Source organism: Comamonas sp. JNW (assembly GCF_003105075.1).
Taxonomy (GTDB): Bacteria; Pseudomonadota; Gammaproteobacteria; order Burkholderiales; family Burkholderiaceae_C; genus Comamonas; species Comamonas squillarum.
Genome location: NZ_QETI01000002.1, coordinates 1 through 114,245 on the forward strand (window position 1 = coordinate 1; position 114,245 = coordinate 114,245).

A 114,245-nucleotide genomic window follows, 5' to 3' on the forward strand; every position below is an offset into this window, starting at 1 on the left:
GCGTTTGGACTTCTTCTCGAATCCGGTAGCCAGGCTCATTTGCTTCATGCGCGGATCATCCCATGCGGTGGGGCGGGCTGGGACTTTTGCAGAGTTTCCTTAGCTGCAACCGCAGCGAGTTAGCAATCTTCCCTAAATCCGCTGGGCCATTTAGCTCGCCGCGTGCAGTATTGACGCGTATCTCTAACGCGCCCGCTACCCCCTCACCCCAGCGCCGTATCCAACACCATCATCAAAACAAACCCCACCATCAACCCCGTAGTCGCAAAAAACTCATGCCCCTTGCGGTGCGATTCCGGGATGATTTCGTGGCTGATGACGAAGAGCATGGCGCCGGCGGCGAAGCCCAGGCCCCAGGGGAGGAGCAGGGCGGAGCTGCCGATGATGGCGGCGCCAGCGACGGCGCCCAGGGGTTCGACCAGGCCGGAGGCGATGCCCAGCAGGACGGAGAAGCCTCGGCTGTAGCCGACGGCCAGCAGCGCGGCGGCAACGACAAAGCCTTCGGGCACATCCTGGATAGAGATGCCGATGGCCAGCGCATTGGCGCGCATGCCTTCATTGCCGGCGTAGCCCACGCCAATGGCCAGGCCTTCTGGCAGGTTGTGCAGGATGATTGCAAACACAAAGAGCCAGGTGCGGCGCAGCTGCTGGGCGCTGGCGCCTTCGCGGCCTTTGATGAAATGTTCGTGGGGCAGCAGGCGGTCCATGGCCAGCAGGGCCAGGCCGCCCAGCAGGATGGAGGTGCCAACCACGCCGCCGGCAGCCCAGGCGCTGCCGCCCATCAGGTTGGAGGCGCGTGCGGCATCCAATGCGGGGATGACCAGCGAGAACGCGCAGGCAGCCAGCATCACGCCGGCGCCAAATCCAAAAAGAGTGTCCCGTGTGCGTTCAGATGGGCGTTGGGCCAGCAGCACGGGCAAGGTGCCCAAGGCAGTGGCGAGGGCGGCCATGCAGCCGCCCAGCAACGCGTTGCGCACCGAGGGCTGGTTTTTCAAGCCATCCCAGATCAGTGCGGCCAGCGCAAATACCCCCAGGGCACAGATCAGCAGACCGATGCGGGTTTGCAGCTTGAGCGCCGGTTTGGGCGCAGGGCTGGCGGTGCTGCGCGATGCGTCATCGCGCGGGTCGGGCTGGTTGTCCATTTCCATCGGTTGGTTGCCTGGGGTCATGTGCGTGCTCGCGTGCTCGAAGAAGGGAGTGGCTTACTTGCCCAGTGCAGCGGCGTACTTGCGGGCAACGACGCCCCAGTCCACCACATTGTAGAAAGCGGCAATGTATTCAGGGCGGCGGTTTTGGTACTTCAGGTAGTAAGCGTGCTCCCACACATCCAGGCCCAGGATGGGGGTGTTGCCCGAGCCAATGCCCTTCATCAGTGGCGAGTCCTGGTTGGCGCTGCTCTCCACCGCCAGCTTGCCTTCAGGGGTCACGGTCAGCCAGGCCCAGCCGCTGCCAAAACGGCTCAGTGCCGCCTTGGTGAAGGCATCCTTGAAGGCGTCAAAACCACCCAGGTCGGCATCGATGGCCTGGGCCACATCGCCTTGGGGCAGGCCACCGCCGCTGGGCGACATCACTTCCCAGAACAGGCTGTGGTTGGCGTGGCCGCCGCCGTTGTTGCGCACGGGCAGGCGCAGCTTCTCGGGCAGCGATTCCACCTGGGCCACCAACGCTTCGATGGACAGGTTGGCAAACTCCGTGCCTTCAACCGCCGCATTGAGGTTGTTCACATAGGTCTGGTGGTGCTTGCTGTAATGGATCTCCATCGTCTGGGCGTCAATATTGGGCTCCAGGGCATCGTAGGCATAGGCCAGCTTGGGCAGGGTATAGGACATATCGTGTGTCAGTTGTTGAGTGGAGAACAGGGTGGTCAATGCCGGTGCGGCGGCTGTCAGTGCAGCAGCGTGCCCGGCGGCGGGTTGCCCGAAGGCATGGGAACGCTGTGGGCCTGCCGCTCCATCGCATCCTCGCGCTCGCGGGCGGCGCAGCGGTTGTGGTGCTCGGTCAAGGCGGCAAAGGTGTGGTGCAGGTGCTTGCAGGCGGCCGATCGCAGGTCGGCGCTGGCATGGTCGTCGCGCGTCAAGGCCAGCAGTTGGTGGTGGGCGCAGTTGATGCACTCGCCCGCTGATATCGGCTGGCTCAAGGTGTTGAAGCAGTCGGCCAGGTTCAGATGCGCGACCACAAAGGCGGCCAGGCGGTCATCGGCGCAGACCCCGGCCGGCGCATCGTGGAACAGCTGGTGCGCCACGCGTAGCGCATGCTCATGCCAGGCCAGCGCTTGCTCGGGGCGGTTGTCGCGGCTGGCTTCCACGCCGGTCTGGGTCAGGCGCTCCCATTCGCGCAGCAGCAGCGGGCCCGATACGGAGGACGGAAAACGCGAGCTCATGGCAGCTCCTTGGCGGGCACGCTGGCCGCCGTCATCACCCAGGCGTGCGAGGCCTTGGCGGTTTCGGTGGGGACAAAGCCCTGGGGGTCTTCCAGCAGGCAGGTGCTGCCCAGGCGCTTGCACTGGTCATGCTCGCGCCAGTAGCCGCCGTGGCTGATGCAGCCGGTCTGGCAGATCACCAGGTTGGTGGCATGCTGGCCCAGCTCTTGCAGATAGGCATCGGGTGGTGGCGGGGGCACGGCGGCCACTTCCATCGTCGCGGCCGGGTCCACACAGCGGCGCACGGCCGTGACGGCCGCCCGGTTGGCGATGGCCGACAGGTGCACCAGGCGGTCTTCGCGCTCCCAGATGAGGGCGCTGTCGCGCATGATGACCTGAGCCCGCAGCTGGGTGACCTGGGCGCGCAGCGCCTCGACTTCCGCGCGCAGTGCATCGACCTGGGCCGTGCAGCGCGCTTGCAGTGCAGCATAGTGGCGCAGCATCACACCGTGCTCCTGCACCAACGGATGGATGTCACTGTCTGGGTTTGGCACGGTTGGCTCGCCTCCACGGGATAAACGGAAAACACTTTGCTCGGCATCAAGGCAGCGTCAAATAAAAACATAATAAATGAGAATCGTTTCTATTCGCAAACTCATTTGTATATGGCCTGCCTGCAAGCAGTGGAATAGTGCAATCGGCTGCGCGAGCCTGACGGCCAGAAGGGGACATGGCGGCAAAGTTAAAATAGCTGTATAAAAATACAGATCGGCTATCACTCACCCACACCGCATCCGACCCCCATGCTGGCCCCCCACCGCTACTACTACCTGCACAACTTCGAGCGCGCGCTGCAGTGGCTGGGGCAGCGCTATGGCGATGTGCTGGACGCGCAGGAGCAGCAGTTTCTGGCGGACTTTGCCCAGGCCCCCATGCCGTCGCAGGCGCTGATGGTGCGCATGCTGATGCGGCGCGGGCCCTGGTTCCGCGCGGACAAGCTGGTCTACGACGAGATTCCCGATGTACATGCCGCCGCGCAGCCCTTGCTGGCACTGGGCTGGATCGATGCCGATGCCGATATGGCGTTGGCCGAGCTGTTTGCGCTGCACACCAAGCCCGAGCTGCTGCAGATCTTTGCCAATGCCGGCTTGGCGCGCTCGCTGCGCAAGGCGGACATGCTGGCCCAACTTGCGCAATGGGCTCAGCAGTCTGATCCAGGTACCGAGCAAGAAGCCCAAGAGCAGCTGCAGCCCTACCACCGCTGGCATCCGCAGGCCGAACATGCCGCCTGGCGCGTCACCGTCGGCGAGCTGGCCGAGGGCCTGCGCCTGATGTTCTTTGGCAATCTGCACCAGGACTGGTCAGAGTTTGTGCTGGCCGACCTGGGCATCTTCAAATACGAGACGGTGGCCTTTGATGCGCAGTCGCGCGCCTTCCAGACCCGCGCCGATGTGCAGGGCTACCGCCAGCTGCAGCAGTGGCGCCAGGCGGTGGATGAGGACGAAGACCGCCAGGCGCTGATGGACGCGTTGACCACCTGGCGCAGTGCTAACCCCTGGCTGCAGCAGCGCCATGCCAAGGTGCTGCTGCGCCTGGGCCAGGCCTGTGAGCGCAGCCAAAGCTGGGCGCTGGCCGAGCAGGCCTATGCTGCCAGCCCCTACCCGGGCGCACGCCACCGCCGCATGCGCGTGCTCGAACGCATGGAGCGCTTTGACGAGGCCCTGGCCTTGGCCAGCGCCGCTGCGCAGCAGCCCGAGAGCGATGAGGAAAGCCAGCGCCTGGCCCGCATGCTGCCGCGCCTGCGCCGCCACCTGGGCCAGCGCAGCGCCAGCCGCCGCGCGCTCAAACCCGAGGTGGCGCAGCTGCGTGAGGATGTGGCGCTGGACCGGGTGCTGCGCATGCCACGCATGCAACACGATCTGGCGGCGATGGATGCGCTGAGCGATGCCGCAGCGTTGGAGGCCGCCTTGCGCGCTGGCGAGGCCATGAACACCGCCGAGGTCACCGAAGGCCTGCGCCTGATGCCTGTGGAATACGCCTTGCGCGACCACTGGCACCGCGACGATGCGCCGGTGTTTTATGTCGAGAACGCGCTGGTCAACTCGCTGTTTGGCCTGCTGTGCTGGCCGGCGATTTTTGCGCCTTTGCCAGGGGCGTTTTTTCATCCGTTCCAGGCGGGGCCGGCCGATGTCTATGCGCCCGATTTTGTTGCGCGGCGTGCGGCGCTGTTTGAGGCTTGTCTGGCGACCTTGGACGACGGCAGCTATGCCGAGGTAATCCGCCAGCGCTTTGCCGACAAGGCTGGCCTGCAATCGCCCTTTGTGTATTGGGGCACGTTGACGCAGGCGCTGCTGGACCATGCACTGGCCTGCATACCGGCGGCCCACCTCCAACTTCTGTTCCAGCGCCTGCTCGGCAATCTGCAGGCCAACCGCACGGGCTTTCCGGACCTGGTGCGCTTTTGGCCGCAAGAGCGGCGCTACCAGCTGGTGGAGGTCAAAGGCCCGGGCGACAAGCTGCAGGACAACCAGATCCGCTGGCTGGAGTACTGCGCCGCCCATGGCATACCCGTGGGCGTCTGCCATGTGCAGTGGCGCGAGGCGGGCGCATGAGCTACACCGTGGCGGTGCGCGCCTTGTGCGAGTTCACCGCCCGCGCGGGCGACCTGGATTTGCGCTTTACGCCTGCGCCATCGGCGCTTGAAGGCATCGAAGGCCATGGCCTGGTGCGTGCCCGCCGGGGCGCCGGCTATGAGGCAGAACTGCGCCTGGCAGGCAGCTTTGAAGACCTGCAGGTACGCGGCCGCGCCGATGGCTTTGACCCGGCTCTGGGTCAGCTCGAGGAAATCAAGACCTACCGGGGCCAGATCGACAGCGTGCGCGACAACCACCGCGCCTTGCACTGGGCGCAGGCCAAGGTCTACGGCCATCTGCTGTGCCTGGAGCGGGGCCTGCCCCGCTTGAAGGTAGCGCTGGTCTACTTCAACGTCGGCACGCAGCAGGAGACGGTGCTGGCCGAGCCGTACAGCGCCGCCGAGCTGCAGGCATTTTTTGAGCAGCAGTGCCGCTTGTTTTTGGACTGGGCGCGCAGCGAGGCCGCGCACCGCAGCGCGCGGGATGCGGCGCTGGCGGCGCTGCGCTTTCCGTTTGCGCAGTTCCGCACCGGGCAGCGGGCGCTGTCGGTGGCGGTGTACCGCACGGCCCAGGCGGGCTTGCAGGCGGGCGGCGGCAGCTGTTTGATGGCGCAGGCGCCCACCGGCATTGGCAAGACCGTGGCCACCATCTTCCCCATGCTCAAGGCCAGTGCGCAAGAGGGGTTGGACAAGCTGTTTTTTCTGACCGCCAAGACCACAGGCCACCGGCTGGCCTTGCATGCGCTGGGCCTGTTGCAGACGGCGCTGCAGGGCCAGACGGGCGCGGTGCCGCTGCGCGTGGTCGACCTGCAGGCGCGCGACAAAAGCTGCGAGCACCCGGACAAGGCCTGCCATGGCGAATCCTGCCCGCTGGCCCAGGGCTTTTACGACCGCCTGCCCGCCGCCCGCGCCCAGGCCCTGGCGCAAGAGCCGATGCTGACGCCCGACAAGGTACGTACGCTGGCGCTGCAGCACCAGGTCTGCCCCTATTACCTGACCCAGGAGCTGGCGCGCTGGAGCGATGTGGTTGTGGGCGACTACCACTACTTTTACGACAGCGCCGCGATGCTGTATGCGCTGACCCAGGCCCACCAGTGGAAGGTGGGCGTGCTGGTGGACGAGGCCCACAACCTGCTCGAACGCGCGCGCCGCATGTACACGGCCGAGCTGCCGCAGCACACCTTGGCGGCGGCGCGCAAGGCGGCGGCCGGCCCGGTCAAGAAATCGCTGGATGCCTTGAACCGGCAATGGAACGCGCTGAACAAGGCCCAGCACGAGGGCGGGCAGGACTACCAGGTCTACGCCGAGCTGCCGCCCGGCCTGCTGGGTGCCGTGCAGCGCGCCGTGGCGGCCATTGCCCAGGCCCAAGGCGACAGCCCCATGCTGCCGGGCGACGCGGTGCTGGGCTTTTACCTGGAGGCGCTGTCCTGGCTGAACCTGGCCGAGCAGCTGGGGCCGCATGCGCTGTTTGATATCAGCCTATGGGGCAGTGCATCTGCCGGCCGGCGGGGGCCGATGTCCACGCTCTGCATCCGCAATGTCGTGCCCGCGCCGCACCTGGCCGCGCGCCATAGCGCCGCCTGCGCCACGGTGCTGTTCTCCGGCACCCTGGGGCCGCAGGCCTTCTACCAGGATCTTCTGGGCCTGCCACCTGCCACGCAGTGGGTCGATGTGCCCTCGCCCTTCCTGGCCGCACAGTTGCAGGTGCAGATTGCGGGCCATATCTCCACCCGCTACCAGGACCGGGCGCAGTCGCTCGTGCCGATTGCCGAAGTGGTGGCGGCGCAGTTTGCCCGCCAGCCGGGCAACTACCTGTGCTTTTTCAGCAGCTTTGATTATTTGCAGCGCGCGGCCGACTGCATGCAGCGCCTGCACCCGCAGCTGCCGCTGTTCTGCCAGACCTCGGCCATGGACGATGCCGGGCGCGCCGCCTTTTTGGCACGTTTTGACGAGGCCGGGCAGGGCATTGGCCTGGCCGTGCTGGGCGGCGCGTTTTCGGAAGGGGTGGACCTGCCGGGCAACCGGCTGATTGGCGCCTTTATTGCCACCCTGGGCCTGCCCCAGGTCAACCCCGTCAACACGCATATGCAGCAGGCCATGGCCCAGCGATTTGGCGCCACCAAGGCCTATGACTACACCTACCTCTACCCGGGGCTGCGCAAGGTGGTGCAGGCGGCCGGGCGGGTGATTCGCAGTGAGGACGACCGGGGCGTGGTGGTGCTGATCGATGACCGCTTTCACCGCGCCCAGGTGCGCGCGCTGCTGCCCAGCTGGTGGCAGCCGCAGCGGTGGTAGATTGGGGTTTCTCAGAGGAGAGCAGGGGTTTATGTACCAAATTTCCCATAGCTTGAGACGCTGTAAGAAAATAGCGGCCTCTATGCCGATCCAAGCCTTTTCTCTCTCGCCCCTGCGCCCTGTGGCCGGGGCCGCTGCGCTGCTGTGCGCCCTGTCCGCCGCTGCGCAGACCGCACCAGCAACACCTTCCACCGCTGAAACCCCCGCTGCCGAAGCCACCTTGCCGACCGTGTCGGTGCGCTCGGCGGTCGGCACCGCCGATCTGCTGCAACTGCCGGCATCGGCCAATGTGGTGGAAGGCCGCGAGCTGCAGGATCGGCAGATGCAGGTCAACCTGTCCGAAGCGCTGGGCAGCGTGCCGGGCCTGACCCTGAACAACCGCAACAACTACGCCCAGGACTTGCAGCTGAGCGTGCGCGGTTATGGCGCGCGCTCCACCTTTGGCGTGCGCGGCGTGCGCCTGTATGTCGACGGCATCCCCGCGACCATGCCTGATGGCCAGGGCCAGACCTCGAATGTCGATATCTCCAGCCTGGAGCGGGTGGAGGTGCTGCGCGGCCCGTATTCGGCGCTGTACGGCAATGCCTCGGGGGGCGTGCTGAGCTTTTACACCGAAGACCCGCAAGGCCCGCTGAAGCTGGAGACCGGCGTGAGCGTGGGCAGCGATGGCCAGCAGCGCTACAGCCTGAAGGCCAGCGGCCAGACGGAAGGCGGCATGGGCTATGTGCTGAGCACCAGCCGCTTCATGACCGATGGCTACCGCGAGCACAGCGCGGCCGACCGCAACCTGCTCAATGCCAAGCTGGTGATTCCGCTGGCGCATGACGACAAGCTGACCCTGGTGGCCAACCACACCCGGGGCGATGCGCAGGACCCGCAGGGCCTGACCATGGCGCAGTGGCAGGCCAATCCGCGCCAAGCCAGCAGCGTGGCCGAGCAGTACAACACGCGCAAATCGCTGCAGCAGCAGCAGCTGGGCGCCACCTATGACCTGCGCATCAACGCCCGCCAAAGCCTGAGCCTGTCGGCCTACTACGGCCACCGTAGCATGCTGCAGTACCAGTCCATCCCCAAGGCGCCGCAGCTGGCGCCGGGCCACGCCGGCGGCGTGATCGACATGGCGCGCGACTATGCGGGCGCCCGCCTGGTCTGGGTGGGCGAGTTCGACACCATCGTGCCGCTGCAGCTGAGCGCGGGGCTGGATCTGCAGCAGATGACCGAAAACCGCCAGGGCTACGAGAACTTTATCGGCGACACCTATGGCCTGCGCGGCCAGCTGCGCCGCGATGAGAAAAACAAGGTCAGCAGCACTGACCCCTTTGTGCAGGCGCGCTGGCAGCTGGCCCCGCGCTGGAGCCTGGACACCGGCCTGCGCTATAGCCGCGTGCGCTTCAGCTCGGACGACTACTACATCACCCCCGGCAATGGCGACGACAGTGGCAGCAGCCGCCACAGCAAGCTGCTGCCTGTTGCCTCGCTCTCCTACCAGCTCAGCCCGCAGCAGACCATCTACGCCAGCGTGGGGCGCGGGTTTGAGACGCCGAGCATCACCGAGATGTCTTACCGCAACAGCGGCTCGGGCCTGAACACCGATCTGCGGCCCACCAGCAGCACGCAGTGGGAGCTGGGCTACCGCCAGCAGCTGCGTGGCGATGCGCTGCGCGGGCTCTGGAGTGCGGCGCTGTTCCAGTCGCACAGCAGTGACGAGATCGTGACCGACCAGAGCGCTGGTGGCCGCACCACCTACCGCAATGCCGGCAAGACCCGGCGCCAGGGGCTGGAGCTGTCGGCCCAGCTGGATCTGATGCGTGACTGGCAGCTGCGCGCCGCCTACACCTGGCTGGATGCGCGCTTTCGCGAGGAGTCGGGCAGCGGCACCGCCGGCCAGCGCCTGCCCGGCCTGGCACGCCACAACGCCTACCTGGGCGCTGACTGGCACTTTGCCCCGGCCTGGACCGTCGGCATGGGTGTGCAGGCCAGCTCCAATGTGCAGGCCAACGATGCCAACACCCAGGCCGCCCCGGGTTACGCCACCACCGCGCTCAGCCTGGGCTACCGCGCACAGATCGCCCCGCGCTGGACCTTGGCCGCCTTTGCACGCGTCAACAATGTGTTCGACAAGAACTACATCGGCTCGGTCATCGTCAATGACGGCAACCAGCGCTATTTTGAAAGCGCGATGGGGCGCAACTGGGCCAGTGGCGTCAACGTCAGCTACCAGTTCTAAGCGCCACTAACACGACCCTTGATACGTCGTTGCCTCGCCGGCCGCGCCAAGCCTTGCCGTACTAACGTACTGTCTGCGGCTTGGCGCCTAGTCGGGGACGCCTAGTCGGGGACGCCTAGTCGGGGACGCCTAGTCTCAACCGCAAACCTTCGGTTTGCTGGGCCGTGTTAGCGGCGTTGAGCGTCCATCCACCGCCAAGCCGGCGCTCCCGGCTTGCTGGTGCATCGCACGGGGGCATAGGGCCAGCCGGTAAAATCCCCGGTTTTGCGGGCTGGCCGCTGGCTGTAGGTGCCGGGCCCAGTGCTTGCCGCAAACCCCATTTTTAAAACCACCCGCCTGCGCGGTGCAGCTGCCCCGGCCCTGGCCGCGCAGCGCCACAGCGTCCTGGCGGGTGTCTGTTGGTGCCTCCATGAACAACACCCCCCCATCTTTTTTCAGCCGCATCGCCATTGCGATCGGCAGCTTCTTCGCCATTCTGGGCAATGGCCGCCTGGCCGCCGATGTGCAGCGCGTGCGTGGCGGTGAGCGCCTGGCGGCCGATGTGCCTCCGCAGGAAGTGCGCGTTGAAGTGCCGGTCGAGAAGATCGTTGAAGTCCGCATCGAAGTGCCGGTCGAGAAAATCGTTGAGAAGACGGTAGAGAAGCGGGTCGAAGTGCCGGTGGAAAAGCTGGTCGAGAAGGTCGTCGAAAAAACCGTGCAGCTGCCCACCGAGACCGCTGCGCTGCAGCTGCTGGGTCTGCTCCAGCGCGAGGCCCGCTTTGTCGACTTTATCCAGGAAGACGTGGCGCCCTACACCGATGCCGAGATTGGCGCCGCCGCCCGCGTGGTGCATGAAGGCTGCCGCAAGGTGCTGCGCGAGCATTTCGCGCTGGCCCCTGTGCGTGCTGAGGCCGAAGGCAGCCGCATCACCTTGCAGGCCGGCTTTGATGCCGCTGCCGTGCGCCTGACCGGCCATGTGGTGGGCCAGGCCCCGTTTACCGGCACCCTGGGCCACCGGGGTTGGCAGGTGACCGAGGTCAAGCTGCCGCAGCTGACCGACACGGCCGCCGCCAAGGTGCTGGCCCAGGCCGAGGTGGAGCTCTAAACCATGCAAACACCTGCCCAATTCAGCATCGGTATCGACCTGGGGACCACGCACTGCGCGCTGTCCTATGTGGACAAAAGCGCCAGCGATGGCGAGCACCTGGTCCAGCATGTGCTGGCCATTCCCCAGCTCACGGCGCCCGCCAGCATCGAGGCGCGGCCTTTGCTGCCGTCGTTCTTGTACCTGCCCCATGAGAGCGAGCTGAGCGCCGCCGATATGGCGCTGCCCTGGGGCGCGCAGCAGGATTTTGTCGTCGGCGAGTTTGCCCGCGCACGCGGCGCGGCCACTCCGATCCGCCTGGTCTCCAGCGCCAAGAGCTGGCTGTGCCACCCCGGTGTGGACCGCCGCAGCCCGCTGCTGCCGGCCGATGCCCCGGCCGAGGTGCACCGCGTCTCGCCACTGACGGCCTCGATCCGCTACCTGTCGCACCTGCGCTGGGCCTGGGAGCAGGCCCACCCCGAGGCGCCGTTTGATGCGCAGGACATCACCGTCACCATCCCCGCATCCTTTGACCCGGCCGCGCGCGAGCTGACGGCCGAGGCCTGCAAGGCGGCCGGCTTCCAGAAGCTCAGCTTGCTCGAAGAGCCGCAAGCGGCGCTCTACAGCTGGATCCAGGCGAGCGGCGGCGACTGGCGCAAGCAGGTGCAAAGCGGCGATGTGATCCTCGTCGTCGACGTGGGCGGTGGCACCACCGACCTGTCCTTGATTGCGGTACTCGAGCGCGATGGCAACCTGGCCTTGCAGCGCGTGGCCGTGGGTGAGCACATCTTGCTGGGCGGCGACAACATGGACCTGGCCCTGGCCTATGCCGTGGCGCGAAAGCTGGCGCAAGAAGGCAAGCAGCTCGACGCTTGGCAAACCCGCGCACTGGCCCATGGCTGCCGCGCCGCCAAGGAGCAGCTGCTGTCCGATGAGGCGCTGCAATCCGTACCCGTCGTGGTGCCCAGCCGGGGCAGCAAGCTGATCGGCGGCAGCATCCGCACCGAGGTGACCCGCAGCGAAGTGCTGGCCACCCTGGTCGAAGGCTTCTTCCCGCAAGTGGCCGTCAGCGACAAGCCCATCAGCCGCGCGCGTGGCGCGCTGACCCAGCTGGGCCTGCCCTATGCGCAGGATGCTGCCGTCACCCGCCACCTGGCCGCCTTCCTGTCGCGCCAGGCCGGCGTGACCGAGCAGATCGACGGCCTGCAGGGCACCCAGCCCGAAGGCGCGAGCTTTTTGCACCCCACCGCCATCCTGTTCAACGGCGGCGTGCTCAAGGCGCCGCAGATCGAGCAGCGCATCACCCAAGTGCTGAACAGCTGGCTGGCCGCTGAAGGCGCTGCCCCCGCGCGCCTGCTGGACGGCGCCAACCTGGACCTGGCAGTTGCCCGTGGCGCTGCCTACTACGGCCATGTGCGCGAAGGCCGGGGTGTGCGCATCCGGGGCGGCACCGCGCAGTCCTACTATGTCGGCGTCGAATCCAACATGCCTGCGATCCCCGGCATGGAGCCCCCTATGTCCGCGCTGTGCCTGGCCCCCTTTGGCATGGAAGAGGGCAGCGAGGCGGCCCTCGACACGCAGGAGTTTGGCCTCGTCGTGGGCGAGCCAGTGCGCATGCGCTTCTTTGGCTCCAGCGTGCGCCGCAGCGATACCGTCGGCACCATGCTCGACTTCTGGGGCCCCGAGGAGCTGCTGGAATTGCAGGAGATCGAGCTGAACCTGCCCACCGAAGGCCGCGCCAAGGGCGAGGTCGTCCCCGTCACCCTGCATGCCCGCGTGACCGATATCGGCACGCTGGAACTCAACGCCGTGCCCGTGGACGGCAGCGAGCGCTGGAAGGTGGAGTTTGATGTGCGGGCGCAGGCGGCGGCGGAGCAGTAAATTGAACTAGGCTGGCCAACGCAGCACCGCCCAAAAAAAAATGCCACCAGGAGGTGGCATTTTTGCGTCTGGCCGCAGCAAGGCAGCGCGATCAGGTCGTGCGTCGGCGCATGCGGCCCAGGCCCAGCAGTGCCATGGTGAGCGACAGCGCGCTGACGGCCCAGTTGCCCAGGCTTGGCACTTGCTTGAGCGTCCCTACATCGGTAGGGGTGGCGGTTGAGACCAAAGTGTTGGTAATGGTTGCGGTGTTGGCACCAGCGGCAATGGCCGCAGGCTGGGTGTAGCTGGGTTCGGCCCAACGGTAGCCCGCAGGGGCGGTGGGCAGCGCGCCTTCTGCCACGGTGCAGGCGCTCCCTTGCTGAATGGTGAGGGGCGCAGCGCTGCCCTGGTTGGCGGCAACGACCAGGCTGCCGCTGAAGGATGCAGCCGGGCCAGTGCAGGTCACGGTAAAAGGAATCTCGCCGGCAAAGGGCGCCGCGCCTGCAGGGGCGGTCACCACCTTGTTCACGGTCAGCTGCGCAGCGGCGACTGAGCGCAGGTACCAGTTGCCATCCTCTGCGTCACGCACCAGTTCATAGCGGATGCCACCGGCGTCCAGGAAACCGTCTGGCAGCGCAAAGACACTGGCCGCCGAGGTGGCTGCGCCGCCGGTCACGCGCACCACCAAAATGCCTTTGCCCGTGGTGAAAGCCGGCGCGCTGGCCGCATCGGGCAGCACCGAGAGCAGGGTGGGGCTGCCACCTGCCGCTGTCGCATTCACCTGCAGCACATCACTCACCGAGGTGGAGCCATCGTTGAGCACGGTGTTGAGCACCAGGCTGCCGCCATTGGCGGTATAGGTACCCGCCAAGGCCAGAGTGTTGTTGGGGCTGGCATCGCTGCGAGCGAGCGACACGATGCCCCCGGCATTGCTCAGGTTGCCCGTGGCCGCCAGGCTGGGCAGCAAGGAGGCATCGAGCAGCGCATCGCTTTGCAGGTTCAGCACCGTAAAGGACGAGGCGGCGGTGGCCTCCCACAAGGCGGCGCGGTTCAGGTTCAAGGTCAGCTGACCGCCGCTCGCCAACTGGCTGCTGCCCTTGTAGTGGCCTTCGTTGCCGGTGTAGGTGGCCGTGCTGGTCGCATCGGCGTTCCAGACCACCGGGGCCGTCGTGGCGGTGACTGCATCCAGGCTGGTACTTCCGCTGGCCGAGAGGTAGTTGAAAGAGCTGCCCTGCGCATTGACGACAAGGCCCGAGCCTGCGCTAAAGCTGCCATTGCTGCGCAGTTGCAGGCCAATGCCTGCGGCACCCGATGCGGTGATGGTGTTGCCTGCCAGCGGCCACCTGGCAACGCCCCCGATGCGGATATCCACGGCTGCAGCACCTGTGCCTGCCACCGTCACGCTGGTAGCGCCATTCAGGGTGACTTGGGAATTCGTCACCACGACGCCTGGCGTGAGGCCCGAGGCGGCTGCCGTGTTGACCGTGGTGGTACCTGTTACGGTGGTGGTGCCGCCCTGGCTCCACAGCGGTGCGTAGCTGTAGAGCGCGTAATAGTTGGACTGGAAATCCAGCGTGAGATTACCGCCCACCGTGACCGTGCCCGCGCCCACATACAGGCCCGAGCGGGTGCCGCCTTGGCTGGTGATGCTGAGGTCTTGCTGGTAGTCGGAGCTGCCTGCGTTGTTGCGCACCCCATCGCGCGTGTTGTAGGTGCCAGAAGGTGCGCCAGTATTGGATCTGACGGTGACATTGCCTTGGAATGTTACCGAATTGGACCCAGCTTTCTCGATGCCCGCCGCATTGTTTCGGCCGCTGGGTTTGTTGACTGTTACGTCCTTCACGAAGTTGGCCACGCCTATGGTGGAGACGAGAATGCCGCGACTGTTATCACCATTGGTGTCTGTGATGGTCAGCACACCATTGAAGGTGGTGTTGCCGCTAGCCTGCACCAAGCCTGTCGCCGAGAATCCATCCACAGTGACGGCCACTGGGTCTGCGGTGTAGACACAGGTCAGTCCGTGATCCGAAGCCTGCGCGGTGTACGTCGATGCAGCCAGGTTGGCGGGGCAGGCCAGCGCCATTTGAGGCGCTACAAACAGGCCGGCAATCAAGCTGCCGCGCAGGGAGGCCTTTCCCAGCGGTGTGTTGGCGAGTGAATAACTCAGATGCGAAGTCGCGGATTCGGAAGCGAGGTGCATGGTTTATTTGTAAAAATTTACTTAATAGGTAATTTTTACAAGATATCCGCAACAATTTGATTTAGCTAGCGCGTTGCTCCCTAGAGTCTGGAAAAGATTGTCAACTTTATTGAAGGCATTTGGTTTTATGCATAGATCTTTGATTTATTAGCATTCCCATTCATAACCGTTGCACTGCGTGCCTGCGCCGGCCCCTCAAAACACCCGCCCTTCCTCCAAATGCGTCCGCGTGCCATTGAGCACATAGTCCCCCACCACCCGGGTCTTGTGCAGCAGCGGGTTGTGGCTAAAGATGGTGCGCAGGTTGCGCCAATGCCGGTCTAGGTTCAGCTGGCGCGAGGTGGCAGACGCGCCGCCCACTTCAAACAGGCGCTCGCCGGCATTCAGCGCCAGGCGGCTGACGACCAGCTGGGTCTGGGCGGTGGCCAGAGCCCCTTGCAGCACGACATCGTCCGCGCTTTGCGGCGCGTGCACGATGGCATAGGCGCCCTGGTCGAGCTGGCGCGCATTGGCATTGATCAAGGCATCGATCGCATAGCTGGCAGCGGCCAGCTCGCCGACGACGGCCTGCACAAAATGGTCGTCGCGTGAGCGCTCTGCAGGGCTGTGCATCGCAGGCCTGCCCAGCTGCAGCACATAGTGGCGCGCATCGGCCAGGATATTGCGCACAATGCCGGCGGCAGTCGCCACCAAAATCAGCTGACGCAGCGCAGAGGCATGGCGGCCGGCCAGGTGGTTGCGGGCGCCGGGGCTGATCTCGTCGTCATAGACCAGCACGTTGTTCAGCTCCAGGCTGCCGCTGGCGGTCAGCCGCTGGCCCATGCCATCCCAGTCGTCGAGCACCCGCACACCTTCGCGCTGCACGGGGATCACGGCATTGACGCCCTGGCCCTCGTCGTTGGTGGCAAAGACGTTGAAGTAATCCGCATAGGCCGTGCCGGTGGCGTAGTACTTCTTGCCATTCAAGCGGTGGTGCAGCCCTTCGCGCAGCAAGGTGGAGGTGCTGATGCCGGCGCGCGCCGTGCCCAGCTCGGTAAAGGCACCGCCAAACAGCTTGCCTTGCAGGGCCCAGGCGTTCTGGCGCTGGGCCAGGGGCGAGGGCTTGGTCTCCAGCCGCAGCAGCTCGGTGGTGTTGAAGTGGGTGCGCAGCGCATGGGCCACGTTGGAATCCGCTGCGGCCAGGGTGCTGACCACCTCGACCACATCGGCCACTGACCCGCCCGGCCCGCCCTGTTCGCGGCCAATGCGCAGGCCGCCCAGGCCCGATGCGCGCAGCAGGTCAAAGGCCGCCCAGGGCGGCTCGCGCAGCAGCTCGCGCTGCGCGGCGCCTTGGCCGATATCGGCAGCCAGCTGGGGCAGGCGGGCCAGCAGGTCATCGCGGCTGGGGTGGCGGGAGCGCAGGGGGGGAACCGAGGCATTCATGGCGGTGGACCTGTTGGGTTTAAGCGGCCGCTGGCGTGGGGGTGGGCGCAGCAGCTACATAGGGCACACGGCCTTCGACCGGGTGGCCGGGGTCGGTAAAGCCCAGGGTCGAGGGGTGGCCGGCCGCGACCAGGCGGTTGACCAGGGCCTCGTCATCGGCGGTGAACTGGTAGTCCAGCGCGCGGATATAGCCATCCCATTGCTCGGGCGTGCGCGGGCCGGCGATGGCGGCGGTCACCAGGCGGTTGTTCAGCACCCAGGCCAGCGCAAAGTCCACCGGGCTGATGCCGCGCGCGTCGGTGTGCTTTTTGATCTCGGCGGCAATGTCGATGGACTCGGGGCGCCACTCGGTCTCGAGCATGCGCTTGTCCAGCCGCGCGGCGCGCGAACCGGGCTCGGCCGCTTCCACATTCGGATACTTGGCCGTCAGCACGCCCCGGGCCAGCGGGCTGTACGAGACCACGCCCAGGCCATAGGCAGCGGCAGCGGGCAGCTGCTCGGCCTCGGCCGTGCGGTTGACGATGTTGTAGAGCGGCTGGCTGGCGATGGGGCGGTCAATGCCTTCGGCGTCCGCGAGGTGCGCCACCTCGGCAATGCGCCAGCCGCGAAAGTTGGACAGCCCAAAGTAGCGCAGCTTGCCCGCGCGCACCAGGTCGCCAATCGCGCGCACCGCCTCGCCCAGCGGCGCATCAAAATCGGCGCGGTGAAAGTAGAGCAGGTCGATGTAGTCGGTGCCCAGGCGGCGCAGGCTGTTGTCGACCGACTCGATGATCCATTTGCGCGAGGTGCCGCGCCGGTTCGGGCCCTCGCCCAGCGGGTTGCCAAACTTGGTGGCCAGCACCCAGTCATGGCGATCCTTGGCCAGCGCGCGGCCCACCACCTGCTCGGTCAGGCCCTTTTGGTAGACGTCGGCCGTGTCGATGAAGTTGATGCCCTGGGACTTGGCCTTGGCGATGATGGCGTGCGCGGTCTGCTCATCGGTCGGCCCGCCAAACATCATGGTGCCCAATGCGAGGCGGGAGACTTTGAGGCCGCTGCGGCCGAGATAACGGTAGGTCATGGCAAAAGAAAAAACGAAGGGTTAGTGAAAGGAAATCACGGAGGTCTGCACCTCAGAGGCCGGTGGCAGCTGCGGATGGTGGCAGGCGACCAGGTGGCCATTGCCGCTGTCGCTGAGCAGTGGTTCCTGCGCAGTGCACAGCGCCGTGGCGCGCGGGCAGCGCGGATGAAAGCGGCAGCCCGTGGGCAGGTTCTGCGGGCTGGGCAGGTCGCCGCCCAAGGGGGCGGCCTGGCGGTGGCGGGTGGGGTCAGGCACGGCATCGAGCAGCGCCTGGGTGTAGGGGTGGCGCGGGCTGCTCCACAGGCTGCGGCGGTCGGCGCTCTCGACGATGCGGCCCAGGTACATCACCAGCACCCGGTCGGCAAAGTACTGCACGACCGACAGGTCATGCGAGATGAACAAATAGGACAGGCCGAACTCGCGTTTCATCTCAATGAGCAGGTTCAGAATCTGCGCCTGGATCGACAGGTCCAGCGCCGAGACCGGCTCGTCACAGACCACCAGATCGGGCTGCAGCATCAGCGCGCGGGCAATGCCCAGGCGCTGGCGCTGCCCGCCGGAGAACTCATGCGGGTAGCGGCCCAGCGCGTTGCGCGGCAGGCCCACGCGGTCGAGCAGGCGCTCGACCTGGCGGCGGCGCTGGGCGCGGTCGCCCAGGCCATGCACCTGCAAAGGGGTCTCCAAGATCGTGCCGATGCTGTGGCGCGGGTTGAGCGACGCAAACGGGTCCTGGAAGATCATCTGCATGCGCTTGCGCAGGCTGCGCAGCCGCGCGCCTTGCAAGGGCAGAATATCTTCGCCGTCGAGCGCCACCTGGCCGGCGGTGGGCGTCTCCAGCCGCAGCAGGCTGCGGCCCAGGGTGGATTTGCCGCAGCCCGACTCGCCGACCAGGCCGACGGTCTCGCCCTTGGCAATGTGGAACGACACGCCATCGACGGCGCGCAGCACGCCCTTGGCCAGTTTGAAATGGGTCTGAAGATCGCTGACAGTCAGCAGGCTCATGGCGGTCCTAGGCAAGGTGGGCGCTGCGCGCAGACGCAGGCAGGGTGATGGGGCAGGCGCTCAGGCGCTGGGGGCCTGCTACTTGCAAGGGCGGCACCACACTGTGGCAATAGGCCTGGGCACGCGGGCAGCGCGGCGCAAAGGCGCAGCCGGCCTGGCCGATGGCCGAGGTGATGCTGCCGCGAATCTCGGTGAGCGGGCCATCGAGGTAATGCGCGCCGGGCTGCAGCCGGGGCGATGCCGCCAGCAGGCCCTGGGTGTAGGGGTGCAGGGGCTCGTCGAACAGCGGGCCGGGGCGGGCCTGCTCGACCTCGCGGCCGGCATACATCACCACCACGCGGTCGGCCCATTGCGAGACAACACCCAGGTCGTGGGTGATCAGGATCAGGCCCATCGACAAGTCCTTGCGCAGCCGGTCGAGCAGGTCCAGCACCTGGGCCTGGATGGTCACATCGAGTGCGGTGGTGGGCTCGTCGGCGATCAGCAGGCGTGGGCGGCAGGCAATGGCCATCGCAATCATCACGCGCTGGCGCATGCCGCCCGAGAGCTGGTGCGGAAAATCATCGACCCGGCGCTGCGGATCGGGGATGCGCACGGTATCGAGCAGCTCAATGGCGCGCAGCCGTGCGGCCTTGGCGCTCAAGCCCTCGTGCTGGCGCAGCACCTCCGCAATCTGCCAGCCAATGGTGTAGACCGGGTTGAGCGACGTCATCGGCTCCTGGAAGATCATGCCAATCTCGCGCCCGCGCAGCTGGCGCATTGCCGGCTCGCTCAGGTCCAGCAGGTTCTGGCCGTTGAAGCGGATCTCGCCCTGCGCAATGCGGGCCGCGCGCGGCAGCAGGCGCATCAGCGCGAGGGCGGTGAGCGATTTGCCCGAGCCGGACTCGCCGACGATGGCCAGGGTTTCGCCAGCCTGTACCGAAAAGCTCAGCCCACGCACCGGATCGAGCTGCGGAAAGCGGATGCTCAGCCCGCGCACATCCAACAAAGAGGTTTCGGACATTCAGCGCTCCTGCGACAGACGGGGGTTGAGGGCGTCGTTCAAGCCATCGCCAATCAGGTTGAAGGCGAGCACGGCAAACACGATGGCCAGGCCCGGAGCCGCAGTCAGGTACCAGGCCGTGCGCAGCAGGTCGCGCCCCATGCCGATCATGCTGCCCCAGCTGACGACGTTCGGGTCGCCCATGCCCATGAAGGACAGCGCCGATTCGAGCAGGATGGCCGAAGCCACCATCACCGATGAGGTGACGATGATGGGCGGCAGCGCATTGGGCAGCATCTCGCGCAGAATGATGCGGCTGTGCGAGTAGCCCAGCGCGCGGGCGGCCAGCACAAACTCCTTGTGGCGCAGCGCGCGGAACTCGGCCCGCACCAGGCGTGCCACCGTGGGCCAGGTCACCAGGCCAATGGCCACGACGATGGTGCTGATCGCAGGCTGCGCAATCGCCACCAGCACCACCAGCAAGATAAAGCTGGGAATCGTCTGGAACAGCACCACCACGCGCTGCAGCAAGTCATCGACCCAGCCGCCAAAGTAGCCGCTGACGGCGCCAATGCCAATGCCCAGGCTCAGGCCGATCAAGGTGGCCGACACGCCCACCAACAGCGACACCCGCGCGCCATGGGCAATGCCGGCGGCCACATCACGGCCCATCGAATCGGTGCCGAGCAAATAGGCCCCATCCTGGCCGGGCCAGAGAAAGGGCTGGGCCACCATGTCCAGCGGGTCACCGGGGAAGAGCCAGGGCGCTGTCAGCGCCAGCAGCAGCACGGCCAGCAAAAAGCCACAGCCCAGCATGGCCGTGGGGTTGCGCAGGAAAACGCGCAGCGCGCGGTAGCCCTGGCTGCCACTGCCGGCGTTGGCGGCACTGGTGCTGGTGCGCACCGCATCGGGCGCATGCAGATTCGGCCAGGGCGCGGCATCGGGCTCGGCGTTGCTGGTGGTACTGTGCGCCGCTTGTGCGGCCGCCAGCGGGTGGGCGGCGGCCGGGGGGATCGGCAGCGCCTGGGTAGAGGAAGACAAAGACATCAACGCACCTCGATTCGGGGATCCAGCCAGGCATGCAGCAGATCGACCAGCACATTGGCGGCGATCACGAGCAGCGAAGAGAGAAACAGCACACCCATCAGCACGCTGAAATCGCGGCTGAGCACGGCCTCAAAGGCCAGGCGCCCGAGGCCGGGCCAGCTGTAGACGGTCTCGACGACGACCGCGCCGCCGAGCATGCCGCCCAGGTGCATGCCGGCCATCGTGGTGACCGGCAGCAGCGCATTGCGCAGCACATGGCGCACGGTGATGCGCCAGGGCGAAAGGCCTTTGGCCGCCGCGGTGCGCACAAAGTCCTGCGACTGCACCTCCAGCATCGCCGCGCGGGTGAGGCGGGCATAGATCGCCACATAGAAGAGTGCGAGCGACGTGGCCGGCAGCACCATGTAGCGCAGCTGGTCGAGCACGGCGGCCAGGCCGCTCAGCTGCGAGCCAATGCTGGCCGAGCCACCACTGGGCAGCCAGCCAAGCTTGACCGAGAACAGCACGATCAGCATCAGCCCGGTCCAAAAGCCCGGCACCGAATAGAACAGCAGCGACAGCACGGACAGCAGGCGGTCGGGCAGGCGGCCGGCAAAGTAGGCCATCGCCGTGCCCAGCGCAATGCCCAGGCTCAGCGCAATCGCCAGCGCCAGCCCCATCAGCAGCAAGGTGCTGGGCAGGCGCTGGCCGATCAGCTCCATCACCGGCATGTTGTAGCGCGGGGAGAAGCCCAGGCTGAAATGCGCCAGGTTGCCCAGGTAGGCCTGCAATTGTTCGAGCACGCTCAGGTCCAGCCCAAAGCGTGTGCGCAGCGCCGCCAGGGTCTCGGCCGTCGCTGCCCCCGATTCGCCGGCCATCACATCGGCCGCATCACCGGGCGTGAGCTGCAGCAGCAGAAAGTTCAAAATCGCGACGCCCAGCACCGTTGGCACTGCATATTTGGCATTGAACCAGAGCGATCGCAATAAACGTGGGGTGGTATTCATGCGCATTATTCATCGGGAGGTGACCTGTGCATGATAGGAGCGTTCCTGCGTTATCAACGGTATTTGCAGCATGCCATTTCATATATCAAAAGGCGTAAATTAAATAACAAATATCGGTATCTGATTTTTATCGGTTGGTGTCTGCTCGCCAAAGTTTTTTGTGGTGATTCGCACCTGAGACAGCAAATTTTGTTTGGTTTGCTGCATATGTTCGCAAGCTATAAGCGCGGATGGAGGCTGTGCAGAGCGCTGGCATTGCGCCTGCGGCTCTGTTTGTATGCCTGCGCCAATGGCTGATTTTTGAATATGCAAATGCAAAATCGGCGCAAGAGCGGGGTGGTGATTCATGGGATTATTCAAGCCAATGCGGATGCTGAATAGCTGGTTATCTCAAGGCTGGTTCGGCTTCCTTTGTATTGACAACCTTGGCCGCCCCATGAACTCTGCAATACCGCTGGAAAAACTCGCTGATAGAGAGACATTCGCCTCGCCGCTGGATTTTCCGGACAGCCCCCTGTCGCAGGCTTTTGCGCAGCCGATTCTGCTGGGCCTGTTTCTGCCGATCCAGGCAGGAGGCTGGAGTGCCTCCACCTTGCCGCGCAGCACCGACTGGCGCTTTGACTACAACAAGGACCTGGTGCTCAAGGCCGAGAACCTCGGCTTCGATCTGGTGTTTGCGCTGTCGCAGTGGCTGCCCAAGGGCGGCTATGGCGGGGTGTTCAATGGCGATGCGCTGGACTCCTTTGCCACCACGGCGGCGCTGACCTCGGTCACCCAACGCATCATGCTGATCTCGACCATCCATGTGCTCTACGGCCCGTTGCACCCGCTGCACCTGGCCAAGTGGGGGGCTACGCTGGACCATATCTCGGGCGGGCGCTGGGGCATCAATATCGTCACCGGCCACCGCGAGGTGGAGCACAAGATGTTTGGCTGGGACCAGATCGAGCATGACCGGCGCTATGACCTGGCCTCGGAGTTCATCGAGGTGGTGCAGCGCCTGTGGTCTTACGACGAGAACTACTCGTTTGAAGGCATCTCGCCGTGGAAGCTGGGCGGCGGTTTTGTCAGCCCCAAGCCGCGCTTTGGCCGGCCCGCGCTGGTCAATGCCACCGGCTCGGACGCCGGCATTGCCTTTGCAGCCAGGCATTCGGACCTGGTCTTTATCACCAGCCCCGGCGCATCGGACTTTGCCCGCGCCATCGAGGTGCTGCCCGCCCATGCCGCCCGCGTCAAGCAAGAGGCGCGCAATGCCGGCCGCACGGTGCGCACCTTGCTCAACCCCATGGTCATCAGCCGCGATACCGAGGCTGAGACCTGGGCCTACCACGATGCCATCGTCGCCCACCAGGACCAGCGCACGCCCGAGGGCTTTAGCAGCTTGAAGAGCGATGCCCATGCCTGGCGCGGCCGCACCGCCCTTGATGCCCCCAAGCGCCGCGCCATCGGCGGCAATATCGAAGTGATCGGCACGCCCGAGCAGGTGGTCGAGCAGTTTGTGCAGCTCAAGCGCGCCGGCATCGATGGGCTGCAGCTGAGCTTCTTCGACTTCAAGCCGGATCTGGAGTTTTTTGGCGACCGCATTTTGCCGCTGATGAAGCAGGCGGGTCTGCGCTTCTAGCCGCAGCACCTGCGCTGCACTGCACTGTGCACCGCACTTATCCACAGACTTTCTCCGTCCCTCCCGTTTTTACTTTGCGCTTTTTGCGTGCTACCCGCGCCTTGTCTGCGCCTTTTCTCCTGGACCATTGCCCATGCGAACTCTCTACAAAAACCTGGCCTGGGGCCTGCTGGCTGCCAGCAGCTTTGGGGCTGCCAACGCCCAGGCGCCGGCCACGCCCGTCAAGGGCGGCACCGTCACGTCCGTGGTCGCGCAAGAGCCGACCTCGCTGGTGTCCTTTCTCGACACCAAGACCGACAACCGCGATGTCAGCGCCAAGATCACCGAAGGCCTGCTGCGTTATGACGCCAAGTTCCAGCCCCAGCCCTTGCTGGCAACATCCTGGACGGTCAGCCCCGATGGCCTGCAGTACCGCTTCAAGCTGCGCGAGGGCGTCAAGTTCCATGATGGGCGCGACTTCAGCTCGGCCGATGTGCGCTATTCCTTCCTGACCCAGAAGAAGCTCGGCCCGCGCGGCCGTATCACCTTGCAGAACCTGGAGCGGGTCGATACGCCCGATGCGCACACGGCGGTGCTGGTGCTGTCCAAGCCCGCGCCGTTTTTGCTCAAGTCGCTGTCATCGGCCGAGCTGCCCATCGTGCCGGCGCACCGCTATGGCGATGGCGACCCGCTGGGCAGCCCCAACGCCAATGCGCCAGTGGGCACGGGCCCCTTCATCTTTGAGCAGTGGGTGCGTGGCAGCCATGTGATCCTCAAGCGCAACCCCAACTACTGGCGCCCGGGTGTGCCCCATGTGGACCGGGTGGTGATCCGCTTTGTACGTGACCCTGCTGCCATCTCCGCCGCCATCGAAACCGGCGAGGCCGATGTGGCGCAGAACCTGGCCTTGGCCGACCTGGGCCGCTTGCTGCAAAAGCCGACGCTCAAGCTCGATGCCAGCTATGACGCGTTCCTGAACAATGCCTCCTTCCTGGAGTTCAACGTGGAGAACCCGGTGCTGGCCAAGCCCGAGGTGCGCCATGCGATTGCCCATGCGGTGGACCGCAATTTCATCGTCAACAACGTCTACTACAAGCAGGCCGAGCTGGTGAACTCGCCCATCCCCAAGGTGCTGGGCGCCTACTACGACGACAGCGAGTTCAAATACGGCTTTGATGTGGCCCGCGCCAACCAGCTGCTCGACAGCGCCGGCTACCCGCGCCAGGCAAATGGCCAGCGCTTTGCGCTCAAGCTCACCTATATCCCGGGCGCGCAGTTCAAGCAGACGGCCGAGTACCTGCGCTCGGCGCTGAACCGGGTGGGCATCAAGGTGGACATTCTGGATGGCGACCTGCCCACCTTTTTGAAGCGCGCCTACACCGCCCGCGAGTTTGACCTGAACCTCAATGGCCTGGGCCGCTTGTTTGATCCATCGGTCGGCGTGCAGCGCATCTACTGGTCCGACGGCATCAAGAACCCGCTGATCTGGATCAACGCCTCGCATTACAACAACCCACAGGTCGACAACCTGTTCCGCCAGGCCGCTGTCGAGGTCGACGAGGCCAAGCGTGCCGCGCAGTTCCGCGAGATTCAGCAGATCGTTGGCCGTGATCTCCCCGTCTACCCGATCGCCACCGTGCCCTCTGCGCTGCGGGTACACAGCACGCGGGTGCATGGGCTCAACAACAGCATTGACCTGACGTCTGGAGATTTTTCTGACCTGTGGCTGGAGGCTAGCAAATGACGACGACCATCGACTTTCCCAACGAAACCACCCTGAGCGAGAGCGCAGTAGCGTCGCCCGGCATTGCCGCCAGCCTGGCCTTTGCCAGCGCCCGTGCGCAGTTGCAAGCGCTGGCCGATGGCCGCGTCAGCGCGGTCGAGCTGCTGGAGCAGGCGCTGGCCCGCATCGAACGCCATGATGGCGAGCTCAATGCGATCCCGGTGCGGGCGATTGAACAGGCCCGGCGCGATGCCCAGGCGGCAGACGCCGCCTTGCAGCGGGGCGAGCGCAAGCCATTGCTGGGCCTGCCGATCACGGTGAAGGAGAACTTTGATGTCGCCGGCCTGCCCACCACCGTGGGCAACCCGGACTACCGCAGCAATATCGCCCGGCAGGATGCGCCGGCAGTCGCGGCCTTGCGCGCGGCGGGCGCGGTGCTGATCGGCAAGAGCAATGTGCCGCTGGCGCTGAGCGATCTGCAAAGCTACAACGCCGTGTACGGCAGCAGCAGCAACCCCTGGGATCTGCAGCGCACACCGGGCGGCTCATCGGGCGGCAGCGCGGCGGCCGTGGCGGCCGGCTTTGTCGCGCTGGAGCTGGGCACGGATATTGGTGGGTCGGTGCGCATCCCCGCGCACTTCAACGGCGTGTTTGGCCACAAGACCAGCTATGAGCTGATCTCGATGCGCGGCACCGGCGCGCCGCAAGGGCGCTTTGGCGCGCGTGATCTGTCGGTGGCCGGGCCGCTGGCGCGCACTGCGCTCGACCTGGAGCTGGCGCTGGAGCAGCTGCTTAACCTTGATCCGCTGCAGGCCAAGGGCTGGCAGGCGAGTCTGCCGCCACCGCGCCACCAGCGGCTGCAGGATTTTCGGGTGCTGGTGCTGGATGCCTGGCCGGGCCAGGAGGCGAGCCTGTCCGAGCAGCTGGTGATCGCGCGCGTCGTCAGCGCCTTGCAGGCCCAGGGCGTGCAGACCACGCAGTGGCGCGATCTGCCGCCTGCGCAGCGCCCTGATCTGAGCGAGCAGCACCGCACCTACCGCAGCCTGCTGGGCTCGTCGGTGGCTAACGCGGCCCCGTTGACCGAGGCGCAGCAGCAGCGCCTGGCCGAGCTGGAGCCCGACGACCGCAGCGCCGAGGCCGCCTTGCTGCGCGCGCCCAGCCTGCCCCATGCCACCTGGCTGCAGGACAACGAGCACCGCCATGCGCTGAGCCACCAGTGGGAGCAGCTGTTCCAGGACTATGACGTGGTGCTGACCCCCGTGGCACCGACGCCCGCTTTTGCGCACCAGCAGCAGGGCCACAAGGAGGAGCGCCGCTTTCCCGTGGCCTATGCCGATGGGGTGCGCGAGATCGGCTTTGGCGAGCTGTTTTACTGGGCCGGTTTGCCGGTGCTGCCAGGCCTGCCTGCGACCAGCTTTCCGGTCGGGCTGGACGATGACGGCCTGCCGATCAGCGCCCAGGTGGTCGGCCCCTATCTGGAAGACCGCACCACGATTGCCTTTGCCCATGCCTGGGAGCAGGCCCAGGGCGGCTTTGTGGTGCCGCCCCGCTATGCGCAGGGGGATGCATGAGCGCCGTGCTGCAAGTGCTGCAGCCGCCACGGGAAGCGGCCAGCCCGGGCCCGGCCTTGGACGAGGCCGCCTTGCTGGCCCGCGCCCAGGCGCTGATCGGCAAGCTGGCCGCACTGGCGGAGGCGCATGACGCCAGTGGCGCTGCACCGGCGCCGCAGTTTGCGCTGCTGCACCAGGCCGACTTGCTGCGGCTGACCATTGCCCGCGAGGCCGGTGGCCATGGCGCCGGCCTGGCCAGCGCGCGTGCAGTGGTGGGAGCCATTGCCCAGGGCGACCCGGCAGTCGCTTTGATTTTGGCGATGCACTACAGCAACCATGCGGCGATTGCCCGCTCGCAGCGCGCGGGGCAGGGCGAGTGGCCGCCAGCGCTGGCGGACGAGCTGATCGCAGCCAGCCTGCAAGGCCCCGCCTTGCTCAACGCCGCCCAGGTGGAGCCGGAGCTGGGCTCCCCCTCGCACGGCGGCCTGCCAGCGGCGCGGGCCAGGCGCGTGGCCGGTGGCTGGCAGCTGAGCGGCCACAAGGTCTATGTGACCGGCGGCCCGCTGCTGGCCTGGATCAGCGTGCTGGCGGTGACTGATGAGCCCGAGCCGCGCCTGGGCAGTTTTGTGCTGCCCCGAGGCACGGCCGGTGCGCGCCTGGTCGATACCTGGAACCCGCTGGGCATGCGCGCTACCGCAAGCCAGGACCTGGTGCTCGACGGCGCCTGGGTGCCCGAGCACCATGCGGTGGGCCTGCGCCCAGCCAGCCTGGGCCTGCAGCGCGAGGCCCATGGCATTGCCTGGTACTTCAGCCTGGTGGCAACGGTCTATGACGGCGCGGCGCGCTCAGCCCGCGACTGGCTGGGCGCTTTTTTGAACCAGCGCCGCCCCAGCGCGCTGGGCGGTGCCAACCTGGCGTCGCTCGCCACTGTGCAGGAAAAGTTTGGCGAGATCGAGGTATTGCTGCAGACCAGCGACTGGCTGCTGGACAGCCATGCCCGCGCCTACGACAGCGGCACGGCCCCCGATGGCCTGGTTGCCGTGGCCAAGCATGTGGCGGTGGACAACGCGCTGCGCGTGGTGCAGCTGGCGCTGGAGCTGGCCGGTAACCACGGCCTGGCGCGGCGCAATCCGCTGGAGCGCCATCTGCGCAATGTGCTGTGCAGCCAGATCCATTCACCGGCCAACAGCCTGATCCGCAGCAACACCGGCCGCGCGGCCTTGCAACGGCACCAGGCCGCTGCCTGAGCGCCGCCCTGTTTTTACCCTTGGTACCTCGCATGTCTATTGATTCCGATTTCTCGCTCGCCACGCGCCGCCACTTTATGCTGGCCGCTGCTGCCTCCGGCATCGGCACGGCAGTTCCCAGCCTGGCCTGGGCGCAGGACAAGCCGCAAAAAGGCGGCACCCTGAACCTGCTGCTCTTTCCCGAGCCGCCAACCCTGACGACGATTGCGCACACCGCCGGCTCGTCGGTGACGATCTCGGGCAAGGTCACCGAGGGGCTGCTGACCTATGACTTCAACCTCAACCCGCAGCCGCAGCTGGCTGTTGCCTGGTCGATCAGCCCCGATGGCCTGGTCTACCGCTTCCAGCTGCGCCAGGGCGTCAAATGGCATGACGGCAAGCCTTTTACCTCGGCCGATGTGGTGCACTCGATTGCCTTGCTCAAGGAGTTCCACCCCCGGGGCCGCGCCACCTTTGCGGGCGTGGCGGAGGTGCAGGCGCCCGACGCGCATACCGTGGTGCTGCAGCTGAGCCGCCCCATCCCCTACCTGATCACGGCACTGGCGGCCTCAGAGTCGCCCATCGTGCCCAAGCACCTGTATGCCAGCGGCCGGGCCGATACCAACCCGGCGAACAATGCGCCGGTGGGCACGGGCCCCTTTGTGTTCAAGGAATGGGTGCGCGGCAGTCATGTGATCTACGAGCGCAACCCCCATTACTGGGATGGCGACAAGCCCTATATCGACCGCCTGGTGGTGCGCTTTATCCCCGATGCCGCCGCGCGCACGGCGGCCATCGAAAGCGGCCAGGTGCAGATTGCGCCCAGCTCGCCGGTGCCCTTTGCCGAGGTGGAGCGCCTGCGCGCCAAGCCGGGCCTGCAGTTCGAGACCCGGGGCTACGAGTACATCAACAGCGTCTACCGGCTGGAGTTCAACCTGGAGAGCGAGCTGCTCAAGGACCTGCGCGTGCGCCAGGCCATTGCCCACGCGCTGCAGCGCGAGAACCTGCTCAAGGTGGCCTGGTACGGCCAGGGCAAGCTGACCACCGGGCCGGTGCACCCGGCGCTGAAAAAGTTCTATGTGCCCGATCTGCCGGTGCTGCCCTATGACCTCAAGCGTGCCGAGAAGCTGCTGGACGACGCGGGCCTCACGCGCGGCAAGGCCGGCGGCCAGTGGCGCGCGCGCTTGAACCTGACCCCCATCCCCAACGAGGGCGGCCAGCGCACGGGTGACTTCCTCAAGCAGGCCTTGGGGCGCATCGGCATCGATGTGCAGATCAACAGCCAGGACTTTGCCACCTACATCAAGCGCATCTACACCGACCGCGCCTTTGACCTGCATGTGAGCGCGATGAGCAACACCTTTGACCCGACGGTGGGCATCCAGCGCCTGTACTGGTCCAAGAGCTTTCAGCGCGGGCTGCCGTTCTCCAACGGCTCGCACTACGCCAGCCCTGAGGTGGACCGCCTGCTGGAGTCCGCCGCCGTCGAGATGAACGAGGCCCAGCGCATCCGCGAGGTGGCCGAGTTCCAGAAACACATCGCTACCGACCTGCCCGACATCACCCTGGTCGCCCCCGACATCTACACCATTGCCGACAAACGCGTGCGCAACCACACCGTGGGCGCAGACGGCGTGGCCGGCAACCTGGCCGGCGTCTGGCTGGCCGCGTCCTGATCCCGTTCCCCCAAGGAGAAACCGATGACAAGCCCTTCCGAAACATCGAACGTACAAGGTCAACAACCCAGCTCCCTTTGGTACACCCGCTGCCCGGTGCCGTCGCCACTGGGCATTGCCGCGCAGCACGGCTGGCTGCAGCAGGCCTTTGCGGCCCTGGGCATTGGGGTCGAGTCCATCTTTGACTCCAAGGACCGCAGTGTGCGCGAGAGCCATTTTGACCACCGCCTGCCCTGGTCCTTCCGCCAGGGCGGCAATATTCCGCCGATCTGGGCGCGCGCCAAGGGCAGCGATACACGCCTGGTGGCCATCACCTGGACAGACGAGTTCCAGGCGCTGGTGACCTTGCCGGGCCGGGGCATCGACAAGCCCGAGGACCTGGCGGGCAAGCGCTTTGGCGTGCCCCAGCGCGTCAATGACCTGATCGATTTCCACCGCGCCACCGCCCTCAAGGGCCTGGTCTCGGGCCTGTCGCTGGTGGGCCTGCAGCACAGCGATGTGCAACTGGTCGATCTGGTGATCGAGGAGTCGGTGATCCAGCAGCACGGCACGCCCAGCCTGTTTGGGCTGCGCCGCCGCCACCCGTACTTCCGCGAGGCTGAGGCCTTGGTGCGCGGCGAGGTCGATGCGATCTTTGTCAAAGGCGCCGAGGGCCTCTTGGTGGCCAACCTGATCGGCGCGCAGCTGGTGAGCGAATTTGGCCGCCACCCCGACCCGCGCGTGCGCATCAACAATGGCACGCCGCGCACCTTGACGGTGGACGCCGCACTGGCCGACCAGCGCCCGGACCTGGTGCTGGCGCTGCTGCGCGTGGTGCAGCGCGCCGGCCGCTGGGCCCAGGCCCATCCCGATGAGACCCTGCGCTTTGTGGCCCGCGAGATCGCCACCAGCGAAGAGGCCATCCTGGCCTCCAACGGCGCCGATGTCCACCGCCATCTGGGCATCAGCCTGGAGCCCGAACTGGTCGATGCGATCGGCTACTTCAAGGACTTTTTGCTGGAGTGGGGCTTTTTGCCGGCCGATTTCTCGGTCACCGACTGGGTCGATGCCCGGCCGCTGAACCGTTTGCTGGCCGAGAATGCGCCCGCGCAAAGCGTGGCGCAGCCCGAGGCGCTGCGGGCATGAGTGCGCACCCGCATCCCCGCGTGCTGGTCTGCGGCGCGAGCGGCCGCCTGGGCCAGCTGCTGGTGCCGCGCCTGCTGGCCCGGCAAGCGCGACCCCGGGTGTTCGTGCGCCAGGCCGCTACTGCGCGGGCGCTGTGGGGCGATACCGTCGAGATAGCGCAGGGCTGTTTTGAGGATGCGGCCACCTTGGGCAAGGCGCTCGTCGGCATTGAGCGTCTCTTCCTGCTCTCTCCGATCAGCCCTGCGCTGGCCGAGCAGCAACTGCGCGTGGTCGAAGCCGCGCGCGCTGCCGGCGTGCGGCACATCGTCAAGCTCTCCGGCTCGGACTGGACCATAGCCCCGCCCGGCCATTCGCTGTCCGGCGATGCCCATCGCCGCATCGAGGAAGGCCTGCAGGCCAGTGGCATCTCCCATGTTGTGCTGCGCCCCAATGCCTGGATGCAGGTGGGTTTGTCGCGCATCGCCGGGGAGCTGCGCACCGGCGTTGTGATCCGCTCCCAGCACCTGGGCGCTGGTGTCTCCTATATCGATGCCCGCGACATCGCCGATGTTGCTGTTGAAGCGCTGCTGAACCCCGAGGCCGCCCAGCAGCGGCTGGGCACGGCGACAGGCCCCTGGGTGCTGACCGGCAGCCAGGCACTGCGCCCACAAAAACTGGCTGAGATCGCATCGCGTCTGATGGGCCGACCCATTACCGCCGCCGCGCCTGTAGCTGCCGCCGCCGACCCGTTTATCGCCCAGGTGCATGGGGAGTTTTTTGCGCTGATGCGCGCGGGGCATGCAGCTGCGGTGACTGCGACGGTAGGGCAGGTGCTGGGGCGGGAGGCGCGGACGGTGGAGGGGTATTTGGCGGAGGAGTTGGGGGCTTTGGCTGTGGCAGTTTGAGGCGGAGGGAAGTAGGCTGGCAGTGCCCGGTGTGCATTAACGGCACCCCATCGGTTGGACGGATATCCAACTTGTGGGGGTGCTGTTCAATCAGCGGGCAGGTGCGGACCTGCTTGGCATTTGGCGCCGCCTCGTCAGTTGACCATTGCCAAGCAGGCCTTGGAACAGGCCCTGCAGGTTTCCGCACATCGCACGCAATGGTCATGCTGGTGATGGGCGCACTCGTTCGCGCAGGCGAGGCAGATCTCGCTGCATAGCCTGCAGAAGTGTTTCGCCATTTCGCTGTTGCGCGCCATGGCACCCACGGAGAGCGAGCAGATGGCTGCGCAATCGACATCCAGCGCCATGCAGCGTGCCATCATCTTGGGATCGTCCTCTTTGAGGCATCCTGCAAAGCATTCGTTGCACGCAATCACGCAGGCGTTGCATGCGTCAATACAGGCCTGATAAGGGTTGGCGGTGGTGGTCATCACAGTCTCCTTTTGCAAAACCTTGTTGTACGGCTTGTGCGCAGCTGAAGCTGTAGGAGTGACGCGTTCATTTCCTCTGCATCCAGTTCGGCATGCAACTGGCCAAAGGTGAACCGAGGTTGGAGCTGGGGTGGCAGCACTGGGGTCATAGCGCCACTTCAACCTATAGCGCTCATTCGGCCTACATAAGTTTCCGGTACCCGCTGAGAGGCGTAGAACTAGCTTCAACGCAGACTGGTGGAAATAACTGCTTGAAGGATCTGCCGCTGGTAGGGCGTTCCGCACACTCCAGGGTATGAATCCAAAAGACGTATAGCGGCGTATAGCGCACATGCCCATTTCTTCTAAACTTTCCACCCCCATGAGTCGCCGTCTGAGCCTCCTCGGCATCGGTTCCGCCATCGCAGCGCTGCTGTCCGGGTGTTCTGGTGCCCAAGTACTGGACCACTTGGTGGCACATGACACCTACCACGGCCCCACCGGCGTGCGCTATGGGCTCGATGCAAGGCATCTGCTGGATGTGTACCAGCCAGCGACAGGCACGGCGCCAGGCAGTGCACCGGTGGTGCTGTTTTTTTATGGCGGCAACTGGACGAGTGGCGAGCGGGCCGAGTACCGGTTTGTCGGCGAAGCGCTGGCGGCCAACGGCATCATCGCGGTGGTCGCCGACTACCGGCTGAGCCCCCAGGTGCAGTACGAGGGCTTTCTGGGCGATTGCGCCTTGGCGCTGCAGTGGACCTTCGCGCACGCCGCCAGCCTGGGTGGCGACCCTTCGCGGGTGATGGTGATGGGCCATTCGGCCGGGGCTTACAACGCAGCGATGCTGGCGCTGGACCCGCGCTGGCTGGCACCTTTGGGCCTGACACCCGATCGGCTTGCGGGCTGGATTGGGCTGGCCGGGCCCTACGACTTTTTGCCGATTGTGGACCCCCAGGTCCAGGTGGCGTTTAACTGGCCACACACCCCGGCCGATTCCCAGCCGATCTTCTACGCCGACGCCAAAGCCCCCCGCACCCTGCTGCTGGCCGCACGCAATGACAAGGTGGTGGACACGCAGCGCAACACCGTCGGCTTGGCAAACCGCTTACGGGCTGCCGGTACCGACGTGGATATACGGATCTTTGACCACCTCAGCCACGTGACGACCGTTGCCGCGCTGGCCCGGCCGCTGGACTGGCTAGCCCCGGTTCTGCCGACCGTGGTGGACTTTGTGCGCGGGGATCCGAAACGGGTGCAATGACCCCTCAAGTGATAGCAGCCGTGGCCGGTTGTGTCGCGGCGACAGACTTGCTTAGCAGCCGGTCCCTAGGTTGCTCCATCGTGGAGGGAGTCGCATGGTGACGGGCTGCTGGCGCTAATATGGCGTTTTCGGTCAGAAACGGCCTTCCGCCATCACCGCTCAACGGTGCCAGCCAGCGCTGCTGTCAACCGCGTCCATGCATCACCTCTACACACACCCGTACAACGGCAGGTTTGGCAATGGCCTGGCCAAGCTGCTCAATTCGCATCGCTTTGCCACGTATCGGCGAGCGCTGATGTCTCGTCTGCCCTTCATGACCTTGGACAGCGATGTGGTGGATGTGGTCTATATGAATTGGCTGGTGGACGAAGCCCTGGCAGCACCCTTTGCCCCACCGGGCGCGCGCCTTTGGTCTTACCAGGGGCGCACCCCTCTCACCGTGCTGACCTATCGGCATGGCCATTTTGGTCCTCGGTGGATGGGGCCTTTGAGGCGCTTGATGACTTCGCCGTTGCAGAGCAACTGGCGCCTGTACCTGGCAGAGCCGCTGGCTGATGCGCCGCCCATTCCCACCGTCGCCTTTGTCTACAACGTGATGGACAGCCTCGCCCATGTGGCCGGAACGCGCTTGTTCAGTGATGCCTTGCCATCCCATTGGCCAGCTGGATTCGATTTCCGCGTGAACGCTGATGAGGCCATTGTCGACATCGCGCCCGGCGATGGCAGCGCGCCGAGATTGGGGGCGAGGGCGGTGAGGGCAGGGGAGGCCGTTTTGTCGCCTCCCTGGTCCGGTATGTTCGATGACTGGTCGGATGCGATTGTGCGCCTGGCCTCCCAGGACGCTGCGGTGGTGGAGGTGCCGACAGCGGAGGGCGCTCCTGGCAGGTCGGCATTAGCCACGATTGACTTGCCGGTGGATGTCGCCTCGGTGCACCCCTTGGTGCTGGACACGCAAACCCTGGACTGCCCTGTGCTTCAGAGGCTGGATGCGGACCCGGAGGCGCTCTGCTTTCTGCTGCCCAGCGTGCGCTTTTCTGCCTTGTCCGAACGGCTTTTACGCGCTTCTGTGTGAGCTAGGGCTGCTGCGACAGCGTGGCTCGGCCAACAGCCAAAGAGGCTTGACGCTAACCGATCAACTAGTAGAATGGCTCATCTTTGAAAGCGCTAGCTGCCCACCCAATGACTGTTGAACTCTCCCCCCGCGCCACTGAATTGGCAGAACATGCCCGCCAATTGTTGGCCGCTGGCGGCTACAACGGCTTCAGCTATGCGGATCTCTCTGAAAAGGTAGGGATAGGAAAGGCCAGCATCCACCACCACTTCCCCAGCAAGGCGGATCTTGTGTTGACGGTGGTTCAACGGCATCGGCAGCAATCTGTGGAGGGCTTGGCAGCGATGCAGCAGCATTTGGGCGATGACCCGCAAGCCCAATTGAACGCTTATGTGGATTACTGGGCGCGCTGCATACGCGACGGTTCATCGACGATGTGCATCTGCGCGATGCTGGCCGCAGAAGCGCCGATGATCCCGGCTGAAATAGCGGCGGAAGTGCGTGGCTATTTCCAGGATCTGACGCAGTGGCTGGCAGCCGTCATCTCGCAGGGCCAGGCCAAAGCGCAGTTCAAGCCAGAAGCGAATGCGCCGGTAGAAGCGCTCGCGTTGATGTCCACCGTGCACGGCGCGATGCTGACGGCCCGCGCCTTGAATGATCCCGATGCTTTCCAGACGATCGTGCGCGTGGCGATACATCGGCTGGCAGCTTGAAGAATGGCCCGGTCACCCAGGGTGTCGGGCCCTCTATTTTTTGCCCATGTAACCAATCAACTAGTCGGTTGTTTTTAGAAAGACCACCCTATGCCTCATCCCATCTCCTCGCTTGGCGCCTTCCATACCGCCATCAGTGTGCTGCCGCTCGCTGCCGGCTTGTACAGCTTTGTCCGCTACCGCGCCATTGAGCCGGCCAAGCGCTCGGGTCAGCTGTACCTGGTCGGCATGCTGCTGTCCGTGCTGACGGCGTTCGGCCTGTCCAGCACCGGAGGATTCAACGCCGGCCATGCCTTGGGCATTCTGGCGCTGTTGGTGATGGGCGGGTCATTGCTCATCCGGCAGCTGCCGCTGTTTCCACGCCTCGCTCCCTACCTGTCGCAGTTCGGCTTTTCGTTCAGCTTCTTTCTGTTGTTGGTCCCTGCCATCGGTGAAACCTTGACGCGTCTGCCGGTCAGCCATCCTCTGGCCTCAGGCCCTGAATCGCCTTTGGTGCGCGGCACGGTGCTCGCTTGGCTGGCGATTTTTGTGGTGGGAGCCGCATGGCAAATGTGGTGGATGCGGTCACAACGCAAGCGCTGAATAGGCAGCGCATTTTTTGTCTTGCTTGTCTTGGGATAGGCAGGCCCTTGTTGGCATTGATTGGCTGCTCCTGCTCTCGCACCAGCCCGGCGCGCTGTGTGTGGCCGAGATCACATCGCGCCTGTTGGGCCGGCCGATCATCGCTGGCGCGCCTGTGCCTGCAGCGGCGCCTGACCCCTTTATCGCCCAGGTACATGGCGAGTTTGCGCTGTTGCGCCCGGGGTATGCGGCTGCTTTGACGTCTACGGCGCGCCAGGTGCTGGTGCGCGAGGCGTGGACGACGGAGCGCTTTTTGGCGGAGGCGCTGAGCGCACTGGCGGTGGCCGCTTGAGGGGGATGATGCGGGATGGGCGGGCGGCTGCGTTGCCCGTCTGGCTTGCCAATGGCTGGCTGGAGATTGGGAACGGTGCCTTGCTGTCGGTGCCGGGTCGAACTCCTGCTGCATGGTTCCTGGTGCGCATCACAAGGATGAAACACCCGATGATGCGCGGGCCCTCGCGCAACCGTTTTCAGCGCATTCCCCACGGACTGTGCACATGGTGAAAATTTAAGCGGAAAGGGTGGCCGAATAGACGCTCAGCGTGTCTACGGCCAGCCAGGAGCGGCTCTTCGCCCCTGCGGCAGAAACTGGCCAAACTTCGTTATCTAGGCAGGGGCCCGCAACTCAGTCAGAATGCCGAACTAGGCATTGCACGGGGACACTATCCTCACCCTTCAAAGGAGCACTCCATGGCCGAGACATCCAAGGTAAAAGGACCTGCCTCGTACTTTCCTTCCATCGAAAAGACCTACGCCAAGCCAATAACGCATTGGATGGAGATTCTTCAGAATGCGGGTCCGTTGAAGCACATGGAGCTGGTCAATTGCCTCAAGACCCAGCACCAGATCGGTCATGGGCACGCGAACGCCCTGGTTGCAGCGTTCCTCATGAAGAAGTAGCACGCCAAGAAACTTGCCCCAGGCTGCATCTGGGCCACAAACGGACACTTCCACCACACATGCATCGCGCCACTGCTTATGCCGCACTCGCTACCGAGCTTGAGCCTATGGACCCAGCCATATGCGGATGGAGCAGCTCCAAGAGGCGTTAATTATGCCAAAAGGGGAATGAGGCCAAGCGTTGTGGGCACGGCTGCATCCGGCCAGTTGCTGCCGTTCAATCATTTGTTTACTTCCACAGTAACGAGCTCCTACTAGGAAGGCGTCATGGTTATGTCGCAGTAAGCCACGACTGGTCGGATGATGTGATGAAATCCTGCGCACAGCCCACGCCAGAAACCCTCAAGCCAGTGATCAAACGCAAGCGTTTTCCGCTGGAGATCATGCTCATCTGCGTGCGTTGATATTTGGCCTAGCCACTCAGCTTGCATTCAAGATATGAATGATTCTTTTGATTTTCGTGTCTCAACAAATAAAGACGTCACTGCTGAAGAGTATGCGCAACTCGCTCGCTCTGTTGGTTGGGGAAGCGAAGAGGACAGCAAATTGTTCGTTGTCTCCAATGCTGCATACCCCTTGGTTGTTCATGCTCGTGAAGCTTCAGGACTGCTCATCGGATATTTGTCTGCTTTCAGCGACGGAGCTTTTAGCACCATGCTCGGTGAATTGATCGTACACAACCAGTTTCAGGGTCATGGAGTTGGGCGGGCGATGCTTGAGGTAGTCGAAAAGCAATGGCCGGGCGTGCCAATTTATATCAAAGCCCTGGGTGAGGCGAAGCACTTTTTTAAAGCTTGTGGCTACAAAGTTCCGCTGGCTGAAATGACTATTCTTTTCAAGCGTCCTTAAATCAATGCCATTTCCACAATCCTATTTCGGGATAAGTCGAATTCCAGCTACGGAATAGGCTGAGCGGCAGCATCGGATCGTTCAGAGACCGTCAGAAGCAACCCATAGGGCTACGGGGATTGAGCCCCCACGCCATCAGCCTTCACCGCACTGATCTCCGCCTCTCCCTGTGCTGCCCCCGTGGCGGCACATCCCGATCCGCGCCCGTCCCATGAGCCAGGGTTCTGCAGAGACCCCCAGGTCTTTGCAAGAATTGTTACGATTCGCCTACCCGGCAGGCCTTTGCCGGGTGTTGCCGTCTCGCTTGGCCGTTTATGAATTCCTCGTCTCCCTCCTATGTCATTGGTATCGATCTGGGCACCAGCCACACGGTGGTGGCCTATGCACCACTGACGGGGACGGGCGAGGAGATTGCGCTGCTGACCCTTCCCCAGCGCAGCAGCGCGGGAGAGGTACAGGAGCAGGCCCTGCTGCCTTCCGTGCGCTACCAGGCGGCAGCAGGCGAGCTGGGCGATGCCTGGCAGCAGCCCTGGCCCCCGCAAGGCGCGAGCGATGCAGCGCCGGCGGTGGTGGGCCGCTGGGCCCGGGATTTGGGCACGGCGGTGCCCAACCGCCTGGTGGCGAGCGCCAAAAGCTGGCTGTCGCACACGGGGGTGGACCGCAGCGCGGCCATCCTGCCCTGGGGCGCGGGTGACGAGGTCGCCAAGATATCGCCGCTGGCGGCATCGGCCTCCTACCTGGCCCATGTCAAGGCGGCCTGGGAGCAGGCGCATCCAGAGGCGCCGCTGGACGCGCAGATCGTGGTGCTGACGGTGCCGGCCTCGTTTGACGAGGGCGCGCGTGCGCTGACCCTGGAGGCCGCCCAGCTGGCGGGCCTGCCCCAGGTGCATTTGCTCGAAGAGCCCAAGGCCGCTTTCCACGACTGGCTGGTGCTGCAGGGTGAGCAGCTGGCCGCACGGCTGGCGGACAGCCGGTTGGTGCTGGTGGTCGATGTGGGGGGTGGCACGACCGATCTGACCTTGATCCAGGTCGAGCCCGCTGCCGATGGCGGCCTGCCCAGCCTGACGCGTACGGCCGTGGGCGAGCACCTGATGCTGGGCGGCGACAACATGGACCTGGCCCTGGCGCATCAGCTCGAGCCCCAGTTTGCACCCGAGGGCCAGCGCCTGCCCGCTGCCCGTTTTGCGCAGCTGGTGCAGCGCTGCCGCATCGCCAAGGAGCAGTTGCTGGCCGCCGATGCGCCCAAGCAGGTGGCGGTGACCCTGCTGGGCGGCGGCAGCCGGCTGCTGGCCCAAAGCAAGACCGCCCACCTGAGCCGCACCCAGGTGCAGCAATGGGTGGTCGAAGGATTTTTGCCGCTGACCGAGCGCAGCACGGTGCCCGGCAAACGCCAGGGCGCCTTGCGCGGGTTTGGGCTGCCATACCCGGCAGATGCGGCTATTACTCGGCATCTGGCGCAGTTTTTGGCGCAACATGCCGGCAGTGGCAGTGGCAGCGGCAGTGGCAGTGGCAGTGGCAGTGGCAGTGGCGATGGCGGTGCGCAGGCGCTGCCCGATACCGTCTTGCTCAATGGCGGCGTGTTCCATGCGCATGCGGTGGTGGAGCGGCTGACGCAGCAGTTGTCAGCCTGGCGCGGCGCGCCGGTGCGCGTGCTGCACAACCCGCACCCGGATTGGGCCGTGGCCCGGGGCGCGGCCGCCTATGGCCTGACCCGTTTTGCGCCCGAGCCTGAGCCAGCTGTAGCAATGCCCGCAACTGACGATGCAGCAGCGCCGCCTGCGGCCAGCCTGCGCAGCCGTTTGCCGCAGATTGGTGGCGGATCGGCCCGCAGCTACTGGCTGCTGCTGCCCGGTGCCCAAGGCGCAGCGCCCCAGGGTCTGTGCCTGCTGCCACGCGGCACGCAGGAAGGGGTGCGAATCGTTCTATCAGGCCGGCGCTTTGCGCTCAAGCTGGGCCAGGCGGTGCGCTTCGATCTGCTGGCCAACAGCCTGCCCAGCCTGCCGGCCCAGGCCGGGCAACTAGCGCCGCTGCAGGGGGACGGTTGGGTAGAGCTGCCACCGCTCGCCACCGTGCTGCCCGCGCCCGAGGGCCAGAACAAGGCCCAGATCGAGGTGCAGCTGCAAGCCAGCATGACCGAAGTCGGCACCTTGGAGGTGCGCTGCCTGGCCGTCGATGACCCCCGCCAATCCTGGCTGCTGCCGCTCAGCCTGCGCGGCGCCGTGCAGGAAGCGGATGACAGCGCAGCCACCAATGACAGTGCCGACGATGCACGGGCCAGCGCGCGCCGGGAGCAGGCGATTGCGCAGATCGACCGCATTTTTGGCAACCAGGCGCAGGCGGTGGACGCCAAGGAAGTACGCCAGCTGCGCCAGGTGCTGGAGCGGCTCTTGGGCCCGCGCACGAGCTGGGACCTGGCCCTGCTGCGGGCCATGTTTGATGCGCTGCTGGCGCGTGCCAAGCGCCGCCGCCGCACACCCGAGCATGAGCGCGCCTGGCTGAACCTGGCCGGCTGGTGCCTGCGCCCGGGCCTGGGCGCGCAGCTCGATGCCTGGCGCGTGGAGCAGGTCTGGGCGCTGTACCCGCAAGGCCTGGGCCATGGCAAGGAGCCGGGCAACTGGACGGAATGGTGGGTGTTCTGGCGCCGCGTTGCTGCCGGGCTGAATGAAGCGCAGCAGATGGAGCTGCTCGAAGATGTGGCCGGCCACATGCAAAAGGCCGTGCAGCAAACCGCCCGCAAGCGCGCCGATGGCAGTGGCGGCAAGAGTAGCCATGGCAGCTATGACGACATGCTGCGCCTGTTTGCCGCGATGGAGGCTGTCCCCTGGCAGTACCGCCAGGAGATGGGCCAGTGGATGCTGCAGCGCTTGAAGCGCGAGGGCGAAACCGTGCAGACCTGGTGGGCCATTGGCCGCCTGGCCGCCCGCCAGCCAATGGCCGCCAATGCGCACTTGGTGATGCCGCCTGCCGCAGCCCAGGAATTTGTGCAGGCCACGCTGGCCCAGGACTGGCGCCGCAACGAGACCGCCATGTTTGCTGCGCTGCAGATGGCGCGCATGACCGGCGACCGCGCCCGCGATCTGCCCGATGCGCTGCGCTCGGACGTGCTGGACAAGATGCGCAGTAGCGGCGCGCCCGAGCGCTGGATCACGATGGTGAGCCAGGTGGTGGAGATGGATGCCGAAGACCAGCAGCGCAGCCTGGGCGACAGCCTGCCGCCGGGGTTGGTGCTGCTGTAGGCCTAGCCGGGAAAGCGCTTAGGATGCAGCATCGCCTCCCATTTCTGAGCCTTTGTGATGTCCCATCCTTCTTCCCCCTTGGTCATTCGTCCGCTGGCCCTGTCTGACCTGACGGCGCTGCTGCAGCTCTACACCCATCTTCATCCGCAGGATGAGGCGCTGCCAGCGCAGGACCAAGTGCAGGCCATTTGGCAAGGCTTGCTGGAAGACCCACGCAACCACTATTTGGGTGGTTTTGTCGATGCACAGCTGGTCAGCAGCTGCCTGCTCGTCGTGATTCCCAACCTCACGCGCGGCTGCCGCCCTTATGGGCTGATCGAGAATGTGGTCACCGATGGCGGCCATCGCCAACGCGGCTACGGCAAGGCCTTGCTGCATGCGGCGCTGGACCGGGCCTGGGCCCAGCACTGCTACAAGGTGATGCTGATGACCGGCAGCAAGGAAGAGGCGACCCTGCGCTTTTATGCCAATGCCGGTTTTGACGGCAGCAGCAAGCAGGCCTTTGTCGCCAGGCCGCCGCAGTAGGGCGGGCGCGGCTGGCCTTCGCCATCCGAGCAGGATGGGCTCTTGGTTGGCGATAGCCAGGGCCCAGTGCGCAGCGGGCCGGCTGCGCAATGCAACAATGTCGCCATTTACCGACAAAGCCAATCCAAGGAGTGCCCCGGCCATGCAACAACAAAACCCCCATCACCACAAAGCGCAGGGCGCATGGCGTGCCGGCACCGCAGGCAAACGGCGTGTGCTGCTGGCGGCAACGGCTGCGCTGGCATGGGCAGCGGTGGGCGCTCCCCAGGCCTGGGCACAGGCCAGCACCGCCAACTGGCCGAGCAAGCCCATCACCTTTGTGGTGCCCCAGGCGCCCGGCGGTGCCAATGATGTGATTGCCCGCGCGATTGCGCAGGGCCTGGGCCAGTCGCTGGGGCAGCCGGTGATTGTGGAGAACCGGGCAGGGGCCAATGGCAATGTGGGCACCAGCCAGGTGGCGCGCAGCGCGGCCGATGGCTACACCTTTTTGGTGACCGCGCAAAGCGCCTACACGATCAACCCGGCGCTCTACAGCTCGGTGCCGTTTGACCCGATCAAGGATTTCACGCCGGTGATGCAGCTGGCAGTCGCCCCGTATTTGCTGGTGGTGAACCCGAATTTTCCGGCCAAGGACCTGGACGAACTGGTGGCCTATGCCAAGCAGCACCCCGGCAAGGTCGAGTACGCATCGGCCGGCAATGGCACCTTGAACCATTTGCTGGGCGAGATGCTGAAAAAGCAAAAGGGTGTGGACCTGCTGCATGTGCCCTACAAGGGCGCCTCGGCCGCTGCCACCGATGTGGTGGCCGGCCAGCTGCCGATGACCTTTGGCAGCTTTCCCGGCGTGATGCCCTTTGTCAGCAGCGGCAAGCTGCGGGTGCTGGGCGTGGCCTCGGACAAGCCCACGCAGCTCGCGCCCGAGATCGTGCCACTGGGCAAGGGCCTGGCTGTTACCAGCTGGTATGGGCTGTTTGCGCCGGCCGGCACGCCCGAGACCGTCGTCGTGCGCCTGCATGCCGCCATCACCAAGGTGCTGGCCACGCCGGTGATGACCGAGCGCCTGAAGACCTTGGGCGCCGAATCGGTGGTGTCCACGCCGCAGAGCTTCAAGGCCAGCCTGCCGGCCGAGCTGGCCTACTGGAAGCAGGTGGTGCAGGACTCGGGAGCGCACATTGACTGAACCCCAAGACTCGGCGCCGCTGGCCGCCTGCCAGCAACTGCCCGTGGTCGGCCTGCTGCCTGCGGGCCCGCGCAATGCGATCACCGATGTGGCGGGCCTGCGCCTGGGGCACTGCACGGTGGCCGATGGCGATCTGCAGACAGGGGTAACCGTGCTGATACCGCCGCTGGACAACCCCTTTATGCACAAATTGCCAGCGGGCCTGGCCGTTATCAATGGCTTTGGCAAAAGCGCCGGCCTGGTGCAACTGGCCGAGCTGGGCCAGATTGAAACGCCGATTGCGCTGACCAACACCTTTGGCGTCTCGGCCGTGGTGCAGGCGCAGATTGCGCAGTGCATTGCCGCCAACCCCGAATGCGGCCGCAGCCTGCAGACGGTGAATGCGCTGGTGCTGGAATGCAATGACGGTTACCTGAGCGATATCCAGCGCATGGCAGTGGGGCCGGAACACTACCAGGCGGCGCTGGACAGAGCCTCACCCGAAGTAGTGCAGGGCGCGGTGGGCGCGGGCCGGGGCATGTCGAGCTTTCAGCTCAAGGGCGGCATCGGCAGCGCATCGCGCCTGGTCACACTGGGCGAGCAGCGCTATACCGTGGGCGCGCTGGTGCTGGCCAATATGGGCAAGCTGGCCGATCTGCGCTGGGGCGGCCAGGCGGTGGGCGCGGCGCTGGAGCGGCGTCTGCAGGCCAAGCTGGCGGCGGGCATACCAGCTGGCAGCGCAGCGGGCGATGGCGTCGACAAAGGCAGCATCATCATGCTGCTGGCCACCGATGCGCCGCTGGACAGCCGCCAGCTCAGCCGCGTGGCGCGGCGTGCCGCTGCCGGCCTGGCCAATACGGGATCCTGCTACGGCCACGGCAGCGGCGATATTGCGCTGGCGTTCTCGACCGCCTACACCGTGCCGGCCGATGCGGCCGCGCCGATGCCGGCGCTGGCGATGCTGCATGAGGCGCAGCTCGACCCGCTGTTCCGCGCGGCGGCGGATGCGGTGGAGCAATCGATTTTGAATGCGCTGTGGCATGCGCAGAGCGTGCAAGGGCGTGACGGCCACCAGCGTTGGGGTCTGCAAGAACTGTGCAAGGACTGAGGCGATGAAAGTACTGATTTCTGTCGATATCGAAGGCGTGGCCGGTGTCTACCACCCCGAGCAGGTGCGAGCGGGCAACCCCGAGTATGAGCGCGCGCGCCGCCTGATGGCCCAGGAGGCCAATGCCGCCGTCGAAGGCGCTTTTGCCGCTGGCGCGCTCGAGGTCTATGTCAATGACTCGCATGGCGGCTTTCGCAATATGCCGCCCGATCTGCTCGATGCGCGCGCCCAGGTCATCCAGGGCAAACCGCGCTACCTGAGCATGGTCGCTGGCGTGGAGCTGGGGGTGGAAGCGGTCTGCATGGTCGGCTACCACTCACGCGCGCAGGGCCGGGGCATTCTGGCCCACACGATCAACAGCTTTGCGTTTGCCAGCATCCATATCAATGGGCAGGAGGCCAGCGAGGCCAGCCTTTACGGCGCCTTGGCAGGCGCCTATGGCGCGCCGGTGGTGATGCTGGCTGGCGATGATGTGCTGCGCGAGGAGAACCAGGCGATCTTCCCGCAGGCGGTGTTTGTACAGACCAAGCGCGCCACCGGCCAGGGCAGCGGCATCAGCCTCTCGCCTGAGCAGGCGCAAAAAGCCATCCGCGCCGGGGTGGAGCAGGGCCTGGCCGGGCGCGGGCGCTGCCAGCCACTGCACACCGCCAGCCCGGTGCAGGTGCAGATTGTCGCCACCTCGCCCGGCATGGCCGATCTGTTCTGCCAGTGGCCGACGCTGGAGCGGGTCGATGGCCGCACGGTACGTTTTAGCGCGCCGGACATCGAATCGGCGGTGCGCATGACCAATTGCCTCTCGGCCATGTCCAGCATGCTGCGCTGAGCGGCGCTGGGGCAGGCCCCCGGCTGGCATGGCATGAAACCTGCTGGGTAGAGCGCTCAACATCGGTGGTGCGCGTTTATGAGGTCTTCCCTGCATTTTCTGGTCGCTGCTCGCCAGCATGAGATGGCCGCGCTGGAGCAGCTGGGTAAGGCCTGCTCGCTGGTGGTAGCGATGTCCTCGCTGGTGCATGCGCTGCAAAAGGAGCGCGGGCTGTCGAACATGGTGCTGGCCAGCGGCGGCGCGCAGGGCGCCGAGCTGCTGGCGCCCCAGCGCCTGCTGGCGGATGCGCAGATCGCCCACGTGCGCGATGAGCTCGATCGCCTGGGCCCACACCCCTCCGGCGGCAGCGGCGCGCGGCTGTGCAATGCGATTGCCTATACCTTGCAAGGCGTGGCGGCGCTGCCTGCGCTGCGCGCCCAGGTGCAGGCCGGGCGGCTCACGCCCTCCGCCTGTACCGATGCTTTTGCGCGCCTGATTGCCGGCTGTCTGTCCGTCGTGTTTGAGGCGGCCGACAGCGCCAATGAGCCCGAGATATCGCGCATGCTGGTGGCCCTGTTTCACCTGATGCAGGGCAAGGAGCTGGCCGGGCAGGAGCGCGCCTGCGGCACCAGCGCCTTTGCCTCGGGCCAGCTGCAGCCCAGTGCCCGGGCGCAGTGGCTGCATTTGATCGAGTCGCAGGAGCGCTGTTTTGAGGTGTTTGCCAGCCTGGCCACGCCGCGCGTGCTGGTGCTGTGGCAGGCCCATATGGCGGGCGACACCGACATGGCGGCGGTGGAGCGCATGCGCCGCGTGGCCCATACCGCGAGCGGATCGAGCCTGAGCCGCAGCTGGAGCGCCGACTGGTTTGCCGCCTGCAGCCACCGGCTCGATGCCTTGCATGGGGTGGAGACCTTGGTCGCGCAGGAGCTGCAGGTGCTGTGCCTGCACAAGCTGCAGGCGCAGGAACAAGCGCTGGCGGCCTTGCAGGCGTTGCCGCCGGGCGCTGAACCTGCCCAAGTGGGCGCTGAGGGTGCTGAGGGCAGCGAAGCCGGCATGGCCTTTTTTGAGGCCTCGGCGCCGCCCGATACCTGGTCGCTCGATGCTGTGGGCGCGCCGGCGCTGGGGCGCGATATCCTGTCGCTGGTGCAGCAGCAATCGCAGCGGCTGCAGACCATGCAGAGCCAGATCCAGGAGGCGCGCACTGCGCTGCACGAGCGCAAGACCCTGGAGCGCGCCAAGGGTCTGCTGATGGCCCAGCACCAGCTCAGCGAGAGCGACGCCTACCAGCTGCTGCGCCAGACGGCGATGAACCAGAACAAGCGCATGCTGGAGGTGGCCGAGGCCGTGCTGGCGATGGCGGCCTTGGTGCCTCAAACCCCTGCAGCGCCCGCAGGCCCTGCTGCAGCTGAGCGCTAGCAGCTTTCCGCCCGCGCACCAAAGCATGGCAGCCGCTGGCCCGCAGGCTGCTGCAATGCACCATTGCAGGGATCCGGGCCGGTGTGCAGCGCCGGCCCAGGTTGGCTCTTCAGAGGGAAGCACTGCAATTTTTGAATTGGCATGGAATATGCATTGATCTCCCCAACCAGGCCAAAGGCGGCCTGTTTCCGGTAATCGCGAGTTATTTCGGGACAACGGCGTCCCTTTCCTGATGGTGCAAGCCCTCAGCGAAAGGACGCCGTTTTTTGTTTTTGGAATCTGCAACGCCTTCGATGGAGTTTGACAAGAATGACGATACGCCCCACCCCTGACACCGCCCCGGCGGCAGAGGCTTCGCCCGCTTCTTCGCCGCTGGCCGGCCGCCGTCAGTTCTTGCGCCATGGCGCCCAGGCAGCGGCAGCCACCTTTGTCTACAGTGCGCTGGGCCACCAGGGCGTCTGGGCCGCCGGCTCGGATGCGCCGGAGAAAAAAGAGGTCAATATCGGCTTTATCCCGCTGACCGACTGCGCCAGCGTGGTGATGGCCTCGGTGCTGGGCCTGGACCAGAAGTACGGCGTCAAGATCACGCCGACCAAGGAAGCGAGCTGGGCCGGCGTGCGCGACAAGCTGGTCAATGGCGACCTGGACTTTGCCCATGTGCTCTATGGCCTGGTCTACGGCGTGCAGCTGGGCGTGGGCAGCCCGCAAAAGGACATGGCGGTGCTGATGACGCTCAACCGCAATGGCCAGGCGATCACCCTGTCCAAGAAGCTGGCCGACAAGGGCGCCGTCGATGCGGCGTCACTGGCCAAGCTGATGGGCGCGGAAAAGCGCGAATACACCTTTGCGCAGACCTTTCCGACCGGCACCCATGCGATGTGGCTGTACTACTGGCTGGCGAGCGCGGGCATCCACCCGCTCAAGGATGCGAAAGTGATCACCGTGCCGCCGCCGCAGATGGTGGCCAATATGCGCGTGGGCAATATGGATGGCTTTTGCGTGGGCGAGCCCTGGGGCCACCGCGCGATCATGGATGGCATCGGCATCACGGCCATCACCACCCAGGACATCTGGCGCGACCACCCGGAAAAGGTGCTGGGTTGCACACAGGACTTTGTCAGCCGCCACCCCAACACCGCGCGCGCCGTGACCATGGCAATTCTGGAGGCGGGCCGCTGGATCGATGCCAGCCTGCAGAACAAGCAGAAGATGGCCGAGACCATTGCCGGAAAGGCCTATGTGAACACCAGCGTCGATGCCATCAACCAGCGCATTCTGGGCCGCTACCAAAATGGCCTGGGCAAGACCTGGGACGACCCCAACCACATGAAGTTCTTTGCCGAGGGCGACGCCAGCTACCCCTACCTGTCCGATGGCATGTGGTTCCTGACCCAGCACAAGCGCTGGGGTTTGCTCAAGAGCCACCCCGACTACCTGGCTGTGGCCAAGAAGATCAACCAGACCGCCCTGTACAAGGAAGCGGCTGCGCAGCTGAAGATCGCCGTGCCCAAGTCGGACATGCGCAGCAGCCCGCTGATCGACGGCAAGGTCTGGGATGGCTCGGACCCCGCCAAGTACGCCGACAGCTTTGCCCTCAAGGCCTGATAAGGAGCACCCCATGCCAGCTGCATTGCGAGAGAGTGTGTCGTCCTTGCCGACACCGGCCACGGGCTCGGCCCTGGCTGAACGCAAGGTGTTGTCCATCCATGAGCACATGGCTCGCAGCCTGCCCGCGTCGGGCGCGCTGAGCCCGCCGGCTGCGGCAGCGCCGGCCGTGCCTGCGCCAGCGGCCCCGCGCGATGGTGCCGCCGTCTGGCAGCAGCGCTTTGGCGCGCTGGTGCAAAGCCTGCTGCCGCCGGTGCTGGGCTTTGGCCTGCTGCTGGTGCTGTGGTCCATCGTCGCCCAGGGCAACCCCGGCATTCCGGGCCCGCAGGAGACCTGGGCCCAGGCGCAGGAGATATTCCGCGATCCCTTCTACCGCAACGGCCCCAATGACCAGGGCGTGGGCTGGAATGTGCTGGCCTCGCTGCAGCGGGTGAGCATCGGCTTTGGGCTGGCGGCACTGGTCGGCATTCCGCTGGGCTTTGTCATTGGCCGTTTTGACTTTCTCTCGCGCATGTTCAACCCGGTGATCAGCCTGCTGCGCCCGGTGTCGCCGCTGGCCTGGCTGCCCATTGGCCTGCTGGTGTTCAAGGGCGCGAACCCGGCGGCAATCTGGACCATCTTTATCTGCTCGATCTGGCCGATGGTGATCAACACGGCGGTGGGCGTGCAGCGCGTGCCGCAGGACTATATGAATGTGGCGCGGGTGCTGAACCTGAGCGAGTGGAAGATTGCCACCACCATCCTCTTCCCCGCCGTGCTGCCCTATATGCTGACGGGCGTGCGCCTGGCAGTCGGCACCGCCTGGCTGGTGATCGTCGCTGCCGAGATGCTGACCGGTGGCGTGGGCATTGGCTTCTGGGTCTGGGACGAGTGGAACAACCTCAATGTCAAGAACATCATCATTGCGATCTTTGTCATCGGCCTGGTCGGCCTGCTGCTGGAATGGGCGCTGATCCGCCTGGCCTCGGCATTCACTTTTGAGGAGGTCAAGGCATGACGCCCAATACGCCCAACATTCCCGCGACGCCCCAGGGCAAGTACATCGAGATCCAGCAGGTGGCGCAAAGCTTCAAGACCGCCAAGGGCCTGTTCCAGGCGCTGCAGGGCATCAACCTGGAGATTGCCCAGGGCGAGTTTGTCAGCCTGATCGGCCACTCGGGCTGCGGCAAATCGACCTTGCTGAACCTGATTGCCGGCCTCACCAGCCCCAGCGAAGGCACCTTGCTCTGCGCCAACCGCGAGATCAAGGGGCCGGGGCCGCAACGGGCCGTGGTGTTCCAGAACCATTCGCTGCTGCCCTGGCTCACCTGCTGGGCCAATGTGCACCTGGCGGTGGAGCGGGTGTTTGGCGGGCGTGAGCGCAAGGCCCAGTTGGCTGCGCGTACCGATGCCGCGCTGGCACTGGTGGGCCTCACCCATGCAGCGCACAAGCGCCCCGGCGAGATATCGGGCGGCATGAAGCAGCGCGTGGGCATTGCCCGGGCGCTGTCGATGGAGCCGCAGGTGCTCTTGATGGACGAGCCCTTTGGCGCCCTCGATGCCTTGACCCGCGCCAAGCTGCAGGACGAGCTGCTGGAGATCGTTGCGCGCACGCGCAGCACCGTGGTGATGGTGACCCATGATGTGGACGAAGCCGTGCTGCTGTCCGACAAGATCGTGATGATGACCAATGGTCCTGCTGCGACGATTGGCGAGGTGCTGCCGGTGCCCTTGGCCCGCCCGCGCAACCGGGTCGCCTTGGCCGAGGATGCGCAGTACCAGGCCTGCCGCAAGGCGGTGATCGACTTTCTCTACACCCGCCAGGCCCATGTGGAGAAGGTGGCCTGATAAAGCCTACTTAGCTAGCAACAGGCGCTCCATATGGAGCGCCTTTTTTGTGCACGCAAATGAGGCGAGGCGGCGCCCGAGCCGCACAAAAAATGTGCAGCGCTGAGTTCTGCTGCTGGGCGCTCCCCGCATGTCAACTTGGTATGGAACTTGCATAGTCCTTGGCGTGGCCATGGCGGCCACCGGGTGGCGGTGCACAGTGGCGCTGCCGTCCAAAGACAAAGACGTCTATGCGCGCATGCCTGGCATGCGGCGCCTAGACGTCTTTTTTTTGTGCTGCCCACGGGAAACGCTATGAAAAAAATCAAGTTGGTCATGGTTGGCAACGGTATGGCGGGTGTGCGTGCGCTCGAAGAGCTGCTGGCGCTGGCGCCGGATCTGTACGAGATAACGGTATTTGGCGCAGAGCCCCACCCCAACTACAACCGCATCCTGCTGTCGCCAGTGCTGGCGGGCGAGCAGACCCTGGATGACATCGTGCTCAACGACTGGCGCTGGTACGAGACGCATGGCGTGCGCCTGCATGCCGGCTGCACGGTGCATGCGGTGGACCGCGCCCGCCGCGTGGTGCATGCCCGCAATGCCGATGGTGAGGCGGTGACGGCCGACTACGACCGGCTGATTCTGGCGACCGGCTCCAACCCCTTCATGCTGCCCATTGCCGGCAAGGAGCTGCAGGGCGTGCTGGCCTACCGCGATATTGCCGATACCCAGGCGATGATCGATGCGGCCCAGCACTGGCGCCATGCAGTGGTCATTGGCGGCGGCCTGCTCGGGCTGGAAGCGGCCAACGGCCTGATGAAGCGCGGCATGCAGGTGGCGGTGGTGCATGCCGGTGAGTGGCTGATGGAGCGCCAGCTCGATGATCAGGCTGGGCAGCTGCTGAAGAAATCGCTGATCGAGCGGGGCATGCAGTTTTTCATGCAGGCGCAGACGCAGGAGCTGCTGGGCAATGCCGAAGGCCGGGTGCGCGCGCTGCGCTTTGCCGATGGCCGCGAGATCGACGCCGATCTGGTGGTGATGGCCGTCGGCATCCGCCCCAACACGGCGCTGGCCGAGGCCATGCACCTGCATGTGAACCGGGGCATTGTCGTCAGCGACACCATGCAGACCATCACCGACCCGCGCATCTATGCGGTGGGCGAGTGCGCGGCGCACCGGGGCATTGCCTACGGGCTGGTGGCGCCTTTGTTTGAGCAGGGCAAGGTGCTGGCCAACCACCTGGCCGAGATGGGCATTGGCCGCTACCAGGGCTCGCTCACCTCCACCAAGCTCAAGGTCACCGGCATTGACCTGTTCTCGGCCGGGGATTTTCAGGGCGGGGAGGGCACCGAGCAGATCGTGCTGAGCGACCCCTACTCAGGCGTCTATAAAAAGCTGGTGATCAAGGAAGACCGGCTGGTGGGCGCGTGCCTCTATGGCGACACGGTCGATGGCAGCTGGTACTTCAAGCTGCTGCGCGAAGGCCGCAGCGTGGCCGATATCCGCGACAAGCTGATGTTTGGCGAATCCAACCTGGGCGATGCCGGCCACCAGGGCCAGAACAAGGCCGTCGCACTGGCCGATGGCGACGAGGTCTGCGGCTGCAATGGCGTGAGCAAGGGTGCCATCTGCAAGGCCATCAAGGACAAGGGCCTGTTCACCCTGGACGAGGTGCGCAAGCACACCAAGGCCAGTGCCAGCTGCGGCTCCTGCACCGGCCTCGTAGAGCAGATCATCATGTTCACCGTCGGTGGCGACTATTCGGCATCGCCCAAGACCAAACCGATGTGCAGCTGCACGGAGCACGGCCACCAGGCGGTGCGCGATGCGATCCGCGAGCACCGGCTGCTGACGACTGACAGCGTCTTTCGCTTTATGGAATGGAAGACGCCCAATGGCTGCGCCAGCTGCCGCCCGGCCATCAACTACTACCTGATCAGCACCTGGCCCAAGGAGGCGCGCGATGATCCGCAAAGCCGCTTTATCAATGAGCGCAGCCACGCCAATATCCAAAAGGACGGCACCTACAGCGTGATCCCGCGCATGTGGGGGGGCGAGACCACGGCCGCCGAGCTGCGCCGCATTGCCGATGTGGTGGACAAGTACCAGATCCCCACCGTGAAGGTGACCGGCGGCCAGCGCATTGACCTGCTGGGCGTGAAAAAGGAAGACCTGCAAGGGGTGTGGAACGACATAGGCATGCCCTGCGGCCATGCCTATGCCAAGGCGCTGCGCACCGTCAAGACCTGTGTGGGCAGCGAGTGGTGCCGCATGGGCACGCAGGACAGCACGCAGATGGGCAAGGACCTCGAACGCGCGATGTGGCGCATGTATGCGCCGCACAAGGTGAAGTTTGCCGTCAGCGGCTGCCCGCGCAACTGCGCCGAATCGGGCATCAAGGATGTCGGCATCATCGGCGTGGATTCGGGCTGGGAGATGTACATCGCGGGGAACGGCGGCATCAAGACCGAGGTGGCGCACTTTCTCACCAAGCTCAAGACCGCCGAGGAGGTGCTGGAGTACACCGGCGCCTTTATGCAGCTGTACCGGCTGGAGGGCTGGTACCTGGAGCGCACGGTGCACTACGTGAGCCGCGTGGGGCTCGACCATGTCAAGCGCCGCATCCTGGACGATGCCGCTGGCCGCCAGGCGCTGTGGGCCCAGCTGCAGCAGGCGCTGGAAGGCGAGCCCGACCCCTGGTTCGAGACCGACAAGGCGGCTGTGGATTTGCGCCAGTTCCAGCCGCTGCCGGTGCTGCCCCCACTGCAGGCTACGCCTGCGCTGCCAGCCCTTTCCTCACCCCTCACCACCGCCGGCGCATGATGCTGCGCCACCAGGAGACCGACATGAATGAATGGATCACCATCTGCGCCATCGATGAGATTCCGGTGCTGGGCGCCCGCCGCGTCGCCCGCGCCCAGGGCCTGGATGTGGCGGTATTCCGCACCGCCAGCGGCGAGGTGTTTGCGCTGCTCGACCGCTGCCCGCACAAGGGCGGGCCCTTGTCGCAAGGCCTGGTGTTTGGCAGCAGCGTGGCCTGCCCCTTGCACAACTGGACGATTGCACTGGCCACCGGCGAGGCCGCTGCCCCCGATGAGGGCTGTACCCCGCGCTTTGCGGTACGGCTGGAGGGCAGCGCGGTACAGCTGCGCGCCGATGAGCTGGCCGGGCATGCGCTAGCGCAGACCCGGCCTGTAGCAGGGCCGGTGGGCCTGGGGCGCTGCGGTTCTGCCGCCTCCAGTTGCAGCCCGTCGCCATCCTCCGTGGCCGCTTAAGGCTGCCCCACCGGACGGAGCCGCCCATGCAAGAGACCCGATCGACCTGTCCCTATTGCGGCGTGGGCTGCGGCGTGATCATCACGTCCGACGGCCAGCAGATCACCGCCGTGCGCGGCGACCCGGCGCACCCTGCCAACCTGGGCAAGCTCTGCACCAAGGGCAGCAGCCTGCACCTGACGGCAGCGCCCGCGCTGGCGCGGCAAAGCCGCTTGCTGCAGCCGATGCAGCGCCTGCAGCGCCGCGCCGCACCCGAGGCCCGCAGCTGGGACACGGCGCTGGACAGCCTGGCTGCCCAGCTGCTGCAGATCCGCGCCGACCATGGCCCCGATGCGCTGGGCTTTTACCTGAGCGGCCAGTTGCTGACCGAGGACTACTATGTGTTCAACAAGCTGGTCAAAGGCTTGCTGGGCACGAACAACCTGGACACCAACTCGCGCCTGTGCATGAGCAGTGCGGTGGCCGGCTACAAGGCCACCCTGGGCGCGGATGCGCCACCGGCCTGCTACGAAGACATCGACCTGGCCGGCTGCCTGTTCATCAGCGGCAGCAATATGGCCTGGGCGCACCCGATCCTGTTCCGGCGCGTGGAAGAGGCCAAGGCGCGCCACCCCGAGCGCAAGATCATCGTTGTTGACCCGCGCCGCACCGAGACCGCCGAGCTGGCCAATCTGCACCTGGCCTTGCAGCCGGGCACCGATGTGATGCTCTGCCACGGCCTGTTGCACATCATGCTGGCCGAGGGCTGGACTGATGCGGCCTTTGTCGATGCGCACACCAGCGGCTTTGCGCAGCTGCATGCGATCGTGCGCGAAGCGACGCCGGAACGGGTGGCCCAGGTCTGCGGCCTGGCGCTGGCAGATCTCTACCTGGCCGCCCAATGGTTGGCCTGGGGCGGGGCCGATGCGCCGGGCAGCAATAGCGAGCGCCAGCCCACGCTGAGCCTGTACTGCCAGGGGCTCAACCAAAGCAGCAGCGGCACGGCCAACAATGCGGCGCTGATCAACCTGCACCTGGCCACCGGCCAGATCGGCAAGCCCGGCGCCGGCCCCTTGTCCTTGACCGGCCAGCCCAATGCGATGGGCGGGCGCGAGGTGGGCGGCCTGTCCAACCTGCTCAGCGCCCACCGCGACATGGCCAACCCGCAGCACCGGGCCGAGGTGGCCCAGCACTGGGGCGTGGATGCGGTGCCGGCGCTGCCAGGCAAATCGGCGCTGGAAATGTTCGAGGCCGCAGCCGATGGCCAGATCAAGGCCTTGTGGATTGCCTGCACCAACCCGGCGCAAAGCCTGCCCGAGCAGGCCATGGTGCGCCGTGCGCTGGAGCGGGCCGAGCTGGTGGTGGTGCAGGAGGCCTTTGCCCAGACCGAGACGACGGCCTACGCCGACTGGCTGCTGCCCGCCACCACCTGGGGCGAGAAACTGGGCACGGTCACCAACAGCGATCGCCGCATATCGCGGGTGCGCGCTGCGGTGGCCGCGCCCGGCCAGGCGCGCCATGACTGGCAGATTGGCGTGCAGCTGGCCCAGCGGCTCGAGCGCCATCTGCGCCCTGGCCGCCCCAGCCTGTTTGCCTATGACACCGAGCAGGCCGAGCGCGGCTGCGAAGCCATCTGGATGGAGCACCGCGACAGCACGCGCGGGCGCGACCTAGACATCACGGGCCTGAGCTGGGCGCTGCTGGAAGCGCAAGGCCCGCAGCAGTGGCCGCTGCCCAGCGGCGCGGCCCAAGGGCGCCAGCGCCTCTACAGCGATGGCCGGTTTGCCACCGGCGATGGCCGCGCGCGCTTTGATGCCCAGCCCTGGAAGCCGGTGGCGGTGCCGCGCGATGCGCAGTTTCCCTTCAGCCTCAACACGAGCCGGCTGCGTGACCAGTGGCATGGCATGAGCCGCACCGGTCAGCTCGGCCGCCTGTTTGCTCAGGCCAGCGAGCCCAGCGTGCAGGCCCACCCGCAGGACATGCGCCGGCTGCAGCTGCAAGACGGCGACCTGGTGCAGCTGCACAGCCGCTACGGCAGCCTGGTGGTGCCGGTGCAAGCCGATGCCGGCCTGCAGCCCGCGCAGCTGAATCTGCCGATGCACTGGGGCAGCATGCACCTGAGCGGCAGCACGGTGGACGGCCAGCGCCTGGCAGGGGTGAATGCACTGACCACACCCGAGCGCTGCCCGCGCTCCAAGCAGCCCGAGTTGAAGCATGTGGCGGTGCAGCTGGAAAAAGCCGAGCTGCCCTGGCAGTGCCTGGGCATGGCCTGGCTCGATGACCGCCAGGTGCTGGCCACGCGCCAGGCGCTGGCGGCCTTGATGGGCGAGTTTGACTTTGCCAGCAGCGTGCTGTTTGGCCGGGCCGTGCCGCTCGATGGCGCTGCCGGTCAGGGGCGCAATGGCGTGCAGTTCCGCGCTGCTGCGCGCCAGGCGCCGCCGGCGGCCTTGCTGGCGCGTTTGCAGCAGCTGCTGCAGCTCGATGGCCCGCAGACCCTGCGCTATGCTGATGCGCAGCGCCAGTGCAGCCGCGCCATCGCCATGGGCGAGCAGGCGGGCGAGCCGGTGCTGCAGGCCTTTTTGCTCTGCGGCGATGCCAGTGCCGGCCAGTGGCTGGCGCCGGTGCTGCGCGATGAGCAACCCACGCGCAGCTTTGGCCGCCTGCTGTTGGCCTCGGGCAGCCAGGCGCCAACTGCTTTGCCGACCCGTGCGCGCCAGGTCTGCGCCTGCATGAATGTGGACGAGGCCGCCATTGGCGAGGCCCTGGCCACGATGGATGGCGCGCCGGAGCAGCGCCTGCTGCAGCTCAAAAACACGCTGGGCTGCGGCACACGCTGCGGCTCCTGCATTCCCCAACTCAAGCAGCTGGTGCAGCGCGTGGCCCCAGCCGCATTGGCGCCTTCTGTTTGATGCTCTTGAAAGGTCTTGCCATGCATGCCATTGCCACCACTCCCTTTGTCGCCGGCCGCTGCTACCTGGTAGGAGCCGGCCCCGGCGACCCCGAGCTGCTGACGCTGCGCGCCTGGCGCGCGATCCAGGCGGCCACCTTGCTGCTGGTGGATGACCTGGTCTCCGCCGACATCGTGGCGCTGGCACCGGCTGCCACCCGCACCATCTATGTGGGCAAGCGCGGCGGCCGGGCCAGCACCTCGCAGGCTTTTATCGAAAAGCTGATGGTGATGGCCGCCCGCCAGGGCGAGACGGTGGTGCGCCTCAAAGGGGGCGACCCCTTTATCTTTGGCCGGGGCGGTGAGGAGGTCGCGCACCTGCAGGCCCAGGGCGTGCAGGTGGAAGTCATCAACGGCATCACCTCGGGCCTGGCTGCCGCCACCAGCCTGGGTGTGCCGCTGACCCACCGCGACTATGCCCACGGCGTGGTCTTTGTGACCGGCCATGCCAAGCCCGGTGGCGCGCCTCTGGATTGGCGGCAGCTGGGGGCGACGGCAGAGGCGATGTCTCTTAGCTTGGTGGTGTACATGGGGGTGGCGGCAGCTCCTTTGATCGAAGCGGGCTTGCTGGCCGGTGGCCTGGCGCGGGATACGCCGGTGGCCTTGGTGCAGAACGCCAGTTTGCCGAGTCAGCGGGCGGTGTTGACGTCCTTGTCTTGTTTGGTGAGTTGTTTGCAGGGGAGTGGGTTGGGGAGTCCTTGCATGATGGTGATTGGTCGGGTGGCTGGGTTGGCGGATGCCAGTCTGTTGTGGCAGGGGTTGGTGGAGCCTTTGGAGCGGCAGGCTTGATTGTTTGGTTTTTTCCTAGCGCTTTTTAGTTCGTTTTGTTTGCTACTGGCGTAGGGCAGCTGGCCGGGTCTCGCCCCGGCGGGCGAGGTACTTTTCTTGCTCAGCCAAGAAAAGTACCCAAAAGAAGGCTGCCCCTGCTGCCAGCGACCCCCAAAGCTTCGCGTAGCGAATCTTTGGGGGCAACCTGCGGGGACCAGAGCATGGGGTGTGCGGCCGAACTCACTACGCGCCAAGGCGCTCCGTTCAAACAGCGGCCGCAAGTCAGTTCACGAAGTTTGGCTGCTCTTCGGCAGCCAAACCACCCCATGCTCTGGTCTCCTCGGCGCTGGCAAAAGGGGTGATGGACAGCCAACAGCCTTCAGGCCATCGCTGCGCTCGGCCTGTTTGGGGGCCGAGCGTAGCGATGGCCCATTGGTATTTGGCTGTTGGGGTGTTCGCATTCCCCTTTTGCATGCGCCTGGGGCGTGGTGTTTGCGGGGTGGCGCTGGCACCGAAGAGTGCCAGCGCTTCGTCAACTAGCTTGCCGCGTCTGTTCGAACGGAGCGCCTACGGCGCGTAGTGAGTTTCGCGGCACACCCCGCAAACGCCACAACACAGGTTGCCCTTCGCAAAGCGAAGGGTCGCAAGCAGCAGGGGCGACCTTCTTTTGGGTACTTTTCTTGGTCGCCAAGAAAAGTACCTCGCCCGCCGGGCGAAATCCGGCCAGCAGCCCTACGCCAGTAGCAAACAGCGCCCACGATTAGGCGCTGTTAACAAAGAGCTAGCAGCTCTGCGCCACTAGTAAAAATGAAAATTAAATAAGCGCAGAGCAGGTACCGGTCACTTGACCGGAATAACCGTAGAAGCAGGCACCGCCACCGCCGTCACACTGTTCTGCGGCGAGCCCTCAATCACCTTGTCCGAATACGTCATGTACACCAAAGTATTGCGCGCCGCATCCACCATGCGCACCACCCGCAAACGCTTGAACAGCAGCGAAGTACGCTCGCTGAACACCTCCTCTTGCTGCTTCAAAGGCTTGTCGATACTGATCGGCCCGGCCTGCACACAGGCAATCGAGGCTTCGGAGCGGTCTTCTGCCAGGCCCAGCGCGCCCTTGACGCCGCCCGTGCGGGCGCGGGAGACATAGCAGGTCACGCCCTTGACCAAAGGGTCGTCATAGGCCTCGACAACGATCTTGTGGTCGGGGCCGATGAACTTGAACACCGTGTCCACCGAGCCGATGGTGTCCGGTTGGGCCCAGGCGGCGGTGGCGGCCAGGCAGCCTGCGGCGGCGAGGGTGCGGCGCCAGGAAGAGGTGATCAGCATGGAGGGCGTCCGAAAAAGAAGAGAGGGCTGCACCGGCGCGCTGGCCGGTGCATGCGGGGGCCGGATCAGGCCTGGGCGGCGGCTTGGGCCACGTGGCGCTGCAGGTGCTCGAGCGCTTCTTCGACCTGGTCGACCAGCACCAGGCAGAGGTCGCCCGGTTGCAGGCGTGCGAGCGCGTGGTCGATGGCGATGAACTCGCCGTGGATATCGGTCACGTAGCTGGTGCGGCTGGCGCCTTGCAGGCCCTGGCGCAGCAGCGCGATGACTTCGCCGTCGGCGCGGCCGCGCTGGGCGGCATCCTGGTAGAGGATCACATCGTCAAAGGCCTCGCCCAGCATCTCGGTCTGCACGCGGATGTCTTCGTCGCGGCGGTCGCCCGCGCCGCTGATGACCACGCTGCGCTTGTTGGCGGGCATGGCTTCCACGGCCTGGATCAGCGCGCGGATGGCATCCGGGTTGTGGCCGTAGTCGGCAATGATCGTCGCGCCGCGGTAGTCCATCACATTGAAGCGGCCCGGGGCGTTGTCGCTGTCGTTGACAAAACCGGCGAGGCCTCGGCGGATGGTCTGCCAGGGCAGGCCGGCGGCCCAGGCGGCGCCAATCGAGGCCATGACGTTCTCGACCTGGAAGGTGATCGCGCCATTGCGGGTGATAGGGATCTCGCGCAGCGGGATCGACTCGCGCCAGGAGCCTTCGGCGGCCACGATGCTGTCGCCATCGACATAGACCACGCGGCTGCCTTGGGCGCGGTGCGTGGCCATCACGGGGTGGTGACGGTCAGCGGCAAAGAAGATCACCTTGCCGGGGCAGACATGGGCCATCGCGGCGACCAGCGGGTCGGCGGCGTTGAGCACGGCGTAGCCAGTGGGGGCGACGTTCTGCACGATCACGCGCTTCAAGACCCCCACATCTTCCTTGGTGGTGATGAAGTTCAGACCCAGGTGGTCGCCTTCGCCGACGTTGGTGACCACGGCCACCTGGCAGCGGTCAAAACCCAGGCCTTCGCGCAGAATGCCTCCGCGTGCGCATTCGAGCACGGCCGCATCGGTCTCGGGGTGGGCCAGGGCGTTGCGCGCGCTGCGCGGGCCCGAGCAGTCGCCGCTGTCGATCTGGCGGCCGTTGACGTAGACGCCATCGGTGTTGGTCATCGCCGTGCGCCAGCCGTGCGAGGTGAACAGATGGGCGATGACGCGGGTGGTCGTGGTCTTGCCATTGGTGCCGGTGACGGCGACCAGCGGGATGCGGCCGTCGTTGCCGGCGCTGAACATCTCGTCAACCATCGGCACGCCGACATGGCGCGGCTTGCCGAAAGAAGGCGCCAGGTGCATGCGCAGGCCAGGGGCGGCGTTGACTTCGACAATACCGCCACTTTGCTCTTCGAGCGGCTTGAGCATGGTCTCGCAAACCACGTCCACGCCGCAGATGTGCAGGCCAATGGTCTGGGCCGCTTCGATCGCGCGGGCGGCAATTTCGGGGTGCACGTCATCGGTCACATCGGTGGCGCTGCCGCCTGTGGACAGGTTGGCATTGTTGCGCAGCACCACGCGCTGGCCTTGGCCGGGCACGCTGTCGGGGGTCATGCCTTCGCTGGCAATGCGGGCGATGGCGATGTCATCGAGGCGGATCTTGGTGAGCGCGGTGCCGTGGCCGGTGCCCCGGCGCGGGTCCTGGTTGACCAGGTTCACCAGCTCGCGGATGGTGTGCTGGCCGTCGCCCAGCACCTGGGGCGGCTCGCGGCGGGCCGCCGCGACCAGCTGGCCGCCCACCACCAGCAGGCGGAAGTCGTGGCCGGGCAAAAAGCGCTCGACCATGATCTCGTCGCCAAATTCGCTGGCCGTCTTGTAGGCCGCTTCCAGGCCTTCGCGGGTGGTGATGTTGACCACCACGCCCTTGCCCTGATTGCCGTCCTGGGGCTTGACCACGACGGGCAGGCCCACTTCCAGCGCCACTCGCCAGGCCTCTTCCACATCGGCCACGGGGCGGCCCATGGGCACGGGCACGCCGGCGGCATGCAGCAGGCGCTTGGTCAGGTCCTTGTCCTGCGCAATGGATTCGGCCACGGCGCTGGTCGAGTCGATCTCGGCCGCCTGGAAGCGGCGCGCCTTGGAGCCCCAGCCCAGCTGCACCAGCGAGCCGCTGGTCAAACGGCGAAACGGGATGCCCCGAGCGACAGCGGCATCGACGATGGCGCCGGTCGAGGGACCGATGCGCTCGTCTTCATCCAACTCGCGCAGCGCCGCAATGGCGGCGTCGGCATCGAAGGGGCTGTCGTTCAAGGTGGCCTGGATCAGCGCTTCGGCCTTTTCCATCGCCAGCTTGCCCACCGCTTCTTCGGTGTATTCGACGACAACCTGGTAGGTGCCGGGCTCAGTGGTTACATGGGTGCGGCTGAAGGTGACCGGGCAGCCGGCCTGCGCCTGCAGCGACAGCGCGGCGATTTCGAGCACATGCGCGAGCGACAGCGCCTGGTCGGCGCCATGGGGCTGAAGCGGGGCGATATTGGGGAAGCGCGCACGCAGTTTTTCTTCAAAACCAGGGATGGTGCTGTAGCGCTGTTCGCTGTCTTCACAGCGCACGATGGTCTCGATGGCGGTGCTGCGGGTCCAGAGGTTGGGGCCACGCAAGGCACGGGTGCGGGAGAGCTGCATAGTGTTTCTTTCAGATGGAGGGCCCGCTGAATCAGCGGGCCGTGCATGCTTGTCGTCGTGGAGAGCCGTGTCCGGCGTATCAGGCGTTGTACTCGAAGGTCTTGATACCGGCGCCGATCAGATCGGGGGTGATATCCAGCGCCCAGGCCGTGGCGATGGCGGCAAGCAGGGCCGAGGTGTCGGGCTTCTTGCCACCCGGCAGGCTCAGCGCATCGAGGGTTCCCAGCACGCGCTCTTGCGCGCCGGTGGCCAGCACCACATTGTTGCCCTTGATGAGAACGGCGCGGCCGCCTTCGTGCTGGGCTTCGGTGTTGGCGCGGTGGGTGGCCACGGCTTCGTTGTTCGCATCGGTGGTGTACAGCACCACTTCGCCGTCGCACAGCTCGGCCAGGTCAGCCACTTCGGGCAGGTCGGCATTGAGCACGCCGGCGCCATCGCTCAGCACCACATCGATCTGGGTGCGCATCACGCGGCGCATCTGGCCGGCTTCGAGCACATCGTGGTCCGCCAGGCTCTCAAAGCCTTGCATGTCGGTCACGACACCGACCAGGCAGCGGTCGTAGGCCAGGCCTTCTTCCAGGATGGAACGGGCCGTCGTCTGGATCACCGCAGCCTGCGCCAGGCGGTTGGTCAGCAGGCGATGGGCGCCGGCCCAGTTGGCGGTATTGGTCTTCTGGGTCTGGCGGTTGGACAGGAACATGCCCTCGTCGCTGGCCACGCCGGTGAGCTTGCCCGACAGCTGCAGCAGCCAGCCTACAAGGCGCGCGATGAACGCATTGTTCTGCGTGCCGACAATGCCGACGATCGGGATACGGCCCGCGCCGGCACCTTCTTCGCGCGGGAAGAGATGGTCGGCAATGGCCATGCCGACCGGGCGCGGCGCGCCGCTGGTGGGCTTGAGGTGCATCAACAGGCCCGGGCCAGCGTTGACTTCGAGAATCGCGCCCTGGCCTTGCATCGGCTGGGAGACGTCCTTCAGGATCATGTCCATGCCGGCGATGTCCAGGCCGACGATCTTGGCCGCCAGCACCGCGTAGTAGGCCACATCCGGGTGCACGTCATCAAGGCAGTCGATGGCCATGTTGCCATTGCGTTGCAGCAGCACGCCCTGGCCTTGCGGAATGACCGAATCGGGCGTGACATGCTGGCGGTTGAGTTCGAGCTTGACGGCGCCGGCTTCGAGCTTGATCCAGTCGAGCGGGTACTCCTGCTCGGGGCCTCGGCGGGGGTCTTCGTTGAGCACAGCCACCAGCTCGCGCAAGGTGGCCTTGCCATTGCCGTAGACGCTGACGGTCTCGCCCTTGGTGGCCGCGACCACCTTGTCGCCCACCACCAGCAGGCGGTGCTCGACGCCGTCAATGAACTTCTCGACGATGACGTCCGAGCCTTCGGGCTGGGCCAGCGCAAACGCGGCCTTGATATCGGCCTCTTGCGACAGCTCCAGGGTCACGCCCCGGGCATGATTGCCGTCAGACGGCTTGACGGTGACGGGGAAGCCGATTTCCTGGGCCACTTCCCAGGCTTCTTCGGCGGTGGCCACGATCTGGCCTTCGGGCACCGGCACGCCGCAGGCGGTCAGCAGGCGCTTGGTGAAATCCTTGTCCTGGGCAATGCCTTCGGCAATCGCGCTGGTCTGGTCGGACTCGGCCGTCCAGATACGGCGCTGCGCAGCGCCATAGCCCAGCTGCACCAGGTTGCCATCGTTGAGGCGGATATGGGGAATGCGGCGCTCGCTGGCGGCATCGACGATGCAGCCGGTCGAGGGGCCGAGGTAGCGGTCATTGATCGCCGTCTTGATTGCATGGACTGCCGGCTTGATGTCGTAGGGCTCGTCGTTGATCGCGGCCATCAGCAGCTGGTGGCCATGCTCCAGCGCGACGCGGGCCACGGCCTCTTCGGGGCAGCGGAACACCATGCGGTAGACGCCGCGTTGGGAGATCTCGCGCGTCTGGCCAAATTCGGCAGGCATGCCCGCCAGGTTCAGCAGCTCGATGATCACGTGCTCCATCACATGGCCCATCCAGGTGCCGCCTTCGAGGCGCTGGATGAAACCGCCGCGTTCACCGACGCCGCAGGTGTGCTCGATCAGGTCGGGCAGCCAGGTGGTGAGACGCTCGTTCAGCCCGGGGATCTTGTTCGAGGGATAGTCCTCCAACTCTCCAAGGTCCAGCCAGACCTCCAGTACGGGGCGGTAAGTCCAGACGCTGGGGCCGCGCAAAAACGTGGTGCGCAAGAGTTGGATGGTATTGAATTTCGCCATATCGATCAACGGATAAACATAAGTAACAATTCCAGGGAGAATCGCCGTAGATGGGAAAGCATTGTGCGCCCAAATGAGGCAGATTAATCGCTGTCAGCCTATTGGGGCTGTCAGACGTTAAAGACAGATGAGGGCGGGGCGACCCATGCCGCCGTTCGCCACAATAATATGCGGTTGTTCACCGGACCACTGCCACCGCCCCGTGCGGAGAGAAAAAACGCCTTATGCAACATCTTCATTCCGCGGACGCGTCAGCATTCTTTGCGGGTCCGCTAGGAACCCAATTGCGAGCCAAGCTCAACACCCTGGAAAACGTGCTTGCCGTCACTCCCGTTGACCTGACCTCGGATTTGCGCTTCGGCAGCGGCCAGGTGGTACTGACTTCCGAGCGCCTTCTGGCCTTTGATCCCGATGCCCAAAAGTGGAGTGAGTGGTCACTATCGCTCGATTTGAGTCTGCGTTTTTTTGACCATGGCGGCGTAGGCAGCCTGGAGCTCGATGACAGCGCGCAGCGCCTGGGCCTGTGGCGCATCACCTTGAGCCACCAGACGGCGGTGCTGGGCCTGATGCAGCAGTTCGAGCGCCAACGTGAGCGCTTGCTGCGCAACGAGGCCTACCAAGTGGCCGAGGACGAGCGCTCGCTGTGCCCGGTCTGCGGCAGCGTGCTGCCCCCCGACAGCGAAGAATGCCCGGCCTGCGCCCGCCAGCAGAATGCACCGACCTCGAGCTGGGTGCTGCTGCGCCTGTGGCGCTTTGCCAAACCCTACAAAATGCAATTGTTGTTGGGTTTCGTCCTGACGCTCTGCACCACGGCTGCCCAGCTGGTGGCGCCGTACCTGACGATTCCGCTGATGGACAAGATCCTGATCCCGTTCCAGAACGGCGAGAAGATCGATGCCGGCCTCGTGCGTTTCTACCTGGGCGCGCTGCTGGTCTCGGCACTGATCGCCTGGCTGCTGGGCTGGGCGCGTACCTTTGTGCTGGCACGCGTCTCCGAGCGCATTGGCGCCAACCTGCGCACCACCACCTACAACCACCTGCTCAAGCTCTCGCTCGATTTTTACGGCAGCAAACGCACCGGTGACCTGATGGCCCGTATCGGCGCCGAAACCGACCGCATCAACCTGTTTCTCTCGCTCAACGCGCTGGATTTCGCGACCGATGTGCTGATGATCGTGATGACCTCGGCGATCCTGTTCTCGATCAACCCCTGGCTGGCCCTGGTGACCCTGGTGCCGCTGCCCTTTATCGCCTGGATGATCCACACGGTGCGCGACAAGCTGCGCACCGGTTTCGAGAAGATCGACCGCGTCTGGTCCGAAGTGACCAATGTGCTGGCTGACACGATTCCCGGTATCCGCGTCGTCAAGGCCTTTGCGCAGGAGCAGCGCGAGGCCGACCGCTTTGCCGCTGCCAACCAGGTCAACCTCGAAGCCAATGACCGCGTCAACAAGACCTGGTCGCTGTTCACCCCCACGGTCACCTTGCTGACCGAAATCGGCCTCTTGATCGTCTGGGCCTTTGGTATCTACCTGGTGGCCGGTGGCTCGATCACTGTCGGTGTGCTGACCGCCTTTATCGCCTACATCGGCCGCTTCTACACGCGTCTCGATTCGATGAGCCGCATTGTGTCGGTCACGCAAAAGGCCGCTGCCGGCGCCAAGCGCATCTTCGACATCCTCGACCATGTCAGCAACGTGCCCGACCCGGTCAACCCGGTCAAGCTGGGCAAGGTGCAGGGCGCCATCACGATGGAGAACGTCGGTTTCCGCTATGGCAGCCGCACCGTCATCAAGGACCTGAACCTGCAGATCCGCCCCGGCGAGATGATTGGCCTGGTGGGCCACAGCGGCTCGGGCAAAAGCACCCTGGTCAACCTGATCAGCCGCTTCTACGACGTGACCGACGGCTCGATCCAGCTCGATGGCGTCGATGTGCGCCGCATCGCCGTGTCTGACTACCGCAGCAATATCGGCCTGGTGCTGCAGGAGCCCTTCCTGTTCTTTGGCACCATTGCCGAGAACATTGCCTACGGCAAGCCCGATGCGACGCGCGAAGAGATCGTCGCCGCAGCGCGCGCCGCCCATGCGCATGAGTTCATCCTGCGCCTGCCCCATGGCTATGACTCGCTGGTTGGCGAGCGTGGCCAGGGCCTGTCCGGCGGTGAGCGCCAGCGTATCTCGATTGCACGTGCACTGCTGATCGACCCGCGCATCCTGATCCTGGACGAGGCGACCTCGGCGGTGGATACCGAGACCGAAAAGGAAATCCAGCGTGCGCTGGACAACCTGGTGCAAGGCCGCACGACGATTGCGATTGCCCACCGCCTGTCGACCCTGCGCAAGGCCGACCGCCTGGTGGTGATGGACCGTGGCGAGATTGTCGAAGTCGGATCGCATGACACGCTGATGGCCCAAGAGGGCGCCTACTGGCGCCTGTACATGGCGCAGGCGCGCCGCGCCGAGGAAGATGCCGAAGCCGCTGGCGTGGTCACCGCGCGCGCTGCGGGCGTGACCTATGACATGCAGCCCCTGCCCAAGTCCCATGTGGACGGGTCCGATGACAACCGCTGATCAGCAGCCCAGGAAAGCCCTTTCATGACAACCATTTCCTCTCCGCTGGCGCTCAGCCGCAATCCCTTTGGCCGCCTGGTTCTGGACAAGGACGGCAGGCCCCACCAGGTCAACCCGGTGCGCGCCTTTCCGCTGTCGGCCCCATCGCTGGGCATCTCCCTGGTCGGCGAAGACGGCAAGGAGGTGCTGTGGATCGCTGACATGGACGCGGTGGACCCGGCGGCCCGCGCACTGCTCAACGAAGACCTGGCCGCGCGCGAGTTCCAGCCGCTGATCGAGCGCATCGTCAGCGTCTCGACCTTCTCAGTCCCCAGCATCTGGAACCTGGAGACCGACCGGGGCCCTGTCCACATGACCTTGAAGGCCGAAGAAGACATCCGCAAGCTGCATGGCCGCCAGAACCTGTTGATCACCTCGGCCGATGGCGTGCACTACCGCCTGCCCGATACCAACCGCCTCGACAAGGCGTCGCGCAAGCTGCTGGAGCGCTTTTTGTAAGCAGCCCCTACCGCAAGCTGCAGTGCGGGGCCTGGAATTGCGGGCCCTTGCCTTTTTGCGGGCCTTGTCCCTTTCGGTGCTGCTTTGCCTGGCATTTACAGGCATAATGCAATTCATTTGCAATAGTGGCCGTCGTCTGCGCGGCCACTGGTTTGATTGTCTGCCCGGCCTGTGTCTTCCCTGCGCGCTCTCCACCCCCTGTCTGTCTCGGCGCATGCGCCGAGGCCGCTGCGTGGCTGGGCGATGGCGCTGCTGTGCTGGCTGTGTTTTGCGCAGCTGTGCCTGCCGCTCTTGGGCAAGGTCCATGACATCAGCCACCTCCATGCCCGCGCGCTGCAGACGGCTGCGGCCACGGCATCGGCTGGCGAGCGTGACGGCAGCGATACCGTGGTCAGCCCCGGCCATGGTGCGCATGACCTGTTTGGCAAGCATTCCGAGGCCGACTGCCAGGGCTTCTCGCACATGGCGCTGGGAGCTGGCCTGCTCTGCGATGCGCTGCAGGCTCCGTTGCTCGCGGCGGCGCAGGAAGCGGCACCCACCGTGCTGGCCATCTTGCTGCGCCAAAGCCCGGCGCTGTTCTTTGCGCGCGGCCCTCCCTCTCTCTCCCCCTCTTCGTTCCAGTGACACGGCCCCTTAGCCCTTGACCTTTGATGGTGCAGGGCAGCGCAGGCCGGTCTGTCTTGTTTTTTCGCGCAGCTGCCCGGCGCCACTGCGCCGGGCCGGTTCAGCCAGCAGTGCTGGGCTGCGCGCGCACATGCGCTGGATGCATGTGCTTTTCGAGGGGTAGACCATGGGTTTCCATGCACAACAGGCGCAGCCGCTGGTGGCGCGCACAGCAATTTTGAAGCCACAGGCGCGGGATCTGCGCCCGGTCGCAGCCGCCGTGATCGGCCTGCTGCTGGGCAGCGCCGCGCTGGCGCAAAACGCCGAGGGCAGCACGCCGGCAACGGCCACAAACACCACCACCTTGCCCGAGGTGACGGTATCGGCCAGCGGCACCAACCGGACGGTCGACGACATGACCACGCCGGTGACGGTGCTGCAAGGCGATGAGCTGGTGCAAAAACGCGGTGCCAGCCTGGGCGAGACCCTGGCCAATGAGCCCGGCATCCAGGCCACGCACTTTGGTGCCGGTGCCAGCCGCCCGGTGATTCGCGGCATGGATGGTGCGCGGGTCAAGGTGCTGAACGATGGCGCGGTGATCCAGGATGCCTCGACGATCAGCCCCGACCATGCCGTGGTGAGTGAGCCCATGCTGGCCACGCAGATTGAGGTGCTGCGCGGTCCCTCGGCACTGATCTATGGCGCCGGTGCGATTGGCGGCGTGGTCAATGTGCTGGACAACAAGATCCCCACCAAGGTGCCCGAGAAGGGCTATGAAGGCCAGGTCGAAGTACGTGCCGGCACGGGCGCCAACGACGCGGCGACGGCTTTGTCGCTGACGGCTGGTTCGGGCCCCTTTGCCCTGCATGTGGAGGGCATGGCCCGCAATGCCGATGACTACCGCGTGGGCAGCGGCTGGGGCCTGGGCAACAAGGTGGATGGCAGCCGCGCGCGCAATGCCGGCGGCAGCATCGGGCTGTCCTGGATAGGCGACAGCGGCTATGTGGGCCTGGCCTACACCCGCACCCAGGCACGCTACGGCCTGCCCGGCCACAACCACAGCTTTGAAGGCTGCCACACCCACGGCCTGCACCTGCACTGCGGCGGCCATGATGGCCATGACCATGGGGATGACGACCATGACCACGACCATGACCATGAGGAAGAAGGCGTGCCGGTGGTGGACATGCACAGCGAGCGCTATGACCTGCGCTCCGAGTGGCGCCAGCCGTTTGCCGGCGTGTCGGCCATCCGTGTGCGCGGCGGCGTGACGCGCTACCACCACGACGAGATCGAGGGTGGCGAGATCTCCACCAGCTTCAAGAACCGCGCGCATGACATGCGTGTCGATGTGCTGCATGAACCGATTGCCGGCTGGACCGGTCTGGTCGGCTTTGAGGCCGCGCAGCGCCGCTTCAGCGCCACCGGTGAGGAAGCCTATGTGCAGCCGACCCGCACGCAAAGCCAGGGCGTCTACCTGCTCGAAGAGCGCCGCTTTGGTGACTTTGGTGTCGAGGCCGCACTGCGCCACGACTGGCAAAGCGTCTACGCCAACGACGACGGCCTGGTGCGCAAGCACAAGGGCAATTCGGTGTCGCTGGGCGGCAGCTGGCGCTTTATGCCGGGTTACCGCTTGAGCGCCCATGTCACCTCGGCCAGCCGCCTGCCCACGGCCGAAGAGCTGTATGCACGCGGCCTGCACATGGCCACCTCGACCTATGAGCTGGGCAACCCCGACCTGCGCAAGGAGCGCTCGGGCAATATCGACATCGGCATTGCGCGCACTGCGGGCGACACCACCTACTCGGTCAATGTCTACCGCAACCGCGTGAACAATTACATCTATGGCCGCACCGTCGATGAGCATGAAGGCCTGCAGCTGCTGCAGTATGCGCAGCAGACCGCCACCTTCACCGGTCTGGAGGGCCAGATCCAGCACCGCATCAATGCGAACTGGACGGTGGGCGCCACCGGTGACCTGGTGCATGCCAAGCTCGAAGACGGCAGCAAGATCCCGCGCCTGGCTCCCGCCCGCGTAGGCTTGCGCGTGGCCGGCAAATGGGCCAACTGGAGGAGCGAAGCGCAGTGGCAGCTGGTCAAGCGCCAGAACAAGGTGGCCGATTACGAGACCGAGACCCCAGGCTACGGCATGCTGAACTGGCGCGTGAGCTACCACCAGACCTCCAGCGATGGCACGCCATGGCAGATTTACCTGAAGCTGGACAACCTGACCAACAAGCTGGCGTACGTCCACACCTCGTTCATCAAGAACGCGGCGCCGCTGCAGGGCCGTGCAATTTCTCTGGGCTTTATCAAGCAGTTCTAAGCCTCTGAAAACCCAGGCCTGAACGCCAAAGCCGCTGTCTCGATCAGGAGCCAGCGGCTTTTTTGCGTCTGCGGTGGCTAGAGCGGATCAGAGGTTGGAGATGCCGCTGCTGACATGGCCGGCCGGCACATGGGCCGCCGCGCTGGTGGCATGGCCCGTCTGGTCGTCAAAGAAGAAATCGGGCTCGAACTCGCGCAGAAATTCGCCCTTGGCCAGGCCGCCCAAGAACATGGTTTCATCAACGCCGATGTTCCAGTCCATCAGGGTGCGGATGGCGCGCTCATGCGCGGGGGCGCTGCGGGCGGTGACCAGCGCGGTGCGGATACGCATCTGGCTTTGCGTATCTTGCTGCAGCCGGTGGAGCGCCGCCAGCAGCGGCTTGAAGGGGCCATCGGGCAGGGGGCGGGTGGCATGCTCGATCTCATGGCGCTGAAACGCGTCCAGCCCCTGGGCCTGGAAGACACGCTCGGCCTCGTCCGAGAACAGCACGGCATCGCCGTCAAAGGCAATGCGCACTTCATCGGGGTTGCCGTCCTGCGCCTGGGCCGATTCGGTCAGCACACGTGCGGCCGGAAAGCCCAGCTGCAGCGCCTGCTGCACATCGGTGGCATTGGCCGAGAGGAACAAATGCGCGCCCAGTGGCTTGAGGTAGCGAAAAGGATCGCGCCCCTGGGTGAACACGCCCCGCTGGATGGAATGGAGCCCATGGGCCTTGCAGCTGCGGAACACCCGCATGCCGCTGACCGGGTCATTGCGCGAGAGCAGCACCACCTCGACCTTCTGTGCCGTGCCGCTGTTGAAAGCCAGCAGCTTGCGCACCAGCGAGAACGCCACCCCGGGTGGCGCGGGGGTCTCCAGCCGCTGCAGCTGCAGCCGGGCATAGGCCTGGTCTTTGTCCTGCTCGAAAACCCGGTTTTCTTCTTCAAAGTTGAACAGCGCCCGCGACGAGATCGCGACCACCAGCTTGTTTTCGAGAGTGGCAGCCATGGCCGTCCTTGTTGCTGAACTGAGGGCCAATATAGCGCAGTCTTCCCAATCAACAGAGGTACTTTCTCCAGGGGCTAATACGGCCCAGCCAACCCAAGGTTGGCGGTTGAAGCTAGGCGCTCCCAACGACGCGTGAAGCCGCAGGCAGTACTAAAAGTACGACAAGGCTTGGCGCGGCCGGCCAGGCAACGACGTATCAAGGGCTGTATTAGTCCCTCTCAATACCAGGCTTGGGAGAATTGGGAGATGACCCGTCCCAAATGCTGCTGCATCGCCTGGCGCGCCTGCGCGGGCTGGCGCTCGACAATCGCGGCAAAGATGGCCTGGTGGTCCTTGAGGCTGGCCTCGCGCAACTGCTCGGAGTGGAAATGCTGCTCGATCTTGTCCCAGCGCGGGTCCTGGCGGGCGTTGTCCCACATGGCCTCCACCATGTGCTGCAGCACGCGGTTGCCGGTGGCCTCGGCAATGGCAAGGTGAAAACGCCGGTCGGCCGCGTCGTAGGCGTCCTTGTCGGCCAGCTGCAGGCGCATGGTGGCAAGGGCATCGAGCATGCGGTCCAGGTCGGCATCGCGCCGCTCGCTGGCAGCGGCGACAGCTATCTCGGCCTCGACCAGCACGCGCGCGCGCAGGGTCTCGAGCGGGCCGGGTCCGGTGGGCACATCAAAGGCGGGCAGGCGGCTCAAGCCACTGGCGCCACCGGCACCGCTGGGCTGCAGGTAGATGCCCGAGCCCAGGCGCACCTCAACCAAGCCTTGCACCTCCAGCGCAATGATGGCCTCGCGCACGGCAGTGCGGCTGACGCCAAACATATCGGCCAGCGTGCGCTCCGACGGCAGGCGCTGGTCGGCCGCCGCGCTGGCTGCGGCAGTTTCTTCCAGGATTTTTCTGGCCAGGTCCTGGTAGGACCTGACACCGGTGGTGCGGCTGTCGTCGTCAACCGGAGGGACCAGCTTGTTGGGCATCTTGCGCGTATTCCGTTCATCGGCCGATCCGCCAAAACCGGAAGGCCAGCAGCAGTGTAAGCCGCCGTCTGGCCCAAATGCGGCAAATACCGGACATAGTGGTAAACCATCAATCTAAATGGTCTAGCCAGTTTGTAGAATTGGTCTAACCAGATTTTTGATTGTAGCAAAAGGTTTTTCATGAAGATGTCGTTTCGTTGGTTTGGCAGCGCGGACCCCGTGTCCCTGGCCTATATCCGCCAGATCCCTGGGGTCACGCATATCGTCTCTGCGATCTATGACGAGCCGGTCGGTGCCGTCTGGCCGCTGGCCAAGATTGAGGCGCTCAAGCAGCAGATTGAAGACGCTGGCCTGGCTTTTGAGCTGGTCGAATCGGTGCCGGTGCACGAGGACATCAAGCTCGGCCGCGACAGCCGCGACCAGCTGATCGCCAATTACCAGCAAACCCTGCGCCATCTGGCCGCCGCCGGTGTGCAGGTGGTTTGCTACAACTTCATGCCAGTGTTTGACTGGACGCGCACCGAGCTGGCCAAGCAGCTGCCCGATGGCTCCACCTGCCTGGCCTTTGACAGCCGCCAGGCCGACAGCATCGATGCGGAAAAAGGCATCTCGCTACCCGGCTGGGACAGCAGCTACCGCAGCGATGAGCTGCAAGGCCTGCTGCAGGCCTACCGCCAGGTCGATGCCGAGCAGCTCTGGCAGAACCTGGCTTATTTTCTGCAGGCCGTCATCCCGGTGGCCGAGGAATGCGGCATCAAGATGGCCATCCACCCCGATGACCCACCGCGCCCGATCTTTGGCCTGCCGCGCATCGTCAAGAACCGCGATGACCTCGCCCGCATCGTCGACCTGATCGACAGCCCCGCCAATGGCCTGACCTTGTGCTCGGGCTCGCTGGGCGCTGGCCCGCAGAACAATGTCGAGGCGCTGGTGCGCGAGTTTGGCGGGCGCGGCCGCATCCACTTTGCGCATATCCGCAATGTCAAGGTATCGCCCGAGGGCGACTTTGAAGAAACCGCGCACCTCTCGACCTGTGGCTCGCTCGATATCGCGGCCATCGTCAAGGCCTACCACGATGTGGGCTTTGCAGGCTATGTGCGCCCGGACCACGGCCGCATGATCTGGGGCGAAACCGGCAAGCCCGGCTATGGCCTCTACGACCGGGCGCTGGGCGCCGTCTATATCAATGGCCTGTGGGAGGCGGTGGACAAGTTCTCGCCCGAGCAGCAAGACAGCGCAGTGCCTGCTGCAGTCTGATTTCACACCAAGGAGACATAACAATGACGACCGTTCAACTATCGCACGCCATGCTGCGTCGCAAACTGACCCTGGGTCTGGCGCTGGGCGCCAGCTTGATCGGCGCGGGCGCCCCGGCGCTGGCGCAGACCGCCTACCCGACCAAGCCGGTCACCCTGATGGTGGGCTTTCCGCCAGGGGGGCAGACCGATTTTGCCGCCCGAGTGCTCAGCAACAGCCTGGCGGCCAATCTGGGCCAGGGCGTGGTCATCGAGAACAAGGCCGGCGTCAACGGCAACCTGGGCTCGGCCGACATCATGCGCTCAGCCCCCGATGGCTACCGCATGCTGGTGGGCAATGGCTCGATGACGGTGACCCCGCACGTCTTCCCGACCTTGGGCATTGTGGACCCGACCAAGTTTGTGCCCGTGGGCATCTTGCTGCAGTCGCCACTGGTGCTGGTGGTGCCCACCTCGTCGCCTGTCAAAGACTTTGCGCAGTTTGCGGCCCTGGTCAAGGAGCGCGCCAAGGCTGGCAAGGGCGTGGACTATGGCACGCCCGGTGCCGGCTCGCTCGTGCATGTGACCACCGAGCTGATGCGCGAGCGCCTGGGCAGCCCGGCGATGAACCATGTGCCCTACAAGGGCAGTGGCCCTGCCGTGATCGACCTGATGGCCGGCCGCATCGAGGCCATGTTTGATGCGACCTCGGTGTTTGATCCCTATATCAAGTCCGGCAAGGTGCGCCCCATCCTGGTCACCAGCAGCAGCCGCGTGGCGTCGCTCCCCGATGTGCCGACCCCCGCCGAAGTGGGCCTGAAGGATTTCGAGATCATCTCCTTCATCGGCATGTACGGCCCGCCCGGCACCCGCCCTGAGGTGGTGCAAAAGCTCAACGCTGCCATCAACACGGTGCTGAAGGAACCTGCGGTGATCCGCAGCTTTCAGGAGCGCGGTGACCAGCCTGGCGGCGGCACGCCCGAGCAGCTCGACGCGATGACGCGCGCGCAGTACAAGCTCTGGGGCGATGTGGTCAAGGCCAACAAGATCCACGCCGAGTAAGAGTCGCTAACACAACCCTTGATACGTCGTTGCCCTGCCTTGTCGTACTACTGTACTGCCTGCGGCAGGACGCCTAGTCTCAACCGCAAACCTGCGGTTTGCTGGGTCGTGTTAGCGACTCTAAAGTGGGCCCCGCTGGCCTTGGCAGAGCCAAGCGGGGTCAGACTGGTTGTTTAACGCACAAACTGGTTGAGCTGGATGATGGGCATCAGCACCGCCATCACGATGATGCCGACAATGATGCCCATGCCGACGATCAGCAGCGGCTCCAGGATGGTGGCCAGGCGCATCGCACGGCGCTTGACATCGCCAGCCAGCTGGTTGGCCACGCGCTGCAGCATCTGCGGTAACTCGCCGGTCTGCTCGCCCAGGCGGGCAAACATCGACAACAGCGCGGGGAAGCGCTTTTTCTGCGCCAGGGCCGAGGCGAGCGGCGCGCCCTCGCGCACCTGGTCCAGCGCATCGATGGCATCCTGGCGCATCGCCTGGTTGGAGACGGTCTGCGCAGCGGCCTGCAGCGCCTTCAGGATGGGCACACCGGCATTGCTGAGCATGGCCAGGGTCGAGGCAAAGCGGGCGGCGTTGTAGTTGCGCGAGAGCTTGCCGACGACCGGCAGCTGCAGCCAGCCGGCATCAAAGCGCTGGCGAAAGGCGGGCTGGCGCAGCGACAGGCGCAGCAGCACGGTGCCAACAACCGCCAGGCCCGCGCCCAACCACCACCAGTGGCGGATCAGATCGCTAAAGCCCAGCATGATGCGGGTGAGCAGCGGCAGCGCATGCTTGGTGCCCGAGAACACCTCGGCCACCTGGGGCACCACATAGCTCATCAGCACCATCACCACGACAAAGGCAAAGCAGGTGACGATGGCCGGGTAGAGCGAGGCACCGATGAGGCTGTTCTTGAGCTGGTCGCGCTCTTCCAAATCATCGGCCAGCCGCGACAGCACCTGGTCGAGGTGGCCGCTGTGCTCGCCCGCATCGATCACGGCGCGGTATATCTGCGAAAAATCACGGGGGTAGAGGGCCAGCGACTTGGCAAAGGTGGAGCCGCCATTGACTTCGGCGCGCAGGCTGGCCACCAGCTGGCGCTGGGGCTCGCTGTCGATCTCTTCCATCAGCGCGGTCAGCGCGCGCTCGAGCGGCAGGCCCGAGCTGATGAGGCCGGCGAGTTGGCGCGTCCAGACCGCCAGGCCCGTGGCATTGAAGACCGCACGCCGGCTGCGCACCATGCTGGCACCGCTGTCGTCGACATCGCCCAGCGGCTCGACCGCCAAGGGCACCATGGCCTGGGCACGCAGCAGGCTGCGCGCGGCCTTGGCGCTGTCGGCTTCGATCATGCCCTTGCGGGTCTGGCCCTGGGCGTCTAGAACTTCGTACGAAAAAGCGGGCATGGGGCAGGTGGATAAAACAAGGTGGCTCCATGGCCACCCCGGGCTATTGTGCCTGATCCCCATGGCATGCAGATGGCAGTGGCCCGATCAGGCAGCGGCTGCGGCGGGCATCTCTGCGGGGCCATCGAGCGCATCGGCGCGCTGGGCAGCGGGGCGCTGCAGCAGCGGCAGCGCGTAGTCCTGGAACTCGGGCAGGCTGGGCAGGGTGCCTTCGTGCATGCTCCAGCCGATATAGCTGGCCAGGTACAGGTCGGCGGCGGTGAAGTGGTCGCCACAGGCATAGCGCTTGCCGGACACCGCCAGCTGCAGGCTGCGCAGCACATCGTCAAAACGGCCATAGCCGGCCGACAGTGCCTGGCGCTCGGTCTGGTTCTGCAGCCAGCCTTCGGCCTTGGCGGTGGACACCGCCTCGACCGGGCCCGCCACCAAGAACAGCCAGCGGTAGTAGCTGCCGCGCTCGGCGCTGCCCAGCGCCGGTGCCAGCTTTTTCTCGGGATAAAGATCGGCCAGGTAGGCCAGGATCGCGCCGGTCTCGCTCACCACCGTGTTGCCATGCTGCAGTGCCGGTACCTTGCCCATGGGGTTGAGCGCCAGGTAGTCGGGCGACTTCATCGTGCCGCCAAACTCCAGCCGCACCGGCTCGTAGACGGCATCGCACTCTTCGAGCATCCAGCGCACCATGCGGGCGCGGGACTGGGGGTGGTAGAAAAAGCGCAGCGGGGCGTTGTGGGGGGTCATGTCTTGGTCCTTCGGGTGGCTGGCAAAATCGCCATGCCCGTAGGTTAGGCAGGGAGGCTGACAGAAACTGTCAGCAGCTGGCATCAAGCCGCAGATGAGCGCTTACGATCAGCCGTCCAGCGTATAGCCGGTCTCTGCCAACCACTGCTGGATGAGGCTATGGCGGCTTTGCGGATAGCGCTCCTGCAGCTCCTGCATCGCATGCACCCGGTCGGCGCGAAAGTGGCGAAAGCCCTGGCGCAGCTCGCACCAGGCGGAGACCACCCGGCTGCGGTCGAAATAGGCCATCGCAAAGGGCCAGACCAGGCGCTCGGTCAGGCGGCCGTGCTGGTCCTCATAGTGCAGCACTACCTTGTGCTCGGCACGGATCGCGCGGCGCAGTCCGGTCTGCCAGGTCTCGGGCGGGGGGCTGGGCTGCATGTTGGGAACCATCAGGCCGCTGGTATCGACGGCGATGCGCAGCTCCAGCGGCAAGGCGCTGCGGATGCGATCCATCGCGGCGCTCGCCGCACTGGCCAGCTGCGGGTCGGCCTGCAGGCTGGCCCAGCGCGCGCCCAGCAGCAGGGCTTCGAGCTCATCGGCATTGAACATCAAAGGCGGCAGCAAAAAGCCAGGCCGCATCTCAAAGCCAATTCCCGGATCGCCCTCGATCGCCGCACCTTGCTCACGCAGGCTGGCGATATCGCGGTAGACGGTGCGCAGGCTCACCTCCAGGGTCTGGGCCAGCGCCGGGCCGGTTTGCGGTTGGCGGGCGCGGCGCAACAGATCGAGCAGGCGGAGCAGGCGGGCAGGGCGGGACATCGCGCAAGCATAGCCGGTCTGCCAGGCCTGCCATAGACTCAGGCAGGTGCCTTTTGCCCGATCTCGAAATTGGCCTGGATCTCCAGCGCGCGCACCAGGCCGGAATGGTCCCAGCCCGCACCGCCATGGGCCACGCAGCTGTTGAACAGCTGCTGCGCCTGGGCGGTGTTGGGGAGGGACACGCCCAGCTGGCGCGCGCTGGCCAGCGCCAGGTTCAGGTCCTTTTGGTGCAGCGCAATGCGAAAACCGGGATCAAACGTGCGATGGATCATGCGCTCGGCATGCACTTCGAGAATCTTGGATGACGCAAAGCCGCCCAATAGCGCCTGGCGCACCCGCGCTGGGTCGGCACCGGCGCGCGATGCAAACAGCAGTGCCTCGGCCACCGCCTCAATGTTCAAGGCTACGATGATCTGGTTGGCCACCTTGGCGGTCTGGCCGTCGCCATTGCCGCCTACCAGGGTGATGTTCTTGCCCAGCGTCTCGAACAGCGGTTTCACCCGTTCAAACGCCGCCTCCGGACCGCCCACCATGATGGACAGGGTCGCATTCTTGGCTCCCACCTCGCCGCCCGATACCGGCGCATCCAGGTACTGCGCGCCCAGCGCGCTGATGCGTTTGGCAAAGTCCTTGGTAGCGACCGGCGAGATGGACGACATATCGACCACGATCTTGCCGCTGCTGCCCTTGAGGCCGGCGGCCAGGCCATCGGGCGCAAACAGCACTTGCTCGACGTCGGGGGTATCGGGCACCATCACAAAGACGATATCGGCCCGCTCGGCTACGCCGCGCACCGATGTGCATTGGGTGGCGCTGCTCTCAGCGATGGGGGCCGGCACCTTGCCGCGCGTGTTGATGAACAGTTGGTGGCCGGCGGCAATCAGGTGGCTGCACATGGGCGCGCCCATGATGCCCAGGCCGATGAATCCCAGTTTGAGGGGCGTTGCATGCATGCAGAAATCTCCTTGGTTTTTATGGAAAGAGGTGTGGGTTTCGGGTCTCGATCAAGCGGTAGCCGTCGCGCGCCTTTGGCCCGCCACGGTCTGCAGCCAGTGCAGGCCCGCCTCGGTGCCCTGCGCGGGCTTGTACTCGCAGCCCACCCAGCCGCTGTAGCCAATGCGGTCCAGGTGCGCGAACAGGAAGGGGTAGTGGATCTCGCCCGTGCCCGGCTCGTGGCGGCCCGGGTTGTCGGCCAGCTGCACATGGCCGATGCGCGCCAGGTGTTTTTGCAAGGTGGCGGCCAGCTCGCCTTCCGTGCGCTGGGCATGGTAGATGTCGTACTGCACAAAGGCATTGGCGGCGTCCACTTCATCCAGAATGGCCAGCGCCTGGTCGGTGCGGCTCAGGTAAAAGCCGGGAATATCAAAGGTATTGATGGGCTCGACCAGCAGGCGCAGCTTGGCCAACTTCAGCGCCGCTGCGGCAAAGCGCAGGTTGTCCACCAGGGTGCGGCGCAGGGTGGCAGCATCCACATCGGCGGGCGCTTTGCCGGCCAGGCAGTTGAGCTGGGGCACGCCCAGTGCATGCGCATAGGTGACGGCCTGGGCGACGCCGGCGCGGAACTCTTCCACCCGCCGGGGATCGCAGGCAATGCCGCGCTCGCCCGCTTCCCAGTCGCCCGCAGGCAGGTTGTGCAACACAATCTGCAGGCCAGTGGCATCGAGCCGCTGCTGGATCTCTTCAACCGTATAGGCATAGGGAAACAGAAACTCCACGGCCTCAAAACCGGCCTGGGCGGCGCGCTCAAAGCGGTCGAGAAACGGCACTTCGGTAAACAGCATGCTGAGGTTGGCAGCAAAACGGGGCATGGCAAAACTCCGGTTAAAAAACGAGGGGTGCATCAATCCAGCAGCGCGAGGGCGCTGGGCGCATCGGCCTTGCCGCTGGCCAGGTCTTCGAACTCGATGACGTTGTCGATCTCGGTGCCCATCGCGATATTGGTCACGCGCTCCAAGATGCATTCGATGACGACCGGCGTGCGGTGCTCGGCCATCCAGGCTTCGGCCTGCTGCATCGCGGGGGCAAAGTCTTCGGGGCGGTGTACGCGGATGGCCTTGCAGCCCAGGCCTTCGACAACCTTCACATGGTCCACGCCATAGCCGCGTGCAGCCTCGTTGGCCTCCATGTTGATGTTGTCAAACGCCAGCTGCACGCAGTAGTCGATGCTGAAGCTGCGCTGCGCCTGGCGGATCAGGCCCAGGTAGCTGTTGTTGACCAGCACATGGATATAGGGCAGCTTGAACTGCGCGCCCACGGCCAGCTCCTCGATCATGAACTGGAAGTCGTAGTCGCCCGACAGCGCGACGATCTTGCGCTGCGGATCGGCCACGCGCACGCCCAGCGCGGCCGGTGTCGTCCAGCCCAGGGGGCCGGCCTGGCCGCAGTTGATCCAGTTGCGCGGCTTGTAGACATGCAGAAACTGCGCCCCGGCAATCTGCGACAGGCCGATGGTGGAGACATAGGTGGTGTCGCGGTCCAAGCTCTGGTTCATGCACTGGTAGACACGCTGGGGCTTCATCGGCACGTTGTCGAAGTGGGTCTTGCGCAGGTAGTCGATGCTGTTCTTGCGGCCCTGGCAGTCTGCGATCCAGGCGCTGCGGTCGCGCAGCTTGCCCGCGGCCTTCCAGTCCTTGGCCACGGCGACGAACTGCTCCAGCGCTGCCTTGGCATCCGAGACGATGCCGAAATCGGGCGCAAACACGCGGCCAATCTGCGTGGGCTCGATATCGACATGGATGAATTGGCGGCCCCGGGTGTAGACATCGACCGAGCCGGTATGGCGGTTGGCCCAGCGGTTACCGATGCCCAGCACAAAATCCGAGGCCAGCATGCTGGCGTTGCCATAGCGGTGGCTGGTCTGCAGGCCACACATGCCGGCCATCAAGGGGTGGTCGTCGGGGATGCTGCCCCAGCCCATCAAGGTGGGGATCACCGGCAGATTGAGGGTCTCGGCCAGCTCCACCAGCAAGTCCGCCGCATCGGCGTTGATGACGCCGCCGCCGCTGACGATCAGCGGGCGCTCGGCCGCATTGAGCATGGCGATAGCCTTTTCGGCCTGCTTGCGCGTGGCGGCAGGTTTGTAGACGGGCAAGGGCTCGTAGGTGTCGATGTCGAACTCGATCTCGGCCAGCTGCACATCGATGGGCAGGTCAATCAGCACCGGGCCGGGGCGGCCCGAGCGCATCAAATGGAAGGCCTGCTGGAAGGCACCGGGCACCTGGGCGGGCTCCAGCACGGTGGTGGCCCATTTGGTCACAGTCTTGGCGATGGAGGCAATGTCCACGGCCTGGAAGTCTTCCTTGTGGAGGCGCGCGCGCGGCGCCTGGCCGGTGATGCACAGGATCGGGATCGAGTCGGCGCTGGCCGAGTACAGGCCCGTGATCATGTCGGTGCCCGCCGGCCCGCTGGTGCCGATGCAGACCCCGATATTGCCGGCCACGGCGCGGGTATAACCCTCGGCCATGTGGCTGGCGCCTTCGACATGGCGGGCCAGGATATGGCCGATGCCGCCATGCGCCTTCATCGCCGCGTACAGCGGGTTGATGGCAGCGCCAGGAACGCCGAATGCGACGCTCACACCTTCTTTTTCCAGCACGCGGACTGCGGCTTCGATCGCTTTCATTTTGGCCATGGGGTCTCCTTTACAGCTGGGATCGACTGTAGGGAAGGCGAGCGTTTGCCGGAAGGCGCAGGCGGACCATAAAATTTATTCCAGCCAGGAATGGACAGCACTGCGCTGCATGCCGCATCATCGGGCGCAGAGGCGCCACGAACCTGTTCAGAAAAGCGCCCAGCATGTGACATGCGGCAAGCCATGCCGCAGCAATCCCAGGAGACACAACCATGGACCGACTCGATGCCATGCACATGTTTGTGCGCGTGGTGGAAACGGGCAGCTTCACCAAGGTGGCGCAGGAGTTCTCATCGACCCAGCCCACGGTGACCAAGCAGGTCGCAGCGATGGAGGCGCGGCTCAAGGTGCGCCTGCTCAACCGCAATACGCGGGGGGTGAGCCTGACCGAGCCGGGCGCGCTGTACTACGAAAAATGCAAGCGCATCGTCAGCGACGTGGCCGATGCCGACAATGTGGTGCAGGTGCGGCAGACGCAGGTGCAGGGCCAGCTGCGCATTGGCAGCTCAGTCGCGTTTGGGCGGCGCGTGCTAATTCCGCTGGCGATGGAGTTCATGCAGCACAACCCGCAGGTGCAGGTGGACCTGAGCTTTGAAGACCGCTACACCGACCTGGTGGCCCAGGGCATCGATGTGGCGCTGCGCCTGGGCAAGCTGGCCGATTCGTCGCTGGGTGCGCGCATGCTGGGCGTCAATCCCTGGGTGCTGGTGGCCTCGCCCGCCTACCTGCGCAAGCACGGCACGCCGCGCCGGCCTTCAGACCTGAAAGAGCACTCGGCGCTGATCTACAGCAGCGTGCAGGGCAACGATGTCTGGCGGCTGCGCAATGCCAGTGGCGAGTCTGTCTCTGTGCCGGTCACCGGGCGGCTGCGTTCCAACAACCTCTCGGCCTTACTGGCCGCGGCGCGCTCGCACATGGGCGTGGCCGCACTGCCGCGCTATGTGGCGCATGAGTCGCTCAAGGCGGGCCGCGTGGTCGAGGTGCTCAAGACCTGCCGCCTGCCTGAGCAGGAGATCCACGCCGTCTACCCCTCGCCGCGCCTGGTGCCGCAAAAGGTGCAGTCCTTTATCGCGTTCTTGCAGGGCAGCTTTGATGCCGCCTGGTGGGAGAACCTGGCCCAAGGAGGCTAGGCGCGGAGGGTCTGGCAAGCCTGGCAGCCCGCATCACAGGATCAGAATGGCCCGGAAATCGTTGACGTTGGTGTGCGTAGGCCCGGTCACCACCAGGTCGCCCAGCGCCTCGAAAAAACCATAGGCATCGTTGCGGTCCAGGTGGTCGCTGAGGCGCAGCTGCAGTGCAGCGGCGCGCTGCAGCGTGTTGGGTGCCAGGCGCGCGCCGGCATTGTCTTCGACGCCATCGATGCCATCGGTATCGGCCGCCAGCGCCCAGATACCGCCCTGGCCTTGCAGGGCCTGCGCCAGGCCCATGCAGAACTCGCCAGCGCGGCCGCCGCGCCCCTTGGCGGCGCCCGGCTGGCGCGGGCGGATGGTGACGGTGGTCTCGCCTCCGGAGAGGATCACGCAAGGTTTGGCAAAGGGGCTGCCGTGGCGGGCCACGGCGCGTGCCAGCGCCGCATGCATCTTGCCGATCTCACGCGACTCGCCCTCGATCTCATCCGACAGCACATGGGCGGTGATACCCGCGGCGACTGCGGCTTCGGCCGCCGCATCCAGCGATTGCTGGGGCGTGGCGATCAGATGCACCTCATGGCCGGCAAAGCGCGGGTCGCCGGGTTTGGGCGTCTCCAGTGAGCCATCTTCCAGTGCGGCGCGCAGGCGCTCGGGCAGCGCGATCTGGTAGCGGTTCAGAATCGCCAGTGCCTCGGCGCAGGTCGAGGCATCGGGCACCGTGGGGCCGCTGGCGATGACCGAGGGGTCGTCGCCGGGCACATCGCTGATGGTCAGGGTCACCAGCTTGGCGGGGTAGCAGGCAGCGGCCAGGCGCCCGCCCTTGATGCGCGAGAGGTGCTTGCGCACACAGTTCATCTCGCCAATGGCGGCGCCGCTCTCCAGCAAGGCCTGGTTGATGCGCTGCTTGTCCTGCAGGTCCATGCCGTTGGCCGGCAGGGTCAGCAGGGCCGAGCCGCCGCCCGAGATCAGGCAAAGCACCAGGTCATCGGCCGTCAAGCCCTGGGTCAGCGCCAGGATACGTTCGGCAGCGGCCAGGCCGGCGGCATCGGGCACGGGGTGGGCGGCTTCAACCACCTCCAGGCGCTGTGCCAGCCCAGGCGGGCGCGGCGGAATATGCCCATAGCGGGTGACGACCAGGCCCGACAGCGGCGCGTCCTGCGGCCAGAGGGCTTCGAGCGCCTGCGCCATCGAGCCGCCCGCCTTGCCGGCGCCCAGCACCACGGTGCGGCCTTTGGGCGGTGGCGGCAGGTACTGCGCCATGCTGTGCAGCGGCTGGGCGCGCTGTACCGCGCGCTGGTACAGGTCCAGAAGAAACTGCTGGGGATCGCGCCGGGGATCGGCCAGCGCTGGCTGGGGGGTGTGGCTCATGCGGTAGGTCTCCGCTGGCCATTATGAAAGCAGGCGGCAGGCGTGGGTGGAATAGACGTTATTCCTGGCCACGGCTGTACAACTGGGCGATCTAGCCCGGTGGCGTGCGGTTGCCCCAGTCGGTGTAGAACACGCCCGCCGCATCCTTGCGGATATAGACATAGGCCGGGCCGGCATGGGTGTCGCCATGGGCATGGGCCTTGTCGGGAATGCGCCAGTAGTAGACGGTGCCATCCAACTCGGCAAACTGGCCGATGTACTGCAGATCCTCGGCACGCACCGGGTCGGCGCTGGCGAGCGACTGGCCCAGCTCCATGCGCACATAGCGGGGCACGGAGCGCTCCTGGGCTTCCGTCAGGCCCGTGCTGCCCAGCCAGGGAGCGCTTTCCTGCACCTCGGCCTCGGTCTGCAATTGCTCCTGCTTGCTGCGGTATTCGCGGCGGAACTCGGGCGTTTGCATATGCGCAGCCAAGGCCGGGTCTTCGCTGCGGGCGCTGGGCTGGGGCTGCGCGGCTGCGGCAGTCGGGGCCACGGCCGGTGCGGCCAGCTGGGCCTGGGGCGTGGGAGCTGGGGGATCGTCGGGAGGCTGCTGCATGCAGCCGGCCAGCAAGCTGCAGGCCGTCAGCGCCGCTGGCAGGGTGGTTCTATAGGAGACAGACATGGCGCAAGCATAGCCTGGGTGGGACGGGATCAGCGTCGCTTTTGTTGAAAAAAGGGCGCCGATCAGGGAGTAAAGGCCGTGTTTAGGCTGCGTAGCCGGCGCGCAGGGCTTGCGCCGCAATATCGAGCGAGCGCAGACGCAGATCGCCATCATAGATATCGCAAACCAACATCAGCTCGTCGGCGCCGGTGTGCTGGGCCAGCACCTTGAGGCGCTGCTGTACACGCTCGGGGCCGCCGATGGAGGCCACCGCCAAAAAGCCTTCAATCGCCTGGCGCTCGGCCATGTTCAGGCCCTCCATAAAGCCTTCGACCGGTGGCGGCAGCAGGCCGCGCTTGCCCGTCACAATGCCCAGCACGCGCTGGTAGGTGCTGCTGGCGAGGAACTCGGCCTCGCTGTCGGTAGGCGCTGCAATCACCGGCGCGCCGACGATCACATAGGGCTTGTCCAGCGTGGCCGAGGGCTTGAACAGGTCGCGGTACAGCTGCACGGCCTGCTGCAGCATGCGCGGCGCAAAGTGCGAGGCAAAGGCATAGGGCAGGCCCAGGTGCGCGGCCAGCTGGGCCGAGAACAGACTCGATCCCAGCAGCCACAGCGGCACATGGGTGCCAGCACCCGGTGTGGCCACCAGCTTTTGCCCGGGTTGGGCGGGGCCCAGCAGGCGCTGCAGCTCCATCACATCGCGGGGAAAGTCTTCTTCGGTCTCGACCCGGTCACGGCGCAGTGCCCGCATCGTCATGCCATCGGTGCCGGGCGCGCGGCCCAGGCCCAGGTCGATACGGCCCGGGTAGAGCTCGGCCAAGGTGCCAAAGGCCTCGGCCACCACCAAGGGGGCATGGTTGGGCAGCATGATGCCGCCCGAGCCCACACGGATGTGCTGGGTGGCTCCCGCCACATGGCCGATCAGCACGGCCGTGGACGAGCTGGCAATGCCCGGCATATTGTGGTGTTCGGCCATCCAGTAGCGCGTAAAGCCGAGCGACTCGACATGCTGCGCCGTGCGCACGGCCAGTTGCAAAGCCTGGGCAACGGTGCCGCCTTCGCGCACAGCCACCAGGTCCAACATCGAAAGCGCGGGGGGTGTTTTTGTCTCAGTCATGCGGACATTCTTGCCTAGGCAAATATCCTTTGCTGACTGTGGGTATGGGGGAAATGCGAAGGTCGGAGCCTTGTTCTTGCCCGACCGGCCCCTTGTACAAGGAGCCTGAATTCAACGCTGCCGAATCGCCCGCGCGCAGCTGATGCCCACCAGAATCCCCCAGAGCAGCACCAGCAGCGCGGTCGCCAGGTAGCGCTCGCCTTGCTGCATCGCAAACCAGGAGATCACCAGCGCCATCAGGCCGGCGATGCGCATCAGCCGGCGCAGCTGTGCGGTGGACATGCGCGGCTGAAAATGGCGCAGCGCTGCCAGGCTGGCGATGGCCAGCACGGTGAGCCAGAGAAACAACATGCCGCCGTAGGGCGCGACGAGGGTATTGAGCGATTCCAACATGGGGCGATTGTGTCAAATCGCCAATACCCGTTGGCGTGGGCGGCGCCTACGGGGTATTCGGCGAATTTTGGTTAATCGCGGGTGACGCGCACGACCTCTTCTGCACTGGTGATGCCTTCGCGCACCAAGCGCTCGCCATCCTCGCGCATCAGGTGCATGCCGGCGGCCATCGCCTGGTTGCGGATTTCGGTTTCCGGCGCCTGGGCGTGGATCTGGGCGCGGATGGCCTCGTCCACCACCAGCAGCTCGAAGATGCCGGTGCGGCCCCGGTAGCCGCTGGGGTCGCTGTCGTCGATGCGGCGCACCAGGCGCTGGGCCAGCACGCCCAGCAGCGACGAGGACAGCAGAAAGGGCTCGACGCCCATGTCGGTCAGGCGCGTGATGGCGCTGGTCGCATCGTTGGTGTGCAGGGTGGCCAGCACCAGGTGACCGGTGAGCGAGGCCTGGATGGCGATCTGCGCGGTCTCGAAGTCGCGGATTTCGCCAATCATGATGATGTCCGGGTCCTGGCGCAGGATGGCCCGTAGCGCTTTGGCAAAGGTCAGGTCGATCTTGGGGTTGACCTGGGTCTGGCCGATGCCCGAGAGCTCGTACTCGATCGGGTCTTCCACCGTCATGATGTTGCCCTGGCTGGCGTCGAGGCCGCTCAGCGCCGCATACAAGGTGGTGGTCTTGCCCGAGCCGGTGGGGCCGGTCACCAGCACGATGCCGTGCGGCTGGGCCACCAGTTTTTCAAAGCGCCGCAGGGTTTCGCCCTGCATGCCGACCGAGCCCAGGCTGAGCTTGGATTCGCTCTTGTCGAGCAAACGCAGCACGGCGCGCTCGCCATGGGCGCTGGGCAGGGTGGAGACGCGCACATCAATGGCGCGGGTGCCCAGGCGCAGGCTGATGCGGCCGTCCTGGGGCAGGCGTTTTTCCGAGATGTCCAGATCGGCCATGATCTTGAGGCGCGAGATCAGCGCCGCATGCAAGGCGCGGTGGGGTTGCACCACTTCGCGCAGCGAGCCATCGATGCGAAAGCGCACGCTGGAATGGCGCTCATAGGGCTCGATGTGGATGTCCGAGGCGCCGTCGCGCGCCGCTTGCGTGAGCAGGGCGTTGAGCATGCGGATGATGGGCGCGTCGCCCGCCGATTCGAGCAAGTCCTCGACGGCAGGGATGTCCTGCATCATGCGCGAGAGGTCGGTGCCTTCTTCGACCTCGCTGATCACGGTGGCGGCATTCGATTCGCTGTGCGAGTAGGCAGCGCTGATGCGCTGGGCCAGCTCGGCATCGCCCAGCTGGGCCAGGTGCTGCACGGGGTACTTGCGCAGCACCTCGGACAGCGCCGAGCCCTGGGGCTGGGCGCCGTGCCACAGCAGGTGCTGGCCGGCATCTTCTTCGAGCAGCAGCTGGCTGCTGCGCGCAAAGGCATAGGGCAGGGGGTGGCGCATGGCTTCGGGTCTCTGTGGGGGCTATCAGGGCTCGAAGCGCATGCCTTGCGGCGTCACGGTCAGGGGGCGCGATTCGATCACCGGCGTCTCGGACGCACCCAGCGGCAGGCCGGAGGTCTGCTGGGCCAGCGGCGTGATGATCGACGACTCATTGATCGGCACGCGGGTGCTTTGCTCGGGCTGGGCGGCGATCTGGGCGCCGCGCATCAGCTCGTAGCGGTCCATGCTGACCTGCTGGGTGGCGGCGGCATCGCGCATCACCACGGGGCGCAGGAAGACCATCAGGTTGGTCTTCTTGCGCGAGCGGGTGTCGCTGCGGAATAGCGCGCCAATGCCGGGGATATCGCCCAGGTAAGGCACCTTCTGCACCGAGCCGGAGTACTGGTCCTGCAGCAGGCCGCCAATGACGATGACCGAGCCGTCATCGACCAGCACGGTCGACTCGATCGAGCGCTTGTTGGTGGTGGGGCCGTTGGCATTGGTGGTCGTGCCGGCGAGCACGTCAGACGTCTCCTGGTAGATCGTCAGCTTGACGGTGCCATTGGCATTGATCTGCGGGCGCACGCGCAGGGTCAGGCCCACATCCTTGCGCTCCACCGTGGTGAAGGGGTTGACGGTGCTGCTGCCGGTGCTGTTGGCGTAGGAGCCGGTGACAAAGGGCACATTCTGGCCGACCAGGATCTGCGCTTCCTGGTTGTCCAGGGTGAGCAGGTTGGGGGTGGCCAGCACATTGCCATCGGCATTGGACTGCAGCAGGTTGGCCAGCGCGCCCAGCACATACTCGCCGTTGTGCTTGAAGGCGATACCGGCGTTCATGCCGGCGCTGGGCAGGGTGCTGTAGGTGTTGTTGGCAATGCCGGCGGCCAGGTTGAACAGGTTGGCCCCGCCCACGGTGAAGTTGTTGCCGATGACGCCGACAACATTGTTGCCCTGGCCCAGCAGGCTTTGCCACTGCACGCCAAACTGCGCGGCCTTCTCGGCGCTGACTTCGACGATCAGGCTCTCGACCAGCACCTGGGCGCGGCGGCTGTCGAGCTGGTCGATGACCGAGCGGATCTGGCGGTACAGCGGCTCGGGCGCGGTGATGATCAGTGAATTGGTGGCCGTGTCGGCCTGGATGATGCCGCCGGTGGCGCTGCCGCTCTCCCCCGAGGTGCCCAGCGAGGTGCCGGTGCCCAGGCGTGCGCCCGAGCCCAGGCCGCCCGCACTGCTGCTGCTGGCGCTGTTGCCCAGCGTGCCGCTGGTGCTGCCGCCCAGCGACGTGGCGCCGCTGCGCGTGTTGCTGCTCAGGCCCCCGCTGCTGCCGCTGCTCGACAGGTTGGTGGCGGGGCTGGCGCTGTTGCCGTCCTGGCCGGCGAGGGCCGCGCGCAAGGTGGTGGCCAGCGCGGTGGCATCGGCATTGCGCAGGTAGACCACATGGATGTTGCCCGAGGCATTGCCGCCACGGCTGGGGCTGTCGAGCTTGCCGATCAGCATCTTGGCCTGCGACAGGCGCGCCGGGTTGGCTGCGCGCAGCAAGATGCTGTTGGTGCGCGGGTCGGCCAGCACCGAGGTGCGGTAGGCATTGTCGGTCTGCGCGGCGCCGGGGGCTGCACCGGCGGTGGCGCTGCCGCTGGCAGACACGGTCTGGCCGCCTTCCAGCAGGCGCTGCAGCATGGGCACGATGTCGGTAGCGACCGCGTGTTCGAGCTGCACCACTTCGACATCGCTGGCGTTGGCCACATCCATCGACGCGATGATGCGCGAGAGGCGCTGCAGGTTGTCGGCGTAGTCGGTGATGACCAGGGAGTTGTTGCCTGGGTTCACATTGATGGTGTTGTTGGGGCTGATCAGCGGGCGCAGCACCGGCACCAGGTTGTTGGCGCTCTCAAAGTTGAGCTTGAAGATCTGGGTGACGATCTGGCCGCCACCGGGCACCTGGCCGCCCGCGCCGCCCTGGGTGATGCGCACCGTGCCGCCTTGCAGCTTGGCATCGGCCTCGGGCACCACCTTGTACAGGCCTGCGGCCTCGACCACGGTGTAGTTCTGCAGGCGCAGCGCTGCCAGGAACTGCTCGAACGCGGCCTGGGGCGAGACGGGCCGGTCGGTCACCAGGTTCATCGTGCCCTTGATGCGTGGATCGACCACCACGCTCTTGCCGGTGATGGTGGCCATGGTGCGCGCGATGGACTCGATGTCGGCGTTGGCGAAGTTCAGCGTCACCGGCTCGCCGGGGCGAATGCTGGCCGTGCCGGTGTTGATGGCTGTCTGCGCCAGCGCCGCGCCGTTGCCGCCCATTAGAAGGACGCTCGCTGCGATGGAGTGCAGCGCAAATCGATAAATGGGAGAGTGGTATTGCATCATATGTTCAGCCAACCGAGAGCAGCACGCGGCTTCCGCTGCGCTGCCCAATCATAGTCAATAGATTCGCAAGAGCCGCCTCGCGCCCTTCGGCAGCCCAGGCTTCTCCCTGAAAACGCAGGCGCTGGCCCACCCATTGGCCCTGGCCTTTGAGCTGGAGCGCGCCGTCCAAGGTGGACAGCTGCAAGCTGGTGCTGTCACCGCCTTGCAGTTGCAGGCGGTAGCTGCCCAGCGGCTGTATCGTGGACAGGCGGGAGGTCACCGCCATCACATCGAGATCGGCGCCGCCCTCGACCTGCAGTCGCCCGGCATTGAGCGCGAGCGACAGATCACGGGTCTTGAGCAGCAGCTGGCCCTGGGGCTGGATGGTGTTCCAGGGCGTGCCCAGGCCCACCAGCAGCGATGCCGGCCAGCGGCTTTCATGGGCGCCCAGCTGCACCTTGGCGCCACCCCAGTGGGGCTGGATGCGGATGGGCATCGGCGCGGCCATGCAGCAGCTGGCATTCCAGCGCATGTTGAGGCCGCGCAGGCTGGGGCGCAGTGCCCAGTCCACCCGGCCGGGCAGGGCCATCTGGTCGCGGCTGGCCTGGCCACCAGTAAATACCCATTGGGCTGAACCGTTCCAGACGGTGCCACGCGGCTCGCGCAGCTGCAGCTGGCCCTGGCTGGCCCAGGCCAGGCCCTGCGCCAACCAGTGTGCGGGCGCAAACAGCACCAGGGCGGCCAGGCCGCCGGTGCAGGCGCCCACTGCTGCCCAGCGCCAGGGCGCACGGGCGCTGCCGTGGGGCAGGGTGGGGTTCGAGTGTTGCCGGGCCATGCGCTGTGTGCCGCTTATTGGGCCGGCAACTGCAAGACGATATTGCCCGACCAGGTGGGCGCGGCAGCCGGGCCTGCGCCCTTGGCCGGCTCATCGCGGGTCAGGCGCAGCTCGGTGGCAATCGCATGCGCATTGGCACGCACCTGGCCCAGCCAGCGCTGGGTGGATGCGGCCGAGGCGCGGCTCAAGGTGACGGTCACGCGCTCGCCGAACACGGCCAGTTTGGCGCTGGTGCCCAGCTGCTGCGTGAGCGAGGCTTCGAGCTGCTGGCGCGCTTGCGTGGTGGTCACCGTGGTGGCCGATTGCAGCTGGCGTGCCTCGGCCTGCAAGGCTTGCATGCGGGCGAGCTGCTGGTCGAGCTGGGCATGCGCGGCGGGCGCGCTGCGCCAGGTCTGCAGCACCGGCGCAATCGCCAGCCACCATAAGAGCGCCATCAGCACCAGGCCAGCGGCCAGGCTGACGCCCCGGCGCTCACGCGCATCCAGCGCGCGCCAGCGTTGGCGCAGCAATTGGGCTGCGGGGGACGAAGCCGCTGCAGATGCCGACGGTCGGGAGGAATTTTTCTTCATGGCTGGGCCTGCGCGCGGATGACCCACTGGTCGTTTTGCATCTGGGCCTGCAGGCCCTGGGCTTGCAGTTTCTGGCTGAAGGCATCAAAGCCATCGGTGGGCAGGCCGCGCAGGCGCAGCTCGCCGCCACTGTATTCGACCGTGCTGGGCACCGTGCCTGCGGGCAGGCTGGCCAGCGCCTGGCCGGCGGCGGCCAGCAGCGGCTCGGCGTCCGATGGCGACAAGCCACCCGAGGCCTGGCGCAGGTTGGCGACTTCGCGCGCCATCTGCACGGGCGCATCGACGACCACCTGCACCTTGGGGAAGGCCTGCGTCAAGCTGCTGCGCACCAGTGCGGCCTTGGCCTGCAGCTGCTGGCGCTCTTGCCACGCCCAGATATTGGCGCCCACCAAGCTGAGCACGACCAGGGCCAGCAGGGCCCAGCGCGCCGGGCGCCAGGCGGGGGTATGGAGCACATCATTGAGGCCGCTGCCCAGGCGCCGCTGCAGGCGGTTGCGTCCACTGTTGGCAAATTCGAGCTGCGCCAGGTCCCAGTCGCTGCGCGCGGCATCGCGCATGGTTTGCGCCGGGCTGTAGAGCTGTACCGGGCGCTGCAGCCAGTGTTCGGCAGTGCTGACCACGGCCGGCTCGGCATGGACGATGCTGTCGGGCCCGAGCGGGGGCAGCAGCGCTGCGCTTTCGCGCGAGACTGGCAGCACCAGCACCGCGTCGGCGCTGTCCGTGCCATAGACCACGGCCTGCGCCAGCTCGGGGCTGCCGGTGACCAGGATCTGCGCGCCATCAGGTGCGGGCTCGCCCGGGGCATGGCTGGGCACCACGCGGGCCACGGCGCGGCCTGCGGCTTCGAGCGCCTGCAGGTGCTCGCGCAGCCACTGGCGCGGGCAGCAGGCGATCCAGATCGGCTCGCCCTGGCCGGCGGCACGGGTGTTGGGTTGCAAGGCAAAGTGCAGTTGGGCGGGGTCGTCGAGCAGGCGCTCTTCCAAGAGACCTTCGAGCACCGCTCGCAGCCGGGGCGAGCCCGGGCCGACGCCCTGGGGCAGGCTGACCCGTTGCCACGACAGCATGGCCGCGGGCACCACTGCCACCACTTCACCGGCGCGGCCGGGCTGGGGCAGCAGGCCGGCGGTGGTGCTGCCTTGCTGGCCGATGGTCACGCCATCGGGCGACAGGGCATAGCTGTAGCTCCAGGCCGAGCTGGGCCCTGTATCTGGCCCCGAGGCCAGCGGCAGTGAAATCAGTAATGTACTCATGAGCGTGTTGTGCGCTGCATTGTAGAGGGGCCGGCTTCACCAAACTGCAATACGTTTGTCATCATGTTCCTGTTAGCGCGCCGCCACCGGGTTGGCGCTGCCATCGCCCATCAGGCTGGTGGCCAGTGCGGCACCACGCTCACGCACCACGGTTGTTACATTCAGCCCCTGGCGGTAGACCAGGGATTTCTCCTGCACCACCAGGTCGTCAAAGCGCAGCCGCGCCCAGACCTCGAAATACACCGATTTGACATCGAGCACTGCGTTGGCATTGTTGAGCGCGGTGTTGCTGCTAAAGCGCTGCTGCAGCTCGGCGCTGCTCTCGAAAGCCTTGTTAAGGCGCAGCTGGGCGATCTGCTGGGCAGTTGCAAAATCCATGCCCTCGACAGCGGCCCAGATCACGGTGGCCGAGGCGGTGTTGACATTGACCTTGCTCTCCTGGGGCAGCAGCACCACATAGGGCTCCAGCTGGGTCAGGGTGGACGGCGACAGGCCCCACCAGGCCAGCTCCTTGTAGGTGCGCGGCAGCAGCGGCGCATTGGCCGCCTTCCCCTCGGTGCGCAGCGCGGCCAGTGCCTGCTGGCTGAGGACGGTCAGTTCGGCGCCGGGCAGGCCCAGGCGCTCGAACAGGCGCTGAAACTGGCGCAGCGCGACGCTGTTGATCTGGTTGTTGGAGACCAGGTTGCGGATATTGAGGCGCGCCTGGGCATCGACAATCGCACCCGACAAAAACGCCTGGGCCGCATCGATGCTGCTGTCGTCGGCATTGCTCTGGTTGTTGGAGGCCTGCAAGAAGGTGGACAGGCGCGCTTCGGCCAGCGGCACCGACCAGGGCTCGGAGAGCGAATCGGGGCCGCCCACACGCGCATCCTGGCGCAGCACCTGGCGCGAGAAATCCAGCCCGCCCAGCAGCAGCCAGGCGGCCTGCACGCGGGTGCGCTCGGCGCCTTCGACCTCCAGATTGCGCCACTGCTGCCAGACGGCGCTGGCGGCAATCGTGGCCACCAGGGTGACGGTGAGCATGGCCGCCAGCAGCGCTGCGCCGCGCTGGCCACGGCGGGGAATGCGGAGCCGCTTCATGATTTGTTGCCCGACACGATGGGGTTGACCCAGTCGTTGGTGATGACCCCGGAGAGCGCACCGGGCGCGGGCAGCTCCAGACGCAGGCGGATGCCGTCGGGCAGCGCCACCGTCGTGGGGTTGTTGGCATCGGCCTGGGGATTGGCGCCCTGGCTGGACAGCGGATTGCTCCAGCTGTTGCCCCGGAAATACAGCAGCTGCCAGCCGCTGATGGGCATCAGCACCGTTTGCTGCGGGCCGCCATCGGCGTTGTTGGTCAGCGCGCTGTTGGTGACCGCATGCGCGGCCATGTCCCAGGCCTGCTGCCACTGCTGCAGATCACGCACGGGGGCCGACTGCCAGCGCACCCAGTAGTCGCGGTTGCCCAGGCGGCGCTGGGCCCAGCTGACCACGCGCAGGCCTTGTTCATTGATATCGCTGCTGCGGCGCGTCAGGCGCAGCACGCGGCCATCCCAGTCGATCGGGGTGGTGGCTGCGACGCGCTCAATGCCATTGAGGTCGGTGTTCCACTGCGACAGCGCCGCCTGCACCACCATCACCTCTTCGCTGTAATCACGGGCCTGCTGCTGGGCGCGCACCATGCCATCGATGCCGCGCCAGCTGGCAATGGTCATCACCGCCAGAATGGAAATCGCGATCAGCAGCTCGATCAAGGTAAAGCCCTGGCTGCGTGGCTGGCTACAACGGGGGAAGCGCTGCATCAGTACCTCCCCACGATGGTGCTCAGGCGCAGCAAGGGCGCGCCGCCGGAGAACACATGGGCATCGATGCGGCGGAAATCCGGGTTGGGCGTGGCAAACACGCCCACGCGCACATCGAACATGCGGCCGGCCTGCTCACAGGCCACGCTGGTGCTGCCCAGTCCCGGCAACTGCTGCGACAGGCGCGCGGCGATCAGCTGGTTTTCGGCGCAGATCTGCGCGAGCATCACATCGCTTTGCCGCCCTGCCGTCTGGGTCAGCGCGTTCATCGCCTTGCCGCCGGCGAGCAAGGCGATGGCGACAATGGCGAGCGCGACCAGCACCTCTATCAGGGTGAAGCCGGAATGGGGAGAGGGCTTGCTGGGCACGCGGGGCTGGTCGGGAAAGGGTTCAGGGGGCCTGTAGTTCAAACGGGCGCACACCATCGGTGGCCACGGCAATGCTGCCCGCATTGCGGCTGGGGTAGGCCAGCAGCACCGTCTGCGGGCCGATCAGTGCCTCGGGCCCCAGGATGATATCGCCACTGCTGCGCACCGCCACCGGCGGGTGCAGCCAGGCGCCCTGGCGGGTGCCGCCTTGCAGGCCTTCGATGACAAAGCCCTGGCTGTCGGCCCGCCAGCGCACCGGCTGGCCACTGGCGCGGGACTGGGCACGCGCGGCTTCGAGCTGGGCGGCCAGGCGCTGGCCTTCGCGCTGGAGCTGGTCCTGGCTGTTGTCACCTATCGCAAACACCACGCCGGCGCTGGCCAGCGCCATCAAGGTGATGACGACCAGCAGCTCCATCAAGGTAAAGCCGCGCTGGCGGCGCGGCTGGAAGGGGTGGGCAAGGGCGCAGGGCATGGGGCCGGAGAGCGGGGCAGCGGGAAAAGGCAGAAAGCAGCGATCAGGCGGGCTTATTGCCGCTTATTGCCAGCTGCCGATGTCGGCATTGTTGCCTTCACCACCGGCCTGGCCATCGGCGCCAAAGCTCATCACATCGACTTCGCCTTTGACGCCGGGGTTCAGGTACTGGTAGGGGTGGCCCCAGGGGTCATTGGGCAGCTTTTCCAGATAGGGCTTCCAGTTCATCGGCGCGGGGCCGCTGCTGGGGCGGTTGATCAGCGCGGCCAGGCCCTGCTCGGCGGTGGGGTAGCGCTGGTTGTCCAGGCGGTAGCGCTTGAGCGCACCACTGATGTTGGTGATGTCGGTGCGCGCTGCGGTCACGCGCGCTTCGTCGGCAGCGCCAATCACATTGGGCACGATCAGCGCGGCCAGCACGCCGATGATGACCAGCACCACCATCAGCTCGATCAGGGTAAAGCCGCGCTGGATATTGGCTTGGATGCGGCGTGCAGCCGACTGCGGGCGGAAGGAAAACATCATGCTCTCAGGTCAAAGGGGGTCAAAGTGGTGAAACTGACATCTGGCTGCATCATAATCTGCGAATGGTGACACTATCACGCAACCCCTGGTCTCCTCGGCTGGCGGCCGGCCTTTTGTGGGCTGGCGCTGCGGCATTGGCGGTGTTCTGGGGGCTCAAGCTGTCGGCGCCACGCCAGGTGCTGTCGGCACCGCAGGCCGGTGGCCCCGCCCAGGTACAGGTCGATGGCGCTGCGATGGCGCGGCTCTTTGGTGTGCAGGATGGCGCGCCCGTTGCAGCCCCGGCTGCCCCCACCCGCTGGCGCCTGCTGGGCGTGATGGTGGGCAAGGACAGCGGTGGCGGCGCGGCCGTCATCGCCGTGGATGACCAGCCTGCGAAGGTGTTCCGCGTGGGCACGGTCGTGGCCGATGGCCTGGTGCTGCAGGCCTTGCGCAGCGATGCGCCCCGTGCCGTGAGCCTGGGCGCCGGTGTCGATGGCCCGGCAGCTGTGACGATCAACCTGCCGGCCTTGCGCCCAGTGGATGCGGTGGCTGCGCCGATCCCGGCCACTGTGCCCAATGCCCAGAATGCCCCAAATGCCGTGGCTGCGGCACCGCAAGGCGCTGCCCCCGTACCCGCTGCCGCACCGAATGTGGACCGCAGCACCGGTTCCTTGCGCGACTGATCGCCGGCGCTTTACGTAAAAGTTTGTTGGGAGCGGCCTGAAGCGGCTCTCAGGCCTCGCCGAACAGCGGCAATCGGAGCCATTCCCCATACGCGAGCTTGACCGAGGGCCAGTCCTTGGCCAGCGGTAGCCTTTGGCCCCGGGTCAGCAGCCAATGCGCGCATTGCGCAACACCTGCGTGGCTGATCCACAGCACGGGCTGGCCGGTGTCCAGCGCCTGTTGGCGCGCAGCATCCAGCGCACGCGCCACGCGCGCCATCATCGTGGCCAGCGCCTCACCACCGCCTGGTGCATAGGCCATAAAGTCGGCCGTCCAGGCCTGCATCTCTTCGCGGGCGATGTCGTCCCAGCGCTGGCCTTCCCAGGCGCCAAAGTCCATTTCTGCCAGCTCGTCGCAGGCGCGCAGCGCGAATGCCGGTGCCTGCGCCTGCAAGGCGGTGGCCAGCTGGCTGCAGCGCTGCAGTGGTGAATGCCAGACCGTGCCGGCCGGCAGTGCCTCAGCCGCCCAGGCACTTTGCAAGGCCAGTGCGGCGGCAGCGGTGGCCTTGTCATCGGCGGCCATGTCCGTGCGGCCGTAGCAGATGCCCGGCGCCACCAGGGGCTGGGCATGGCGCTGCAGCCACAGTGCGCTCATGCCACAGCCTTGGCCAACCACAGGCCTGCGGGGCCCAGCGACAGCGCAGCGCCCAGGTAGAACGCGATCTCGCTGACCTGCTCGGCAGCGCCCAGGCCGTCGCCGGTAAAGCCTTGCAGGCGGCGCTGCAGCCACTGGCGCATCCACAGCGCAGCGGCAGCGCTGAGCACCAGCGCCAGCAGCAAGACCACCCAGCCTTGGCTGAGACCCAGCAGCAAGGCGGCGGGCAGCGACCAGAGCAGGCAGCAGGCCAGGCCTTGGCGGCTGATAAAGGCAGCCAAAGGCTTGCTTTTCGATGAGGCGTTGTCGCCCACATGGGGCAGGCTGCGCACAACAAACATCGGCCAGAGCCGGGCGATGACATGGGCTGTGACCAAGGTCGCCATCGCCAGCGCCAGGCTATGGCTGGCCAGCAGCGCGATGAGGGCCGTCTTGCTGAGAACGGCCAGCACCATCGCCATCGCGCCATAGGCGCCGATGCGCGAGTCCTTCATGATCTCCAGCGCGCGCTGGCGCTCGTGGCTGCCGCCCAGGCCATCGACCACATCGCTCAAGCCATCTTCATGAAAGCAGCCGGTGAGCAGCACGGTGGCCAAGGTGCTGAGCACGGCGGCGACCAGCGGGCTGTAGGCGTTGCCAGCTGGCAGCAGCAGGCTGCCAGCGGCGAGCACCCCGGCGGCCACCAGGCCCACGATCCAGCCCACGCCCGGGAAGTGGCCGGCGCTGGCGCGCAGCATCTCGGGGCTGTAACCCACCCAGTCGCCCAGCTTGCCAGTGACCGGGATGCGGGTGAAAAACTGCACCGCGAGCAGAAAATGGCGCAAGGCTTGCATGCTGCGGCTGGGCCCGTTTGGCGTTAAGCCTGCAGGAACAGCTTGTAGGCCGGGTTCTGGGTCTCTTCGATCCAGGGGTAGCCCAGGTTGTTCAAGAACTGCTCAAAGCTGTGCGAGTCTTCCTGGGGCACCTGCATGCCCACAAGGATGCGGCCGTAGTCTGCGCCCTGGTTGCGGTAGTGGAACAGCGAGATGTTCCAGTTCGGCGCCATCAGGCTCAGGAACTTGAAAAGCGCGCCGGGCCGCTCGGGGAAGATAAAGCGCAGCAGGCGCTCGTCCTGCGCGAGCTGCGAGCGCCCGCCCACCATGTGGCGCACATGCTCCTTGGCCAGCTCGTCAAAGGTCAAATCCAGCGCTTCAAAGCCGTTCTTCTGGAAGTTGCGGCAGATTTTTTCCGACTCGCCCTTGCTGTTGGTCGAGATGCCGACAAACACATGGGCGCGCCGGTCATCGCTGATGCGGTAGTTGAACTCGGTCACGCTGCGTGCGCCACCGGGCAGGTTGCCGATGACTTCGCAAAAACGCTTGAAGCTGCCGCGCTCTTCGGGGATGGTCACGGCAAACAGCGCTTCCTTTTCCTCGCCCACATCAGCCCGCTCGGCGACAAAGCGCAGGCGGTCGAAGTTCATGTTGGCGCCGCTCAGGATGGCGGCATAGGTCTCGCCCTTGGTCTTGTTCTTGGCAACGTATTGCTTGATGCCGGCCACGGCCAGCGCGCCCGAGGGCTCGACGATGGAGCGGGTGTCGACAAAGATATCCTTGATCGCGGCGCAGACGGCATCGGTGTCGACGGTGATGTATTCATCGACCAGGCCATGGGCGACGCGGAAGGTCTCCTCGCCCACCAGCTTGACGGCCGTGCCATCGGCAAACAGGCCCACATCGCTCAGCGCTACGCGCTTGCCTTCGCGGGCCGACTGGATCATCGCGTCCGAGTCGTTCATCTGCACGCCGATGACCTTGATCTCGGGCCGTACCGCCTTGATGTAGTTGGCGACACCTGCGATCAGGCCGCCGCCGCCAATCGCGACAAAGACGGCGTTCAGTGGCGAGGAGCCGATTTTCTGCACCTGGCGCATGATCTCCATCGCAATCGTGCCCTGGCCGGCGATCACGTCCGGGTCATCAAAGGGGTGGACAAAGGTGAGGTTCTGTTCCTTTTGCAGCTTGAGTGAGTGCTCATAGGCATCGCTGAAGCTCTCGCCGGCCAGCACCACCTCGCCCCCCAGGCCCTTGACGGCATCGATCTTGAGCTGCGGCGTGGTGGTGGGCATCACGATCACGGCGCGGGTGCCCATGCGGCTGGCCGACAGCGCGACACCCTGGGCATGGTTGCCAGCCGATGCACAGATCACGCCGGCCTTGAGCTGCTCGGCCGTCAGGTGGGCCATCTTGTTGTAGGCGCCGCGCAGCTTGAAGCTGAACACCGGCTGCTGGTCTTCGCGCTTGAGCAGCACCTTGTTGTGCAGGCGGCGGCTGAGGTTCTTGGCCGAGTCTAGGCTGGATTCAATGGCCACGTCATAGACACGCGCAGTGAGGATTTTCTTCAGGTAATCGGCCGGCGTCAGCGCGGCTGCAGTCTTGGAGGGCATAGGGATGCACGCTAGAGAAAGGAGGCAACGAGAAGGTAGCGCATGCGGATGGCGCGCCTGGTTGATGTGCCAGCCAGCAGGGCATGCGCGGGTGGCGGCATGGGCGGGGTGGCGAACATCAGGTGATCGAGAGACCGATGCACTATAACCGCTGGCATTCACTGGAGCGGACCGGCGGTGGAATTGCGCCGGCGCCGGGCAGAAAAAAAGCCCCTGATGTGAATCAGGGGCTTGAAACCACCATTTGAGAGGTGGAGGAGACAACTTGCAAGCTGCATCCCGCAGTGGGGGCTTTCGCCTGGCTGTGGAGCAGCAGATGAGTCCAAGTATAGCGATGTTTCTGCTGCGTTGCAGCAAAATAATGCCCGCAACCATTTTTTTTCCCAATGCTGTTGATAGACAGCAACAAGTGGCAGGGGAGAGGGCAGATCTGCCACACTGGTGGCGTTTGATTTTTGGAGTCTTGCAATGGAATGCACGGTAACGTGGACGGGCGCGAGCGGCGCCCGCTCGGGAATGGGCTTTGTCGCAGAAACGGGCAGCGGCCACGTGGTGGCCATGGATGGCGCGCCTGATGCGGCCAATCCTGCCAACGGCGGCCAGAATCTCGCCGCCCGCCCGATGGAGCTGCTGCTGGCCGGCACCGGCGGCTGCACCGCCTATGATGTGGTGCTGATCCTCAAGCGCGGCCGCCACGATGTGAAAAACTGCACTGTGGCGCTGAAGGCTGAGCGCGCCGACACCGAACCCAAGGTCTTCACCAAGATCCATATGCAGTTCACCGTCACCGGCAAGGGCATCCCCGCAGCGGCGGTGGAGCGTGCGATTGCGATGAGCCATGAGAAATACTGCTCGGCCAGCATCATGCTGAGCAAGACGGCCGAGATCACCACGGGGTTTGACCTGGTGGAAGCCTAAGCACGGGCGTAGACCTCCCGCAATGCCCAGGTGGCCATTGTGCGGGATGTCAACCTGACTGGAAGTTCGATGCAAAAAAGGCGACAATTGACGCCTTATATGAATCAATCTCTGATTGCCTTGTTGCTGCCGGAGTACCGGCGACGTGTCCTGGGGTTGCTGCTGCTGCACCCTGATGCACAGCTGCACGGGCGAGAAATTGCCAGGCGCACGGGGCTGCCGGCAGGCACCATCACCAGAGAGCTTGGCAAGCTGACATCGGCGGGCCTGTTGCAATGAGAAAAACGGGGCAACCAACAGCTGTACCGCGCAGACAGGAGCTGCCCCGTTTATACAGAGCTGGCCCGTATTTTGCGCAAGACATCAGGCGTGGCAGATGTCTTCGCGACCGCCCTGGCACCTGTCGCCGACAAGATCGATGTGGCCTTTATCTATGGCTCTTTGGCGCGCGGGCAAGAGACTGCGGGCAGCGACATTGACCTGATGCTGGTCGGTACACTAGGCTTTGACGAGGCGGTGCATGTGCTGTGGCCGCTGCAAGCGGAGCTGGGCCGGGAGATCAATCCGCAGGTACTGGGCCAGCAAGAGTTCGCGGCGCGCGCCCAGGCGGCGTTCATGCGCGATGTGCTGTCCAAGCCCAAGATCTTTGTGATGGGGGGTGACGATGAGCTTGCAAAACTTAGTCGGCATCAGTCTTGAGACCGTGGAGCCCAACGCAACAAGTGCGGTCATTGCTGGCTGCGCCTGACCGCAATATTGCCGATGCGCACATTGCCGGCTTAAGTGAAGAAAACCAGTTTGATGCCGCCTACAAGGCCATCATGCAGTTGGCCATGCTGGGCCTGATGGCCAATGGCTACCGCACACTGAAGAGCAAGCCCGGCCACCACCAGACCGCCATCCAGACGCTTGCGCTCACCGTGCAGTGGCCCAGCGAGAAGATATGGCCGCTGGATGCCTTGCGCAAACAGCGCAATTTGACGGACTATTCGGGAGACTTGGTCTCCCAGGCGGCGGTAGGCAGCTGCCGGAGCAATGCGATGGCCTTGCTCGCCCATGTGCATGCCTGGCTGCTGGCGCAGCGGCCTCACTGGCTGGATTGAGTGCTTTTGCAGGCCACCTCTGAGGCAGCCTTTGCATGGGGTCCCCGTCCGGGCCCTATCTATCTCTCTATCTCTATATATGGTGCGCCGTCACGGTCATCACCTTGGAGGCGATCTTCATCAGCATCCGGGCGGGCAGGGGCACGGGCAAGGCGCCGGCGTCCACCGCAGCGGCCGCGTGGCGCTCCTCGTCGGCTTTCATCTGGCTGACGACAGCCCGCGATGGTGCGTCGTGTGCTGGCAACAGGTCCAGGTGGGACTGCAGGTGCAAGGACACCTGGTTTTCCGTCTCCTCGACAAAGCCCAGGCTGGCGCGGTCGCTGACCTTGGCGGCCACAGTGCCAATCACAAAAGCGCCGGCAAACCACAGTGGGTTAAGCAGGCTGGGGCGTTCGCCCAAATCCTGCAGGCGCTGGTGGGTCCAGGCCAGGTGGTCCATCTCCTCCTGGGCCGCTTCCAGCAGGTGCTCGCGCAGATGCTCGTCGCGCGTGACCATGGCCTGGGCGGTGTAGAGCGCCTGCGCGCAGACTTCGCCCACGTGGTTGACCCGCATATAAGAAGCGGAGAGCTTCTTCTCCTCAGGGCTGAGGTCCGCCTCATCGATGCCCGCAGCGGGCGAGGGGTTGGCCGCACGGGGCGTTGCAAACAGGGTGCGCAGCGCAGTATCTGCTGCGCAAAGGAGTCGATCTTGCATAGGGTGCCATGCTAACCAGTAGAATACACCCCGCTGCAAACATGGCGAATCTCCTCTGGAGGGGCTTGTTTTGCAGCAAATTTTTGTCGAAAAATTGGACGGCGGCTGACATTCGTTAAACGTTGCACTCAAGCAACGATTTACAGCGAATAGGTCCTCAAGTGGGGGAATTTGTTTGCGCAACCGCCTGCGGTCTGTTGAAATAGAGAGAACTTCCACACTAGGAGGTTGGCGCGGGAGCAGGTAGAAGTTGTGCAGAACCGTGAGGCTGACATCAACCCCCCCGTACCAGCGCCGTCTGTTAAACCTTGGAGTAACTCGCAATGAAAAAATCTCTTGTTGCCTTGGCAGTGCTGGCCGCTTCCGGCGCCGCAATGGCTCAATCTTCCGTGACCCTGTTCGGTATCGTTGATGCTGGCGTGACCTACGCTAAGACCAGCGGTGGCGAAAGCAACTACGGTCTGACCAACTCCGGTAACGCCACCAGCCGTCTGGGCTTCCGCGGCGTGGAAGATCTGGGTGGCGGTCTGAAGGCTGGTTTCTGGCTGGAAGGCGCAATCCAGAACGACAGCGGTACCGCTTCCGGCGGCGGCGCTGCAGGTCCTGGCTTCGAGTTCAAGCGTCGTTCCACCGTGTCCCTGATGGGCAACTTCGGTGAAGTGCGTCTGGGTCGCGAACTGACCGCAGCTTACAACACCGTGTCTGGCTACGACGTGTTCGGCCAAGTCGGTATCGGCCAAAACTTCAGCTTCGGCAACGGCACCTACGGCTTCGGCGACCCAGTTCGCGTGGGCAACATGGTTTCGTACTACACCCCTAACATGTCCGGCTTCACCGCTGGCGTGAACTACGGCTTCGGCGAAACCGCTGGCGACAGCTCCGCTAAGCGTTACATCGGCGTGTCCGCTGGTTACAACAACGGCCCTCTGAGCGCCGGTATTGCTTACGACCAGCAAAACGATCCTACCGCCAGCTTCGAAAAGGCTCAAGGTCTGGGTCTGGGCGCTGCTTACAACTTCGGCGCTTTCAAGCTGTCGGGTCTGATCCGTCAAGTGCAAAGCACCCCAGTGGGTGGTGGCAGCAAGGCTAAGTTCCAGTCCGCTGGTCTGGGCGCAACCGCTGCTGTCGGCGCTGCTGGCGAAGCCCGTCTGGCTTACAACTACTACGACAACAAGGAAATCGAAGGCAAGGCTCACCAGCTGTCGCTGGGCTATGTCCACAACCTGTCGAAGCGCACCGCTCTGTACGGCACCTACGCTTTCCTGAAGAACCAGAAGAGCGAAACCATGAGCCTGTCGGCTAACGGCCTGGGCATCGACCCAGCTGGCGCTGGCAAGAACCAAAACGCTATCACCGTTGGTGTGCGTCACGCTTTCTAATGAATGGCTAGGGTTTCCTAGCTACTCAATCTGAAAAGCAAAAAGCCCGTCGAAAGACGGGCTTTTTTTATGCCTGCTCGCCGCTGCCCTGTCCAGGCGCTCGGCCTTGTTCTGGGTAGATGGGGTCACTGCAGCGGCGACAGCGGCTGCGCCCGCTCTTGTTATCAGCCTGTCAAAGGTCCCATCTTGAAGCCCCACGCCGTGGGAAGCGCGAGACCCGTTGTGCTTTCCTGCCGATGCGGCAGGAGCGCTGCGGCGCTGGCTTGTGGCAGGCTTGATACATACCGCATGCTGTATCGGCGCTGGTAGCCGCCAAGATGCGCCTGTATCGCTTTTTTGACATGTGGGAATGGAAGGGCAGGCGTGGTCTGGCAGGCAGCGCGTTTTCATAATTAGCAGATGAAGCCGTGTTTTGCCCGACAAAACACCTGCTTTTGCCGGTCACCTAACAGAAATAAACGCGACTCGGGAATATCCCCGCCCTGGGGGAAGCACCATGCGGAAGATCGATTCCTTGCGGCATAGTGAAGCACTACTATTCTGCGAGGACTTATGAAACAGCCTTCTCTTGCTCTGGTTGCGATAGCGGTAGCCACCGTTTTGTCAGCTGGCGTGGCCCAGGCCAAGCCCTTCAAGTGGGCCAGCCAGGCCGACGTTGCCAGCTGGGATATCCATGCGCAAAACAATGGCCTGCACAACGCCATTCATCCCTATGTCTACGAGACCCTGGTCACCTACAACAGCAAGACCTTTGCGGTCGAGCCGCTGCTGGCTACCTCGTGGAAGGAAGTCACCCCCAAACAGATGCGCTTTTCATTGCGCCAGGGTGTGAAGTTCCAGGATGGCTCGAACTTCACCGCCGATGATGCGGTGTTCTCGATCACCCGTGCGATGGCCAAGACCTCGAACTACGGCCCCTTTGTCCAGGGCATCGAGAAGGTCGTCAAGGTCGATGATGGCACCATCGATATCTTCATGGTGGACCCCAATCCCGTGCTGCTGCGCCAGATGACCGAGCTGCGCATGATGAGCAAGGCCTGGTCGGAGAAGAACAAGTCCACCGAGCCGATGGACATCAAGAAGTCCGACGAGAATTTTGCCCACCGCAATGCGATGGGCACCGGCCCGTTCATTCTGGAGTCCTGGCAGCCCGATGTGCGCATGGTGCTCAAGAAGAACCCCAACTGGTGGGGCCAGATGCCGGGCAATGTGACTTCGATCACCTACACCCCGATCAAATCGGCGCCGACCCGCATGGCGGCGCTGCTGTCCGGTGAAGTGGACATGGTGCTCGATCCAACGCCGCAAGACTTGAACCGCCTGCGCGCCAGCCCGGACCTGAAGATCCTTGAAGGCTTGGAGAACCGCACAATTTTCTTTGGCATGGACCAGTTCCGTGACGAGCTGCCCGGCTCCAGCGTCAAGGGCAAGAACCCGCTCAAGGACCAGAAGGTGCGCCAGGCGCTCTACCAGTCCATCGACATCCAGGCGATCACCAAGACCATCCTGCGCGGCCTGGGCAAGCCCACTGGCACCCTGGTGGCGCCCCAGGTCAATGGCTGGACCGAGACCGTGGGCCAGCGCCTGCCCTATGACCAGGACGCCGCCAAGAAGCTGCTCACGCAAGCGGGCTACCCCGATGGCTTCGAGGTCGACTTTGCCTGCCCCAACAACCGCTATATCAGCGACGAGGCGATCTGCCAGGCGGTCACCGCGATGTGGGCCAAGATCGGGGTCAAGGCCAAGCTGCGCACCTTGCCAATGGTCACCTACTTCCCGATGATCCAGCGCAACGAAGCGAGCATCTACATGCTCGGCTGGGGTGTGCCGACTTTCGATTCGCTCTACAGCCTGCAGTCACTGGTGCGCACCGTCGGCAAGGGCGGCGACGGAAACTACAATGTCGGCCGCTACAGCAACGAGCGCATGGATTATCTGGTGGACCGCGTGAAAACGGAAACCGACCAGCTCGTGCGCACCCGCATGCTGACCGAGGGTTTGCAGCTGTCCAACGACACGGTCTCGCACCTGCCGCTGTATGACCAGGTGATCCCCTGGGCGATGAAGAAGAACATCGACCTGGTGCACCGCGCAGACAACCGGGTGGACATCAAACTGGTGACGGTCCGTTAACCAACGGCGAGCTGTGCGCAGGCCTGCTGCCCGATGCGGCAGCCGGCCATTTCATAAAAAGCGAAAGAAGAATAGGCAGACAACACGGGTGCCAGGAACGCTCTGCAGAACCCTCACCAACTGGGTTTTGCAGAGAGTTCCTAGGGCACCTTACCTCTGTTTGTCACGATGAGAGTCAGCCATGTTTGCATTCATATTGCGCCGATTGATACAGGCGGTGATCGTGATGATCGCCGTGGCGTTCATTTCCTTCATGTTGTTCCAGTATGTGGGTGACCCGGTCACCTTCTTGCTGGGCCAGGATGCCACCCCACAGCAGATTGCCGAGTTGCGCAGTGCGCTGGGGCTGGACAAACCGTTTTTCGTGCAGTTCTGGCACTTTTTGCTCAATGCTGCCCAGGGCGAATTCGGCATCAGCCTGCGCCAGGGTGCCAAGGTCTCGTCCCTGATTGCCGAGCGCTTCCCGGCGACCTTTGAGCTGGCTATGGTGGCTGCGTTGCTGGCCTTGGTCATCGGTGTGCCGATGGGCGTGTATGCCGCGCTGCGGCGCGGCAGCTTCATGAGCCAGGTGTTCATGACCTTGTCGCTGCTGGGTGTGTCCCTGCCCACCTTCCTGATCGGTATCTTGCTGATTTTGATCTTCTCGGTGCACCTGGGCTGGTTCCCGAGCTTTGGCCGTGGCACGACGATGCAGCTGGGCTTTTGGAGCACCGGCTTGCTGAGCGCCAAGGGCTGGCACCACATCATCTTGCCGGCCATCACCTTGGCCGTGTTCCAGCTCACGTTGATCATGCGCCTGGTGCGCGCCGAGATGCTGGAGGTGCTGCGCACCGACTACATCAAGTTTGCCAAGGCTCGGGGCCTGAGCAACCGCACGATCTACTTTGGCCATGCCCTCAAGAACACGCTGGTGCCGGTGATGACCATCACCGGTCTGCAGCTGGGAGGCCTGATTGCCTTTGCCATCATCACCGAGACCGTGTTCCAGTGGCCGGGCATGGGCCTGCTGTTCATCCAGGCGGTGACCTTTGCCGATATCCCGGTCATGGCCGCCTACCTGTGCCTGATTGCGCTGATTTTTGTGGTGATCAACCTGGTGGTCGATCTGTTGTATTTCGCTGTCGACCCGCGCCTGCGCGTCGAAAAATCGGGAGGGCACTGAGATGCCACGTCTGCCTTATAGCGCGAGCTCGCGCGCCTTTTCTCACCTGGCCCAGATCCATCCGGAGCTGACGGCCTTCCGCCGTGACCTGCATGCCAATCCGGAGCTGGGTTTCGAAGAAAAATACACCGCTGCTCGCGTGAGCGAGGCCTTGCGCCTGTGTGGTGTTGATGAGATCCACCAGGGCATCGGCAAGACCGGCGTGGTCGGTGTGATCCGTGGCCACAAGCACGGCAGCGGCCGCATGATCGGCCTGCGCGCCGATATGGATGCACTGCCGATCACCGAGCAGGGCAACTGCAGCTGGCGCTCGGGCAAGCAGGGGCTGATGCATGCCTGCGGCCATGATGGCCACACTGCGATGCTGGTGGGCGCGGCGCGCTATCTGGCCGAGACGCGCAATTTTGACGGCACCGCCGTGCTGATCTTCCAGCCCGGCGAGGAGGGCTATGCCGGCGCGCGCGAGATGATCCAGGATGGCCTGTTCGAGCGCTTCCCGGTCGATTCGGTCTATGCGATGCACAACTGGCCTGCGATGCGCCAGGGCATGATCGGCATCAACCCCGGCGCGATGATGGCCGCGGCCGACCGCATCCAGATCAATATCACGGGCAAGGGCGGCCACGGCGCCCATCCTTACCAGACCAATGATGTGGTGCTGGCGTCGGCACACCTGATTACGGCGATCCAGTCCATCGTCTCGCGCAATGTGCGTGCCATCGACTCGGCCGTCATCAGCATCTGCGCGCTGCAGTCGGGGGACCTGGCTGCGTTCAGCGTCACGCCGGGCTCGTCGACCTTGGTGGGCACGGTGCGCACCTTCAACCCCGATGTGCAGAACATGGTCGAGCGCCGCCTGGGCGAGCTGTGCCAGGCGCTGGGCCTGGCCTTTGGCGTGAACGCGCAGCTGCAGTACGAGCGCTCCTACCCGGCGACGATCAACACGGCCGAAGAAGCGGTGTTTGCCGGCGATGTGGCCTCTGACCTGGTGGGCGAAGCCCTGGTGGTGCGCAACATGGACCCGAGCATGGGCGCTGAGGATTTCTCCTTCATGCTGCAGCAAAAGCCCGGGGCCTATCTGCGCCTGGGCCAGGCCGTCGGTGACGACATCATTCCGCTGCACAACAACCGCTACGACTTCAATGACGATGTGCTGCCGCTGGGTGCGGCGCTGCACGCCGGCATTGTCGAGCGTGGCATGCCACTTGCTTTGGGCTAAAGCCTCCGCACCCGGCCCTTGCGGGCCGGACTTCAGAAAAGGGGAAAACGATGAAACACACGATGAGCAAGACCTTGTTGGTATCGATGTTGGCGGCCGCCTATGTTTGCGCCGGCGCGCAGACGGTGCGCATCGGTTCCCAGGGCGACGCCCTGTCCATGGATCCGCATTCCTTCAATGAGACGGTGCAGCTGAGTGTGACCGGCAATGTCTACGAGCCGCTGGCCGGCCGCAACAAGGACCTGAGCCTGCGCCCGGTGCTGGCCACCAAGTGGGAGCAGACCTCACCGACCGTCTGGCGCTTTACCTTGCGCAAGGGCGTGCAGTTCCATGATGGCACGCCGTTCACCGCCGATGATGTGGTGTTCTCGATGATGCGCACGCAGCTCGAAGGCTCGGACATGAAGTCCTACACCAACCCCATCAAGGAGACGCGCAAGGTCGATGACTACACGGTGGACATCGAGACCAAGGACCCGGCCCCGATCCTGCCGAGCATGATCTCGCAGGTCTACATCATGAGCAAGGCCTGGTCCGAGGCCAACAATGCCGTCAACCCGGTGGACCGCCGCAAGGGCATCGAGAACACCGCCTCGTTCAAGGCCAATGGCACCGGCCCCTACCGCGTGCGCGAGCGCCAGCCCAATGTGCGCACCGTCTTCAACCGCAGCGCCAACTACTGGGACAAGGTCGAAGGCAATGTGCAGGAAGTGGTCTACACGCCAGTGGCCAATGATGCGACCCGTGTGGCCGCGCTGCTGTCGGGCCAGGTCGATGTGATCGACCCGGTGCCGGTGCAGGATCTGGACCGTGTCGCCAATACCGGCGGCACCCGTGTGGTGTCCGGGCCTGAGCTGCGCGCCATCTTCATGGGCATGGACCAAAAGCGCGATGAGCTGCTGAACTCCAGCGTCAAGGGCAAGAACCCGTTCAAGGACAAGCGCGTGCGCCAGGCCTTCTACCAGGCCATCGATATCGAGGGCCTGCACAAACAGGTGATGCGCGGGGCCTCGGGCAATCTGGCCACCTTGATCGGCAAGGGCGTCAACGGCTACACCGACGACATCAAGCGCCTGCCCTACGACCCGGCTGCGGCCAAGAAACTGCTGAGCGAAGCGGGCTACCCCGATGGTTTCTCGCTGACCTTGAACTGCTCGAACGACCGCTATATCAACGACAGCCGCATCTGCCAGGCGGTATCGGCCAACCTGGCCAAGATCGGCGTCAAGGTGCAGCTCAATGCCGAGACCAAGGGCACCTATTTCCCGCGCATCATGCGCCATGAAACGGCCTTCTACATCCTGGGCTGGACGCCGTCGACCTACGACGCCCACAACCCGCTGCTGGCCTTGATGAACTGCAATGACGGCAAGGGTGCTGGCGCGTTCAACTACGGCAACTACTGCAATCCCAAGGTCGATGCCTTGACCCGCCAGGTGCAGTCGGAGACCGACACCACCAAGCGCAACCAGGCGATCCATGAGGCGCTGCAGACCGTGGCCGACGATGTGGGCTACCTGCCGCTGCACCAGCAGTTCATGAACTGGGGTGTCAGCAAGAACGTCGAGCTGGTGCAGATGGCCGATGGCTTCATGCCCTTCAAGTGGATGACCGTGAAGAAGTAAATGCCCCGGGCCGCTGCGCTGCAGCGGCTGGCGACTAGAGAGAGAAGATGACGATGAAAAACCGAATCAGGCGCTGGATGGACAGCGATGTGGGCTACAGCTTTCGCAATTCGCCCACAGCCATCGTGGCCGCCCTCATTGCGGCGGTCTGCGTGTTTTGCGCGCTGTTTGCCGGCTGGGTGGCGCCGCACAACCCCTTTGACCTGACCACGCTGGAGCTGAGCGATGCGCGCATCCCGCCGGTGTGGAGCGAAGAGGGCGGCTGGAAGTACATCCTGGGCACCGATGACCAGGGCCGCGACATTCTGTCGGCGCTGATGTATGGCGCGCGCATTTCGCTGATCGTGGGACTGGCCTCAGTGGCCCTGTCCGTGGTCGTCGGGGTGGGTCTGGGCCTGCTGGCTGGCTTCAAGGGTGGCTGGATCGATTCGGTGCTGATGCGCCTGTGCGATGTGATGCTGTCCTTCCCGGCCATCCTGGTCGCCTTGCTGATCGCCGGTGTGGGCCGCGCGGTGTTTCCCAATGCCAATGAATCGCTGGCCTTTGGCGTGCTGATCATCTCGATCTCGCTCACCGGCTGGGTGCAGTACGCACGCACGGTGCGCGGCTCGACGATGGTCGAGCGCAACAAGGAATATGTGCAGGCCGCCCGCGTCACCGGCGTGGCGCCGCTGCGCATCATGGTCAAGCATGTGCTGCCCAATGTGCTGGGCCCGGTCATGGTGCTGGCCACCATCCAGGTGGCCACAGCCATCATCACCGAGGCGACCCTGTCTTTCCTCGGCGTGGGCGCGCCGCCCACGTCGCCCTCGCTGGGCACCCTGATCCGCGTGGGCAATGACTACCTGTTCTCCGGCGAATGGTGGATCACGATCTTCCCGGGCCTGATGCTGGTGCTGATCGCGCTGTCGGTCAACCTGCTGGGCGACTGGCTGCGCGATGCGCTCAACCCGCGCCTGCGTTGATGGTGCGGACACAAGACGAACAAGGAACAACCACGATGTCATTGTTGGAAGTTAAAAATCTGGTGGTCGAGTTTCCCAATCGCCATGGTGTGCTGCGGGCGCTGGACAACATCTCCTTTTCCATCGCCCCCGGCGAGATCCTGGGCGTGGTCGGTGAATCGGGCGCGGGCAAGTCGCTGACGGGCGCGTCCATCATCGGCCTGCTCGAGCCGCCAGGCCATGTGGCCTCGGGCGAGATCGTGCTCGAAGGCGAACGCATCGACAACCTGTCCGCCGACAAGATGCGCCATATCCGGGGCCGCCGCATTGGCGCGATCTTCCAGGACCCGCTCACGTCGCTGAACCCGCTCTACACCGTGGGGCGCCAGCTGATCGAGACCATCCAGACCCACCTCAAGCTCTCGGCCTCGGAGGCGCGCCAGCGCGCGATCGAACTGCTCAAGGACACCGGCATTCCGGCAGCCGAAGAGCGGATTGACCACTTTCCGCACCAGTTCTCCGGCGGCATGCGCCAGCGCGTGGTGATTGCGCTGGCCCTGGCGGCCGAGCCCAAGCTGATCGTGGCCGACGAGCCCACGACGGCGCTCGACGTATCGATCCAGGCGCAGATCATCAGCCTGCTCAAGAACATCTGCCGCACCCGGGGTGCGGCGGTGATGCTGATCACCCATGACATGGGCGTGATTGCCGAGACCTGTGACCGGGTCGCGGTGATGTACGCCGGCCGTGTTGCGGAAATCGGCCCGGTGCATGAGGTGATCAACCACCCCGCGCACCCCTATACCCGGGGCCTGATGGCGTCCATCCCGGACATGGAAGCCGACCGTGAGCGCCTGAACCAGATCGACGGCGCGATGCCTCGGCTCAATGCCATCCCCAAGGGCTGCGCCTTCAACCCGCGCTGCCCCCAGGTGTTTGACCGCTGCATGGAGCAGCGCCCCGAGCTGATGGCCGCGGGCGCCACCCAGGCCGCCTGCTGGCTGCATGCAGCCGATTACCAGCCCCAAGTGGCTGCCACCGAGGACACGGTATGAGCGAGATGGCAACCATGACGAACAAGGACACAGCAGCGCTGCAAGGCGCGGGCGACAAGCAGCCCCTGGTGCAGGCGCGTGACCTGGCCAAGACCTTTGATGTGTCGGCGCCCTGGCTCAACCGGGTGCTGGAGCGCAAGCCGCGCAGCCTGCTGCGCGCCGTCGATGGCGTGAGCTTTGACATAGAAAAGGGCAAGACCCTGGCCTTGGTGGGCGAGTCCGGCTGCGGCAAGAGCACGGTGGCGCGCCTGTTGGTGGGCCTGTACGGCCCCACGCGCGGCACCTTCACCTTCGATGGCCAGGACGCGCATGCCGCATTCCGCGACCCGAATGCGCGTGCGATGCGCCGCCGCGTGCAGATGATCTTCCAGGATCCCTATGCCAGCCTGAACCCGCGCTGGTCGGTCGAGCAGATCATTGGCGAGCCGCTCAAGGAGCATGGCCTGATCACCAACACCGAGCAGCTCAAGGCGCGCGTGGCCGAGCTGCTGGTGCAGGTGGGCCTGGCGCCGATGGACATGATCAAGTACCCGCACCAGTTCTCGGGCGGGCAGCGCCAGCGCATCTCCATCGCCCGCGCACTGGCGACCGAGCCGGAGTTCCTGGTCTGTGACGAGCCCACCTCGGCGCTCGATGTGTCGGTGCAGGCCCAGGTGCTCAACATCATGAAGGACCTGCAGAAAAAGCGCGGTCTGACCTACCTGTTCATCTCGCACAACCTGGCCGTCGTGCGCCATGTCAGCGACCAGGTGGGGGTCATGTATCTGGGTAGGCTGGTAGAGCTGGCCGATAAGCAAACCCTGTTTGCCAAGCCGCGCCACCCCTACACGCGCATGCTGCTCGATGCCATCCCGAAGATGCACGACACCGGCAAGGCGCGCACCCCCGTGCAGGGCGAGGTGCCCAATCCACTGAACCCTCCGACCGGCTGCGCTTTCAACCCGCGCTGCCCGCTGGCCAATGAACGCTGCCGCAGCGAGCGTCCACAGCTGCTCGACGATGGCGGCGTGAAGGTGGCCTGCCATGCGGTGCAAGAGGGGCGCATCCCCGTTGTGTGATGCACTGGCGACCGCCTGCGCTGTGCGCGGGCAGCCCTCCAAACCGGCGTCCTGGACGCCGGTTTTTTCTTGGAGCGGATGCCTTGACAAGCCCCTTGGCTATTACAGAAAGTCACACCTGCGTCATCTGGCGGACAAACCATAGAGCTCTTTGTCAAAACGGAGAGAGCAGAAATGGTTGCATTGTCAGTGCGAGAGGGTGCACGTCAGGTGATGGTTTGGACCGTGTGCGGCGTGGCAGCCGCCGTGTTGGTGGCTTGCGGTGGAGGCGGCTCCAGCGACAACGACAGCGAAAAAGACGATGGGCTGACGATCCTGCACATCAACGACCACCATTCCACCTTGGCCAGCAAGACGGCGACGCTGCAGTTGCCGGTGGACGGCAAGACCACGGCCGTCACCGTGGACGCCGCAGGTTTCCCCCGCGTGACGGCCGCCATCGAAGCGATCGCTGCGCAGTCGACCCATGTGCTCAAGCTGCACGCCGGTGATGCGGTGACCGGTACCTTGTACTTCAACCGCGCAGGTGCCGATGGCGAGGCCGACATGGCCATGCTCAACACCGTGTGCTTTGATGCCTACACCTTGGGCAACCACGAGTTCGACAAGGGCGACACGGGCCTCAAGGGCATCCTCGATCGCCTCAAGAGCGGCAAATGCACGACCCCGGTGCTGAGCGCGAACGTGCAGTTCGGTGCCAGCTCGGCGCTGAACCCCAGCCGCGCACCGAACATGGTCTCGCCCTCCACCGTGGTCGAGCGTGGCGGCCAGAAGATCGGTATCGTCGGCCTGACCATTGCGCAAAAGACCAAGGCCTCGTCCAGCCCGGACAAGGACACCTTGTTCGAAGACGAAGCCGTGGCGGTCCAGCGCGAAATCGACAAGCTGCAGGCCCAAGGCGTCAAGCGCATTGTGCTGCTCAGCCACATCGGCTACGACAACGACCGTGCCCTCGCCAAAAAGCTGCGCGGTGTGGACGTGATCGTCGGCGGCGACTCGCACACCCTGCTGGGCCCTGACGCGATGAAGACCATCGGCGTGGGCACGCCAGGCGGCGCCTACCCCACCAACACCACCGACCTCGACGGCAAGCCCGTCTGTATCGTGCAGGCCTGGGAATACTCGCAGGTCGTCGGTGAGCTCAAGGTCAAGTTCGACAAGGACGGCGTGGTCAGCCAGTGCGAAGGCACGCCCCATGTGCTGATCGGCGATGACTTCAAGATCGCCGGCACTGCCGCGACCGAAGCGCAGCGCACGTCCATCATCAGCAGCGTGAACGCCGCCGGCTTCCTGCGCATCACGGCGCCGTCCGCCCAGGCGGCCGCCGTGCTCAAGCCTTTCACCGAAAAGGTCGCCAGCTTCAACGTGACCAAGGTGGCCTATGCCCCGCAAGAGCTGTGCTCGCGCCGGGTGCCGGGCGGCGAAGGCAGCACCGACTACAGCCGCTCCAGCGCGGCCTGCAATGCCGAAGGCAGCGTCAGCCTGCGCGGTGGCGATATCCAGCAGCTGGTGGCCCAGTCCTACCTGGAAGTGGCCAACGCGCACTACGGCGGTGCCGACATCTCGCTGCAAAGCGGCGGTGGCGTGCGCATTCCGCTCAATGGTGAAGTGACCGCGGCCAATGCGATCCAGGTGCTGCCGTTTGGCAACATGCTGTTCCGCCTGGATGTGACCGGCGCGGAAGTCAAGGGCATGCTTGAAGACGGCCTGGAAGCTGTCTACGGCGCAGGCGGCTCGACGGGCCCTTACCCCTACACCGGCGGCATGCGCTTTGATGTGAATGCCAAGGCCGCCTTTGGCAGCCGTGTCACCGGCATCGAAGTGCGCGACACCACCAGCGGCCAATGGACTGCGCTGGACCAGGGCAAGACCTATCGCCTCTTTGTGCTGAGCTTCAACGCCAACGGCGGTGACGGCTACAAGACCTTGGCCTCGGTGCCAGCAGCGCGCCGCCTCGATATCGGCGTGCTCGATGCCGATGTGTTCTTCAACTACATCGAATCGCAGCCCAAGGATGCCACCACCGGTCTGCCAGCGCTCAAGCGCCTGTCCACCGACCTGTACAGCACCAAGAGCTTTGTGGATGTGCGTTAAACACTGACGCCTCATGACGAAGGGGCAGCCTAGGCTGCCCCATTTTTCGTTCCGGCCAGGCAAAAACGCCGTCAGGTATAGCGCTTGGCGTGCAGGTTGTCCTTCATCTGCTGCAGCACCGGCTGCAGCGGCTCGCCGATGCGCAGCGCCACGCTGGTGGCCAGCACATCGAGAATCAAGAGGTGCAGCAGGCGCGAAACCATGGGGCTGTAGCGGTCATAGCCTTCGGGGTGGTCGGCGGCCAGGTGGATATTGGCCGCGCGTGCCAGCGGCGAGCCGCTGGCGGTGATGACAATCGTCGTGGCGCCATTGCGCTTGGCAATGTCGGTGGCATCCATCAGGTCGCGCGTGCGGCCGGAGTTGGAGATAACGATAGCGCAGTCGCCCGCACCCAGCATGGTGGCGCTCATCACCTGCATATGGCCGTCGCTGGTCGCCAAACTGGTAACGCCCAGGCGGAAAAACTTGTGCTGCCCATCCTGCGCGACGATGCCGGAATTGCCCACGCCATAGAACTCGATGCGCTTGCCCGCCTGCCAGGTCGCCACGATGGCGCTGGACGCGGCCTCCAGCGCCGTGGTGCTGGCAGCATTGCGGTAGGCCAGAAAGGCCGCGACCGAGTTGTCCACCACCTTGACCAGCACATCGCTGGTCTTGTCATCGGCATCGACACTGCGGTGGATAAAAGGCACGCCTTCGCTGACGCTGCCAGCGAGCTTGAGCTTGAAATCGGCCAGGCCGTCATAGCCCATGCTGCGGCAAAAGCGCACCACGGTGGGCTTGCTGACATGGGCGAGCTCGGCCAGCTCGCGCACCGGGCGCGAGGCAAAGGCGCGCGGGTCGGCCAGCACCAGGCGGGCCACGCGCTGCTCGGCCGGTGCCAGCGAGGGGAGAGAAGCGGTGATGCGGTCTAGCATGGGGATCCCTTGTGGGTGGTAGCGGTGCTCAAAACTCTTCCATCCAGCTGTGGCCGTCGCGTGCCACCAGTGCGCTGGCAGCGCCCGGGCCCCAATGTCCGGCCACATAGGGGCGCGGGCTTTCGCCGCGGGCATTGGCCTGCTGCCAGGTCTCCAGAATCGGCTCCACCCACTGCCAAGCGGCCTCCTGCTCGTCGGCACGCACAAACAGGTTCAGGCGCCCAGCGATCACGTCGAGCAGCAGGCGCTCGTAGGCGCCCACGCGCTCGGTGCCAAAGCGCTGGTCAAAGTCCAGATCCAGCGCGGCGGGCGACAAGGTCTGCACACCGCCGGTATCGGCCTGGCTTTGCGCAGCAGCCATCAGCTGCAGGGTCAGGCCATCCTTGGGCTGCAGGTGGATGGTGAGGCGGTTGGCCGCGCCCAGCGGCGTGCGGTAGATGGCATGGGGCACCTGGCGGAAATGCACTACGATCGAGGCCTCGCGCCCGGCCAGACGCTTGCCGGTGCGGATGAAAAAGGGCACACCGGCCCAGCGCCAGTTGCTGATCTCGGTGCGCAGCGCGACAAAGGTCTCGGTCTGGCTGGTGGGCGAGACGCCTTCTTCCTGGCGGTAGCCCGGCACCGGCTTGCCGGCAATCTGGCCTGCCGCGTACTGGCCGCGCACCACGTCGCGGCTCACTGTCTCCGGTGTCCAGCGCTTGAGTGACTGCAGCACCTTGAGCTTTTCATTGCGGATCGCATCGGCGTCAGCGCTGATGGGTGGCTCCATGCCAATCGCGCACAGCAGCTGCAGCGCATGGTTTTGCACCATGTCGCGCAGCGCGCCGGTACTTTCGTAGAACTCGCCGCGCTTTTCCACGCCCAGCTGCTCGGCCATCGTGATCTCGATGCTGGCGATGTTCTCGCGCCGCCACAATGGCTCAAAGATGGCATTGCCAAAACGCAGCGCCAGCAGGTTCTGGACCGAGGGCTTGCCCAGGTAGTGGTCGATGCGGAAGATCTGCGCCTCGGAAAACACCTCGCGCACCGCTGCGTTGATCGCGCGGTTCGAGGGCAGGTCATGGCCCAGCGGTTTTTCCAGCACCACGCGGGTGCGCTCGGTGGCCAGGCCCGCTGCGCCCAGCTGCTCGCAGACGGTGGTGAACAGCGAGGGAGCGGTGGCCAGGTACATCACCACGGTGTCGGCATCGCGCGCCTGCAGCAGCGCGCGCAGCGCGGCATAGTCGGCCGGTTGCGACAGGTCCATGCGCAGGTAGTGCAGGTGCTGGGCAAAGCGGGCAAATTCCGCGTCGCTGGGTCGCTTGTCGGCCTCGACCTCGGCCAGCCGCTGGGCGATCAGCGCGCGGTACTCGTCGTCACTCATTGCCCCTCGGCCCACGCCGATGATGCGCCCGCCCGCAGGCAGGCTGCCGTGGCGGAAAGATTGAAACAGCGCGGGCAGCAATTTGCGCCAGGCCAGATCGCCGGTGCCGCCAAATAAAACCAGATCAAAACGCATGAAACTTCCTGAACATCAAGGCAGGGATTAATGTAACTCAGTTTCATGTTCGGGGAGAAGACGTAGAATGCATCCACCCCTCAACC

At 65.3% G+C, this 114,245-nt stretch carries 98 protein-coding genes; 54 read left to right on the forward strand and 44 right to left on the reverse strand.

Annotated features, from left to right (window positions below; translation table 11 throughout):
* Window positions 1-203: 203 nt before the first annotated feature.
* Genes DCO45_RS03160 through DCO45_RS03175 form a run of 4 tightly spaced genes read right to left on the reverse strand, consistent with a single transcriptional unit; the run spans window position 204 to window position 2,913 of the window.
* Window positions 204-1,169, reverse strand: coding sequence for a ZIP family metal transporter (locus DCO45_RS03160; protein ID WP_243419226.1), 966 nt, complete (start codon window positions 1,167-1,169; stop codon window positions 204-206).
* A gap of 33 nt (window positions 1,170-1,202) precedes the next feature.
* On the reverse strand, window positions 1,203-1,829 hold the full coding sequence (locus DCO45_RS03165) for a superoxide dismutase (protein WP_116924501.1): 627 nt from the start codon (window positions 1,827-1,829) through the stop codon (window positions 1,203-1,205).
* Window positions 1,830-1,885: 56 nt separating this feature from the next.
* Entirely contained in the window at window positions 1,886-2,380 is a 495-nt protein-coding gene (locus tag DCO45_RS03170) for a hypothetical protein (protein WP_021028932.1), read from the reverse strand.
* Window positions 2,377-2,913, reverse strand: coding sequence for a hypothetical protein (locus tag DCO45_RS03175; RefSeq protein ID WP_133248047.1), 537 nt, complete (start codon window positions 2,911-2,913; stop codon window positions 2,377-2,379). Before DCO45_RS03175 ends, DCO45_RS03170 begins: the two co-directional genes overlap by 4 nt.
* Window positions 2,914-3,162: 249 nt before the next feature.
* Between DCO45_RS03175 and DCO45_RS03180 the strand changes: the two genes are divergently transcribed.
* From DCO45_RS03180 to DCO45_RS03200, 5 genes are all read left to right on the forward strand, one after another.
* On the forward strand, window positions 3,163-4,971 hold the full coding sequence (locus DCO45_RS03180) for a VRR-NUC domain-containing protein (RefSeq protein WP_116924503.1): 1,809 nt from the start codon (window positions 3,163-3,165) through the stop codon (window positions 4,969-4,971).
* Window positions 4,968-7,286 (forward strand): ATP-dependent DNA helicase, encoded by a 2,319-nt coding sequence (locus tag DCO45_RS03185; protein WP_116924504.1) that lies wholly within the window; start codon window positions 4,968-4,970, stop codon window positions 7,284-7,286. The genes DCO45_RS03180 and DCO45_RS03185 overlap by 4 nt, the downstream gene beginning before the upstream one ends.
* An 82-nt stretch (window positions 7,287-7,368) precedes the next feature.
* Entirely contained in the window at window positions 7,369-9,513 is a 2,145-nt protein-coding gene (locus DCO45_RS03190) for a TonB-dependent receptor (RefSeq protein WP_116924505.1), read from the forward strand.
* Window positions 9,514-9,922: 409 nt separating this feature from the next.
* Complete coding sequence (locus DCO45_RS03195; protein WP_116924506.1) at window positions 9,923-10,597, forward strand: DUF2760 domain-containing protein; 675 nt, start codon at window positions 9,923-9,925, stop codon at window positions 10,595-10,597.
* A 3-nt stretch (window positions 10,598-10,600) separates the two neighbouring features.
* The gene (locus DCO45_RS03200; RefSeq protein WP_116924507.1) at window positions 10,601-12,457 is read left to right on the forward strand and encodes an Hsp70 family protein; all 1,857 of its coding nucleotides are present in this window, start codon (window positions 10,601-10,603) and stop codon (window positions 12,455-12,457) included.
* Between the two features lie 91 nt (window positions 12,458-12,548).
* Here DCO45_RS03200 and DCO45_RS03205 read toward each other — a convergent pair whose 3' ends face one another.
* From DCO45_RS03205 to DCO45_RS22535, 8 genes are all read right to left on the reverse strand, one after another.
* Window positions 12,549-14,636 carry a DUF5979 domain-containing protein gene (locus DCO45_RS03205; protein ID WP_133248049.1) on the reverse strand — a complete coding sequence of 696 codons (2,088 nt, stop codon included), beginning with the start codon at window positions 14,634-14,636 and terminating at the stop codon, window positions 12,549-12,551.
* A gap of 195 nt (window positions 14,637-14,831) precedes the next feature.
* Window positions 14,832-16,058 (reverse strand): acyl-CoA dehydrogenase family protein, encoded by a 1,227-nt coding sequence (locus DCO45_RS03210; RefSeq protein ID WP_116924509.1) that lies wholly within the window; start codon window positions 16,056-16,058, stop codon window positions 14,832-14,834.
* A gap of 19 nt (window positions 16,059-16,077) precedes the next feature.
* Entirely contained in the window at window positions 16,078-17,118 is a 1,041-nt protein-coding gene (locus DCO45_RS03215; protein WP_116924510.1) for an aldo/keto reductase, read from the reverse strand.
* Window positions 17,119-17,139: 21 nt separating this feature from the next.
* Complete coding sequence (locus DCO45_RS03220) at window positions 17,140-18,120, reverse strand: oligopeptide/dipeptide ABC transporter ATP-binding protein (protein WP_116924511.1); 981 nt, start codon at window positions 18,118-18,120, stop codon at window positions 17,140-17,142.
* A gap of 7 nt (window positions 18,121-18,127) precedes the next feature.
* Window positions 18,128-19,123 carry an ABC transporter ATP-binding protein gene (locus DCO45_RS03225; protein ID WP_116924512.1) on the reverse strand — a complete coding sequence of 332 codons (996 nt, stop codon included), beginning with the start codon at window positions 19,121-19,123 and terminating at the stop codon, window positions 18,128-18,130.
* Window positions 19,124-20,149, reverse strand: a complete 1,026-nt coding sequence (locus DCO45_RS03230) for an ABC transporter permease (protein ID WP_116924513.1) — start codon at window positions 20,147-20,149, stop codon at window positions 19,124-19,126.
* Window positions 20,149-21,135: an ABC transporter permease gene (locus DCO45_RS03235; protein ID WP_116924882.1), complete on the reverse strand. Its 987-nt coding sequence runs from the start codon at window positions 21,133-21,135 to the stop codon at window positions 20,149-20,151. Before DCO45_RS03235 ends, DCO45_RS03230 begins: the two co-directional genes overlap by 1 nt.
* Before the next feature lie 99 nt (window positions 21,136-21,234).
* Window positions 21,235-21,483 carry a hypothetical protein gene (locus DCO45_RS22535; RefSeq protein ID WP_133248051.1) on the reverse strand — a complete coding sequence of 83 codons (249 nt, stop codon included), beginning with the start codon at window positions 21,481-21,483 and terminating at the stop codon, window positions 21,235-21,237.
* 88 nt (window positions 21,484-21,571) lie between these two features.
* Between DCO45_RS22535 and DCO45_RS03240 the strand changes: the two genes are divergently transcribed.
* The 7 genes from DCO45_RS03240 (at window position 21,572) to DCO45_RS03270 (ending at window position 30,919) form a co-directional block, all read left to right on the forward strand.
* A complete protein-coding gene (locus DCO45_RS03240) occupies window positions 21,572-22,756 on the forward strand; it encodes an LLM class flavin-dependent oxidoreductase (protein WP_116924514.1) in 1,185 nt (394 codons plus the stop codon).
* 133 nt (window positions 22,757-22,889) lie between these two features.
* Window positions 22,890-24,479 carry an ABC transporter substrate-binding protein gene (locus DCO45_RS03245; protein ID WP_116924515.1) on the forward strand — a complete coding sequence of 530 codons (1,590 nt, stop codon included), beginning with the start codon at window positions 22,890-22,892 and terminating at the stop codon, window positions 24,477-24,479.
* On the forward strand, window positions 24,476-26,029 hold the full coding sequence (locus DCO45_RS03250; RefSeq protein WP_116924516.1) for an amidase: 1,554 nt from the start codon (window positions 24,476-24,478) through the stop codon (window positions 26,027-26,029). The genes DCO45_RS03245 and DCO45_RS03250 overlap by 4 nt, the downstream gene beginning before the upstream one ends.
* A complete protein-coding gene (locus DCO45_RS03255; RefSeq protein WP_116924517.1) occupies window positions 26,026-27,255 on the forward strand; it encodes an acyl-CoA dehydrogenase family protein in 1,230 nt (409 codons plus the stop codon). The genes DCO45_RS03250 and DCO45_RS03255 overlap by 4 nt, the downstream gene beginning before the upstream one ends.
* Before the next feature lie 32 nt (window positions 27,256-27,287).
* A complete protein-coding gene (locus DCO45_RS03260; RefSeq protein WP_116924518.1) occupies window positions 27,288-28,910 on the forward strand; it encodes an ABC transporter substrate-binding protein in 1,623 nt (540 codons plus the stop codon).
* Between the two features lie 24 nt (window positions 28,911-28,934).
* The gene (locus DCO45_RS03265; RefSeq protein ID WP_116924519.1) at window positions 28,935-30,035 is read left to right on the forward strand and encodes an ABC transporter substrate-binding protein; all 1,101 of its coding nucleotides are present in this window, start codon (window positions 28,935-28,937) and stop codon (window positions 30,033-30,035) included.
* Entirely contained in the window at window positions 30,032-30,919 is an 888-nt protein-coding gene (locus DCO45_RS03270) for an NAD(P)H-binding protein (protein ID WP_116924520.1), read from the forward strand. The genes DCO45_RS03265 and DCO45_RS03270 overlap by 4 nt, the downstream gene beginning before the upstream one ends.
* A gap of 134 nt (window positions 30,920-31,053) precedes the next feature.
* Here DCO45_RS03270 and DCO45_RS03275 read toward each other — a convergent pair whose 3' ends face one another.
* The gene (locus DCO45_RS03275) at window positions 31,054-31,389 is read right to left on the reverse strand and encodes a four-helix bundle copper-binding protein (protein WP_116924883.1); all 336 of its coding nucleotides are present in this window, start codon (window positions 31,387-31,389) and stop codon (window positions 31,054-31,056) included.
* 361 nt (window positions 31,390-31,750) lie between these two features.
* On the opposite strand from DCO45_RS03275, the gene DCO45_RS03280 reads away from it, so the two are divergent.
* From DCO45_RS03280 to cobA, 20 genes are all read left to right on the forward strand, one after another.
* Window positions 31,751-32,629, forward strand: coding sequence for an alpha/beta hydrolase (locus tag DCO45_RS03280; RefSeq protein ID WP_116924521.1), 879 nt, complete (start codon window positions 31,751-31,753; stop codon window positions 32,627-32,629).
* A 196-nt stretch (window positions 32,630-32,825) separates the two neighbouring features.
* A complete protein-coding gene (locus DCO45_RS03285; RefSeq protein ID WP_116924522.1) occupies window positions 32,826-33,701 on the forward strand; it encodes a DUF2071 domain-containing protein in 876 nt (291 codons plus the stop codon).
* 107 nt (window positions 33,702-33,808) lie between these two features.
* The gene (locus DCO45_RS03290) at window positions 33,809-34,393 is read left to right on the forward strand and encodes a TetR/AcrR family transcriptional regulator (protein ID WP_116924523.1); all 585 of its coding nucleotides are present in this window, start codon (window positions 33,809-33,811) and stop codon (window positions 34,391-34,393) included.
* Between the two features lie 90 nt (window positions 34,394-34,483).
* Window positions 34,484-34,975, forward strand: coding sequence for a hypothetical protein (locus tag DCO45_RS03295; RefSeq protein ID WP_116924524.1), 492 nt, complete (start codon window positions 34,484-34,486; stop codon window positions 34,973-34,975).
* Window positions 34,976-35,075: 100 nt separating this feature from the next.
* Window positions 35,076-35,306 (forward strand): hypothetical protein, encoded by a 231-nt coding sequence (locus DCO45_RS03300; RefSeq protein ID WP_133248053.1) that lies wholly within the window; start codon window positions 35,076-35,078, stop codon window positions 35,304-35,306.
* 398 nt (window positions 35,307-35,704) lie between these two features.
* On the forward strand, window positions 35,705-35,914 hold the full coding sequence (locus DCO45_RS03305; RefSeq protein WP_116924526.1) for a DUF4287 domain-containing protein: 210 nt from the start codon (window positions 35,705-35,707) through the stop codon (window positions 35,912-35,914).
* Between the two features lie 438 nt (window positions 35,915-36,352).
* Window positions 36,353-36,763 (forward strand): GNAT family N-acetyltransferase, encoded by a 411-nt coding sequence (locus tag DCO45_RS03310; protein WP_116924527.1) that lies wholly within the window; start codon window positions 36,353-36,355, stop codon window positions 36,761-36,763.
* Window positions 36,764-37,077: 314 nt separating this feature from the next.
* On the forward strand, window positions 37,078-39,999 hold the full coding sequence (locus tag DCO45_RS03315; RefSeq protein WP_116924528.1) for an Hsp70 family protein: 2,922 nt from the start codon (window positions 37,078-37,080) through the stop codon (window positions 39,997-39,999).
* 57 nt (window positions 40,000-40,056) lie between these two features.
* Window positions 40,057-40,524: a GNAT family N-acetyltransferase gene (locus tag DCO45_RS03320; RefSeq protein ID WP_116924529.1), complete on the forward strand. Its 468-nt coding sequence runs from the start codon at window positions 40,057-40,059 to the stop codon at window positions 40,522-40,524.
* Window positions 40,525-40,666: 142 nt separating this feature from the next.
* Complete coding sequence (locus tag DCO45_RS03325) at window positions 40,667-41,704, forward strand: tripartite tricarboxylate transporter substrate binding protein (RefSeq protein ID WP_116924530.1); 1,038 nt, start codon at window positions 40,667-40,669, stop codon at window positions 41,702-41,704.
* A complete protein-coding gene (locus DCO45_RS03330) occupies window positions 41,697-42,791 on the forward strand; it encodes a P1 family peptidase (RefSeq protein WP_243419227.1) in 1,095 nt (364 codons plus the stop codon). The genes DCO45_RS03325 and DCO45_RS03330 overlap by 8 nt, the downstream gene beginning before the upstream one ends.
* 4 nt (window positions 42,792-42,795) lie before the next feature.
* Entirely contained in the window at window positions 42,796-43,614 is an 819-nt protein-coding gene (locus tag DCO45_RS03335) for a M55 family metallopeptidase (RefSeq protein WP_116924531.1), read from the forward strand.
* 78 nt (window positions 43,615-43,692) lie between these two features.
* Complete coding sequence (locus tag DCO45_RS03340) at window positions 43,693-45,009, forward strand: nitrate regulatory protein (RefSeq protein ID WP_116924532.1); 1,317 nt, start codon at window positions 43,693-43,695, stop codon at window positions 45,007-45,009.
* 309 nt (window positions 45,010-45,318) lie between these two features.
* The gene (locus tag DCO45_RS03345; protein ID WP_116924533.1) at window positions 45,319-46,614 is read left to right on the forward strand and encodes a CmpA/NrtA family ABC transporter substrate-binding protein; all 1,296 of its coding nucleotides are present in this window, start codon (window positions 45,319-45,321) and stop codon (window positions 46,612-46,614) included.
* A 109-nt stretch (window positions 46,615-46,723) separates the two neighbouring features.
* Window positions 46,724-47,611, forward strand: coding sequence for a nitrate ABC transporter permease (gene ntrB / locus DCO45_RS03350; protein ID WP_116924885.1), 888 nt, complete (start codon window positions 46,724-46,726; stop codon window positions 47,609-47,611).
* A complete protein-coding gene (locus DCO45_RS03355) occupies window positions 47,608-48,441 on the forward strand; it encodes an ABC transporter ATP-binding protein (RefSeq protein WP_116924534.1) in 834 nt (277 codons plus the stop codon). The genes ntrB and DCO45_RS03355 overlap by 4 nt, the downstream gene beginning before the upstream one ends.
* A gap of 294 nt (window positions 48,442-48,735) precedes the next feature.
* Window positions 48,736-51,246 (forward strand): nitrite reductase large subunit NirB, encoded by a 2,511-nt coding sequence (gene nirB, locus DCO45_RS03360; protein WP_116924535.1) that lies wholly within the window; start codon window positions 48,736-48,738, stop codon window positions 51,244-51,246.
* A gap of 23 nt (window positions 51,247-51,269) precedes the next feature.
* Window positions 51,270-51,698: a nitrite reductase small subunit NirD gene (gene nirD, locus DCO45_RS03365; protein WP_116924886.1), complete on the forward strand. Its 429-nt coding sequence runs from the start codon at window positions 51,270-51,272 to the stop codon at window positions 51,696-51,698.
* 26 nt (window positions 51,699-51,724) lie between these two features.
* Window positions 51,725-54,586 (forward strand): nitrate reductase, encoded by a 2,862-nt coding sequence (locus DCO45_RS03370; RefSeq protein WP_116924536.1) that lies wholly within the window; start codon window positions 51,725-51,727, stop codon window positions 54,584-54,586.
* 20 nt (window positions 54,587-54,606) lie between these two features.
* Entirely contained in the window at window positions 54,607-55,413 is an 807-nt protein-coding gene (cobA, locus tag DCO45_RS03375; protein ID WP_116924537.1) for a uroporphyrinogen-III C-methyltransferase, read from the forward strand.
* 819 nt (window positions 55,414-56,232) lie between these two features.
* On the opposite strand, the gene DCO45_RS03380 is transcribed toward cobA, so the two are convergent.
* The 3 genes from DCO45_RS03380 to cphA (DCO45_RS03390) form a co-directional block, all read right to left on the reverse strand.
* Complete coding sequence (locus DCO45_RS03380; protein ID WP_021025503.1) at window positions 56,233-56,721, reverse strand: CreA family protein; 489 nt, start codon at window positions 56,719-56,721, stop codon at window positions 56,233-56,235.
* Between the two features lie 65 nt (window positions 56,722-56,786).
* A complete protein-coding gene (gene cphA / locus DCO45_RS03385) occupies window positions 56,787-59,369 on the reverse strand; it encodes a cyanophycin synthetase (protein ID WP_116924538.1) in 2,583 nt (860 codons plus the stop codon).
* A 79-nt stretch (window positions 59,370-59,448) separates the two neighbouring features.
* Window positions 59,449-61,629: a cyanophycin synthetase gene (cphA, locus tag DCO45_RS03390; protein WP_116924887.1), complete on the reverse strand. Its 2,181-nt coding sequence runs from the start codon at window positions 61,627-61,629 to the stop codon at window positions 59,449-59,451.
* Between the two features lie 224 nt (window positions 61,630-61,853).
* Between cphA (DCO45_RS03390) and DCO45_RS03395 the strand changes: the two genes are divergently transcribed.
* The 4 genes from DCO45_RS03395 (at window position 61,854) to DCO45_RS03410 (ending at window position 67,629) form a co-directional block, all read left to right on the forward strand.
* Window positions 61,854-64,202 carry an ABC transporter ATP-binding protein gene (locus DCO45_RS03395; protein ID WP_116924539.1) on the forward strand — a complete coding sequence of 783 codons (2,349 nt, stop codon included), beginning with the start codon at window positions 61,854-61,856 and terminating at the stop codon, window positions 64,200-64,202.
* Window positions 64,203-64,226: 24 nt separating this feature from the next.
* Window positions 64,227-64,700: a DUF1854 domain-containing protein gene (locus DCO45_RS03400; RefSeq protein WP_116924540.1), complete on the forward strand. Its 474-nt coding sequence runs from the start codon at window positions 64,227-64,229 to the stop codon at window positions 64,698-64,700.
* A gap of 171 nt (window positions 64,701-64,871) precedes the next feature.
* Entirely contained in the window at window positions 64,872-65,324 is a 453-nt protein-coding gene (locus DCO45_RS03405; RefSeq protein WP_133248055.1) for a hypothetical protein, read from the forward strand.
* A 166-nt stretch (window positions 65,325-65,490) separates the two neighbouring features.
* A complete protein-coding gene (locus DCO45_RS03410; protein ID WP_116924542.1) occupies window positions 65,491-67,629 on the forward strand; it encodes a TonB-dependent receptor in 2,139 nt (712 codons plus the stop codon).
* Between the two features lie 87 nt (window positions 67,630-67,716).
* On the opposite strand, the gene DCO45_RS03415 is transcribed toward DCO45_RS03410, so the two are convergent.
* Both DCO45_RS03415 and DCO45_RS03420 read right to left on the reverse strand, forming a co-directional pair.
* On the reverse strand, window positions 67,717-68,616 hold the full coding sequence (locus DCO45_RS03415; RefSeq protein WP_116924543.1) for a 5'-nucleotidase: 900 nt from the start codon (window positions 68,614-68,616) through the stop codon (window positions 67,717-67,719).
* A 218-nt stretch (window positions 68,617-68,834) separates the two neighbouring features.
* On the reverse strand, window positions 68,835-69,578 hold the full coding sequence (locus tag DCO45_RS03420) for a FadR/GntR family transcriptional regulator (RefSeq protein WP_116924544.1): 744 nt from the start codon (window positions 69,576-69,578) through the stop codon (window positions 68,835-68,837).
* A 180-nt stretch (window positions 69,579-69,758) separates the two neighbouring features.
* Here DCO45_RS03420 and uxuA point away from each other — a divergent pair, with 180 nt between their 5' ends.
* Window positions 69,759-70,835, forward strand: coding sequence for a mannonate dehydratase (uxuA, locus tag DCO45_RS03425; RefSeq protein WP_207788041.1), 1,077 nt, complete (start codon window positions 69,759-69,761; stop codon window positions 70,833-70,835).
* A 23-nt stretch (window positions 70,836-70,858) separates the two neighbouring features.
* Entirely contained in the window at window positions 70,859-71,875 is a 1,017-nt protein-coding gene (locus DCO45_RS03430; RefSeq protein ID WP_116924545.1) for a tripartite tricarboxylate transporter substrate binding protein, read from the forward strand.
* 173 nt (window positions 71,876-72,048) lie between these two features.
* On the opposite strand, the gene gspF is transcribed toward DCO45_RS03430, so the two are convergent.
* The 6 genes from gspF to gcl form a co-directional block, all read right to left on the reverse strand.
* Window positions 72,049-73,266, reverse strand: a complete 1,218-nt coding sequence (gene gspF / locus DCO45_RS03435) for a type II secretion system inner membrane protein GspF (protein WP_116924546.1) — start codon at window positions 73,264-73,266, stop codon at window positions 72,049-72,051.
* 87 nt (window positions 73,267-73,353) lie between these two features.
* Window positions 73,354-74,004, reverse strand: a complete 651-nt coding sequence (locus DCO45_RS03440; protein WP_116924547.1) for a glutathione S-transferase family protein — start codon at window positions 74,002-74,004, stop codon at window positions 73,354-73,356.
* 108 nt (window positions 74,005-74,112) lie between these two features.
* Window positions 74,113-74,805, reverse strand: coding sequence for a YafY family protein (locus DCO45_RS03445; RefSeq protein ID WP_116924548.1), 693 nt, complete (start codon window positions 74,803-74,805; stop codon window positions 74,113-74,115).
* Between the two features lie 38 nt (window positions 74,806-74,843).
* Window positions 74,844-75,758: a 2-hydroxy-3-oxopropionate reductase gene (locus DCO45_RS03450; RefSeq protein ID WP_116924549.1), complete on the reverse strand. Its 915-nt coding sequence runs from the start codon at window positions 75,756-75,758 to the stop codon at window positions 74,844-74,846.
* A gap of 51 nt (window positions 75,759-75,809) precedes the next feature.
* A complete protein-coding gene (gene hyi, locus DCO45_RS03455) occupies window positions 75,810-76,613 on the reverse strand; it encodes a hydroxypyruvate isomerase (protein WP_116924550.1) in 804 nt (267 codons plus the stop codon).
* A gap of 32 nt (window positions 76,614-76,645) precedes the next feature.
* Window positions 76,646-78,436 carry a glyoxylate carboligase gene (gene gcl / locus DCO45_RS03460; protein ID WP_116924551.1) on the reverse strand — a complete coding sequence of 597 codons (1,791 nt, stop codon included), beginning with the start codon at window positions 78,434-78,436 and terminating at the stop codon, window positions 76,646-76,648.
* A 212-nt stretch (window positions 78,437-78,648) separates the two neighbouring features.
* On the opposite strand from gcl, the gene DCO45_RS03465 reads away from it, so the two are divergent.
* A complete protein-coding gene (locus DCO45_RS03465; RefSeq protein WP_116924552.1) occupies window positions 78,649-79,566 on the forward strand; it encodes a LysR family transcriptional regulator in 918 nt (305 codons plus the stop codon).
* Window positions 79,567-79,599: 33 nt separating this feature from the next.
* Here DCO45_RS03465 and DCO45_RS03470 read toward each other — a convergent pair whose 3' ends face one another.
* The 14 genes from DCO45_RS03470 to gspG all read right to left on the reverse strand — a co-directional run bounded on the left by DCO45_RS03470 (window position 79,600) and on the right by gspG (window position 92,636).
* Complete coding sequence (locus DCO45_RS03470; RefSeq protein ID WP_116924553.1) at window positions 79,600-80,934, reverse strand: glycerate kinase; 1,335 nt, start codon at window positions 80,932-80,934, stop codon at window positions 79,600-79,602.
* A gap of 91 nt (window positions 80,935-81,025) precedes the next feature.
* Window positions 81,026-81,595, reverse strand: coding sequence for a hypothetical protein (locus DCO45_RS03475; RefSeq protein WP_116924554.1), 570 nt, complete (start codon window positions 81,593-81,595; stop codon window positions 81,026-81,028).
* Between the two features lie 82 nt (window positions 81,596-81,677).
* Window positions 81,678-82,694: an LLM class flavin-dependent oxidoreductase gene (locus DCO45_RS03480; RefSeq protein WP_116924555.1), complete on the reverse strand. Its 1,017-nt coding sequence runs from the start codon at window positions 82,692-82,694 to the stop codon at window positions 81,678-81,680.
* A gap of 111 nt (window positions 82,695-82,805) precedes the next feature.
* The gene (locus tag DCO45_RS03485; protein ID WP_021025524.1) at window positions 82,806-83,087 is read right to left on the reverse strand and encodes a hypothetical protein; all 282 of its coding nucleotides are present in this window, start codon (window positions 83,085-83,087) and stop codon (window positions 82,806-82,808) included.
* Window positions 83,088-83,158: 71 nt separating this feature from the next.
* On the reverse strand, window positions 83,159-84,520 hold the full coding sequence (locus DCO45_RS03490; protein ID WP_021025525.1) for an ATPase, T2SS/T4P/T4SS family: 1,362 nt from the start codon (window positions 84,518-84,520) through the stop codon (window positions 83,159-83,161).
* A 24-nt stretch (window positions 84,521-84,544) separates the two neighbouring features.
* Window positions 84,545-86,860, reverse strand: a complete 2,316-nt coding sequence (gspD, locus tag DCO45_RS03495) for a type II secretion system secretin GspD (RefSeq protein WP_243419228.1) — start codon at window positions 86,858-86,860, stop codon at window positions 84,545-84,547.
* Window positions 86,861-86,867: 7 nt separating this feature from the next.
* The gene (gene gspN, locus DCO45_RS03500) at window positions 86,868-87,677 is read right to left on the reverse strand and encodes a type II secretion system protein N (RefSeq protein WP_116924557.1); all 810 of its coding nucleotides are present in this window, start codon (window positions 87,675-87,677) and stop codon (window positions 86,868-86,870) included.
* Between the two features lie 14 nt (window positions 87,678-87,691).
* Entirely contained in the window at window positions 87,692-88,246 is a 555-nt protein-coding gene (gene gspM / locus DCO45_RS03505) for a type II secretion system protein GspM (RefSeq protein WP_116924558.1), read from the reverse strand.
* On the reverse strand, window positions 88,243-89,496 hold the full coding sequence (gspL, locus tag DCO45_RS03510; protein WP_116924559.1) for a type II secretion system protein GspL: 1,254 nt from the start codon (window positions 89,494-89,496) through the stop codon (window positions 88,243-88,245). Before gspL ends, gspM begins: the two co-directional genes overlap by 4 nt.
* Before the next feature lie 72 nt (window positions 89,497-89,568).
* The gene (gspK, locus tag DCO45_RS03515; RefSeq protein WP_165841113.1) at window positions 89,569-90,576 is read right to left on the reverse strand and encodes a type II secretion system minor pseudopilin GspK; all 1,008 of its coding nucleotides are present in this window, start codon (window positions 90,574-90,576) and stop codon (window positions 89,569-89,571) included.
* Window positions 90,573-91,277: a prepilin-type N-terminal cleavage/methylation domain-containing protein gene (locus tag DCO45_RS03520; RefSeq protein WP_116924560.1), complete on the reverse strand. Its 705-nt coding sequence runs from the start codon at window positions 91,275-91,277 to the stop codon at window positions 90,573-90,575. Before DCO45_RS03520 ends, gspK begins: the two co-directional genes overlap by 4 nt.
* Window positions 91,277-91,645, reverse strand: a complete 369-nt coding sequence (gspI, locus tag DCO45_RS03525) for a type II secretion system minor pseudopilin GspI (protein WP_232539648.1) — start codon at window positions 91,643-91,645, stop codon at window positions 91,277-91,279. Before gspI ends, DCO45_RS03520 begins: the two co-directional genes overlap by 1 nt.
* Window positions 91,646-91,667: 22 nt before the next feature.
* Window positions 91,668-92,117: a prepilin-type N-terminal cleavage/methylation domain-containing protein gene (locus DCO45_RS03530; RefSeq protein WP_116924562.1), complete on the reverse strand. Its 450-nt coding sequence runs from the start codon at window positions 92,115-92,117 to the stop codon at window positions 91,668-91,670.
* A 63-nt stretch (window positions 92,118-92,180) separates the two neighbouring features.
* A complete protein-coding gene (gene gspG, locus DCO45_RS03535) occupies window positions 92,181-92,636 on the reverse strand; it encodes a type II secretion system major pseudopilin GspG (RefSeq protein ID WP_182345023.1) in 456 nt (151 codons plus the stop codon).
* 65 nt (window positions 92,637-92,701) lie between these two features.
* Here gspG and DCO45_RS03540 point away from each other — a divergent pair, with 65 nt between their 5' ends.
* Window positions 92,702-93,301, forward strand: a complete 600-nt coding sequence (locus DCO45_RS03540; RefSeq protein ID WP_116924563.1) for a type II secretion system protein N — start codon at window positions 92,702-92,704, stop codon at window positions 93,299-93,301.
* A 49-nt stretch (window positions 93,302-93,350) separates the two neighbouring features.
* Here the strand turns inward: DCO45_RS03540 and DCO45_RS03545 are convergent, their stop codons facing one another.
* Genes DCO45_RS03545 through ilvA form a run of 3 tightly spaced genes read right to left on the reverse strand, consistent with a single transcriptional unit; the run spans window position 93,351 to window position 96,360 of the window.
* Window positions 93,351-93,935 carry a histidine phosphatase family protein gene (locus DCO45_RS03545; protein WP_116924564.1) on the reverse strand — a complete coding sequence of 195 codons (585 nt, stop codon included), beginning with the start codon at window positions 93,933-93,935 and terminating at the stop codon, window positions 93,351-93,353.
* Complete coding sequence (cobS, locus tag DCO45_RS03550) at window positions 93,932-94,768, reverse strand: adenosylcobinamide-GDP ribazoletransferase (RefSeq protein ID WP_116924565.1); 837 nt, start codon at window positions 94,766-94,768, stop codon at window positions 93,932-93,934. Before cobS ends, DCO45_RS03545 begins: the two co-directional genes overlap by 4 nt.
* A gap of 23 nt (window positions 94,769-94,791) precedes the next feature.
* The gene (gene ilvA, locus DCO45_RS03555; protein WP_116924566.1) at window positions 94,792-96,360 is read right to left on the reverse strand and encodes a threonine ammonia-lyase, biosynthetic; all 1,569 of its coding nucleotides are present in this window, start codon (window positions 96,358-96,360) and stop codon (window positions 94,792-94,794) included.
* A 265-nt stretch (window positions 96,361-96,625) separates the two neighbouring features.
* Here ilvA and DCO45_RS22540 point away from each other — a divergent pair, with 265 nt between their 5' ends.
* The 5 genes from DCO45_RS22540 (at window position 96,626) to DCO45_RS03570 (ending at window position 98,381) form a co-directional block, all read left to right on the forward strand.
* Window positions 96,626-96,844 carry a hypothetical protein gene (locus tag DCO45_RS22540; protein ID WP_133248057.1) on the forward strand — a complete coding sequence of 73 codons (219 nt, stop codon included), beginning with the start codon at window positions 96,626-96,628 and terminating at the stop codon, window positions 96,842-96,844.
* Window positions 96,829-97,278 carry an OsmC family protein gene (locus tag DCO45_RS03560; RefSeq protein ID WP_116924567.1) on the forward strand — a complete coding sequence of 150 codons (450 nt, stop codon included), beginning with the start codon at window positions 96,829-96,831 and terminating at the stop codon, window positions 97,276-97,278. Before DCO45_RS22540 ends, DCO45_RS03560 begins: the two co-directional genes overlap by 16 nt.
* Before the next feature lie 99 nt (window positions 97,279-97,377).
* Window positions 97,378-97,557, forward strand: coding sequence for a MarR family transcriptional regulator (locus tag DCO45_RS23140; RefSeq protein ID WP_232539531.1), 180 nt, complete (start codon window positions 97,378-97,380; stop codon window positions 97,555-97,557).
* A gap of 90 nt (window positions 97,558-97,647) precedes the next feature.
* Window positions 97,648-97,977 carry a nucleotidyltransferase domain-containing protein gene (locus tag DCO45_RS23145; RefSeq protein ID WP_243419229.1) on the forward strand — a complete coding sequence of 110 codons (330 nt, stop codon included), beginning with the start codon at window positions 97,648-97,650 and terminating at the stop codon, window positions 97,975-97,977.
* 32 nt (window positions 97,978-98,009) lie between these two features.
* Window positions 98,010-98,381, forward strand: coding sequence for a DNA-binding protein (locus DCO45_RS03570; RefSeq protein ID WP_243419230.1), 372 nt, complete (start codon window positions 98,010-98,012; stop codon window positions 98,379-98,381).
* A 73-nt stretch (window positions 98,382-98,454) separates the two neighbouring features.
* Here the strand turns inward: DCO45_RS03570 and coq7 are convergent, their stop codons facing one another.
* Window positions 98,455-99,075, reverse strand: a complete 621-nt coding sequence (coq7, locus tag DCO45_RS03575) for a 2-polyprenyl-3-methyl-6-methoxy-1,4-benzoquinone monooxygenase (protein ID WP_116924568.1) — start codon at window positions 99,073-99,075, stop codon at window positions 98,455-98,457.
* A 323-nt stretch (window positions 99,076-99,398) separates the two neighbouring features.
* Between coq7 and DCO45_RS03580 the strand changes: the two genes are divergently transcribed.
* From DCO45_RS03580 to DCO45_RS03620, 9 genes are all read left to right on the forward strand, one after another.
* Window positions 99,399-100,454: a porin gene (locus DCO45_RS03580; RefSeq protein WP_021025741.1), complete on the forward strand. Its 1,056-nt coding sequence runs from the start codon at window positions 99,399-99,401 to the stop codon at window positions 100,452-100,454.
* A gap of 552 nt (window positions 100,455-101,006) precedes the next feature.
* Window positions 101,007-102,587 (forward strand): ABC transporter substrate-binding protein, encoded by a 1,581-nt coding sequence (locus DCO45_RS03585; RefSeq protein ID WP_116924569.1) that lies wholly within the window; start codon window positions 101,007-101,009, stop codon window positions 102,585-102,587.
* Between the two features lie 181 nt (window positions 102,588-102,768).
* Window positions 102,769-103,749, forward strand: a complete 981-nt coding sequence (locus tag DCO45_RS03590; protein WP_116924570.1) for an ABC transporter permease — start codon at window positions 102,769-102,771, stop codon at window positions 103,747-103,749.
* 1 nt (window position 103,750) lies between these two features.
* Window positions 103,751-104,968, forward strand: a complete 1,218-nt coding sequence (locus tag DCO45_RS03595; RefSeq protein ID WP_021025744.1) for a M20 aminoacylase family protein — start codon at window positions 103,751-103,753, stop codon at window positions 104,966-104,968.
* A gap of 50 nt (window positions 104,969-105,018) precedes the next feature.
* A complete protein-coding gene (locus tag DCO45_RS03600) occupies window positions 105,019-106,593 on the forward strand; it encodes an ABC transporter substrate-binding protein (RefSeq protein ID WP_116924571.1) in 1,575 nt (524 codons plus the stop codon).
* Between the two features lie 53 nt (window positions 106,594-106,646).
* The gene (locus DCO45_RS03605) at window positions 106,647-107,558 is read left to right on the forward strand and encodes an ABC transporter permease (protein WP_116924572.1); all 912 of its coding nucleotides are present in this window, start codon (window positions 106,647-106,649) and stop codon (window positions 107,556-107,558) included.
* 35 nt (window positions 107,559-107,593) lie between these two features.
* A complete protein-coding gene (locus DCO45_RS03610; RefSeq protein ID WP_021025747.1) occupies window positions 107,594-108,592 on the forward strand; it encodes an ABC transporter ATP-binding protein in 999 nt (332 codons plus the stop codon).
* Between the two features lie 5 nt (window positions 108,593-108,597).
* Entirely contained in the window at window positions 108,598-109,650 is a 1,053-nt protein-coding gene (locus tag DCO45_RS03615; RefSeq protein ID WP_232539649.1) for a dipeptide ABC transporter ATP-binding protein, read from the forward strand.
* A 213-nt stretch (window positions 109,651-109,863) separates the two neighbouring features.
* Entirely contained in the window at window positions 109,864-111,744 is a 1,881-nt protein-coding gene (locus tag DCO45_RS03620) for a 5'-nucleotidase C-terminal domain-containing protein (protein ID WP_243419253.1), read from the forward strand.
* Between the two features lie 71 nt (window positions 111,745-111,815).
* Here the strand turns inward: DCO45_RS03620 and DCO45_RS03625 are convergent, their stop codons facing one another.
* A complete protein-coding gene (locus DCO45_RS03625) occupies window positions 111,816-112,661 on the reverse strand; it encodes a MurR/RpiR family transcriptional regulator (protein ID WP_116924574.1) in 846 nt (281 codons plus the stop codon).
* A 28-nt stretch (window positions 112,662-112,689) separates the two neighbouring features.
* Window positions 112,690-114,159, reverse strand: a complete 1,470-nt coding sequence (gene zwf / locus DCO45_RS03630; protein WP_116924575.1) for a glucose-6-phosphate dehydrogenase — start codon at window positions 114,157-114,159, stop codon at window positions 112,690-112,692.
* Window positions 114,160-114,245: the final 86 nt, after the last annotated feature.

What these genes read in the sequence shown, in the direction of transcription:
- DCO45_RS03160 (WP_243419226.1), bottom strand. Translation starts at nt 1,169, where the DNA reads ATGACCCCAGGCAACCAACCGATGGAAATGGACAACCAGCCCGACCCG.
- DCO45_RS03165 (WP_116924501.1), bottom strand. Translation starts at nt 1,829, where the DNA reads ATGTCCTATACCCTGCCCAAGCTGGCCTATGCCTACGATGCCCTGGAG.
- DCO45_RS03170 (WP_021028932.1), bottom strand. Translation starts at nt 2,380, where the DNA reads ATGAGCTCGCGTTTTCCGTCCTCCGTATCGGGCCCGCTGCTGCTGCGC.
- DCO45_RS03180 (WP_116924503.1), top strand. Translation starts at nt 3,163, where the DNA reads ATGCTGGCCCCCCACCGCTACTACTACCTGCACAACTTCGAGCGCGCG.
- DCO45_RS03185 (WP_116924504.1), top strand. Translation starts at nt 4,968, where the DNA reads ATGAGCTACACCGTGGCGGTGCGCGCCTTGTGCGAGTTCACCGCCCGC.
- DCO45_RS03190 (WP_116924505.1), top strand. Translation starts at nt 7,369, where the DNA reads ATGCCGATCCAAGCCTTTTCTCTCTCGCCCCTGCGCCCTGTGGCCGGG.
- DCO45_RS03195 (WP_116924506.1), top strand. Translation starts at nt 9,923, where the DNA reads ATGAACAACACCCCCCCATCTTTTTTCAGCCGCATCGCCATTGCGATC.
- DCO45_RS03200 (WP_116924507.1), top strand. Translation starts at nt 10,601, where the DNA reads ATGCAAACACCTGCCCAATTCAGCATCGGTATCGACCTGGGGACCACG.
- DCO45_RS03205 (WP_133248049.1), bottom strand. Translation starts at nt 14,636, where the DNA reads ATGCACCTCGCTTCCGAATCCGCGACTTCGCATCTGAGTTATTCACTC.
- DCO45_RS03210 (WP_116924509.1), bottom strand. Translation starts at nt 16,058, where the DNA reads ATGAATGCCTCGGTTCCCCCCCTGCGCTCCCGCCACCCCAGCCGCGAT.
- DCO45_RS03215 (WP_116924510.1), bottom strand. Translation starts at nt 17,118, where the DNA reads ATGACCTACCGTTATCTCGGCCGCAGCGGCCTCAAAGTCTCCCGCCTC.
- DCO45_RS03220 (WP_116924511.1), bottom strand. Translation starts at nt 18,120, where the DNA reads ATGAGCCTGCTGACTGTCAGCGATCTTCAGACCCATTTCAAACTGGCC.
- DCO45_RS03225 (WP_116924512.1), bottom strand. Translation starts at nt 19,123, where the DNA reads ATGTCCGAAACCTCTTTGTTGGATGTGCGCGGGCTGAGCATCCGCTTT.
- DCO45_RS03230 (WP_116924513.1), bottom strand. Translation starts at nt 20,149, where the DNA reads ATGTCTTTGTCTTCCTCTACCCAGGCGCTGCCGATCCCCCCGGCCGCC.
- DCO45_RS03235 (WP_116924882.1), bottom strand. Translation starts at nt 21,135, where the DNA reads ATGAATACCACCCCACGTTTATTGCGATCGCTCTGGTTCAATGCCAAA.
- DCO45_RS22535 (WP_133248051.1), bottom strand. Translation starts at nt 21,483, where the DNA reads ATGAATCACCACCCCGCTCTTGCGCCGATTTTGCATTTGCATATTCAA.
- DCO45_RS03240 (WP_116924514.1), top strand. Translation starts at nt 21,572, where the DNA reads ATGAACTCTGCAATACCGCTGGAAAAACTCGCTGATAGAGAGACATTC.
- DCO45_RS03245 (WP_116924515.1), top strand. Translation starts at nt 22,890, where the DNA reads ATGCGAACTCTCTACAAAAACCTGGCCTGGGGCCTGCTGGCTGCCAGC.
- DCO45_RS03250 (WP_116924516.1), top strand. Translation starts at nt 24,476, where the DNA reads ATGACGACGACCATCGACTTTCCCAACGAAACCACCCTGAGCGAGAGC.
- DCO45_RS03255 (WP_116924517.1), top strand. Translation starts at nt 26,026, where the DNA reads ATGAGCGCCGTGCTGCAAGTGCTGCAGCCGCCACGGGAAGCGGCCAGC.
- DCO45_RS03260 (WP_116924518.1), top strand. Translation starts at nt 27,288, where the DNA reads ATGTCTATTGATTCCGATTTCTCGCTCGCCACGCGCCGCCACTTTATG.
- DCO45_RS03265 (WP_116924519.1), top strand. Translation starts at nt 28,935, where the DNA reads ATGACAAGCCCTTCCGAAACATCGAACGTACAAGGTCAACAACCCAGC.
- DCO45_RS03270 (WP_116924520.1), top strand. Translation starts at nt 30,032, where the DNA reads ATGAGTGCGCACCCGCATCCCCGCGTGCTGGTCTGCGGCGCGAGCGGC.
- DCO45_RS03275 (WP_116924883.1), bottom strand. Translation starts at nt 31,389, where the DNA reads ATGACCACCACCGCCAACCCTTATCAGGCCTGTATTGACGCATGCAAC.
- DCO45_RS03280 (WP_116924521.1), top strand. Translation starts at nt 31,751, where the DNA reads ATGAGTCGCCGTCTGAGCCTCCTCGGCATCGGTTCCGCCATCGCAGCG.
- DCO45_RS03285 (WP_116924522.1), top strand. Translation starts at nt 32,826, where the DNA reads ATGCATCACCTCTACACACACCCGTACAACGGCAGGTTTGGCAATGGC.
- DCO45_RS03290 (WP_116924523.1), top strand. Translation starts at nt 33,809, where the DNA reads ATGACTGTTGAACTCTCCCCCCGCGCCACTGAATTGGCAGAACATGCC.
- DCO45_RS03295 (WP_116924524.1), top strand. Translation starts at nt 34,484, where the DNA reads ATGCCTCATCCCATCTCCTCGCTTGGCGCCTTCCATACCGCCATCAGT.
- DCO45_RS03305 (WP_116924526.1), top strand. Translation starts at nt 35,705, where the DNA reads ATGGCCGAGACATCCAAGGTAAAAGGACCTGCCTCGTACTTTCCTTCC.
- DCO45_RS03310 (WP_116924527.1), top strand. Translation starts at nt 36,353, where the DNA reads ATGAATGATTCTTTTGATTTTCGTGTCTCAACAAATAAAGACGTCACT.
- DCO45_RS03315 (WP_116924528.1), top strand. Translation starts at nt 37,078, where the DNA reads ATGAATTCCTCGTCTCCCTCCTATGTCATTGGTATCGATCTGGGCACC.
- DCO45_RS03320 (WP_116924529.1), top strand. Translation starts at nt 40,057, where the DNA reads ATGTCCCATCCTTCTTCCCCCTTGGTCATTCGTCCGCTGGCCCTGTCT.
- DCO45_RS03325 (WP_116924530.1), top strand. Translation starts at nt 40,667, where the DNA reads ATGCAACAACAAAACCCCCATCACCACAAAGCGCAGGGCGCATGGCGT.
- DCO45_RS03335 (WP_116924531.1), top strand. Translation starts at nt 42,796, where the DNA reads ATGAAAGTACTGATTTCTGTCGATATCGAAGGCGTGGCCGGTGTCTAC.
- DCO45_RS03340 (WP_116924532.1), top strand. Translation starts at nt 43,693, where the DNA reads ATGAGGTCTTCCCTGCATTTTCTGGTCGCTGCTCGCCAGCATGAGATG.
- DCO45_RS03345 (WP_116924533.1), top strand. Translation starts at nt 45,319, where the DNA reads ATGACGATACGCCCCACCCCTGACACCGCCCCGGCGGCAGAGGCTTCG.
- ntrB (WP_116924885.1), top strand. Translation starts at nt 46,724, where the DNA reads ATGGCTCGCAGCCTGCCCGCGTCGGGCGCGCTGAGCCCGCCGGCTGCG.
- DCO45_RS03355 (WP_116924534.1), top strand. Translation starts at nt 47,608, where the DNA reads ATGACGCCCAATACGCCCAACATTCCCGCGACGCCCCAGGGCAAGTAC.
- nirB (WP_116924535.1), top strand. Translation starts at nt 48,736, where the DNA reads ATGAAAAAAATCAAGTTGGTCATGGTTGGCAACGGTATGGCGGGTGTG.
- nirD (WP_116924886.1), top strand. Translation starts at nt 51,270, where the DNA reads ATGAATGAATGGATCACCATCTGCGCCATCGATGAGATTCCGGTGCTG.
- DCO45_RS03370 (WP_116924536.1), top strand. Translation starts at nt 51,725, where the DNA reads ATGCAAGAGACCCGATCGACCTGTCCCTATTGCGGCGTGGGCTGCGGC.
- cobA (WP_116924537.1), top strand. Translation starts at nt 54,607, where the DNA reads ATGCATGCCATTGCCACCACTCCCTTTGTCGCCGGCCGCTGCTACCTG.
- DCO45_RS03380 (WP_021025503.1), bottom strand. Translation starts at nt 56,721, where the DNA reads ATGCTGATCACCTCTTCCTGGCGCCGCACCCTCGCCGCCGCAGGCTGC.
- cphA (WP_116924538.1), bottom strand. Translation starts at nt 59,369, where the DNA reads ATGCAGCTCTCCCGCACCCGTGCCTTGCGTGGCCCCAACCTCTGGACC.
- cphA (WP_116924887.1), bottom strand. Translation starts at nt 61,629, where the DNA reads ATGGCGAAATTCAATACCATCCAACTCTTGCGCACCACGTTTTTGCGC.
- DCO45_RS03395 (WP_116924539.1), top strand. Translation starts at nt 61,854, where the DNA reads ATGCAACATCTTCATTCCGCGGACGCGTCAGCATTCTTTGCGGGTCCG.
- DCO45_RS03400 (WP_116924540.1), top strand. Translation starts at nt 64,227, where the DNA reads ATGACAACCATTTCCTCTCCGCTGGCGCTCAGCCGCAATCCCTTTGGC.
- DCO45_RS03410 (WP_116924542.1), top strand. Translation starts at nt 65,491, where the DNA reads ATGGGTTTCCATGCACAACAGGCGCAGCCGCTGGTGGCGCGCACAGCA.
- DCO45_RS03415 (WP_116924543.1), bottom strand. Translation starts at nt 68,616, where the DNA reads ATGGCTGCCACTCTCGAAAACAAGCTGGTGGTCGCGATCTCGTCGCGG.
- DCO45_RS03420 (WP_116924544.1), bottom strand. Translation starts at nt 69,578, where the DNA reads ATGCCCAACAAGCTGGTCCCTCCGGTTGACGACGACAGCCGCACCACC.
- uxuA (WP_207788041.1), top strand. Translation starts at nt 69,759, where the DNA reads ATGAAGATGTCGTTTCGTTGGTTTGGCAGCGCGGACCCCGTGTCCCTG.
- DCO45_RS03430 (WP_116924545.1), top strand. Translation starts at nt 70,859, where the DNA reads ATGACGACCGTTCAACTATCGCACGCCATGCTGCGTCGCAAACTGACC.
- gspF (WP_116924546.1), bottom strand. Translation starts at nt 73,266, where the DNA reads ATGCCCGCTTTTTCGTACGAAGTTCTAGACGCCCAGGGCCAGACCCGC.
- DCO45_RS03440 (WP_116924547.1), bottom strand. Translation starts at nt 74,004, where the DNA reads ATGACCCCCCACAACGCCCCGCTGCGCTTTTTCTACCACCCCCAGTCC.
- DCO45_RS03445 (WP_116924548.1), bottom strand. Translation starts at nt 74,805, where the DNA reads ATGTCCCGCCCTGCCCGCCTGCTCCGCCTGCTCGATCTGTTGCGCCGC.
- DCO45_RS03450 (WP_116924549.1), bottom strand. Translation starts at nt 75,758, where the DNA reads ATGCATGCAACGCCCCTCAAACTGGGATTCATCGGCCTGGGCATCATG.
- hyi (WP_116924550.1), bottom strand. Translation starts at nt 76,613, where the DNA reads ATGCCCCGTTTTGCTGCCAACCTCAGCATGCTGTTTACCGAAGTGCCG.
- gcl (WP_116924551.1), bottom strand. Translation starts at nt 78,436, where the DNA reads ATGGCCAAAATGAAAGCGATCGAAGCCGCAGTCCGCGTGCTGGAAAAA.
- DCO45_RS03465 (WP_116924552.1), top strand. Translation starts at nt 78,649, where the DNA reads ATGGACCGACTCGATGCCATGCACATGTTTGTGCGCGTGGTGGAAACG.
- DCO45_RS03470 (WP_116924553.1), bottom strand. Translation starts at nt 80,934, where the DNA reads ATGAGCCACACCCCCCAGCCAGCGCTGGCCGATCCCCGGCGCGATCCC.
- DCO45_RS03475 (WP_116924554.1), bottom strand. Translation starts at nt 81,595, where the DNA reads ATGTCTGTCTCCTATAGAACCACCCTGCCAGCGGCGCTGACGGCCTGC.
- DCO45_RS03480 (WP_116924555.1), bottom strand. Translation starts at nt 82,694, where the DNA reads ATGACTGAGACAAAAACACCCCCCGCGCTTTCGATGTTGGACCTGGTG.
- DCO45_RS03485 (WP_021025524.1), bottom strand. Translation starts at nt 83,087, where the DNA reads ATGTTGGAATCGCTCAATACCCTCGTCGCGCCCTACGGCGGCATGTTG.
- DCO45_RS03490 (WP_021025525.1), bottom strand. Translation starts at nt 84,520, where the DNA reads ATGCGCCACCCCCTGCCCTATGCCTTTGCGCGCAGCAGCCAGCTGCTG.
- gspD (WP_243419228.1), bottom strand. Translation starts at nt 86,860, where the DNA reads ATGCAATACCACTCTCCCATTTATCGATTTGCGCTGCACTCCATCGCA.
- gspN (WP_116924557.1), bottom strand. Translation starts at nt 87,677, where the DNA reads ATGGCCCGGCAACACTCGAACCCCACCCTGCCCCACGGCAGCGCCCGT.
- gspM (WP_116924558.1), bottom strand. Translation starts at nt 88,246, where the DNA reads ATGAAGAAAAATTCCTCCCGACCGTCGGCATCTGCAGCGGCTTCGTCC.
- gspL (WP_116924559.1), bottom strand. Translation starts at nt 89,496, where the DNA reads ATGAGTACATTACTGATTTCACTGCCGCTGGCCTCGGGGCCAGATACA.
- gspK (WP_165841113.1), bottom strand. Translation starts at nt 90,576, where the DNA reads ATGAAGCGGCTCCGCATTCCCCGCCGTGGCCAGCGCGGCGCAGCGCTG.
- DCO45_RS03520 (WP_116924560.1), bottom strand. Translation starts at nt 91,277, where the DNA reads ATGCAGCGCTTCCCCCGTTGTAGCCAGCCACGCAGCCAGGGCTTTACC.
- DCO45_RS03530 (WP_116924562.1), bottom strand. Translation starts at nt 92,117, where the DNA reads ATGCCCTGCGCCCTTGCCCACCCCTTCCAGCCGCGCCGCCAGCGCGGC.
- gspG (WP_182345023.1), bottom strand. Translation starts at nt 92,636, where the DNA reads ATGTTTTCCTTCCGCCCGCAGTCGGCTGCACGCCGCATCCAAGCCAAT.
- DCO45_RS03540 (WP_116924563.1), top strand. Translation starts at nt 92,702, where the DNA reads ATGGTGACACTATCACGCAACCCCTGGTCTCCTCGGCTGGCGGCCGGC.
- DCO45_RS03545 (WP_116924564.1), bottom strand. Translation starts at nt 93,935, where the DNA reads ATGAGCGCACTGTGGCTGCAGCGCCATGCCCAGCCCCTGGTGGCGCCG.
- cobS (WP_116924565.1), bottom strand. Translation starts at nt 94,768, where the DNA reads ATGCAAGCCTTGCGCCATTTTCTGCTCGCGGTGCAGTTTTTCACCCGC.
- ilvA (WP_116924566.1), bottom strand. Translation starts at nt 96,360, where the DNA reads ATGCCCTCCAAGACTGCAGCCGCGCTGACGCCGGCCGATTACCTGAAG.
- DCO45_RS03560 (WP_116924567.1), top strand. Translation starts at nt 96,829, where the DNA reads ATGGAATGCACGGTAACGTGGACGGGCGCGAGCGGCGCCCGCTCGGGA.
- DCO45_RS23140 (WP_232539531.1), top strand. Translation starts at nt 97,378, where the DNA reads ATGAATCAATCTCTGATTGCCTTGTTGCTGCCGGAGTACCGGCGACGT.
- coq7 (WP_116924568.1), bottom strand. Translation starts at nt 99,075, where the DNA reads ATGCAAGATCGACTCCTTTGCGCAGCAGATACTGCGCTGCGCACCCTG.
- DCO45_RS03580 (WP_021025741.1), top strand. Translation starts at nt 99,399, where the DNA reads ATGAAAAAATCTCTTGTTGCCTTGGCAGTGCTGGCCGCTTCCGGCGCC.
- DCO45_RS03585 (WP_116924569.1), top strand. Translation starts at nt 101,007, where the DNA reads ATGAAACAGCCTTCTCTTGCTCTGGTTGCGATAGCGGTAGCCACCGTT.
- DCO45_RS03590 (WP_116924570.1), top strand. Translation starts at nt 102,769, where the DNA reads ATGTTTGCATTCATATTGCGCCGATTGATACAGGCGGTGATCGTGATG.
- DCO45_RS03595 (WP_021025744.1), top strand. Translation starts at nt 103,751, where the DNA reads ATGCCACGTCTGCCTTATAGCGCGAGCTCGCGCGCCTTTTCTCACCTG.
- DCO45_RS03600 (WP_116924571.1), top strand. Translation starts at nt 105,019, where the DNA reads ATGAAACACACGATGAGCAAGACCTTGTTGGTATCGATGTTGGCGGCC.
- DCO45_RS03605 (WP_116924572.1), top strand. Translation starts at nt 106,647, where the DNA reads ATGAAAAACCGAATCAGGCGCTGGATGGACAGCGATGTGGGCTACAGC.
- DCO45_RS03610 (WP_021025747.1), top strand. Translation starts at nt 107,594, where the DNA reads ATGTCATTGTTGGAAGTTAAAAATCTGGTGGTCGAGTTTCCCAATCGC.
- DCO45_RS03615 (WP_232539649.1), top strand. Translation starts at nt 108,598, where the DNA reads ATGGCAACCATGACGAACAAGGACACAGCAGCGCTGCAAGGCGCGGGC.
- DCO45_RS03620 (WP_243419253.1), top strand. Translation starts at nt 109,864, where the DNA reads ATGGTTTGGACCGTGTGCGGCGTGGCAGCCGCCGTGTTGGTGGCTTGC.
- DCO45_RS03625 (WP_116924574.1), bottom strand. Translation starts at nt 112,661, where the DNA reads ATGCTAGACCGCATCACCGCTTCTCTCCCCTCGCTGGCACCGGCCGAG.
- zwf (WP_116924575.1), bottom strand. Translation starts at nt 114,159, where the DNA reads ATGCGTTTTGATCTGGTTTTATTTGGCGGCACCGGCGATCTGGCCTGG.